Here is an 89845-nt window from a genome sequence, read left to right as displayed (position 1 = left end):
CCCGCCGGCCCCCGCGCCGTCGCCGATCAACGCGGCCCCGGTGGGCCTCGATGGCCGCTGGCGCGGCGCCGCCCGCCGCGCGCCCGGCCAGGATGCCGCCTGCCGGCCGCCGCAGCTGCCCGCGGTGATGACGGTGAATGGTGGCCGCGCCGCCCTGCGTGTGGGCCGCACCGCCCCCACCGAGGCGACCATCACCAGCGACGGCATGGCCACCTTCGCCGACGGCACCATGAGCGCGGACGGTAAGTTCGAGAGCCACGGCTTCACCGGCGAATACCGGCGCATGGGCTGCACCTACACCCTGTCGCTGCGCCGGGCGGCCCGCTGAGCGTGCGCGGCGCGGCAATCGTGGCGCCGCGCCGCAACTCCGCCCTGATGCCAGCGCAATCGCGGGCGACGGTGCGTCATGCCTCAGCATGACGCAGCGCCGCCAGCTTCCGCCCGGGTATCCTGGGTGGGCGGGGCATTGGCCGCCGCCATGGGGCTTCTCATGGTGGGCGCCGTGTTCGGCACCCACATCCTGCCGCCCTGGAGCACGGGGTGGATGCTCTCGGGCATGCTGGGGCCGGACCCGGTGCAGTATTGGTTGGGTTGGACCTTCTTCCGGGAGGCCGCTTGGTCCTTCCCGCCCGGTCTGAACCCGGGGTTCGGGCTCGAACTCAGTTCCTCCGTCTTCTATGCCGACGCCATTCCCTTGCTGGCCTTTGTCTTCAAGGCCCTGCGGGATGTGGTGACGATCGAGCAGTATTGGGGCCTGTGGCTGTTCGCCTGCGGCGCTTTGCAGGGCGGGCTGGCCTTCGCGCTGCTGGGGCGGGTGACGCCCGCGCTGTGGCCGCGCCTGGCCGGTGCCGCGATCTTCCTGTTACAGCCCATGTTGCTGACGCGCATGGGCGGGCATTTCGCGTTGTCGGCGCAATTCCTGATCCTGGCGGGGCTGTGGTGCTGCCTGAAGCCTGGAGGCTGGTGGCGCTGGGCGGTGCTGGTGGCCGCCACCTCGCTGATCCATTCCTATATTCTTCCGATGGTGCTGGCGCTGTGGCTGGCCGATGCCTTGGCACGCCGCCAGCGAAACCCGCTGGAATGGGCGCTGGTGCCGGGCGTGGGCGTGCTGGGGCTGTGGGCCGCCGGGTTCTTCGCGCTGAATGCCGGGCATGACGGCCAGGGCGCGCGCTTCGGCGAGATGCAGATGGACCTGCTGGCGCCCTTCACCCCCGGATTCTGGGGCGCCTTCCTGCCCGATCTGCCAGGGCCGGGCCATCCCGAGGTCGGCGGGTCCTATCTGGGTCTCGGCGCGCTGGCGCTGCTGGGGCTGGGTGGCATGCTGCTGGCGGCGCGGCCCGGGTTGCGGCGCGCGGCGGCGGCGGGGCTGAAGCGCCAGGGCTGGCTGGTGGCGGCGCTGCTGGCCATGTTGCTGGTCGCGGTGTCGCATCGGCTTTCCGTGGGCGGGCATATCCTCACCTGGCTGCCGCTGCCCGATGCGGCGGTGCGGCTGGCCAGCGCGTTGCGGGCCTCCGAGCGGTTCTTCTGGCCGCTGGGCTATGCGGCGCTGCTGGGCGGGGTGTGGGTGCTGGTGCAGGGCCTGGGGCCGCGCCGGGCGGGGCTGGTGCTGTCCGCGCTGGTGCTGTTGCAGGTTTTGGATCTGCGCCCGGGCTTCGACCGGCTGGCGGGGTATTTCCCGCCCACCGCCCAGCATGTGGCGCTGCGCCTGGCCGAACCCTTCTGGACCGAGGCTGCCCGCCGCTACGGCCGCGTGCGCCTGGTCACCGCCGGCAACCAGGCCCGCGGGTGGGAGGAAGTGGCGGTCTACGCCGCCTCCCGGGGGCTGGAGACGGATGCGGTGTATCTGGCCCGGATCGACGCGGGCCGGGTGGGGGCGCTGAACGCCGATGTCGCCCGCCGGCTGATCCAGGGCCGGCCCGAGCCCGGCACGCTCTATGTGCTGACCGATGCCGGGGCGCTCTCCCGCGCCCTGGCGGGGATGGACCCGGTGCGTGACGTGCTGGCGCGGCATGATGGGTATTGGGTGCTGGCGCCGGGCTGGTGGGCGCGCGGCGGCCTCGCCAGCCGGGCGGCTTCCGGGGCAAACTTGGCGCCGACACCACCGGAGTAACCCCCATGACCGAGTTGGCCCCGCCCGTGGATATCATCGTGGTGCCGCGCGCCCATGATGTCGGCGGCTTCGAGGTGCGGCGGGCCTTGCCCGCGCGTGAGAAGCAGATGGTCGGCCCCTTCATCTTCCTGGACCGCATCGGCCCTGGGCGGCTGGAGCCCGGCCATGGGCTGGACGTGCGGCCGCACCCGCATATCGGGCTGGCCACCATCACCTATCTGCATCAGGGCCAGATCATGCACCGCGACAGCACCGGCGTGCGGCAGGCGATCGACCCGGGTGAGGTGAACTGGATGACCGCCGGGCGCGGCATCGTGCATTCCGAGCGCACGGACGCGCCGCTGCGCGCGACCGGCCAGACCATGTCCGGCTTCCAGAGCTGGATGGCGCTGCCGAAGACCGAGGAGGAACGCGCGCCGAGCTTCGAGCATCAGCCGGTCTCCGCGCTGCCCTTCATCGAGGACAAGGGCGTCGCGCTGCGGCTGATCGCGGGCACGGGCTGGGGCCAGGTTTCGCCGACCAGCACGCTGTGGCCGCTGTTCTATGCCGATGCGGTGCTGGCGCCCGGCGCCGTGGTGCCGCTGGACGCAGAGCATGAGGAACGCGCCGCCTTCATCGCTGAGGGCAGTATCGAGGTGGGCGGCGTGGCGCATGAGCAAGGCAGGCTGCTGATCTTCCGCGCCGGGGACGCGCTGGCGCTGCGGGCCGGGCCGCTGGGCGCGCGGCTGCTGTTGCTGGGCGGGGCCGTGATGGATGGCCCGCGCCATATCTTCTGGAATTTCGTCTCCTCCAGCCATGAACGGATCGAGGCGGCGAAGGCGGATTGGGCGGCGCGGCGGTTTCCCTTGGTTCCTGGCGACGAAGAAGAATATATACCTTTGCCAGAAAATAGGAAAATACGCGCCGAATCGCGGCCCGATTCGCGGAACGAATAGAGTCCGCGTGTTCCGGTGGTGGTGTGAAGGATTTACAGACCGGATTTCTTGGCCTGGACCCAGGCTTCCTCCATCTCGGCCAATGTCGCGTCGGCGGGGGATTTGCCCTGGCCGGCCAGAGTGTTTTCCACAGCCTGGAAGCGCCGGGTGAACTTGGCGTTGGCCGCGGCCAGCGTCGCCTCCGGGTCCAGATCCAGCTTGCGGGCTAGGTTGGCGACGACGAACAGGATATCCCCAACCTCGTCCGCGATGCGGGCGGGGTTCATGGCGGGCAGTTCGGCGCGCAGCTCGGTGGTTTCTTCTTCCAGTTTTTCAAGCACTTGCTCGGCGCTGTCCCAATCGAAGCCGACGCGGGCCGCGCGCTTCGTCAGCTTGGCCGCGCGGGTCAGGGCGGGCAGGGTGGTGGCCACCCCGGCCAGCGTGCCGGATTCCCCGTGTGCCGCACGTTCCCTGGCTTTTTCCGCTTCCCAGGCGGCGGTCTGCATGCCGGCGTCGCGGGCCGCCGCGTCCCCGAACACATGCGGGTGGCGGCGGATCATCTTCTTGCTGATCGCCTCGGCCACGTCGTCGAAGCCGAACCAGCCGCGCTCGGCGGCCATTTGCGCGTGATAGACGACCTGGAACAGCAGGTCGCCCAGCTCATCGCGTAGCGTCGCGGGGTCGGGGCCGGCAGCGATGGCGTCGGCCACTTCGTAAGCTTCTTCAATGGTGTAGGGCGCGATGGTGGAGAAATCCTGCACCTGGTCCCAGGGGCAGCCGGAGGTCTTGTCGCGCAGTGCGGCCATGATGGTCAGCAGGCGCGCGATGGGGGGAATCGCGTCGGGCATGGCGCAATTCCTGCGCCCAGGTCAGTCGATGACGCAAGCCGTGTCAGTCCCGGACGCAGGTCGTGTCAGCCGCTGACAGGGGTTGTGTCGGCGATATGTCGCCGGCCGACAAAGGGCCGAAAGGGAGGGGGAAATGTCGTCGCCCGCAAACCCGCGGAAAACCACGATATCCACAGGTGCTCTTATCGCATAAGATATATTATGGAAAAATCGTGAGTGTGGGAAACTCCGTGGAAAACCTGTGTCAGCCTTCCACATCGATCCCCAGCCCATCGTATCCAGGCTCCAGCCCGCCGGTCAGGGTTGCGCGCAGCGCGGCCTCATCCAGCGCGTTGCCCATATGGGTCAGGATGGTGCGGCGCGCGCCCACCTGGGCGGCCCAGGCGGCCACCAGATCCACATGCGCGTGCACCGGGTGCGGCCGGCGGCCGAAGCAGCCCACAACCCAGGTGTCCACGCCGTGCAGCGCCTCCAGGCTCTCGGGCGGCATGCGCACCACATCGGTGCAGTACGCGAAGCCGCCGATGCGCAGGCCCAGCGTGCGCATCACCTTGTGGTCCTGGTCCAGCACCAGCGCCTGCATGGCGCCGAACGCCAGCACATGGCCCGGGCGCACGGCCAAGGGCTCCAGCGCTGGGCGGAAGAAGCCGGGCGTCGGCCCCAGGAAGGCGTAGCCGAAGCGGCCCTGCAATTCCTCGATCGTCTCCGGGGCTGCGTACAGGGGCAGTTCCCTGCCCGTCTCGCGGTTGATCTGGCGCAGTTCGTCCAGCCCCATGATGTGGTCGGCATGGGCGTGGGTGACGAAGATCGCGTCCAGCTTGCCGATGCGCGCAGTCAGCAATTGCTGGCGCAGGTCGGGCCCCGGGTCGATCAGCAGCCGGAAACCGTCAGGCCCCGTGACCAGCGCGCTGGTGCGGGTGCGACGGTTGCGCGGGTTGGCGGGGTCGCACGCGCCCCAATCCCCGGCTCCATCGGGCCCGCCCAGCAGGGGCACGCCATTGCTGGGGCCGGTGCCGAGCAGGCGGACGCGAATCAGGCTTGTGGCGGTTGTGTGCATGGCAGCATTCTGCCACGGGGACGAGAATGCGTGAGCCCAGCCACACGGTCGGAGAAGCAAGAATGGATTTCGGCACGGCGATCAAGACCTGCCTGAACAAGTATGTCAGCTTCGCGGGCCGCGCCCGGCGGGCGGAATACTGGTACTTTATGCTGTTCAACCTGATCCTGACCGCCGTGGCCGGCGTGCTGGATCAAATGGTCGGGATGGAGCTGTCGCCCTTTTCCACCATCGTCTCGCTGGTGCTGTTCCTGCCGATGCTGGCCGTTTCCGTCCGGCGGCTGCATGACCTGGACAAATCCGGCTGGTGGCTGCTGGCCCCGATGCTGGGGCTGGTCGTGATGATCCCGGCCTATACCAGCCTGGAGGCCGCGATCGTGCTGCTGTGGCTCGGCGGGCTGATCGCCTTCGGCACCGGCGTGCTGCTGCTGGTCTGGTTCCTGTCGCGCGGCACCATGGGCGCCAACCGCTTCGGGGCGGACCCGCTGGCGGTTATCGGGCAGCCTTCGTGAACAGCCGGTAGAAATTGTCCGTGGTGATGCGCGCCATCTCCTCTGGCGCCACGCCACGGGTTTCGGCCAGCACCTTCAGCGTCAGTGCGGTATAGGCCGGCTCGCAGCGCTTGCCGCGCAGCGGCACGGGCGCCAGGTACGGGCTGTCGGTTTCCACCAGCAGGCGTTCGGCCGGCACGGCCTGGGCGAATTCCCGCAGCTCCGCGCTGCGCGGAAAGGTCAGGATGCCGGAGAAGGAAATATAGCCCCCGAGCGCCAGTGCCGCCTCGCCCAAGGCCCGGCCAGAGGAAAAGCAATGCAGCAGGAAGGGGAAGCGACCCCCCTTCCCCGCTTCCTCGGTCAGGATCGCGGCGATGTCCTCATCCGCGTCGCGGGCGTGGATGCACAGCGGCAGTTGCGTGGCCTGGGCCGCGCGGATGTGGCGGCGGAAGTTCTCACGCTGCACGTCGCGCGGGGATTTGTCGTAGAAATAATCCAGCCCGCTTTCGCCGATGCCGATGATGCGCGGGTGGTCCGTGGCGGCGACGATCTCCTCGACCGTCGGCATCACGCCCTCGCCCGCCTGGTGCGGGTGCACGCCCGCGGTGCCCCAGACCTCGGGGAAGCGTTCGGTCAGGGCGCGGATGGTGGGCCCCTGGCTCATCCGCACGCTGATGGTCGTCATGCGGGTCACGCCGGCGGCGACAGCGCGGGCCACGATTTCGGGCTGCTCCTCGGCCGTGAAATGGTCGAGGTGGCAGTGGCTGTCGACGATGCTCACCCCTGGGTTCACGCCGCCAGCTCCACCTTGCGGAACAGCGGGGCGGGCGGCGGCAGGGCGATGCCGCCGGGCAGCGGGGTGGCGAGCGCCGCCAGGGCGCGCGCCTCGGCGGGCACGCCCAGCTGGTCCAGCAGGGCCGCCATCGTGGCGGGCATGAAGGGCTGCAGCACAGTGGCGAAGGCCCGCAGCGCGTCATGCAGGTGGCGCAGCACCAGCTCCATCCGCACGGGGTCGGTCTTCTTCAGCGCCCAGGGGGCCTCGCGGGTGATATAGCCATTGGCCTCGCGGATCACCGTGAAGATGGCGGCCAGCGCCTGGTCGAATTTCTGCTCGCCCAGCAGCGTGTCGAGCTCGCCGCGCAGCCCATCGACCTGGGCCAGGAATTCCTGGTCGGCCTCATTGCGGGCCGCGGGCGGGGGCAGCACGCCGCCGCAATTGCGCTGGATCAGGCTCAGCGTGCGGTTGGCGAGGTTGCCCAGCGCGTCGGCCAGCTCGCCGTTCAGGCGGTTCACCAGGGATTTGCGGCTGAAATCGCCATCCTGGCCGAAGGGCACCTCGCGCAGCAGGAAGTAGCGCACGGGGTCCAGGCCGAACTCCTCCACCAGCCCCACCGGGTCGATCACATTGCCCAGGGATTTGGAGATCTTCTGGCCTTCATTCGTCCACCAGCCATGGGCGAAGACGCGCCGGGGCAGCGGCAGGCCGGCGGCCATCAGCATCGCGGGCCAGTAGATGGTGTGAAAGCGCAGGATGTCCTTGCCGACGAAATGCACATCGGCCGGCCAGAACTTCCACAGCGGCGCGGCCTCATCCGGGTAGCCGAGCGCCGTGATGTAGTTGGTCAGCGCGTCGATCCACACATACATCACATGGGCGTCGTCGCCCGGCACCGGTACGCCCCATTGGAAGGAGGTGCGGCTGATCGACAGGTCGCGCAGATTGTCCTTCACGAAGGCCACCACCTCATTCCGGCGGGTGGCGGGCAGGATGAAGTCGGGCTGCGCCTCATACAGCGCGATCAGCTTGTCGGCGAAGGCCGAGAGGCGCAGGAAATAGGACGGCTCCTTCACCCAGGCCACGGGCGCGCCGGTGGGCGCCAGCTTCACGCCGTCGCGCTCGATCAGCTCGTCCTCGCCATAGAAGGCCTCGTCGCGCACCGCGTACCAGCCCTCGTAATGGCCCAGATAGATGTGCCCGGCATCGGCCAGCTTCTTCCACAGCGCCTGGCAGGCGGCGTAGTGCCGCGGCTCCGTCGTGCGGATGAACGCGTCGTTGGACAGGCCCATGGTCACGGTCAGGTCGCGGAAAGCCTGGCTCACCTTGTCGGTGAAGGCCTTGGGTTCCATGCCCGCGTCGCTCGCGGCCTTTTCCACCTTCTGGCCGTGCTCGTCCGTGCCGGTCAGGAAGAACACTTCCTCACCGGACAACCGCCACCAGCGCGCCAGCACATCGCCGGCCAGCGAGGTATAGGCGTGGCCGATATGCGGCTTGTCGTTCACGTAATAGATGGGCGTCGTGATGTAGCGGGGCATGGGGGCGGATATGCCTCTTTGGCCCCGCGATGGCTAGGGCCAGACTGGCGGCCCCCGGGGCGCGCTCACAACATGTTCTGCGGGGCGGCGTGGCCAGAACCCTGCCTGGCGTGGCAGCATCCCCTTCCATCGGGTCAGGAGGCATCCCTTGCACGACACCGCGATGCGACTGGGAGAGCTGTTCTTCCGCCACTACCTGCGGGGAGAGGCGCCGGAAGTGCTGGATCTGGGCGCCATGGACATCAATGGCAGCCTGCGTTCCGTCGCGCCGCCCGGCCTGCGCTATTGCGGCGCGGACATGGAGGCGGGGCCGGGGGTGGATGTGGTGCTGGACGGTTCCGGCCGCCTGCCCTTCGAGGACGGCCGCTTCGACGCCGTCGTCTGCACTTCGGTGTTCGAGCACGCGCCGGCGTTCTGGGAGACCTTCCTGGAGATGCTGCGTGTCACCCGGCCCGGCGGCTATCTGTATGTCAACGCGCCCTCGAACGGGGAAACCCATCGCTTTCCCCTGGATTGCTGGCGTTTCTACGCGGATGCCTCCGTGGCGCTGGAGAGCTGGGGCCGCGCCCGGGGGTTCGACATCCGGGCCATGGAGAGCTTCATCGCTCCGCGTATGACGGACCAGTGGGAGGATTGCGTGATGGTGTTCGGGCGCGAGGCGCCCCCGCCCGGCAGTTTCATCCATGACGACCTGCCCGATGCCATGCAGCTGCGCCGGTTGGGCGAACTGGCCGCGAGCGTGGGGCCGCCGCCTCATCTCACAAGGGATCAGATCCTGCTGCGCCAGGCCCGGGAACGCATTGCGGCGCTAGAGGCCGAGTTGGCGGCGCTCCGTCCGGGCGACGCGCCTTCTTCTAGTTAAGCCAGTCCAGCGCCTGCATCACCGCCTGCTTGCGGTCCAGCGAGAGCTTGTCCGCCGCCGCGGCGTGGGCGCCGAGGCGCGACCAGATCTCGGCCCATTCGCCGGGCGTGCGCCGGGCCGCCCAGGGCGGGCCCTGCCCCTGCCCCGCCGCCCGCGTGCCGGCGGCCAGCCCCGCCCGCAGCAGAGCGAAAAAGGTGATCATCGGCCCGCTCTCGCGCCCGGCCACGCGCTCCGCGATCTGCAGCGCGCGGCGGGGCGGCACGCCGCCCAGCGCCTCACGCGCCAGGCGGGCCATCTCCAGCCCCTCCCCCTGGGCCAGTTGCAGCGCCCGGCCCGGGGCGCCGCCGGACAGGCCGATCAGCTCCCGCCGCTCCTCCGCCGCCATCTCGGGCAGGTAGTCGCCCAGCAGGCGTTCCATGGCGGCATCGGGCAGCGGGTTCAGCTCCAGCCGCCGCACCCGGCTCATGATGGTGGGCAGCAGGCGACCCGGGGCGGCGCAGGCCAGCAGCAGGATGGCGCGCGGCGGCGGTTCCTCCAGCGTCTTCAGCAGGGCGTTCTGGCCGGCGGCGTCCATGGTCTCGGGCTGGTCCAGCACCACCACGCGCCATCCGCCCTCGGCGGGCGTCAGGCTCATGAAGCCCTTCAGGCCGCGCACATCCTCCACGCGGATCATCATCCGCTTGCCCTCGCCGGTGTTGGGCGACAGCGCCAGCAGGTCGGCATGGGCGCCCGCGGCCACGCGGCGGAACACGGCATTGTCGGGCGGCAGCGCCAGCCCCTCGCCGGCGGGCTGGCCCGCCAGCAGCCAGCGCGCGAAGCGGTAGGCCAGCGTCGCCTTGCCCACCCCGGGCGGCCCGCCCAGCAGCCAGGCATGGTGCAACCTGCCGGAGCGCGCGGCCCCCGCCATCACCGCCTCCGCCGCCTCATGGCCCAGCAGCAGGGGGTTTTCGCGCGGCTCCGGTGCGCTCATGCGCCGAGTTCGGGCGGCAGGGCGGCCAGCATGGCGGCGAACACCGCCTCCGGCCCCTGCCCCGCATCGATCACCCGGAAGCGCCCGGGCTCGGCCGCCGCTTGGTCCAGGAAGCACTGCCGCACCCGGCTGTGGAAGCCGAGGCCCAGGCTTTCGTAGCGGTTCACCTCGCCGCGCGTATGCGCGCGCGCCAGGCCGGTTTCGGGCGGAATATCCAGCAGCAGCGTGCGATCGGGCCACACCCCATCCAGCGAGAGCTGCACCAGCCCATCCCACAGGGCGCGGTCACCACCCTGTCCCGCCACCTGATAGGCGAGCGTGCTGTCGGCGAAGCGGTCGCACAGCACCACCGCGCCGGCCGCCAGCGCCGGGCGGATGCTGCGCGCCACATGTTCCCGCCTGGCCGCGAAATGCAGCAGCATCTCGGCCTTCGCATCCCAGGGGCGGGAGAGCAGCAGCGCCCGCGTGGCCTCCGCCCCCGCCGAGCCGCCCGGTTCGCGCGTCAGCAGCACGGGGCGGCCACGCGCGGCCAGATGCGCGGCCAGACGGCGGATCTGGGTGGATTTCCCGGCCCCCTCCCCGCCTTCCAGCGTGATGAACAAGGGGCTCAGCCTCCGCCCATCAGCCGCTGCAGGGCGCCGGGGATGCGCGCCAGCATGCCCAGCCGTTCCACATCCGCCCCGGCATACAGCGGCAGGGTGATGGGCGGCACGCCCTGGCCGCCGATCTCCAGTCGGCCGAGCTCCTGCCCACGCATCACGGGGGCGGCCACCGGGGCTTCGTAGCGCAGGCGGGCCTGCATGGTGCTGCGCCAGGTGCGCGGCAGCGTCACCACCACGTCGCGCCCGCCCACCAGCGGCACGGTGCGCCGCGCGCCCAGATGCACGGGCACTTCCTCGATCGCGTCCTGGGCGCGGAACAGCACCACATTCTCGAAATTGCCGAAGCCCCATTCCATCAGCCGCACGCTTTCCTCGATGCGCGCGCCCATGGTCGGCAGGCCGTTCACCACCAGGATCAGCCGCCGCTCGCCCTGCTTCACGGAACCCACGAGGCCATAGCCCGCTTCCTCCGTATGGCCGGTCTTCATGCCATCGGCGCCGTTCATGCGCGACAGCAGCGGGTTGCGGTTGTCCTGGCTGACATTGTTCCAGCGGAAATTGCGCTCGGAGTAGAAGCGGTAATATTCCGGGAAATCATGGATCAGCCGCTTGGCCAGCCGGGCCAGGTCGCGGCAGGTCATGCGGTGCTCGGGGTCGGGCCAGCCGGTGGCGTTGCGGAAGGTGGAGTTGGTCAGCCCCAGCTCCCGCGCCTTCTGGTTCATCAGCTCCACGAACTGGCGCTCGCTGCCCGCGATGCCTTCGGCCAGCACCACGCAGGCGTCGTTGCCGGACTGGATGATGACGCCGCGCGTCAGGTTCTCGATGCTGATCTGGCTGCCGACCTCGACGAACATGCGGCTGCCGCCCATGCGCCAGGCCGTCTCGCTGACGGTGAAGGTCTGGTCCATGCGGATGCGGCCCTGCTTCAGCAGGTCGAACACCACATACATGGTCATCAGCTTGGACATGGAGGACGGGGTCATCCGCTCATCGGCCCCCTTCTCCAGCAGCACCGCGTCGGTTTCGTAATCCACCAGGATGACGTAGCGCGCGAGCGTATCCACCGGCCCCACCGGGCTGCTGGCGGGGGTGCCGGCCGGGCGCGGCGCGCGTGGGGCCGGCGCGCGGGCGGCCGGGCGCTGCTGCGCCATGGCCTCTGTCGCGCCCAGCAGCGCGGGCGCCGCCAGGGGCGCGGCTAACAGGGCACGGCGGGTCTTGCCGTGGTCGGGGCGGGATTCGTCGCGGGGCTCGGCCATGGATCGGGGCTTACGCCCGAAATATGGGCTGGCTCAAGCGGGGATGCGGGCAGTGGTGCCACGCGCCGCGAGGAAGATCATCTTTTCGTGCTTGCACGGCCCTGTGGCGCCGCGAATGGTCGGAACGCGGTGGCACTCCCGCTCCCGGACGCGACGGAGAACAAGCGTGCCCCCCACCTATGCCTACCCGTCTATTTCCGGGACGGACGACAATGAAACCCTGAGCGTGGAATGGGTGCTGAGCTGGGTCGAGCCGTTGGATGATGGCGGCTTCACCTTTCATTACAGCTTCTACTGGGGCGTCTTCGGGGCTGGCGGCAACGATATCCTGTACGGAACCGCCTCCGCCCCCGCCGAGGGTTCGCCCTTCACCGATATTCAGGATGTCGTCCTTTCCGGCAACGAGGGCGACGACCAGATTTTCGGCGGCCAGGGCAATGACCTGCTGAGCGGCGACAGCGGCAGCGACATCATCCATGGCGGCCTCGGCGATGACGACATCCATGGCGGCGGAGAGGGCTACGCCGATTCCCTGTATGGGGATGGCGGGAACGACACCTTCTATCTGGTGACCGACCTGACGCGGCTGCATGTCGATGGCGGCGAGGGCCTCGACACGGCCATCTTCAGCATCGGCCCCATCGTGCTGCACGACACGGCCATCTTCAGCGGCGTGGAGCTGCTGCGCCCGGATTCCCACGTGCGCGGCACCGCGCAGGCGGACCGGCTGGATTTCTCGGCCTTCATCCTGCTGGGCCAAGGGAATGCGCCCGGGCATGGCGTGGTGGATGTGCAGGGGCTGGGTGGCGACGACGTGATCATCGGCGGCACCGCGGCGGACACCCTTTCGGGCGGCGAGGGCGACGACACGCTGATGGGCGGCGGCGGCGCCGACACCCTGCGCGGCAATGCGGGCAACGACATCTATCTCGTGGTCTCCGGGCTGGAGAGCATCATCGAGAAGGCGGGCGAGGGCACGGACAGCGTCTTCTTCCAGGTCGACGCCCAATCCATGCCGGAGAATGTGGAAATCGGCTATCTGACCGGCGCGGCCCGCAGCCTGACCGGCCATGACGGCGCCGAGCAGCTGGTGGCCAACGGCGCGCTGGCCAGCACCCTGCGGGGCATGGGCGGCGACGACACGCTGTGGGGCAGCGCGTTGGCCGATACGCTGGAAGGCGGCGCGGGCGACGACATCCTGCGTGGCCAGGGCGGGGCGGATGTGATGCGCGGCGGCGGCGGCCATGACCAGTATGTCGTGTTCGATGCCGGCACCGTCATCGAGGAATTGCCGGATGAGGGCACCGACACGGTCTGGGTCACCGTCTCGGGCTTCGTCATTCCAGACCAGGTGGAGATCGCCCGGCTGGTGACGAGCGGCGCCACCATCACCGGCCGGGCCGGGCATGACATCATCGCCAGCGGCGGCGTGGGCAACACCCTGCTCGGCATGGCCGGCGATGACGAGATATGGAGCAGCGCCGCCGCCGAGACGCTGGACGGCGGCGAGGGCGACGACATCCTGCGCGGCCAGGGTGGGGCCGATCATTTCATCGGCGGCGCGGGCAACGACCAGTTCGTGGTGTTCGATGCCGCCAGCATCATCGAGGAAGCCGCCGATGGCGGTTACGACATGGCCTGGATCACCGCCTCCGGCTTCGTGATGCCGGGCGAGGTGGAGGTGGGCCGCCTGCTGGAGGGCGCGGTCAGCCTGACCGGCAGCGCCATGGGCGAGAATCTGGTGGCCAATCCGCTGCTGGGCTCCGCCCTGTCGGGCATGGGCGGCAACGACATGCTGTGGGGCAGCGCCCAGGCCGATGTGTTCGATGGCGGCACGGGCGACGACATCATCTACAGCTATGGCGGGGCAGACCGCTTCCTGTACGGCCGGGCGGGCTGGGGGGCGGACCAGATCTCGGGTTTCGACCGGGCGCAGGGGATGAGGATCGACCTGGGCGGGCTGGGGCTGAGCTTCGCCGCGATCGAGGGCGGCTTCGCCTTCGGCGGGGGCAGCGGCATCATCCGCATCGGGGCCGACAGCATCTTCGTCTATGGCGCGGATGCGTTCCTGGAGGGCGACTTCCTGTTCTGAGCCCCCTTCCGGCCTGCCCCGACATCACCCATTCCTTGCCACAAACCCGCCTTTTATTCGGTGGCATGCTTAGGTCATGGAAATCTCGAACCACAAGAGGCCCAAGATGACCGCGATCAAGAAGCTGCTTGTCGCCCTGCCTGTGGTTGCCGTGCTGGGCGCGGCCGCCGCACCCGCCGCCCAGGCCTATGACGGGCGCGGTGGCGCCGTCGTGGCCGGCACCATCCTGGGGCTGGGCGCCCTGGCGCTGGGGGCCGCCGCCCTGTCGGCGCCGGCCTATGCCTATGCGCCGCCGCCCCCGCCGCCGGTCTACTATGCCCCTGCCCCGGTCTATGCGCCGCCGCCGGTCTATTACGCGCCCCCGCCGCGCGTGGTGTACGCGCCGCCCCCGGCCTATTACGCGCCGCCTCCGCCGCCCGCCTATTACGGGCGCCCGGTGCGCTGGGGTGGCTATGGCCACCATCACCACCGCCACTGGTAAGGCGGGCTATTCCACCAGGATGCGCGGATCCGCCACGCCGGCGGCCCGCGCCCGGCCCCAGGCGGCATCCGCCTCGGGCACGGTCGTATAGGGGCCCATCCGCACGCGGTATTCCTGCTGGCGGGAGCGCGGGCCGACCGCCTCCACCCGTCCGCCCACCCGCGCGGCCTGCCGGGCCGCCAGCGAGTGGGTGAAGAAGTTCCCCACATCCACCACCAGGCGCCCGGGGCTGGCATAGCCTTGCTCCGGCCGTTCCGGCAGGCGCAGCGGTGGCATGTCGGGGGTCGAGGCCTCCACGATCTCGCGCCCCGCCTGCGGGCGGTTCGCCGCGCGTGGGGCTGCGACGCGGGCGCCGGCGGGGGCGTCCAGGCTCTCGCGCTCCACCCGGCCCACCGGGGCGGCCTGGATGGCGATGCGCGGCTGATCCCCGGCCAGGCCCAATGAGAGCGCGCGGCTCGGCTCGGCCTCCACCTGCACCCGCACCTGGAAGCTGGCGCCGGGGCGCACGCCCAGCAATTCGCCCGCGCGCTGGCTGACGCCCAGGATGCGCCCGGGCTGCACCGGCCCGCGGTCATTCACCCGCAGCACCAGCACCCGGCCGTTTTCCAGGTTCGTCACCCGCACGATCGCGGGCAGTTGCAGGGTGCGGTGGGCGGCCATCATGGCCCTGGCGTCGAACACCTCGCCATTGCTGGTGCGGCGCGGCGGAGCCATGGGCTGGATCACGGCCAGCCCCGTCTCGTTCAGGGTGAAGTCCTCTCGCGGATAGGACCACACGCCGCCCAGCTGATAGCCCTGCCCCACCTCATAGCGCGGCTGGGGTTCCGGCGGCGGGGGCGTGCGGGTGCAGGCGCCCAGCGCCAGCAGTCCCAGAAGGACGAGCCGCCTCATGCCGTCACCCGGTCGCCCAGCATGCCCACGGTCAGGGCGTAGTAGTTGGAGGGGTTGTAGCGCCGGATGGCGTGGAAATTCGGCAGGGCCAGAAACGCCTGCATCGCGCCGCCCGCCTGGTTGGCCGGGATGATCAGCCCGGCCTGGCTGCCCTGCAGCGGCCCGCCATCGGCCCGCCGCACGCCCATGCGCGCCCATTCCGCCACCGCCGGCCATTCCCCCGCCCCGCGCGGGCGGGAAGGCTCGGCCATGCCCGTGTTGAAGCCCGCCGGCAGCACCACCTCGTAGCCCCAGCCCTCGCCCTCACGCCAGCCATTGCGGGCCAGGTAATGGCCGATGCTGCCCAGCGCGTCGGCGGTGCTGCCCCAGATGTCCTTGCGGCCGTCGCCGTCGAAATCCAGCGCGAAGCGCTCGAAGCTGCTGGGCATGAACTGCGGCTGGCCCATGGCGCCGGCATAGCTGCCGCGCATGCGCTCCACGCTCACATGCCCGCCATCCAGGATGCGCAGCGCGGCCATCAGCTCGTTCTTGAAGAAGGCGGCGCGCCGGCCCTCCCAGGCCAGGGTGGCGAGCGCCTCGATCACGTTGAAATTACCGGTGAAGCCGCCGTAATTCGTCTCCAGCCCCCAGATCCCCATGATGATCTTGGCCGAGACTCGGGTGCGGGCCTCCACCTGCCGCAGCAGGTTGCGCTGGTCGGCATAGGCGCGGCGCCCCGCCTCGATGCGGGTGAAGGACAGGCGGCCATCCCGGTATTGCTGCCAGGTGATGGTGAATTCCGGCTGGCGACGGTCCAGTTCCAGCACGCGCTCATTGGGGCGGATGCCCGAAAGCGCGCGGGAAACCGTGGTTTCCGAGATGCCGGCCTGCCGGGCCTCCCGCCGGATGCCGGCGAGGAAGGCCTCGAAGCTCCCGGCCGGTTGGGCAAGGGCGGGGATCGGAAGGGAAAGGGCCAGAAGGCCGCCATGGAGTGCGGCGCCATTCAGGGCCCTGCGATGCATGAGCATGGCATTCCAGTGCCACAGCCCAGCCGCGTGCCGCAACCTTCCCGGCTTTTCCAACCTATGCACCGGGCGCTAGACTGGCCCCCAGAACTGGAGGACCCCAAGATGACCGCTGCCGACACAGTGCCGGTAACCAGGATTTTCGCTGAATACGCGGCGGGCATCCGCTTCGGCGCCCTGCCCGCCGATGTGCGGGAGCGCACACGTTTTCTCGTCCTCGACCTGGCGGGCAACATGCTGCGCGGCCGGGTGGACGCCGAGAGCAGCGCCCCCCTGCTGGCCGCGGCCCGCGCCATGGGCCTGTCGGGCGGCAACCATGTGGTGCTGGGCGAGGCCAGCCGCTGGACGCCCGTGGGCGCGGCCCTGCTGAACGGCGCCTTCGCCCACAGCCTGGATTTCGACGACACCCACGCCGCCGGCACCCTGCACCCAGGCGCGCCCGTGATCCCGGCCGCTTTCGCCGCCGGCGAGATCGTGGGCGCGAAGGGCGAGGACGTGCTGGCCGCCATCGTGGCGGGCTATGAGGTGACGAACCGCCTCTCGCTCGCGCTGCCGGGCGGCGAGCATTATGCCCGCGGCTTCCACCCCACCGCCACCTGCGGCTGCTTCGGCGCGGCTGTGGCCGCCGCCCGGGTGTTCGGCCTGGATGCGGCCGCGACCGAGGACGCGATCGGCATCGCGCTGAGCCAGTCGGCCGGCAGCCTCGCCTTCCTGAACAACGGCGCCTGGACCAAGCGGTTCCAGGTGGGTTGGGCCTCCATGTCGGGCCTGTCGGCCGCGCTGCTGGCGCGCGAGGGCTTCCGTGGCGCCGGCCAGGCGCTGGAGGGCAAGATCGGCTTCTTCAAGGCCTACGCCCCCAACCCGACGCCCGCCCGCGCCGTGCAGGATCTGGGCACGCAGTTCGAGCTGATGGAGACGGCGGTGAAGCCGTACCCCTCCTGCCGCTATGGCCATGCCAGCGTGGACGCGGCGCTGGCGTTGCGTGCCGAGCTGGGCCTGAAGCCGGAGGAGATCGAGCGCGTGACCATGGGCCTGCCGGCCGCCGGCATGCGCCTGGTGGGCGACCCGATCGCCTACAAGCAGAACCCGCAGAATGTGGTGGATGGCCAGTTCAGCGGCCCCTTCGTGGTGGCCAACGCGCTCGCCTATGGCCATTTCGGCTGGGACAGCTACGAGAAGCTGCAGGACCCCACGCTGCGCGCCCTGATGCCGAAGATCTTCACCGAGTTCGACCCGGAGATCGAGGCCGAGTTCCCCGCCAACATGTCCGGCAAGGTCACGCTGGTGGCGCGCGGCCAGACCTTCATGAAGAAGGTGGTGGTGCCCAAGGGCGAACCCGCCAACTTCCTGACCGAGGCCGAACTGCGGCAGAAGTTCCACGCCCTGTCCGACGCGGTGCTGGGCGCCGACCAGGCCACGCGCCTGGCGGATGCCATCCTGGGCCTGGAGAGCGCGCCGGATGTGCACGCGATGCTGCGTCTGGGCGTGCCCGCCCAGGTCAGCCGCCTGGCGGGCGAGTAAGGCGCGATCAGCCCGGCGTGATCCCGCCCTCGCGGATCAGCCGGGCGTTGCGGGTGAATTCCTCGGTGAGGAATTCGTTGAAGGCGCGCAGGCGCATGGGGTTGGGCGTGAAGCCCAGCTCCTCGAAGCGGGTGCGGATGGCGGGCTCGGCCAGGGCGGCGTTCAGGGCCTCGTTCAGTTTTTCCAGCACGCCCTGCGGCGTGCCCGCCCGCGCCACCATGGCGAACCAGGAATTGGACACGACCTGCGGCAGGCCCAGCTCCGCCAGGGTCGGCACATCGGGCATGGCGGGGTGGCGCTGCGCATCCGCCACCGCCAGGGCGCGCAGCCGCCCGTCGCGGATCAGCGGCAGGGCATCCGGCAGGTTGCTGAACATCACGTCCACCCGGCCGGCCGCCACATCCACCTGCGCGGGTGCCGCGCCGCGATAGGGTACATGCGTCATGGTCAACCCCGTGGCCAGGCGCAGGCTCTCGCCCCCCAGATGCGAGGAGGTGCCCTGCCCGAAGGAGGCATAGGTCAGGCTCTGCGCGGGCGGCAGGCGGCGCAGGGCCGCCAGGTCGCGCCAGGGGGCGTTGGGCGCGGTGATCAGCACATGCGGGTTGAAGCCGATGCTGCCCACCCCGGTGAAATCCCGCCGGGCATCGAAGGGGGTGTTGGGCAGCAGCGTCGCGTTGATGGTGAAGCTGTTGGCCATGACCAGCAGCGCGTGGCCGTCGGGCGCGGCCTTGGCCACCACATCGGTGCCGATCACGGTCGCACCCCCGGGGCGGTTGTCCACCACCACGCTGCCGCCCAGCATCTCCGCCAGGCGGGGTTGCAGGATGCGGGTGATGATGTCGAGCGACCCGCCCCCGGGGAACGGCACCACCAGCGCGATGGGCCGGCTGGGCCAGGATTGGGCCTGCGCGGCCATGGGGGCCAGCGTGGCGGCCAGGAGGGTTCGGCGGACGATCATGGCGCGATGATTTCGCCGCCCACCCCGGCGCGCAAGCCACAAAACCCGGCGGGGCACCCTTGCCTGCCCGCGCGGCTTGGGGCTCGCTGGCGGCATTGTCCGACAGAATATGGAGAAGCCGATGCCCCTGGACCCCCGCATGGACGCCGACATGGCCGCCTATACCCAGGCGCTGGCCGAGCGCGCCAAGGCCCTGCCCGCCCTGGTGATTCCGGCCGATCCGCGCGGCGGGCCCTTCGATGAGCCGCGCCGGGTGAACGACCTGCTCTCCGCGCCGCTGGAGCCGGGCGGGCCGGTGATGGCCGAAAGCCGCGAGATCTGGCTGCCCATCCGGGGGCGGCGGCTACTGTGCCGGCTGCACAAGCCGGCGGCGGCCGGGCCCCTGCCCGTGCTGGTCTATCTGCATGGCGGCGGCTGGGTGTGGGGCAGCATCGACAGCCATGACCGGCTGGCCCGCGAATACGCCGCCGCCAGCGGCGCCGCCGTGCTGCTGGTGGACTACGCCCTGTCGCCGGAGGCGGTGTTCCCCCAGGCCTTGCATGAATCGATGGATGTGGTGCGCTGGGTGGCGCGGGAGGGTGTGTCCCTCGGCCTGGACGGCACGCGCATCATCGTGGGCGGTGACAGCGCGGGGGGCAATCTCTCGGCGGCGGTGGGGCTGCTGAACCGGGATTGCGGCGCGCCACTGCCCCTGCGCGGCCTGCTGCTGAACTATGGCGTGTTCGACCACCCGCTGACCACGGACAGCTACCGCGAATTCGCCGAGGGCTATGGCCTGACCCTGGCCAAGATGGATTTCTACTGGCGCGCCTATTGCCCCGATGCGGCGGGGCGGCTGAACCCGCTGGCCTCGCCGCTGCGGGCCAACCTGGCCGGGCTGCCGCCCTGCCAGGTGCATGTCGCGGGCCTCGATGTGCTGGCCAGCGAGAACTACGCGATGGCCGCGGCGCTGGAGAAGGCGGGCGTGCCGGTGGAGACGCACATCTTCCCCGGCGTGGTGCACGGCTTCCTGCGCGGCACTGGGGTGATCGGCGCGGCCGACGCCTCGGTGGCGGCGGCCGGGCGGTGGATGGCGAAGCTGTTCGCCTGAATGCCCGGGGGCGAGGGTTCAGCCCTCGCCCGCCAGCGCCTTCTTCGCGACACTGGCCAGGAAGCCGCTGGCCGCCGGCAGGGCTTCGTCGTTGAAGTCGTAATTGGCGTTGTGCAGTTCGCGGCCGCCATCGGTCGGGCCATTGCCGATCCAGACGAAGGCGCCCGGCACTTCCTTCAGATACCAGGAGAAATCCTCGCCGGTCATGGCGGGCTGCACGTCGCGCGTCACGGGGGCGACCAGCGCGCCGGCGGCGGCGGCCAAATCGCGCTCGGCGGGGTGGTTGGCCGTCACGGCCACGCCCTGGCGGAACTTGAAATCCACCTGCAGGTTGAAGGCGGCGGCGATGCCCTGGGCGATCTCGCCCATCCGGCGCTCGATCGTCTGGCCCACTTCCTCATGCAGCCAGCGGGCGGTGCCCTTGAGCTCCGCCCATTCGGTGATCTGGTTCTGCGCCTCGCCCGCCTTGGCGATGGTCAGGGAGACCACGCCGCTGCGCAGCGGATCGAGCCCGCGCGACACCACCGATTGCAACGCGACGATGGCATGGCCCAGGCCCAGCATGGCGTCATGCGTCAGGTGCGGCAGGGCGGCGTGGCCGCCATGGCCGGTGAAGCGCATCTCGAACCGCGCGCCCGCGGCCATCACGGCGCTGTCGTGCACGGCGATGGTGCCGGTGGGCAGGCCGGGCCAGTTGTGCCAGCCGAAGATGCGCTCCATCGGGAAGCGCTGGAACAGGCCCTCGGCGATCATCTTGCGGGCGCCGCCGCCACCTTCCTCGGCGGGCTGGAACACCAGCTGCACGGTGCCGGTCCAGCTCGGGTCGTTCAGCAGCAGCTGGGCCGCGCCCAGCAGGGCGGCGGTGTGGCCGTCATGCCCGCAGGCATGCATCACGCCGGGGTTTTTGCTGGCCCAGGGCAGGTCCTGGCTGATTTCCTGGATCGGCAGCGCGTCCATATCCGCCCGCAGCCCCACGGCGCGGTTGGAGCCATCGCCCCGCCGCAGCGTCGCCACCACGCCATGGCCGCCGACGCCGGGGGTGATCTCGCTCACCCCCATCTCCTTCAGCTTCTCGACAACAAAGGCTGCGGTGTCCTGCTCATGCAGGGTCAGGCCGGGGTTGGCGTGCAGATGGCGGCGCCAGGCGGCAAGGCGGGCGTGAAGTTCAGGGTCCATGACCCCCAAGTTACGAGGCCACGGCCCCATTGCCCAGCCCGCAGATGGTGCCGGCAGTGCTTACGCATTGTTCATTCGGCCATGGCAGCTTGCCTCTGCCCCATTCACCACGTCGCGGGAGGTCGCATGGCGCTCGCACTCCAGTCCCCCACCACACGGGCCCAGCGCCTGCTGCAGATCACGGCCCATGCCCGGGCCGCGATCGCCTCCCTGCAGGAGCACGGGCTGCCGCCCAGCCCGCCCAACTATAACATCTGGTATGAATTCCATGCGGGCCAGAAGCCCGGATTGTCCCATGCGCTGGAGCTGGCGCAGGCCCGCGGCCGGATCAGCGACTCGGTCATGGAGGAACTCTCGGCCCGCTTCTTCCAGCCGCAGGCGGAATTCGGCGCGCTGTCCAACGCGCTGTCGCGCATCTCCGGCACGCTGAGGGAGGCGCTGGGCATCATGGCTGAGCATGGCGCCGATGCCGTGGCCTTCGGCGATTCCCTGAACGAGCTGTCGGCCGAGGCGCTGCGCAACCCCGAACGCCTGCAATCCGTGCTGGCCCGGCTGGTGGATGAGGCGCGGGAGATGACCCGCCGCACCCATGAGATGGGCCGCAAGATCGCCCATTCCGCCCAGCAGATCGAATCCCTGCGCGGAGAGCTGGAGGACACCCGGCGGGAGGCCAACACCGACGCCCTGACCGGCCTGCCCAACCGCCGCGCCTTCGACGCGCAGCTGCGCGCCCTGACCGCCCAGGCGACCGAGAGCGACCAGCCCCTGGCGATGATCCTGCTGGACATCGACCATTTCAAATCCATCAACGACCGCTGGGGCCACCCGGTGGGCGACGCGGTGCTGCGGCGCACCGCGATCACCGTCGCCTCCCTGCTGCGGGAGCGGGATCTGGCCGCGCGCTTCGGCGGCGAGGAATTCGCCGTGCTGCTGCCCGGCACGCTGGCGGGCCAGGCGATGCAGATCGCGGAGCGGACGCGCCTCGCCGTCTCCACCCAGACGCTGACGGTGCGCACCACGGGCGACCAGCTGGGCAATATCACCGCCAGCTTCGGCGTCGCGGCCTATCGCGGCGGAGAGCCGGTGGCGGCCTTCCTGAAGCGTGCCGACCAGGCGATGTACCGCGCCAAGGAAGGCGGGCGGAACCGCGTCTGCGGCGAGGAACAGCTCCGCGCGCAGCGCTGGGCGTAGTTCACTCGGCGGGGGTGGGCAGCGCCTCCGGCTCCCGCGCCGGTTGGCGCAGCGCCAGCCCATACAGGGCCGGCACCACGAACAGCGTCACCACCGTCGCCACCGTCAAACCGCCGATCATGGCCGCCGCCATCGGGCCCCAGAAGGCGGATTGCGTCAGCGGGATGAAGGCCAGGATGGCGGCCAGTGCCGTCAGCACCACCGGGCGGGCGCGGCGCACGGCGCTTTCCACGATCGCCTCCCGCAGATCATGCCCGGCTTCCAGGTCCTGCTGCACCTGGTCCACCAGGATCAGCGTGTTGCGCATGATCATCCCCGCCAGTGCGATCACGCCCAGCAGCGCCACGAAGCCGAAGGGGGCATCGAACAGCAGCAGCGCCGCCGCGGCCCCCGGGATGCCCAGCGGTGCCGTGGCGAAGACCAGCGCCGCGCGGCCGAAATGGCGCAATTGCAGCATCAGCAGCGCGGCCATCACCGCCAGCATCACCGGGAACAGCACGAACAGGCTGGCATTGGCCTTGGCCGATTGTTCCAGCGCGCCGCCCACCTCCATCCGGTATCCGGGCGGCAGGGCGGCGACCAGGGGCGCCAGCAGCGGCAGGGCGGCGTTGGTCACGTCCGGCGCCTGATAACCGGGCAGGATATCGGAGCGGATGGTGATGAAGGGCTCGCGGTTGCGGCGCCACAGGATGGGCTCCTCCATCGCGGGCACCAGCCGGGCCACCTGCGACAGCGGCACGGGCCCCGCCGGCGTGGCCAGCGTCAGGTCCGGCAATTGCGACAGGCTCATCCGTTCCTCGGGCGGGGCGCGCAGCACCACATCCACCTGGCGGTTGCCCTCGCGGATCTGGGTGGCCGTGACGCCCGAGATCAGCGCCCCCAGCGAATTGGCCACCGCCTGCGGCGACAGGCCCAACTGCGCCAGGCGCGGCAGGTCCAGTTCCAGCCGGACGGCCGGCGCGCGCTCGTTCCAATCCGTCTGGGCGGCGCGGGCGCCGGGGACTGTGTTCAGGGCATGCACCCATTCATCGCCCAGCCGCCGCAGCACGTTCGCATCCGGCCCCATCAACCGGAACTGCACGGGATAGGAGACCGGCGGGCCGAAATCGAGGCGCGAGACCCGCACCCGCGCCTCGGTGAAGGCGCCATCCTGCACCATCTGGATCAGGCGGCTGCGCAGGCGCTCACGCGCCGCCAGATCGCGGGTCTCGATGATCAGCTTGCCGAAGGCCTCATTGGGCAGGTCGGGGTTCAGCGCCAGGAAGAAGCGCGGCGCGCCGGCGCCCAGATAGGCGGTGTAGTGCCGCACATCCGGGTCATCGGCCACCGCCGCTTCCAGCCGGCGGATCACGTCGTCGGTCGCGCCAAAGCTGGCGCCCTGGCGCAGGTCCACATCCACCAGGATCTCCAACCGCTGGGAGACGGGAAAGAACTGCTTGCGCGTCATCCCCATGCCGACGAAGCCCACCACGAGCAGGGCGACGGTCAGCGCCATCACCAGCCAGCGGAAGCGCACGCAGGCCGACACGGCCGCGCGCAGGACGCGGGAGAACCGGCCCTGATACGGGTCATGCCCGATATGCGGGGCCACGCGCAGCATGGCCGCGCCCAGCCAGGGGGTGAACACCACCGCCACGACCCAGCTGGCGATCAGTGCCGCGCCCACCACCCAGAAGATGCCGCCCGCGTATTCGCCGGAGGTGGAATTGGCGAAGCCCACCGGAATGAAGCCCGCCACGGTCATCAGCGTGCCGGTCAGCATGGGCCCGGCGGTGGAGGTCCAGGCGAAACCCGCGGCCCGCACCTTGTCCCAGCCCTGTTCCAGCTTCACCAGCATGGCCTCGATGGCGATGATCGCGTCATCCACCAGCAAGCCCAGCGCCAGGATCAGCGCGCCGAGGGAGATGCGCTCCAGCTCCGTCCCCCGCCACAGCATGAAGGCGAAGACGAGCGAGAGGGTCAGCGGCACCGACAGCGCCACGATGATCCCCGGCCGGAAGCCCAGCGACAGGAAGCTGATCACCAGCACCACGCCCAGCGCCGCGCCCAGTTTTACCAGGAACTCGTTCACGCTCTCCCGCACGATGTGCGGCTGGTCGGAGACGAGGCTGAGCGCCAGCCCCGCCGGCAATTCGCGGCGGATCCGGTCCAGCTCCGCCTCCAGCGCGGCACCCAGGCGCAGCACGTCCACGCCGCGCTCCTTCACCACCGAGAGCAGCACCGCCCCATCCCGCCGGAAGCGGATGGCGGTGCTCGGCGGGTCGGCCACGCCGCGGGTGATGGTGGCGATGTCGGCCAGGCGGATGGTGCGGCCATCGAGCGGGATGGGGGTGGCGCCCACGCTCTCGATCCCGTCCAGCCCATCGGGCAGGCGCAGGTTGATGCGGGTGGAGCCGGTTTCCACCGTGCCGCCCGGGGTGACGGGGTTGTGCCGTTGCAGGGCGGTGATGATCACGTCGGGCGCGATACCCAGCGTGGCCAGGCGCGCGTGGCTGACCTCCACATGCACGCGCTGGGGCTGCTCGCCGTCCAGCACCACCTTCTCCACGCCGGGGATGCGGCGCAGGCGGATGCGCAGGCGCTCACCCTGGCGCGCCAGCTCGGCGTTGTCCGCACCCGTCAGCGCGATGACAGCGGAATAGACGTCGGAATATTCGTCGTTGAAGAAGGGGCCGATGACGCCGCTGGGCAGTTGGGCGCGCATGTCGCCCACCTTCTTGCGCACCTGGTACCACAAATCGGCCACCAGCCGCGCCGGCGTGTCGTCGCGCAGCGTCAGCGTGATGGTGCCCACGCCGGGGCGCGAGAAGCTCTGCAGCGTGTCGATGAAGGCGAGGTCCTGCAAGCGGCCCTCGATGCGGTCCAGCACCTGGTCCTGCACCTCGGCGGCGCTGGCGCCGGGCCATTGCGCCTGGATCACCATCACCTTGATGGTGAAGCCCGGGTCCTCGGCCCGGCCCAGCCGGTTCCAGGCCATGAAGCCCATGGCCAGCACCAGGATCATGGCGAACAGGGTGAGCGCGCCGTTGCGGATCGCCCACTCCGAAGGATTGATCCGCGTGTGCATCAGCGCAGCGTGCCCGCCAGGCGCTGGTCCACCGGGCGCACCCGGCTTTCGGGGCCGAGCAGCTGTGGGCCCATGGCGATGATGCGCGCGCCGCCCGGCAGGTCGGCGGTGACGGTGGCGGTGGTCTCGGCCAGGGTGAGGACGGTGACGGGCACGGCGCGCACGCGGTCTCTGCCCTCCAGCGCCCAGACCATGGGCCCCTGCCCCCGGTCATGCAGCGCCGAGAGCGGGATGCGCGCCGCCATGCCGCCGCGCGCGGGCAGGTGCACGGTGGCGGTCATGCCCAGCTGCGCCCAGTCCGGCGCGTTGGGGATGGAGAAGCGCGCGGCATAGGTGCGCAGGCCGGGTTCCGCCTGGGCGGCCAGTTCTCGCAGGGCGACCGGCAGCCGGTCGTCGCGCCGGGCCCAGAAACTGGCGGAGGCGCTGGGGTCGGTCAGGCGTTCGGTCAGGGTTTCGGGCACCTGGACCAGGATCTCGCGCTCGGCCGGGTTGGCCAGGCGCATCACGGGCGTGCCCTCGGCCACCACCTGGCCGGATTCGGCCAGGATGGCGGTGACGACACCATCGGCGGGTGCGACCAGCGTGGCGTAGGAGAGGCGGTTGCGGGCCAGGTTGCGGTTGGCGGCGGCGCTCGCCACCCGTTCACGCGCCGCCCGGGCGGCGGCCACGCGCTGGTCGTTGAAGGCGGGCGCCACATGCCCCGCCGCCAGCAGCTGCGCGGAGCGCGTGGCATCATTGGCGGCCTGGACGGATTGCGCCTCGGCGGCGGCCAGATCGGCCTCGGCCGCGCGCAGGGACAGGTCGAGGTCGCGGGCATCGAGGCGGGCCAGCACATCGCCCTCCCGCACGCGCTCACCCAGGTTCACCAGGCGCTCGGCGATGCGCCCGCCGGCGCGGAAGCCCAGATCGGCCTCCCGCCGGGCGCGGATCACGCCGGTCAGGTTCGCCGGGCGCTCGGTGGGGGCCGGGCGGTATTCGGTCAGCTGGACGGGGGTGGGTGGTTCCTGGTGCGGGGCCTCCGCCGCCTGGTCGGCCTTGCAGGCGGCCAACAGCAGAAGAAGCGAGAGGGTGGCGATGGGGCGCATGGAATCCGTCCTGGCTGCGCCGCCTGTATGGCCTGACGATTTTTGAAAATCAACAGTCGTTACTGAAAGGTCAGCGGGAGCCGCGCTTCAGCCCCGCGATCAGCAGCGACAAGGCGCCTTCCAGCCCTGCCGCCATATCCTGGCGTTCGCCCGGCATGTTCAGGCAATCCTCAATGAGTTGAGGATGATACCAGGCCAGCGTGCAGAGTTTCAGGATCATCGCCGCCTGGTCCGCGTCGCCCGGGGCGAACTCGCCGCTGGCCATGCCATCCGCCACGCAGCGCCGCAGGGCGGCGATCAGCCGGTCCAGGAACAGGGTGATGGAGGCCCAATGCTCCTCCATCGCGGCCGAAACCATGTCGTGCATGCGCTTTTCGGTGAAGAACACGTCGAGGCAGGAGGCCAGCAGCGCCTGCATCAACTGGCGCAGCCGGGCTTCGGCGCTGCCGGGGCCGGCCGCGATCTCCTCCACCCGGGTGGCGATATTGCTCAGAAGCCGGGCGCAGATCGCCTCGTTGATCGCGCTTTTCGAAGGGAAAAACCGGTAGATATTGGCCGGGGACATGCCCAGTTCGCGCGCGATGTCGGCCACCGCGGTCTTCTGATAGCCCATGCTGCGGAACAGGGCCTCGGCCGTGTCGGCGATGCGGGCGCGGGTGGCGTCGGCTGCGGTGGTCATGGCTTGTGATGAATTTCAAAAATCATCAGTTATCTATGTGTCCTGCGATGGCTTGTCCAGCGCGAAACGGCCCGGCACGCTGCGCAACCCTTATAACAAGGAAACGATCATGGCGCCTCTGCCCGTCAACACCGAGTTCCTGTGCACCCTGGCACTGAAGGTGGGCGCCCCCGCCCCGGTCGGCGATGCCGGCAAGCACGACCTGCGCATCGTGCCCGTGATCGGCGGCACGGCCACCGGCCCCGGCCTGAATGCCGAGGTGGTGGCGGGTGCCAGCGCCGACTGGCTGCGCATCGAGCCCGACGGCACCACCCATATCGACGTGAAGCTGACGCTGCGCACGGAAAGCGGCGCGCACCTCTTTCTGCAATACAACGGCTTCCGCGCCGGCCCGCCGGAGGTTCTGGCGGCGCTGGGCCGTGGCGAGGCCGTGCCTGTGGACCAGTACTACTTCCGCGTGACCGCGCGCTTCGAAACGGCGGAGCCCTCGCTGGCCTGGCTGAACCGCGTGGTGGTGGTGGGCATCGGCCAGCGCCCGCCGACCGGCCCGCAATACGACCTGTATGTGGTGAAGTAAGGCGCCTAGCGCGCCAGCCACGCCGCCATGGCCCCGGCCACCAGGGCCGGTTCCTCCATGGTGGGCAGGTGGCCGCAGCCGGGGAAGTGGTGCAGCACCGCCCCGGGGATGGCGGCGGCCATTTCGTCGGCCAGCTTCGGGGGGGTCAGCACATCGGCCTCTCCCACCCCCACCAGGGTGGGCACGGTGATGCCGGGCAGGCCGGGCCGCGAATCGGGGCGGCCCATGATCGCGCGCTGCTGGCGTAGGAAGGCCGCATGGCCCACCCGGTCCGCCATCTCCATCACATCCTGCGCCAGGGGGCTGCTGATGCGGCTGGCATGCAGCAGCTGCGGCAGCAGCCGGGGCGTCACGCCCCGGAACTGCCCCTGTTCCGACAGCGTCATCAGCGCGCGGCGCTTGCGGCTCTGTTCTTCGGTATCCGGGCGGGCGGTGGTGTCCAGCAGGGCCAGGTGCGAAACGCGGTGCGCGGCCGCCCGCCACAGCGCGAAGGCCGCATAGCCGCCCATGGAAAGCCCCGCGACCGCGAAGCGCGCGCCAGGGCCCCAGGCGGAATCGGCGGCGGCCAGGGCGCGGGCTGCGATCGCGCCCAGATCGTCATCCAGGGTCAGGTCCGCCACCAGCGGTTCGGCCATCGGCAGCAGGGGCAGGATATCCCGCCACAGCCGCGCATCGCACAGCAGGCCGGGCAGAAGCAGCAGTTTTATGGTCATGATCGCGGCAGTCATGCGCAACACGCGGCATGCGGCAAGAGCTTCTGCTTGCGGAAGCGGGCACTTAAGCGCATATGGCGGGCGTCGCGGGGCGGGAAGGCCTGCCCCAGCCGCGCCTGGCCCGCCCGAGGCCGCCCTGCCCATGCCCCCGAGACGCATGGCCTGGCAGCCCGTTCCGGCCGCTCCGTCGCGTGGCAGTTGGCAGTCATTCCCTTGGTGGTTTCCCCACCTGTGCAAGATGAGTTTGCATTGAGCCAAGACATAGCCCACGAGGCAGCGTCCACCGTGGACACACAAGCCGAGACCGAAGCCGCGATCGCCGTGGCTTCCCCCATGGAGGCAGCCGAGGCTGCCCCGGAGACGACGGCTGAGGCCGCGCCTGAACCGGTTCCGGAGGAGGCGAAGCCCCTCTTCACGGATCTTGGCCTGTCCGAGACGCTGCTGCGGGGCATCACCGATGCGGGGTATATCCACCCCACGCCGATCCAGGCCCAGGCCATTCCCTATGTGCTGATGGGCCGTGACGTTCTGGGCTGCGCCCAGACCGGCACCGGCAAGACCGCCAGCTTCACCCTGCCGATGATGGAGATCCTGTCCGGCTCCCGGGCCAAGGCCCGGATGCCGCGCAGCCTGATCCTGGAGCCGACGCGCGAACTGGCCCTGCAGGTGGCCGAGAATTTCGTGAAGTACGGCAAGTACCTGTCGCTGCACCATGCGCTGCTGATCGGCGGCGAGAGCATGGACGAGCAGAAGGCGGCGCTGGAATCGGGCGTGGACGTGCTGATCGCCACCCCGGGCCGGTTGCTGGACCTGTTCGACCGCGGGCGCATCCTGCTGGCGGATTGCAAGCTGCTGGTGATCGACGAAGCCGACCGCATGCTGGACATGGGCTTCATCCCGGATGTGGAGCGCATCGTCTCGATGCTGCCGCCCATGCGCCAGACGCTGTTCTTCAGCGCCACCATGGCGCCCGAGATCCGCAAGCTGGCCGATGCCTTCCTGTCCAACCCGAAGCAGATCTCGGTCTCGGCCCCCGCCTCGGTGGCGACGACGATCACGGCGGGGCTGGCCTATGTGCAGCACCAGGACAAGCGCGAGGCGCTGCGCCGCCTGCTGCGGACCATGGATGTGCAGAACGCGCTGATCTTCTGCAACCGCAAGGTCGATGTCGACATCCTGTACAAGTCGATGAAGAAGCACGGCTTCAAGGTCGGCGCCCTGCATGGCGACCTGGACCAGTCGGTGCGCTTCTCGACCCTGGCCGCCTTCAAGGCGGGCGACCTGCAATACCTGGTGTGCAGCGACGTGGCCGCGCGCGGCATCGACATCGGCGGCCTGGCCGCCGTGTTCAACTTCGACGTGCCGATCCACAGCGAGGATTACGTCCACCGTATCGGCCGCACCGGCCGCGCGGGCCTGACGGGCGTGGCCTATACGCTGGCCGAGCCGGATGACGTGCGCTACGTCGCGGCCATCGAGAAGCTGACGGGCAAGCCGATCCCCCGCATCGAGATCGCGGGGCTGGACCCCGTGAGCGACGAGGAACTGGCCGAGGCCGCGACCCGCAAGGGCCGTGGGCGCGGCGGGCGTGACGCGGGCCGCGATGCGGGCCGTGGGCGTGGCGGGCGCGACGGCGGCCGTGACCGCGATGGCCGTGGCCGCGAGCGCGACCGCCCCCGTGAGGAAGCCCCCCGCGAGGAAAAGCCGCGTGAGGACAAGCCCCGCCGCGAGGACCGCCCCCGCCGTGAGGACCGTGCCCGTGAGGACCGTGCCCGCGAGGATCGCCCGCGTGAGGACCGGCCGCGTGAGCCCCGCGAGGAGCGCCCGCGCGCCGAGGAACGCCCCCGTGAGGAGCGTTTCGCCCGTGACGAGCGGCCCCGCCGCGAGGATCGCCCCCGCGAGGACCGTCCGCGTGACGACCGCCGCCGCCGTGACGATGACCTGGGCCCGCCGGTGCGCGGTTTCGGGGACAGCATCCCGGCCTTCATGTTCCTGGGCATCAAGCGTGAGGAACTGCGTCGCGCTCCGCGTGCCGCCCAACCGCCGCGTGCCGAGGCCCCCGTGGTCGAGGTCTCTGTGGTCGAGGCCAAGGCCCCGGAAGCCCCTGTGGTCGAGGCCCCCGTCGTCGCGGTGGTCGAGCCGGTGGTGGCCAAGGCACCTGAGCCCAAGGTGATCGCGATCCAGGTGGCCGAGCCCCCCGCGGTGGTGGAAGCCCCCGCGGTGGAAGCTGTCGCCGAAGTGGTGGCCGAACCGGCCCCCGCCCCCGCCGAGGAAGCCCCGGCCAAGCCGAAGCGCGTGCGCGCGCCCCGCAAGCCCAAGGCCGCCGCCGAGGAAGCCCCCGCCCCCGTGGCGGAAGTGGTCGCCGAGGCCGCCACGGCCGAGGACGCGCCCGCCAAGCCCAAGCGTGTGCGCGCCCCGCGCAAGCCCAAGGCCGCCGAAACCCCGGCCGACTGATCGCGCACTTGCGGCGGGGTTCCACCCCGCCGCACATTGCGCCCCCATGCGCATGGGCGCCATAAAGACGCCCAGCATAAACCTGGCCTATCGTGAGGACACAGCCATGAACGCCATCCATCCCGTCGCGCGCCCGAATTTCCAGTGGGATGATGCCCTGCTGCTGGAAGAGCAGCTGACGGAAGATGAGCGCCTGATCCGCGACGCCGCCCGCGCCTTCTGCCAGGACCGGCTGCAGCCCCGCGTGCAGGAAGCCTTCCGCAAAGAGCACTTCCACCGCGAGATCATGAACGAGTTCGGCGAGCAGGGCTTCCTGGGCGCCACGCTGGAAGGCTACGGCTGCGCCGGCGTGGGCTATGTCTCCTACGGCCTGATGGCGCGTGAGGTCGAGCGCGTGGATAGCGGCTATCGCTCCGCGTTCAGCGTGCAGTCCTCGCTGGTGATGTATCCGATCTACGCCTTCGGCTCCGAGGCGCAGAAGGAAAAGTTCCTGCCCAAGCTGCGCACCGGCGAATGGGTGGGCTGCTTCGGCCTGACCGAGCCCGATGCCGGTTCCGACCCCAACTCCATGCGCACCCGCGCGAAGAAGGTGGATGGCGGCTACCTGGTCTCCGGCTCCAAGACCTGGATCACCAACTCCCCCATCGCCGATGTGGCCGTGGTGTGGGCGAAGGACGATGAGGGCATCCTGCGCGGCTTCCTGCTGGAGCGCGGCATGAAGGGCCTGACCTTCCCCAAGATCGAGGGCAAGTTCAGCCTGCGCGCCTCCGTCACCGGCATGATCATGATGGATGAGGTCTTCGTGCCGGAGGAGAACAAGCTGCCGGGCGTGAAGTCGCTCGCCGGCCCCTTCTCCTGCCTCAACCGCGCGCGCTACGGCATCGCCTGGGGCGCGCTGGGTGCGGCCGAGGATTGCTGGCACCGCGCCCGCGACTACACCCTGAACCGCAAGATGTTCGGCAAGCCGCTGGCCCAGACCCAGCTGATCCAGAAGAAGCTGGCCGACATGCAGACCGAGATCACCCTCGGCCTGCAGGCCGTGCTGCGCGTCGGCCGCCTGTTCGATGAGGGCAAGGTGGCGCCGGAGATGATCTCCCTGGTGAAGCGCAACAATTGCGGCAAGTCGCTGGATATCGCCCGCATGGCGCGCGACATGCACGGCGGCAACGGCATCGTGGACGAGTATCACGTGATCCGTCACATGGTGAACCTGGAGACGGTGAACACCTATGAGGGCACGCACGACGTGCACGCCCTGATCCTGGGCCGGGCGCAGACCGGCCTGAACGCTTTCGGCTGAGCCTGAAGCATTGAACGAGCTGGAGGCGGTGGAGGGCGCGATTGGTCTGGCGCTCGCCCCCGCCTTTCTGCTGACCGCGGCGATGACGGCGCTGAACGCGCTGACATCGCGCCAGACGCGCATCCTGGATCGCATGTCCGACACCGCGCATGGCCCCACACTGGCCTGGCTGGATAGGCGCGGGCATTTCGCCCGGCGTGCCGTGCAGCTGGCCGGCATCTCGGCCCTGCTGGTGGCCACGCAGATCATGGTGGGCTTTATCCTGGCCCTGCTGGGCGCGCGCAGCGGCATCACGGTGGCACTGCTGTTGGTGGGGGGCATGCTGGCCTTCATCGGCGCCATGCTGTGCATGCTGATCGAAACCATCATGGCCGAAAGGGGACCTGGCGCATGAACCGGCTGGTCACGGCGATCGGCAGCGGCGGCGACGGGTTGGCCCGCGCCGCCAATGGCGAAATTCTCTACATCCCCGGTGCGCTGCCCGGCGAGGAGATCGCCCCCGACGGCGTCCGGCTGAACGACAGCCCGGAGCGCGTCGCCCCCCCCTGCCCCCATGTGGCGGCCTGTGGCGGCTGCACCCTGCAGCACTGGTCGCTGGCGGCGCAGGGCGAATGGAAGCGCGGGCGGGTGGCCACCGCCCTGTTCCGCGCGGGTTTCGACATCCCCGTGGCACTGACGCACCAGAGCGCGCCGCACACCCGCCGCCGCGCCGATTTCGCCATCCGCCGCGCGCCCGACGGCGCGGTCACGCTGGGCTTCCATGGCCCGCTTGGCGTGACGCCGGTGCCCGAATGCCAGCTGCTGCGGCCGGAGATCCTGGCCCTGCTGCCGGGGCTGGCCACTGTCCTGCGCTCCCTGACCGCGCTGCGGCGGGAGGGCGACGCGGTGATCAACCTGCTGGATTCCGGCCTGGATATCCTGCTGCGCTTGGACGGCAAGCCCGGCGTGCCGGACCATGAGCGCCTGGCCGCCTTCGCCACCCAGAACGGTATTCCGCGCATCGCCACCCAGCATGGCGTGGCCGCCCAGCATGCCCCGTTGCGCCAGGTCTTCGCGGGGGCCACCGTCAGCCCGCAGCCCGGCGCCTTCCTGCAGGTCACCGAGGGTTCGGAGGCCGCCATCGTACAGGCCGTGCTGGCGGGGCTGCCCGCCAAGCTGCCGCGCGGCGCCATCGTGATCGACCTGTTCGCGGGGCTCGGCACGCTCAGCTTTCCCATCGCCGCCCGCGCCCAGGTGCAGGCCTTCGAGGGCGAGCCCGAGGCCGCCGCCGCCCTGGCCGCCGCCGCGCGCGCCGCGGGTGGCCGGGTGAAGGCCGAAAAGCGCGACCTGGCCCGCCGCCCCCTGCTGCCCGCCGAACTGAAACCCGCGCGCGCCGTGGTGCTGGACCCGCCCTTCGCCGGCGCGAAGGAGCAGGTGGAGCAGATCGCCCGCGCCCGCGCGCCGCAGGTGGTCTATGTCTCCTGCAACCCGGCGGCGCTGGAGCGCGATGCGCGCATCCTGGCCGGCGCCGGGTTCAAGGCGGCCTCGGCGGTGGCGATCGACCAGTTCCTGTGGTCGGCGCATGTGGAGGCGGTGGTGGTGTTCACGCCCCCCAAGGCCCCGCGCTAGATCAATTCGCCCGGGCGCCGGAGACCCGCACCACCTCGCCCCATTTCACGGATTCGCTGCGGGCGTAGGCGCGCAGCTCCTCGGGTGAGGAGGTGGTGACCACCCCGCCCAGATCGGCCAGCGCGCGCTGGGTCGCGGGGTCCGCCAGGCCCTCGGCCACGGCGCGGCGCACTGTCTCCACTTGGTCGGCGGGGGTGCCGGGCGGGGCGTAGATGGCGTACCAGCCCTCGGCGATCACATCCCGCACCCCGGCCTGTTCCATGGTCGGCACATCGGGCAGCGCGCCGATGCGGTTGGCGGAGGCCAGGGCCAGCGGCTTGAAGGAACCGTTGCGGATGTGCTGCATCACCACCGGGATATCCACCAGCAGCATGTCGATCTCGCCCGCCAGCATGGCCGTGACGGCCGGCGCGCCGCCCCGATAGGGCACGTGCAGGATGTCGATGCCGGCCCGCATCTTGAACAGCTCCCCGGCCAGATGCAGCGTGGAGCCGATGCCGGTGGAGCCGAAGGTCAGCTTGCCCGGCTGCGCCTTGGCCGCCGCCACCAGCTCCTGCACCGAGTTGGCCGCCACATGCTTGCCCACCACCAGCAGCTGGGGCGTGCGCACCAGCTGCGTCACGGGCGTCAGGTCGCGCTCTACGTCATAGGGCATGGTGTTGAGCATGTGCGGCATCACCGCCAGCGCCCCGGCCGAGGCCATGACCAGGCTGTGCGCATCGGGCCGGCTGCGCGCGATGTTTTCCACCGCCAGCACGCCGGAGGCCCCGGCGCGGGTGTCGATCACCAGGGGCTGGCCCAGCCGCGCGCCGATGGGGCCGATGATGATGCGCCCGATCGTGTCCACCGTGCCGCCCGGCGGAAAGCCGATGACCAGCCGCACCGGGCCGGTGGGAAAGGCCTGGGCTCGTGCCGCGGGGGCCGCCGCCATGGCCGCCATCACGCCTGTTACCGTACCCCGTCGCGTCAGCATCATCTCAGCCCCTTCGCCGAATGGTTCTGCGCCGCGCGCTGTTTCCCGCACCCTCCGCCATGCGTCCGCCCGAACGGATCCGCTGCCGGTTTTCTGCCTGGGAAGGCTATGGAATCTTTGAGTGGTTTTCAATAGGGATTTTTGATCCAGGCCAAGGGCCTGCCCCCGCATCCGCACGCTTGCGGTGCAATATCAAGGTTTATGGGCCGGTCGATTTTTGAATGGGATTGCATGGCCGCATTTTTTTCATCCATAGTGAATTGAGGCGCGCTGCATGGGTGGCGCCCGCTGCAGGAGCGTTCGCAGGCCATGTCCCTTCCCCGTCAGATGCATCTCGGTGTCTTCATCCTGGGGGCGGGCCATCACATCGCCGGCTGGCGCATGCCCGGCGCCGAGGCCGGGTCGGAGAACCTGGACCTGATCGTGCGCGTCGCGCGCAAGGCCGAGGAAGGCAAGTTCGACCTGCTGTTCCTGGCCGATGCCGTGAACACCCGGCCGGACATGCACCCCTCCATGGTGCTGCGCCTGGAGCCGCTGACGCTGCTGGCCGCGCTGTCCATGGTGACGCGGAACATCGGCCTGGCCGCCACCGCCTCGACCACCTACACCGAGCCCTACAACCTCGCCCGCTACCTGGGCTCGATCGACCACATGAGCGGCGGGCGCTGCGGCTGGAACATCGTGACCGGCGCCTTCGCCGAGGCGGCGGCGAATTTCGGCCGCGACAAGCACCCTGAGCATGACGAGCGCTATGCCATCGCAGCAGAATTCGTGCAGGTGGCGAAGGCGTTGTGGGACAGCTGCGAGGACGGCATCTGGCAACTGGACCAGGCGGCCGGCCGCTTCATCGACGCCGCCAAGATGCACACGCCGGACTTCAAGGGCCGCTACTTCAGCAGCAAGGGCCCGCTGAACATGTCCCGCATGCCGCAGGGCTATCCGGTGATGATCCAGGCCGGCGCGTCGGAGGCCGGGCGCGACCTGGCGGGCCAGATCGCCGAGATCGTCTATGCCGTGCATCAGGACATGGCGGTGGCGCAGGCTTTCTCCGCCGATCTGAAGCAGCGTGCGGCGGCCTTCGGGCGCTCGCCCGACCATATCAAGATCATGCCCGGGGTCAGCGCCATCATCGGCGGCACGGAGGCCGAGGCGAAGGCGAAGCTGGCCACGCTGGGCGAATGCGCCGACCCCGTGGTGGCGCTGCGCGTGCTGGCGGAGCGGCTGGGCCATGACCTCGGCGGCTATGACCTGGACGGGCCGGTGCCGGATCTGCCGCCCTCGGGCATCATGCGCGGCCATGCCGAGACGCTGCAGGCGCTGGCGAAGAAGGAGAACCTGACCCTGCGGCAGCTGCGCAACGTGGTCGCCGCCACCATGGGCCACCGCCTGATCGTGGGCACGCCGGAACAGGTGGCCGACGGCCTGCAGGAGTGGTTCGAGGCCGGGGCGGCGGACGGCTTCAACATCATGCCGCCCTGGTTCCCGGGCGCCTTCGACGATTTCGTCGACCAGGTGGTGCCCATCCTGCAGAAGCGCGGCCTGTTCCGGCGGGAATACACGGCCAGCACGCTGCGCGGGCATCTGGGCCTGCCACGCCCGGAATGGGGCGGCTGAGGGTTTTCCTTTGCCGAAGCCGCCCCATGTGCCAGTGCGGTTTCGCAAAAGCCAGGAGACACGCGCCATGACCATCTTTCGCCGGACCGCCCTTACGGCGCCCGCCCTGCTGACCCTGACGCAAGCTTTGCCCGCCGTGGCGCAGGCCCCCGCCGCGCCGGCCATGCAGGCTCCCGGCTTCTATCGCTTCAAGGTGGGCGGCTGGCTGATCACCACCGTCCATGACGGCTTCTTCCGCCGCCCGCTGGAAGGCTTTGTGCGCAATGCCTCCATCGAGGAGGTGCGCGCGGTCGCGGCCGAAAGCTTCCTGCCGCCCGACCAGTTGACCATCACCTTCACCCTGACCTTCGCGCAGAAGGGCGATGTGCTGGCGGTGTTCGACACCGGCAACGGCGTGACAGGCGCGGGTGCGACCAATGGCCGCGCCATCGCCAACATGGCCGCCGCCGGCATTGACCCCGCCCGCGTCACCCATGTGATCCACAGCCATTTCCATGGCGACCACATCAACGGCCTGCTGAACGCGGAAGGCGGCCGGGCCTTTCCGAATGCGGAGATCGTGGTGCCCACCCCCGAATGGGCCTGGTGGACCGAAGCCAGCAACGAAAGCCGCAGCCCGGAGGGCCAGCGCGGTTCCTTCTCCAACGTCGCGCGGCGTTTCGCGCCCTATCAGGGCCGGGTGCGCCAGATCGCCTCCTCCGCCGAGGTGCTGCCGGGCATCACCGCCATTCCGGCGCCGGGGCACACGCCGGGCCACACCATGTACCGCATCTCGGACGGCGCGGATCAGTTGATCTTCGTGGCCGACATCACCAACCGGCCCGAGATCATGACCCGCCGGCCGGAATGGCAGATCGTGTTCGATTTCGACGGCGATCTGGCCGCCGCCACCCGCCGCCGCGTGCTGGACATGGTGGCGACCGACCGCATCCGCGTCACCGGCTATCACTTCCCCTTCCCGGCGAATGGCTACATCGCCCGGCAGGGCCAGGGCTTCGTGTTCGTGCCGGCGGAATGGTCGAGCGCGGTGTAACCTTTCCCGGTGCGGGGGCGTATGCCCACATACCACCGGGCAGGAGCCGCGCCGTGATACTCACCCCTCTCCGCCGACGGCGCGGCCTTCTGTCCGGTGGGCTGGCGTTGCTGGCCTTGCCGGCGCTGGCGCAGGATACGGGGCTGGTTACCACCCCCAGCCATCATGATGTGCCCACCACCATCCGCCTGTTCGGCAATGCCGTGCTGGGGGCGGGGTGGCGCGTCTTCGCCGAGATCGATCACGCCGAGGCCGCCCGCGATGTGGGGCTCAGCCTGCCGCCGCGCAGCGTGATCCTGTTCGGGAACCCGGAGGGCGGGACCGGCGCCATGGCCGCCCATCCCACACTGGCGCTCGATCTGCCGCAGCGCGTGCTGGTCTGGCAGGACCGCGAAGGCCAGGTCTTCGTCACCCGCAGCACCGGCCAGGACATCGCGCGGCGGGTCTTCGCCCGCCATGGGGTGGACATCAGCACCGAGCAGCAGGAGGCGACCGAAGCCTTCCTGGCCCGCCTGGTGCGCCAGGCGACGGAATAGCGCCTCTACTCCGCGATGAACTGCAGCGCCGCGAGGCGGGCATAGAGCCCGCCCTCGGCCATCAGGCTGGCATGGGTGCCGCTGGCCACCACCCTGCCCTGTTCCAGCACCAGGATGCGGTCGGCACGGCGCACCGTGGCCAGACGGTGCGCCACCACCAGCGTGGTGCGGCCTTTCGAGAGCTTCTCCAGCGCCTGCTGCACCGCGCGCTCGCTTTCGGCGTCCAGCGCGCTGGTGGCTTCGTCCAGCAACAGCACGGGCGCGTCGCGCAGGATGGCGCGCGCGATGGCCAGCCGCTGCCGCTGCCCGCCGGACAGGGAGACACCCCGCCCGCCCAGCGGCGTGTCGTAACCCTGCGGTAGGGCGGCGATGAAGCCATGGGCGGCGGCGGCCTCGGCGGCGGCCTGGACTTCCTCGTCGCTGGCCTCGGGGCGGCCGAAGCGGATGTTCTCGGCCACCGTGCCGGAGAAGATCACCGGTTCCTGCCCCACCAGCGCGATGCGGCCGCGCAGGGCCTCCGGCACCGCGTCGCGCAGGTCCAGGCCATCCAGGGTGATGCGCCCGCTTTCGGGGTCATGGAAGCGCAGCAGCAGCTTCAGGATGGTGGTCTTGCCGGCGCCGGAGGGGCCGACGAGCGCCACATTCTCACCGGGCGCCACATGGAAGGACACATCCGTCAGCGCCGCCCCGCGCCCGGCATAGGCGAAGCTGACGGCCTCGAAGGCGATCTCCCCATGGGGCGGCGGCAGGGGCTGGGGGTTGGCGGGCGGGGCGATGTCCGCGTGGGCGGAGAGCAGTTCGCCCAGCCGGTCGGCCGCCCCCGCCGCGCGCTGGATCTCGCCCCACACCTCGGAGACGGCGGCGGTGGAGCTGGCCATCAGCACCGCGTAGAAGACGAAGGCCGACAGCTCGCCCGCCGACATGCGGCCCGCCAGCACGTCGCGCCCGCCGACCCACAGCGCGAAGGTGACGGCGCCGAAGCCCAGCAGGATCACGGCCAGGATCAGCCCGGCGCGGGCGGCGATGCGCCGGGTGGCGGCGGCCACGCTGAGCTCCACATCGGCGTCGAAGCGGGCCGCGATCTGGCCCTCTCGCGTGAAGGCCTGCACGGTTTCGATGGCGTTGATCGATTCCTCGGCGGTGGCGGCCACATCGGCCACACGCTCCTGCGCGGTGCGGGAGAGGCGGCGCTCGCGCCGGCCGAAGATCAGTAGGGGTGCCACCACCAGCGGCACCACGCCCAGCGCGATGGCCGCCAGCTTCCAGCTGGTGGCGATCAGCATGCCGGCGGCGCCGAAGCCCATCAGCGTGTTGCGCAGCGCCATGGAAATCGCGCTGCCCACCAGCGATTGCAGCAGCGCGATATCGGCCGTCAGCCGCGACAGGATATCGCCCGTGCGGTGCACCGCGAACCAGCCGGGCGACAGCGTCAGCACATGGCGGAACACGGCGGTGCGCAGATCGGCCGCCACGCGCTCACCCAGCCAGGTGATCAGCCAGTAGCGCCCGGCGCTGGCGAAACCGAAGCCCACGCAGAGCGCGAACATGCCGAGCCCCGTGGCGTCGAGCGCGGCCTCGCCGCCCGAAAACCCTTCGTCGATGAAGCGCTTCAGCCCCTGCCCCAACCCCAGCAGCATGGCGGAGGAGACGAGCAACAGGGCCAGCGCGCCGAAGGCACGCGGCAGATAGGGCCTGAGCCAGGGCAGCAGCAGCCCTAGCGAGGCCAAGGGGGCACGGTTCATTCGGGCTGGTTTTTCCTCGCGCGCAAGGCGGCGATTTCATCGGCGAAGCTGGAAGGGGGTGGGCTGGCTGGCTTGCCGCCCAGCACGGGCGGCAGGCCGGGCACGCCGCCCGGCGGCAGGGGCTCGCCGGTCAGGATCGCGCCCGGGATGGTGGCGCCCGCAGCCCCCCAGGGGCCGGGGCGCGGGGGGGCGACGCGCGTCTTGTCGGCGTCGTCGTCCTCCGGCGGGGCGGCGGGGGCGGTGTAGGGGCCGGGATCGCGCCCGCCCGCCACCCGCACCAGGGTCGCCACCCGCTCCTCGATCGGCGGATGGGTGGCCCAGAAGGAGGCACCCCGGGTGCCCGCCGCGTTTTCCAGCAGCATCGCCTGCACCTGGCTTGGCAGGCCGGGCATGGCGGCGTGGCCCTCGATCTTGCGCAGGGCGGAGATCATGGCGTCTGGGTCGCTGGTGATCTGCACGGCGCCGGCATCGGCCAGGATCTCGCGGTTGCGGGACAGGGCCAGGCGCAGCATCACCGACAGCGTACCCGCGATCACCACGATGATGATGCCGATGATGACGATGAAGGCCGCGCCGTCATTCTTGGAATTGGAACTGGACCGGCTGCTGCCCCCGCGGGAGCGCCCGCGCGGCAGGCTCCAGCCGCCGCCACCGCTGTCGGTGCCGGCGGTGGTGGTGGCGATGCCGGAGAAATTGCGCCACAGCATGTCGAAGCCCAGCGTGATCACGCCGGTGAACACCGCCGCGATCACCGCCAACCGCGCGTCGCCGTTGCGGATATGGGTCATCTCATGCGCCAGCACGGCGCTGAGCTCCCGGTCATCCAGCCCCTTCAGCAGGCCGCGCGTGACGGTGATGCTGCCTTTCTTGCGGTCGAGGCCGGAGGCGAAGGCGTTCATCGCCTCGCTCTCGATGATGCCCAGGCGCGGCATCGGCTCGCCCCGGCTGATGCAGATGGCGTCCATCAGGTGCCAGAGGCGGGGTTCGGCCTCCAGCGTCGCGGGTTTCGCGCCCGAGACCCAGTCGATGATGCGCTGGTTCAGTGCCCAGGCGATGGCGAACCAGATGGCCGAGACCACGACCGAGAAGGCGACATAGCCCGGCAGCTTCTTCCAGGCGACGCGGAAGGCCGCCAGCACGCCCCCCGCGTCATAGGAGAAGATCATCGACAGGCCGAAGGACAGCACCACCAGCAGCACCGGAAAACCAGCCAGCAGCAGGATGGTGCGCCAGTTGTTGTTCCACACATGGGTGGACAGGCCGATGGTGCCGAACATGGTTCAGAACTGAACCTTGGGGGCCTCGGCCACCACGGCCCGGTCTTCCTCGGGGATCTCGAAGAAGGTGCGGCTGCGGAAGCCGAACATCCCCGCGATCAGCACCGCCGGGAACTGCTCGATCGCCGTGTTGAACTCCGCCACCGCGTTGTTGAAGAAGCGGCGGGCCGAGGCGATCTTGGTCTCGGTGTTCGACAGCTCGCGCTGCAGCTCGGTGAAGTTGGTGTTGGCCTTGAGGTCCGGGTAAGCCTCGCTCAGCGCGAACAACTGCCGCAGCGCGCCGTTCAGCTGGCCCTCGGCCTTGCCCGCGGCTTCCGGCCCCTGGGCGGAGACGGCGGCGTTGCGCGCCTTGATCACGGCCTCCAGCGTGCCGCTCTCGTGCTTGGCATAGCCCTTCACGGTCTCGACCAGGTTGGGGATCAGGTCGTGGCGCTGCTTCAGTTGCACGTCCACGTCCGACCAGGCTTGGTTGGTGGTCTGCCGCAGGGCGACCAGCCGGTTGTAGATGCCGACGAAGATCAGCGCGACGAGCAGGATGATCCCGAGGATCACCGCCAGTGTTATCAGAACGGTGGTCATGTTTTGCCTCAGCGGAGCCGTGTTGCGTGGGTGATGGCCGGGGCGAGATTGAGCGCCCCTGTCAGTTCATAGCCCAGCTCGACGTTGTTCCGCGTCACCCAAACTTGTCGTAAATCGAATAAAGGCACGGAACATGCCGCTTCCGTGATTTTACGCTGCGCCTCGGCCCACAGCGCCATCTGGCGGGCGGGGTCGGTTTCGGTGCGCGCGGCGTCGATCTCGGCATCCGCGGCCGAGCAATGGGCGAAGTTCAGGCTCATCGCCGGCCGGCCGGGGGCTGCCGAGGAATGGTAGAACTGGCTGAGCCAGGCATCCGCCACCGGGAAGCGCGCGGCGCCATAGAAGGTGAGCTGGGACAGGTTCTCCCGGATGCGCTGGTGGTAGGTGGCGTGTTCGACCACATCCATCTCCAGCCGGATATTGGCGCGGCGCAGCTGGGCCTGGATCACCTCCATGATCGGCAATTGCGCGGAGATGGAGGAGACGACGGCGCGCAGCGTGATGCCGCCCGGGTGCCCGGCCTCGGCCAGCAGGGCACGGGCGCGGGCCTGGTCGAAGGCGGGGCGGGCCATGTCCGTCACCGCGCCCAGATAGCCGGGCGGCACCGGCGCGGCCCAGGGGGTGGCCACATCGGTGCCCACGAAGCGGGCGATGGCGTTCACATCCAGCGCATGCTGCACCGCGCGGCGCACCCGCACATCATCCAGCGGCGGAGAGGCCGCGTTGATCAGCAGGGTGCGGAACTCGCCGGGGCCGAAGACATGCACGGTGGTGTTGGGCAGGGCGCGCATGCGCTCCACCCATCGCTGTTCGCGCCTGCCGCTGATCAGGTCCAGCTCGCCCGACTGATAGGCCAGTTCGCGCGTCTGGTCGGAGGGGATGAAGCGCACGTCGATCTCGCGCAGCGCCGGGCGGCCGCGCCAGTGATTGTCGTTGGCGGGCATGCGCACGCGGCCGGGCGTGGTCTCGCCGATGCGGAAGGGGCCGGTGCCCAGCCCCGCCTCATTCACGATCATGCCCCCATGATAGTTGGCGAACAGGCCGAGCAGCCCGGGCACGGGTTCGCGCAGGCGCACGACCAGGGTCAGCGGCCCCGTGACCTCGATGGCCGCGACGGCGCGGTAATCGGCCGCGAAGCTGGAGCGCGTGCGGTCCATGGCGCGCCGGAGGGAGGCCGCGGCGACCTCCGCCGTCAGCGGGCTGCCGTCGGAAAAGCGCACGCCGGGGCGCAGGGTGAAGGTCAGCGACAGGGCATCGGCGCTGCGTTCCACGCGCTCGGCCAGGTCGGGCTCGATGGCGGCGGGGTCGGCGCTGCCGGGCGGAAAGCGCAGCAGCCCGTCGAAGGCCCAGGCAGCCGTGCCCTTGTCCTGGGAGGTGGTGGCGCGGTGCGGGTCGAGGTTGCCGGGGTCCTGGCCGATGACACCGACGCGCAGCGTCTGGGCATGCGCGGCAAGGCTGGTCAGGGAAAAGGCAGTGGCGAACAAAAGCTTGCGGATCATGGGGGGCACTCCTGCTTGCAGGATGGCGCGCAAGCGATCACGCTCGCAAGCCATGGAGGCTTACGAGATCGCCGTCATTGGCGGAGGCATGCTGGGCAGTGCCATTGGCTGGGGCTGCGCGACCCGAGGGGCGCGTGTGGCCGTGCTGGATGGCGGCGATACGGCGTTGCGGGCCGCACGGGGCAATTTTGGCCTGGTCTGGTCGCAAGGCAAGGGGGACGGCATGCCCGCCTATGCGGCCTGGACCCGGGCCTCGCTGGCGGCCTGGCCCGCGCTGGCGGACCGCATCTCGGCCCTGCTGGGGCGCGATTGCGGGCTGCGGCAGGAAGGCGGGCTGAATTTCTGCCTGGGTGAGGCCGAGTTCGAGGCACGCCGCGCCGTGGTGAACCGGCTGCACAACCAGGGCGCCGCATCGCTGCGCCTGCTGGACCGCAAGGAGTTGCTGGAGCTGATGCCCGGCTGCCGGCTGGGCGATGCGGTGGTTGGCGCCAGCTACGAACCCCGCGACGGCCACACCGACCCGCTTTCCCTGTTGCAGGGCTTCCATGCCGGGCTGCATGCGCTGGGCGCCGCGCATCTGCCGGGGGCCGAGGTCGTGCGGATCGAACCGGGCCGCCCCTATGTGATCCATCGCGCCGATGGCAGCCGGGTGGCGGCGGAGAAGATCGTCATCGCCTGTGGCCTGGGCACGCCCAGGGTGGCGGCCATGCTGGGCGCCCATATCCCGCTGCGCCCGGTGCGCGGCCAGAACATCGTGACCGAGCGCCTGCCGCCCATGCTGCCCTTGCCGGCCTCCGCCATCCGCCAGACCGTGCACGGCACGGTGCAGATCGGCGTGACGCAGGAGGATGACGGCGACCCCACCCCCTTCACCACCACCGCCCATCTGGCGGGCATGGCGGCGCGGGCCATCCAGGTGCTGCCGGATCTGGCCCGCGCGCGGGCCTTCCGCGCCTGGGGCGCGCTGCGGCCGATGACGCCCGATGGCTTCCCGGCCTATGCCGAGATCGAGGGGCACCCCGGGGCCTTCGTGGCGGTGTGCCATTCGGCCGTGACGCTGGCCGCCATGCATGCCGGGCCCCTGGCCGAGGGCATCCTGGCCGGGCGCCTGCCCGAGGCCGTCACAGAACTTCATCCCAGCAGGTTCCATGTTCCAGCGCACTGAACCCACCGACTGCACCATCACCTGGCAGGGCCGGAGCATTCCGGCCCGCGCCGGAGAGCCGCTGGCCGCAGCCCTGCTGGCCGCGGGCATCACGCAGTTCCGCACCACGGTGGTCTCGGGGGCGCCGCGCGCGCCCTTCTGCATGATGGGCAGCTGCTTCGATTGCCTGGTGGAGGTGGATGGCGAGCAGAACCGGCAGGCCTGCATGACGCTGGTCGCCCCCGGCATGGCCGCGGGCCCCATGGCGCCGGAGGTGGTGGGCGCATGACCGACCTGTTGATCCTGGGCGCCGGCCCCGCCGGCATGGCGGCCGCCATCGAGGGCCGCCGCCAGGGCCTGTCGGTGCTGCTGCTGGACGAGAACGCGGCCCCCGGCGGCCAGGTGCACCGCAATGCGCGCGCCGACGCCAAGGGCCCGGGCGACATCCAGGCCCATGCGGGTGCCGCGCTGATGGCGGAACTCGCTGCCAGCGGCGCGGAATGCGTGTATGGCGCGACGCTCTGGGCCATCGAGCCCGGGCCGCGCGCCTTCTATTCCGTGGGCGGCGAGGCGCGGAAGGTGGAGGCCCGCCGCATCATCCTGGCCCCCGGCGCCACCGAGCGCGCCCTGCCCATCCCCGGTTGGACCCTGCCCGGGGTGATGGGGGTGGGGGCCGCGCAGACCCTGTTGAAATCGGCCGGGCTGGTGCCGCAGGGCCAGGTCTGGATCGCGGGCCAGGGGCCGCTGCTGTGGCTCTATGCCGCGCAGGCGCTGGCCAAGGGCGGCAAGATCGCGGGCATCCTGGACATGTCCGACCCCGGCGCGCTGAAGCGGGCCCTCTGGCACCTGCCCTGCGCGCTGCGCAAGCCGCGCTACCTGATGCTGGGCCTGGCCTGGATGCGCGCGGTGAGGAAGGCCGTGCCGGTCCATCGCGGGCGGGACATCCAGGCGCTGGGTGACGGGAAGCTGGAGGCGGTGGTCATCAACGGCACGCGGCATCAGGCCGACACGCTGCTGCTGCATGACGGCGTGGTGCCCAACACCCAGATCACCCGCGCCATCCAGGGGTTGGAGCACAGTTGGAACGAGCGCCAGCGCGCCTTCCAGCCGGTGCTGGACGCATACGGCAACACCAACATCCCCGGCATCATGGTGGCAGGAGATTCGGGCGGCATCGGCGGGGCCTGGGCGGCGGCGCTGTCGGGCCGGATCGCGGCGCTGGGGGCCGCGCAGGCGCTGGGCCGTTTCGGCGAGGAACAGCGCGACGCTCTGGCGGGCCCGCTGATGCTGCGGCGCGGGGATGAGCTGGCCCCGCGCGGCTTCCTCGACACTCTGTTCGCCCCCCTGCCCTTGCCCGAGGCACCCGCGACCATCCTGTGCCGCTGCGAGGAAGTGACGCGCGCCACCATCGAGGACGCGGCGCAACTGGGCTGCCTGGGCGTGAACCAGCTGAAGGCCTTCACCCGCGCAGGCATGGGCGCCTGCCAGGGCCGCATCTGCCACGGCCTGCTGCACGCCGCCATCGCCGAGGCCCGCCACGTGCCCCCCGCCGAGGTGGAGGCCATGCGCACCCGCTTCCCCACCAAGCCGCTGACCATCGGCGAATTGGCGGCGCTGGCCGAATGAACCGGGCCCTCATCATCGGCGGCGGGCTGCATGGGCTGTCCACCGCCCTGCATCTGGCGCGCATGGGCGGCTGGCGGGTGACAGTGCTGGAGCGCCGCCATGTCGGCCGCCACAGCTCCGGCGTGAATGCCGGGGGCGTGCGCCGCCTGGGGCGGGATATGCGGGAGGTCGGGCTCTCGGTCATCGCGGCGGAGATGTGGGCCAATTTGCCGAAGATCGTGGGCGATGACGGCGGCTTTCGCCCCTTCGGCCAGATCAAGCTGGCGGAATCAGACGCCGATCTGCCGAAGCTGGAGGCCCGCGCCGCCGCCACCCGCCTGCGTGGCTGGACGCATGAGGAAATCATCGGCCGCGATGAGGTGCTGCGCCTGCTGCCCGCCGTCTCGCCGCATGTGCGCGGCGCGATGATCGTGCGCGATGACGGCTCCGCCAACCCGATGCGCACCGTCATGGCCTTCCGCCGCGCGGCGATGGAAGCGGGGGTGGAGATCATCGAGGGCATCGCCGTGCGGGGCCTGGCGCGCCGTCCCTCCGGCACCTTGGTGGTCGAGACCGATCGCGGCCCGATGGAGGCCGAGCGGGTGGCCAATTGCGCCGGCGCCTGGGCCAGCGGGCTGGCCGCCGGCATCGGCGAATATCTGCCGACCACGCCCAAGGCCAGCATGATGATCGTGACGGAGCGCCTGCCCTTCTTCTGCCTGCCCACGGTCGGCAGCGCCGCGCGCGCCCTGTCCTTCAAGCAATCGGAGGTCGGCACGGTGGTGATCGGCGGCGGGCATCAGGGGGCCAATGACCTGGTGGCCGAGACCTCCAGCCAGAACCTGATGAACCTGGCCAAGGCCGCGCGGATCGCGGCCGAGATCTTCCCCATCGTGGCGAAGGCCCGGATCATCCGCAGCTGGACCGGCATCGAGGCCCGCACGCCCGACGAGGTGCCGGTGATCGGCGAGAGCCTGGTGATGCCGGGGCTGTTTCATTCCTTCGGCTATTCGGGGCACGGGTTTCAACTGTGCCCGGCCGCGGGTGCCGCCGTCGCCGAACTCATGGCGCGCGGTTCCACCAACATGCCGGTGGCCGAACTCTCGCCCGCCCGCTTCCAGCAGCAAAAGGCCGCCGCATGACCCCCGCCCTGGAGGTGCGCGGCCTGCGCACGGAATTCCGCATCAACGGCACCTGGCGGGAGGCGGTGGCGGGGATCTCCTTCAGCCTCGCCCGGCGGGAGACGCTGGCGCTGGTGGGGGAATCCGGCTGCGGCAAATCCGTCACCGCCATGTCGGTGATGGGGCTGATCCGCCCGCCTGTCGGCCGCATCGCGGGCGGCGAGGTGCTGCTGGAAGGCCAGGACATCGCCGCCCTGCCCGAGCCCGCCATGGAGAAGATCCGGGGCGCGCGGCTGGGCATGGTCTTCCAGGAACCCATGACCGCGCTGAACCCGGTGATGACCGTGGGCGACCAGGTGGCGGAATCCCTGGTGATCCATAAGGGCCTGTCCCGCGCCGCGGCGCTGGAGAAAGCCCGCGCGCTGTTCGAGGAGGTGAAGATCCCCTCCGCCGCCACGCGGTTGAAGGATTATCCGCACCAGTTCTCGGGCGGCATGCGGCAGCGGGTGATGATCGCCATCGCCATGGCCTGCGAGCCCGCCGTGCTGTTGGCCGATGAGCCGACCACCGCGCTGGACGTCACCATCCAGGCCCAGGTGCTGGGGTTGCTGGCCGATGCGCAGGCGCGGCACGGCATGGCCATGCTGTTCATCACCCACAATCTGGGCGTGGTGGCGCAGATCGCGGACCGGGTGGCGGTGATGTATGCCGGCCAGGTGGTGGAAACCGGCACGGTGGCCGAAATCTTCGCCCGCCCCGCCCACCCCTATACCCGTGCCCTGTTCGCCGCGATCCCGCGCCTGACCGGAGAGCCGCAGCCGCTGGCCGCCATCCCCGGCCGCGTGCCGCCGCTGGACGGCATGCCGGTGGGCTGCCGCTTCGCGGACCGTTGCACCATGCGCAGCCCCGGCTGCGAGACCCCCCAGGCGCTGCGCGACATCGCGCCCGACCATGAAGTGAGATGCCAAAATGCTTGATCCCCAGGGCCGCGTCGTGATGGTCAGCGGTGCCTCGCGCGGCATCGGGCGCGCGATCGCCGAGGAACTGCAACGCCTGGGCTGCGAGATCAGCGCCGGCGTGCGCGACCCCGGCCATGCCCCGCGCGGCTGCTTCGCCGCGCATTACGATGCGGTGGAGGCTGCCTCCGCCGATGCCTGGGTGGAGGCCACGCTGGCCCGCTTCGGGCGCATCGACGGGGTGGTGAACGCCGCGGGCATCCTGGCCCCCGGCAATTTCCTGCGCGGCGAGGTGGCGGATATCGAGGCCATGTGGCGGGTGAACATGATGGGGCCGCTGCTGCTGGTACGCGCGGCCTGGAACGCGCTGGCCCAGGGCGGCACCGGGCGGGTGCTGACCATCGCCTCCCTCTCCGGCAAGCGCGTCGGCAACGACAACACGGGCTATCAGACCAGCAAGTTCGCCGCCGTGGCGCTGACCCATTCCATCCGCAAGGAAGGCTGGAAGCAGGGCATCCGCGCCACCGCCGTCTGCCCCGGCTATGTGGCCACCGACATGACCGTGAACGCCACCTTCCCGCGTGAGGAGATGACGGATGCGGCCGATCTGGCCGTGCTGGCCTGCACGGCCATGCACATGCCCAACAACGCCTCGGTGGCGGAATTTCCGGTGAATTGCCGGGCGGAGGACATGCTGTGACACCCGTCAGGCTGGTCGATCAGGCACGGCCGGAGATCGGCTTCTCGGTGGATGGGCAGGCCGTGACGGCGCGCCAGGGCGATACGCTGCTGGCGGCGATCCTGGCCGCGGGGCTCGGCCGGGTGCGCAACAGCGAGTTCGGGGATGGCCCCCGGGCGGGCTTCTGCTGGATGGGCGCCTGCCAGGATTGCTGGCTGGTGATCGAGGGGCTGGGGGCGCGGCGCGCCTGCTCCACGCTGGTGGAGGCGGGCATGAAGGTGATCCGGCGATGAGCGTGGTCGTTGTCGGTGCCGGCCCCGCCGGCGTGCGCGCGGTGGAACGCCTGGTCGAGGCCGGTATCCGCCCGGTCTGGATCGAGGAATCGCCCGATGGCGGCGGCCGCGTGTTCCAGAAGCCGCCGCCGGGTTTCTCGCGCGACGCGAAGGCGCTGTATGGCGCCGATGCCGCGCGCGCCCAGGCCATCCATGACACGGTGGCCCGCCTGCGCGCCCAGGTGGATTGGCGCCCGGGCACGCTGGTGTGGAATCTGCGCCCCGGCCCGCGTCTGCTGAACACCCAGGGGCCTGACGGCACCACGCAGGAGGTGCCGTATGAGCGCGTCATCCTCTGCACCGGGGCGATGGACCGCGCCCTGCCCATCCCCGGCTGGACCAAGCCGGGGGTGACCGGCCTCGGCGCCGCGCAGATCGCGCTGAAGGCGCAAGGGCTGGCGATCGGGCGGCGCGTGGCGCTGTGCGGCACCGGGCCGCTGCTGCTGCTGCTGGCCTGGCAATTGACCAAGGCGGGCGCGCCGCCCGCGCTGGTGCTGGAAAGCGCGGGCTGGGGGCAAACCCTGCGCGCGGCACCGGGGCTGGCCTGGAACCCGGTGGGGGCCTTGCGCGGCCTGGCCTGGCGCGCCGCGCTGCGCCGGAAAGGCGTGCGCATCCACGCCGGCGCCCTGCCGTTGCGCGTGGAGGGTGCCGACAGCGCCCAGGCCCTGCTCTGGCGCGACGCCAAGGGCGCCGAGCACCGCACGGAGGTCGATGGCGTCGCCATCGGCTATGGCCTGAAGCCCGAGACGCAATTGGCCGATCTGGCGGGCGTGCCCTTCGCCTTCGATACGCTGCAACGGCTGTGGCTGCCGGAGCGCGACCGCGCCGGGCGCACCGCCGTGCCGGGCGTGTATCTGGCGGGCGATGGCGCCAGCATCGGCGGCAGCGTGGTGGCGGAGCTGGCCGGCACCCGCGCCGCGCTGGCCGTGATCGAGGATGCGGGCCAGCCCGTCGATCCGCTGGAGACCGACATGATCCACCGCCGCCTGTGGCTGGAGGCGCGCTTCCGCGCCGCGCTGGAGCGGGCCTTCCCATACCCGGCGGCGCACGCGGCCGCGATGCCCGACGAAACCCTGCTGTGCCGCTGCGAGGCGATCACGGCGGGCGATCTGCGTGCCACCGACGCGCCGGAGGTGAACCGGGGCAAGGCCTTCACCCGCATCGGCATGGGCCGCTGCCAGGGGCGTGTCTGCGGCCCGGCGGGGGCGGAGGTGCTGGCCGCGGCACGCGGCTGCGCGGTGCAGGATGTGGGACGGCTGCGCGGGCAGATGCCCGTGAAGCCGGTGGTGATGGCATGAGCGCACGCGATGACCGCAGGGCGCAGGCGAAGCCGAGCACCGGAGGGCTGAATCGCGTGCCCATAACGGCCGATGTGTTGATTATTGGCGGTGGCGGCGCGGGTGTTTCCGCAGCCCTGCACCTGGCCAAGCGCGGCACCAGGGTGGTGCTGCTGGAACGCGGCCTGATCGGCGGCCAGGCCAGCGGCGTGAACCATGGCGGCGTGCGCCAGCAGGGGCGCCACCCGGCGGAAATCCCGCTCGCCATCCGATCGCGCCGGCTGTGGTCGAACATCCAGGAACTGTGCGGCAGCGATGTGGAATTCGACCCCTGCGGCCACCTGAAGCTGGCCCGCAATGCCGAGCAGGAAGCCGATCTGCTGCGTTGGAACGAAATGGCGAAGGGCTATGGCCTGGAAACCACCATGCTCGGCCGCAACGCCATCCGCGCCCAGCACCCGTATTTCGGCGAAAGCGTCATCGCGGGCTCCCTGCTGGCGGAGGATGGCTCGGCCAACCCGCGCCTGCTGGCCCCGGCGCTGGCCCGCATGGCGCGCGCCGCCGGCGCCACCCTGCTGGAACACCACAAGGTGGAAAGCATCGAGCCGGGCTTCCGCGTGCTGGCCAATGGCCAGGAATTCACCGCCCCCATCCTGCTGAACACGGCGGGCTTCTGGGGCGGGGAGGTCGCGGCACGCTTCGGGGAGCCGGTGCCGGTCGAATCCCTCAACCCCAACATGCTGGTGACGGAGCCGCTGCCGTACTTCTGCTCCGTCAATGTCGGCGTGGTGGGGGGCGACGTGTATCTGCGCCAGATCCCGCGCGGCAACGTCATCCTGGGCGGCGGACGGGGGGAGAGCGATCCCGCCCTGCCCCGCTCCCGCCCGCTGCCCGATCCGGGCTTCCTGGCCATGCGGAAGGCCATCGAGATCATTCCCCGGCTGGAAGGCGCGCTGATCATCCGCAGCTGGACCGGCATCGACGGCGGCATGCCCGATGCCCTGCCGGTGATGGGCTGGTCCCACACCACGCCCGGGCTGCTGCACGCCTTCGGTTTCTCGGGGCATGGCTTCATGCTGGGGCCGGCGGTGGGTGAGATCCTCAGCGAGCTGGTGCTGGATGGGCGCACCGACGTGCCGCTGGAAGCTTTCGACATCGCGCGTTTCAACCGCCAGGATGGCGTGGAGCCCGATGTCTGGAAAACGCGCCTGGAATAGCGGGCGCCGCATACAGGGTTGGCAGGATAATGGGGCCAATGCGCCCCCGCGAACGGGAGAGTGATGGGTATGAAGACGAAGCTTCTGGCGGCGCTCGCCGCCATGGTCCTAGGGGCGGCGCCGCTGGCCGCGCAGGCGCAGCAGGGCCCCACCCTGCGCGTGGGCATGGCGGCCCAGGATGTGGGGCGGCTGGACCCGCATTTCGCGGTCTCCACCATCGACCGCGTGGCCGTGGCCTGGATGTTCAACGGGCTGGTGCGCTTCCGCCCCGGTTCCATCAACCCCGCCGAGATCGAGCCCGACCTCGCCGAAAGCTGGGAAAGCAGCCCGGACGGCAAGGTCTGGACCTTCCGCCTGCGCCGTGGCGTGCAGTTCCATGGCGGCTTCGGCGAGATGACCGCCGATGACGTGGTGTTCAGCCTGCAGAAGGCCGCCAATGCCGGCAGCTCCGCCTTCAGCGCCGATTACCGCGCCTTCCAGTCGGTGGAGGCGGTGGACCCCTACACCGTGAGCATCACCCTGCGGGAAAATGTGCCGAGCCTGCTGGGCCTCGTGACCAACTATTCGGGCGGCTACATCGTCAGCCGGCGCGCGGTGGAACAGCGCGGCGCCGATTTCGCCCGCCAGCCCATCGGCACCGGCCCCTTCGCGCTGGAGCGCGTGACGCCGAACACGAGTGCCGAGATGGTGGCCAACCCGCAATATTACCGCGGCGCGCCGCAGATCGGCCGCATCTCCTACCGCTTCATCCCGTCCGATGCCTCGCGTGACCTGGCCTTCCAGAACCGCGAGCTGGACCTGAACTATGGCCGCGCGGACCAGACCTGGGTGAACCGCGCCCGCCAGGTGCCGGGCTCCACGGTGGATGTGTTCGAGCCGGGCGAGCTGACCATCCTCAGCCTCGATGTCTCCCGCCCGCCGTTCAACGACATCCGCGTGCGCCGGGCCTTCGCCCACGCCATCAACCGGCAGGAGATGGTGCGCTGGCGCGGGCCGGACGTGTCGCGTGAGGGCCTGTCGGTGGTCCCGCGCGGCTATCTGGGCTTCACGGCCGACAATGGCCTGCTGCCCTTCGACCAGGCGCGCGCCCGCGCCCTGCTGGCCGAGGCCGGCCACCCCAATGGCCTGACCGTGCGCGTGGTGCACACCCAACTGCCCGAGATGCTGAACGGCATGCAGGTGATCCAGCAGCAGCTGCGCCGCGTGGGCTTCACGCTGGACCTGCAGGTGGTGGAGCACGCGACCTTCCACCAGCAGATCCGCCAGAACCTGTCGCCGCTGGTCTATTACGCGGCCGCGCGCTTCCCGGTGGCGGATATCTTCCTCAGCCAGTTCTTCCACAGCCGCTCGATCCCCGGCACGCCCACGGCGGTGACCAACTTCTCCCACTGCAATGTGGCGGACAGCCAGATCGACGCCGCGCGGGTTTCCACCAACCGCGAGGAGCAGCTGCGCCTGTGGGCCGAGGCCCAGCGCCTGCTGGTGGAGAATGTCTGCGCCGTGCCGGTGATGGAGACGCTGCTGGTCTTCGCGCGCCGCAACAACCTCGACTACGGCTATGAGCTGAAAGGTTCCATGAGCCTCGGCCCGCTGATCACCGAGCAGACGCGGCTGAACTGAATGATCGGCTTCATCCTCCGGCGATTGCTCGCCTCCATCCCCACGCTGCTCGCGGTGCTGACGCTGGTGTTCATCATCGTGCGCGTGGTGCCGGGCGACCCTGCCCTGGTCATCCTGGGTGATCAGGCAACGCCGGAGGCGGCAGCCGCTCTGCGCGCCCGGCTCGGCCTGGATGTGCCGATCCTGACGCAATATGTCCGCTTCCTGGGCGCCGCGCTGACGGGCGATATCGGCACCTCCATGGTCTCCGGCAGGCCGGTGTTCGAGGAGGTGGGCGCGGTGCTGCCGCACACCATCGACCTCACCATCGCCTCCATGATCCTGGGCATCGTGGTGGGGGTGCCGGTGGGCATCTGGGCGGCACTGCACCGCAATGGCCCGATCGACGTGGCGGCGCGGCTGCTCTCGCTGATCGGGCTGTCGTTTCCGGTCTTCGTGTCGGGCATCTTCCTGCTGATCGGCTTCGCGCTGCATCTGCGCTGGTTCCCGGTCATCGGTCAGGCGGACCTCAGTGACATGGGCGACCGCATCCACAAGCTGATCCTGCCCGCGATCACGCTGGGGCTGGTCATGGCCGCCTACATCACGCGCGTGACGCGCAGCGCCATGCTGGCTTCGCTGAGCGAGGACTACATCCGCACCGCGCGCGCCAAGGGCGTGCCCTGGCGGCGGGTGGTGTGGGTGCATGGGCTGCGCAATGCGTCGCTGCCGGTGGTGACCGTGGTCGGCCTCTATGTCGGCATCCTGATCGGCAACTCGGTGCTGACCGAGATCGTCTTCAACCGCCCAGGTCTGGGCAAGGTCATCGTGGGGGCGCTGAACCAGCGCGACTACACGATGCTGCAGGGGCTGATGGTGATCTACTGCTTCCTGATCGTGGTGGTGAACCTCATCACCGATCTGCTCTATGGCGTGCTCGACCCGCGGGTGAAGGCGGCATGAGCGCCACCGTGAGCCAGCCCTCGCCCCTGCGCCGCGCCGCCCAACGGGCGCTGGCCAACCCCACCACCACGCTGGGTGCCGTGATCGTGCTGCTGATCGTGCTGGGGGCGGTGTTCGCGCCCTTCATCACGCCGCATGACCCGACCGAGCAGGACATCATCAGCCGCCTGCAAGCGCCCAGCGCCGATTACTGGCTGGGCACGGACCAGTTCGGGCGGGATATCTTCTCGCGCCTGCTGTATGGCGCGCGCATCTCGCTGGTGGTGTCGCTGGGCGCCATCGCGGTGTCGATCGTGATCGGCGGCATCATCGGCATGGTCTCAGGCTATGTCGGCGGCAAGTTCGACCTGATCGTGATGCAGGCGATGGATGTGCTGCTGTCCTTCCCCAGCCTGATCCTGGGCCTGATCGTGGTGGCGCTGCTGGGGCCGGAGCTGGTGAACCTGGTGATCGCCATCGCGCTGACGGCCATCGCTCCCTTCGCCCGCATCGCCCGCGCGCCCACCATGGCGCTGAAGGAGCGTGCCTTCGTCGAGGCCGGGCACGCGCTGGGCTACAGCCACACGCGCATCATCTTCCTGCACATCCTGCCCAATATCCTGTCCGAGCTGATGGTGATGGGCAGCCTGTGGATGGCCACCGCCGTGCGCGTGGAGGCCTCGCTGTCCTTCATCGGCCTGGGCGTGAAGCCGCCGACGCCCACCTGGGGCGGCATGACGCGCGACGGGTTCGAGAACATCCTGGATGCGCCCTGGCTCGCGATCTTCCCGGGCGTTGCCATCCTGCTGCTGGTGCTGGGGCTGAACATGGTGGGCGACGGGCTGCGCGACGCGACCGACCCCAAGCTGCGGAACGAATGACATGACCGAACCGCTGCTCTCCGTCAGGGGCCTGTCCAAGCACTTCACCGTCCGCAAGGGCTTCCCGAAGCCCAAGACCACCGTGATCCGCGCCGTCGAGGACGTGTCGCTGACCATCAACCCCGGCGAGGCCTTCGGGCTGGTGGGGGAATCGGGCTGCGGCAAATCCACCGCCGCCCGCGCCCTGCTGCGCCTGGTCGAGCCCGATGGCGGCGACGTGCGCTTCGCCGGCCAGGATGTGCGCGCGGCCCGCGGCAAGGATCTGATCGCCCTGCGCCGACGCATGCAGATCGTGTTCCAGGATCCCTACTCCTCGCTGGACCCACGCCAGTCCATCGGCTCCGCCCTGACCGAGCCCATGCGCGTGCATGGCCTGGCGCGCGGTGAGGAGGCGAAGAAGCGCGCCCTGGCCCTACTGGAGGAAGTGGGCCTGCCGCCCAACGCCTATGACCGCTACCCGCATGAGTTTTCGGGCGGGCAGCGCCAGCGCATCGGTATCGCCCGCGCGCTGACGCTGGAACCGGAGCTGATCGTGGCCGATGAGCCGGTCTCGGCGCTGGATGTGTCGGTGCAGGCGCAGGTGCTGCTGCTGCTGCGGGAATTGCGGCAGCGGCGCGGCCTCGCCTTCCTGTTCGTCAGCCACGATCTGTCGGTGGTGCGCTGGTTTTGCGACCGGGTGGCGGTGATGTATCTGGGCCGGATCGTGGAGGAAGGGCCTGTCGCGCGCGTGCTGGCCCAGCCGCTGCACCCCTATGCGCGGATGCTGCGCGATGCCTCGCCGGAGCCCGACCCGGCGCTGCGCGGCGCGCTGCCGCGCATCCTGGGGGAAATCCCCTCAGCGGCGGCCCCGCCGCCGGGCTGCCCGTTCCATCCGCGCTGCGTGCACGCCATGCCGGAATGCAGCGTGACCCTGCCGAAGCTGCGGGCGATGCCCGAGGGCGGCTCGGTCGCCTGCCACCTGTACGGTTAATCCAGGGCGTAGAGCAGCGCCTTGAGATAGGCGCTTTCGGGCAGCATCGGGTGCACGGGGTGGTCCACCCCTGCCCCGCCCTGGAACAATTGCCGCGCATCCCGGCGGGCGCGCCAGATGCCATGCGCCACCGCATCGGCATAGGCCGCGGGCGCCACATGGTGCGAGCAACTGGCCATGAACAGGATGCCGCCCGGCGAGACCAGCTGCGCCGCCAGCCGCGCCAGCCGGGCATAGGCGCGCAGGGCGGGCTGTTCATCCTTGCGGGCCTTGGCGAAGGCGGGCGGGTCGGCCACCACCACGTCGAAACGCCGGCCTTCGTTCACCCAGCGCTCCAGCACCTCCAGCGCCTCGCCGCGCACCGACTCGACCTGGCTCAGCCCATGGGCCTGGGCGGTGCGGGTGGCCAGCACCAGCGCGGGCTCCGAGCGGTCCAGCAGCGTGACGTGCCGCGCGCCTGCCGCGGCCGCCGCCAGCCCGAAGCCGCCCGTGTGGCAGAAGGCATCCAGCATGGTAGCGCCGTTGCACAGGGCCGCGACGCGGGCCCGGTTCTCCCGCTGGTCATGGAACCAGCCGGTCTTCTGGCCACCGGTCAGGTCCAGCTCGAAGCGGATGGCGCCCTCGGCCACATGGGCGGTGCCGCCTTCCCCATGCAGGGTGGTGACGGCTTCCTCCAGCCCCTCCAGCTTGCGGACGGGGCTGTCATTGCGGGCGATGACCAGGCGCGGGTCGATCAGGGCGCGCAGGGCGGCCAGGATGTGCGGAGTCGCCGCCTCCATGCCGGCCGTGTTGGCCTGCAGCGCCACGGCATCGCCGTGCCGGTCGATGATCAGGCCCGGCAGGCCATCGGCCTCGGCATGCACCAGCCGGTAATGGGGGGAAGGCAGCAGGCGTTCGCGCAGCGCCAGCGCCCGGCCGATTCGGGCCTGATACCAGGCGGCATCGGGGATGGCGTTCGGGTCGCGGTCCAGGACTCGCGCGGCGATCAGGCTGTGCGGGTTGAAATGCCAGACGCCGTGCTTCACGCCGTCATCGCCCTCCAGCCGCACGGGCGTGCCGGCGGGCAGGGCCCGCAATTCGGCGGACATGGCGATTTCGTTGGAAAACGCCCAGGGGTGGCCAGCCTTGACGCGACGGTCACGGCCCGGCAGCAGACGGATCAGGGGAAGCATGCCGGGCTTATGTGGCCCTGCCCGGCCTTAGGCAAGTGCTTGAAGGATCAGCAGTCGCAGCCACGGGTAGGGCCGCTGCTGGCGCGCACCACATGGTGGTCGATCCATTCCGCCACCAGACGGCGCGCCTCATCCACCGAGGCCTCCGGGTGGTGCACGCGATACAGCGTCGTGCAGGCCTGGAAAGCCGGAACATCCTGGGAGCCAGCCTCACGCAGCTCACGATAGGCGGTGACGACGGCGCGTTCGCAGCGGCGGGCGATATAGCTGTAATCGCGGCCCATGTGTCCCTCGGTGGCTGGCCCGCCGATGGTCGGGCGGGGTGGCGTTGCGAATGTCAGTTGCAGTTGCGAATTACTCTCAACTTGGAAAAAAGATAGCACATCTGAACCGTCATTCAAGTGTGGATCGGGCCGGGAGAAGGCTCCGAGAAACCTCCCCCCGGGCCCGCTTCGCCTCACACGATGGTGAAGCCTTCGCGGCGCAGTTCCACCGCCAGCTTGTCCAGCGCGCGGGTCAGGCCGGACATCATTTCCTCCACCTCCTGCTCGTTGATCACCAGCGGGGGGGAGAAGGCCAGGCCGTCGCCGGGCAGGATGCGGAAGATCAGGCCCTCGGCCTCGCACAGCTTGGCGGCGCGGCCGGCCACCTTGCGGGCGGGGTCGAAGTTCTTCTTGGTGGCCTTGTCCTCCACCAGCTCGATCGCGCCGATCAGGCCCACGCCGCGCGCATCGCCCACCAGCGGGTGGCTGGCCAGCTTCTGGATGGCGGCCTGCATCAGGGGCGCCACCTTCTTCACATGGCCCACGATGTCCATCTCGTCGTAGATCTTCAGCGTCTCGACCGCGACGGCCGCCGACACCGGATGGCCGGAGTAGGTGTAGCCATGGCCGAAGGTGCCGATGGAATGGCTGCCATCGGCCAGGCCCTGATAGACCTTGTCGTTGATCAGCACCGCCGAGATCGGCAGGAAGGAGGAGGACAGCGCCTTGGCGCAGGTCAGGATGTCCGGCTCGATGCCCATGGTGGTGCAGCCCCAGTATTCACCGGTGCGCCCGAAGCCGCAGATCACCTCATCGGCGACCACCAGCACGTCGTACTTGCGCAGGACGGCCTGGATCTTCGCGTAATAGGTCTTGGGCGGCACGATCACGCCGCCGGCGCCCATCACGGGTTCCATGAACATGGCGGCGATGGTCTCGGGGCCCTCGCTCAGGATCAGGGCTTCCAGCTCATCGGCGCAGCGGGTCGCGAAGTCTTCCTCGGTCTCGCCGGGGCGGCCTTCGTGATAGTAATGCGGCGTGGTGGTGTGCAGGATGCCCGCGATCGGCAGGTCGAACAGCTTGTGGTTGTTCGGCAGCCCGGTCAGGGAGGCGGAGCCGATGGTCACGCCATGATAGCCCTTGATGCGGGCGATGATCTTCTTCTTCTGCGGGCGGCCGATGGCGTTGTTGTAGTACCAGATCATCTTCATGGCGGTGTCGTTGGCTTCCGACCCGCTGTTGCAGAAGAAGGCCTTGCTCATCGGCACCGGCGCACGCTCGATCAGCATCTCCGACAGATCGATCATCGGTTCGTGCGCCTTGCTGGTGAAGGCGTGGTAGAAGGGCAGCTTGCGCATCTGCGCGGTCGCGGCCGCCACCAGACGCTCGTTCGAGAAGCCGAGCGCCGCGCACCACAGCCCCGCCACCGTGTCGATATAGGACTTGCCCTGGTCATCCCACACGCGCACCCCCTCGCCGCGGGTGATGATCATGGGACCGCCCTGCTCATGGGCGCGGGCATCGGTGTAGGGGTGCAGCGCATACGCGACATCGCGGGTTGCGGAGCTATTGCGCGGAGGCGTCATCGGGGCCGGTCCTGACAAGTAAGGGAGGCGTAAATGCTAGACCCGCCTCCCCTGCCCTTGAACCCCCGGAACGTCAGAACTCCCGGAGATTTTCCCGGAATGTGGCGTGCGCATACTCCTTGCGCACCAGGTTGCGTGCCTGCAAGGCAGGCACCAGCCCGTCCACCACCTCGGCCACCACGCGGCGGCTGGTGTCGTTGGTGGTGATGAGGAAGCCGTCGCCGCCCACTTCCTCGATCACCTCGCCCATCTGGGCGGCCACCGAGTCACAGGTGCCGACCAGCGGCACGGAGCCCGAATTGCCGCGATAGGACAGCATGGCCTCCCGCAGGGTCTTCTTGCCGGCGTTGCGCTTGAAATCGTCCAGCGACTGCTGGTGGCCATTGGTGGTCAGCGTCATCTCGGCCACCGGCATGTCCAGGTCATAGGCCGCGAAGTTGATGTTCGTGGTCTTGCCGAAATGGGCCATCAGCTGCGGCAGGCCGGCCTCGGCGCGGGCCAGGCGCTGTTTCTGGCGCAGCTGGGCCTCCTCCTCCGTCTCACCCAGCACGGGGGTGACGAGCCACAGCAGCTTCACATGGTCGGGGTTGCGCCCCGAGGCCACGGCGGCGGCCCGCACATCGTCGCGGAAGGCCTTCATGGCGGCCGTGCCCTTCACGCTGGCCACCACCGTATCGGCATGGGTGCCCGCGAACTGCTTGCCGCGCGGGGAGCCGCCGGCCTGGGCGATCACCGGGCGGCCCTGCACGCAGGGGCCGGAATTCAGCGGGCCGCGCGTCTTGAACCATTTGCCGTTGAAGTCAGTGTGGCGGACCTTGGTGTGGTCGGCGAAGACGCCGCTGGCGGTATCGGCCAGGATCGCGTCCTTGTCCCAGCTGTCCCACAGCATGTTGGTGGCGGCGATGTATTCCTCGGCCATCTCATAGCGCAGGTCATGGTCGGGCATGCCCGGCATGCCGTAGTTCATGGCCGCGAAATCGCTGCTGCCGGTCACCAGGTTCCAGCCGATGCGCCCGGCCGAGACCTGGTCCAGCGTCGCCACCAGCCGCGCCAGCAGATAGGGCGGATAGGCGAAGGTGGAGAGCGTGGGCACAATGCCGATGCGGCTGGTCGCCGCCGCCATCAGCGTGGCGACGATGGACGGGTCCTGACGGGGCACGGACAGCGCGCTCTGCAGGTACAGCTCCCGCGAATTGCCGTAGCTTTCGCCGACATAGGAGCTGTCCTCGATCAGGATATAGTCGAAGCGGCCGCGTTCCAGGTGGCGGGCCATGTCAACGAACAGATCCGGCTGGCGCCAGTCGCGCCCGATGGCCCCCGTGAAGGGCTCGCCCCAGGCCTGCGCCGAGGACCCCTGCAAAAACCAGCCGAGGTGAAATTTCTTGGCCATGTGCCATTCCCTATCTCTCGGGGCGGAATGGCAGCGCGGAACGGGCTGGCTGGCCAGCCCCCTGTCGGACAATCCCGGCCCCGGAACGGGCGGCTACTGCCCCCTCAGGGGGCAGATGGCGGAAGTTTAGACGTGGAAGCTTTCGCCACAGCCGCACCGCCCCTTCTCATTCGGGTTGGTGAAGGTGAAGCCCTGGCTCATCGCCTTGATCTCGTAGTCCATGGTGGTGCCGATCAGGAACAGCGTCGCCTTGCGGTCCACCAGGATGGTCAGGCCCTTGTCCGTCACGCGCTCATCGTTCGGGCCCTGGGCGTCCACGAAGTCCAGATCATAGGCCATGCCGGAGCAGCCCTTGGTCTTCAACCCGATGCGCAGCAGCTTGCCGGCCTCGGCATGGGTATACAGCCCGGACAGGCGCTCGGCCGCCGCGTCCGAGATGCGGATCAGCGGGGGCAATTCGCGGGTGCGGGGCTTTTCAGTCGTCGTGCTCACGCTGGCCACCTCCTCAATACATGTTCAGGGCGAGGCGGGCGTCCTCGCTCATCCGGCTCTGGTCCCAGGGCGGATCCCAGACGACCTCGACATCGCAATCCGTAACGCCATGGACCTGCCGGACGGCTTCCTGCGCCATGCCGGGCAGTTCCTGCGCCGAGGGGCAGGATGGCGTGGTGAGGGTCATTTCCACCTTCACCTTGCCGTCATCCCCGATCTCGATCGCGTAGACGAGGCCGAGCTCATAGATGTCCACCGGGATTTCCGGATCATACACGGTCTTGAGCGCCGCGATCACGCCTTCTTCGGTCAGGCGCGGATGCTCCTCGCCTTCGGGGGTCCAGGAGGACACGCTGGGTTCACTCACTGCTCGCCTCCTTGCCCTGGTTGTCCAGGGCGGAATTCAGCGTGTGCCAGGCGAGCGTCGCGCATTTCACCCGGCTGGGGAATTCATGCACGCCCGAGAGCGGGGCCAGGCGTTCCATCTCATCCTCCAGCCCCGCCGCGCAGTGCGGGCAGGTGCCGGTCATGGCCAGCTCGCGGAACTGCTCGCCCAGCTTGTGGGCGTCGGCGACCGACTTGCCCTTCACCGTCTCGGTCATCAGGCTGGCGCTGGCCATGCTGATGGCGCAGCCCCGGCCCTGGAAGGCCGCGTCGGCGATGGTGCCGTCCTCGTTCAGCGCCAGCCACAGCTCCATCTTGTCGCCGCAGAGCGGGTTGTCGCCGCGGGCGTGATGGGTGCCGTTTTCCAGCCGCCGGAAATTCCGGGGCTTGCGGCCGTGGTCCAGGATGACTTCCTGATACAGGTCTCGCAGATCATCGAACATCAGGCGAAAAACCTCCGTGCCGAGGCCAGTGCCTCGGCCAGGTAATCGATCTCGGCCTTCGTGGTGTAGAGGCCGAAGCTGGCGCGGCAGGTCCCGGCCCCGGCGCCGAGGCGCTCATGCAGCGGCTCGGTGCAATGGCGCCCGGCCCTGACCGCGATGCCGGCCCGGTCCAACAGGGTCGAAAGGTCATGGGCATGCGCGTTATCGAGAGCGAAGGCGAACACCCCGCCGCGATCCTGCGCCTTGCCATAGATAGTGAGGCCCTCGACATGCGGAAGGGTCGCCATGGCGTGATCGACCAGGGCGCGTTCATGCGCCTCGATCGCGGGCAGGCCGATGGCCTCCACATAGTCGATGGCGGCGTGCAGGCCCACGGCCTCGATGATCGGCGGCGTGCCGGCCTCGAACTTCGCGGGGGGCTCGGCCCAGGTCGTGCGCTCGAAGGTGACACTGGCGATCATGTCGCCGCCGCCCAGGAAGGGGGGCATCGCCTTCTGCAAGGCGGCGCGGGCATACAGCACGCCGATGCCGGTCGGCCCATACAGCTTGTGGCCGGTGAAGCAGTAGAAATCGGCGTCGATCGCCTGCACATCCACCCGGCGGTGCACGGCGGCCTGGCTGCCGTCGAACAACACCTTCGCGCCGGCCTCATGCGCCATGCGGGCGATCAGGGTGGCGGGCGTCACGCTGCCCAGCACGTTGGACATGTGGGTGACGGCGACGAGGCCCACCTTCCCATCCGCCAGCAGCTCGGCCAGGTGGTTCAGGTCCAGCTCGCCGGCATCGGTGATGCGGCACACGCGCAGTTCGGTGCCGTGCCCGTCGCGCAGCATCTGCCAGGGCACCAGATTGGCGTGGTGCTCCATCTCGCTGATCACCACCGCCTGGCCGGGCTTCATGATGCCCCGGCCATAGCTGTGCGCCACCAGGTTGATCGCCATGGTGGAGTTGGAGGTGAAGATGATGTCCTCGGGCCGGGGCGCGTTGAGGAAACGCGCGCAGGCGGCGCGCGCGGCCTCATAGGCGGCGGTGGCCGTCTCGCTCAGGTGATAGGCGCCGCGATGCACGTTGGCGTAGGCGGTCTCCATGGTGCGGATCATGGTGTCGATCACCTGGCGCGGCTTCTGGGCGGAGGCACCGCTGTCCAGGAACACCAGTTTCTTGCCGCGATGCTCGGTCGCGAGGATCGGGAAGTCGGCACGGATGCGCTCGACATCGAAATCCGCTTCCCCCCTGGGGTTCACCGCGCCGTCCATCACGCCGCCATCTCCCGCCACCAGCCCATCACCGCCTCATCCAGCGCGGCGCGGCAGGTCTCGTCGGCCACGCCATCCACCGCCTCGGTCAGGAAGGCCTGCACCAGCATGGCGCGGGCTTCCTTCTCGGGGATGCCGCGAGAGCGCAGGTAGAACAGCTGCGCCTCGTCCAGCGCGCCCACCGTGGCGCCATGGCTGCACTTCACGTCATCCGCGTAGATTTCAAGCTGCGGCTTGGCATCCATTTCCGCATCCTCCGAGAGGAGGAGCGCCTGGTTCATCTGGTAGCCATCGGTGCGCTGCGCCGCCTGGCTGACCAGGATCTTACCCTGGAACACCCCGCGAGAGCGCCCGGCCAGCACCGTCTTGTAGGTCTGGCGGCTGGCGCAATCGGGCGCGGCATGGTGCAGGAAGGTGGTGCTGTCCGCATGGCGGCCATCGCCCACCAGCTGCGCGCCATTCATGTGGCAGGCGGCCTTGGGGCCTTCCAGCGCGGCATGGATCTCGTTGCGGGCCAGCTTCGCCCCGGCATTCAGGGTGAAATTGTCATAGGTGCCGCCGGCGGCGATGCGCGCATGCACCGAGGACAGGAAATAGGCCGAACCGCCTTCCTGCTGGATGCGGGTGTGGGCGCAGGTGGCACCTTCGCCCACCACCACCTCGAAGACCGGGTTGTGCAGATAGGCCACGCCATCCGGCCCCTGGCAGGTTTCCAGCAGGGTCACGCTGGCCCCCTGCCCCAGCCGCAGCACATGGCGCGGATGGAAGGCGATGGGGCCGGCGGCCTCGGTGACGATGCTGACCAGCTCGATCAGCCCGGCCTGCTCGCCGGCGGGGATGTCCAGGAACATCCCGTCCTCGGCCAGGGCGGCGTTCAGGGCCGCGACCGGGGTGACGGCGCTGTTTTCCACCGTGCCCAGCACGGCGGCGGCATCGGACAGTGGGCGCGGCGGCAGGGTCGAGAGATCGGCGCGCAGCAACCCATCCACGAAGACCAGCCGGGCGCGGCCGCGCGGCGCGGGCAGCGCGGGGCGGGCCAGGGCCGCGGGGGCGGCGCCGAATTCGGCGCGCGCGATCGGCGACAGGTCGGTGTATTTATAGGCCTCGGCGCGGCGGGTCGGCAGGCCGGACTTCGCCAGCGCATCCAGCCCCTGGCGGCGCAGGGCGCCGGCCCAGGCGGGGGTCGCCAGCGCCTCCGCCCGGCGCAGGAAGGCCTCGGCGTTGTTGCTCATGGCATTCACGCCGCGACCTCGGCATAGCCGTGGGCTTCCAGCTCCAGCGCCAGCTCCTTGCCGCCGCTTTTCACGATGCGGCCGTTCACCAGCACATGCACGCGGTCGGGCACGATGTAGTTCAGCAGCCGCTGGTAATGGGTGATCACCAGCGCCGAGAAGCCCGGGCCCCGCAGGGCGTTCACGCCGTCGGAGACGATCTTCAGCGCGTCGATGTCGAGGCCGCTGTCGGTTTCGTCCAGAATGGCGAGGCTGGGGTTCAGCAGCGCCATCTGCAGCACTTCGTTGCGCTTCTTCTCGCCGCCCGAAAAGCCGACATTCACGCCGCGCTTCAGCATGTCCTCGGGCATCGACAGCTCCTTCATCCGGCCCCGGGCCAGCTTCAGGAACTGCATCGCGTCCAGCTCCGGCTCGCCCCGCTGGCGGCGGATGGCGTTCAGCGCGGTGCGCAGGAAGGTGGCGTTGCCCACGCCCGGCAGTTCGACCGGGTACTGGAAGGCCAGGAACAGGCCGGTGGCCGCGCGTTCCTCGGGCTCCATCGCCAGCAGGTCCTTGCCGTGGAAGGTCACGGAGCCGCCGGTGATCTCATAGCCCTCACGGCCCGACAGCACGTAGGAAAGCGTGGATTTGCCCGCGCCGTTCGGGCCCATGATGGCATGCACCTCGCCGGCCGGAACCTCCAGGTCCAGGCCCTTGAGGATCTGCTTGCCATCGATCTCGGCGGTCAGCCCTTCAATCTTCAACATTAACCAACACTCCCTTCCAGGCTGATCTGCAGCAGTTTCTGCGCCTCGACCGCGAATTCCATCGGCAGTTCCTTCAGGACCTCCCGGCAGAAGCCGTTCACGATCATGCCCACGGCCTCCTCCTCCGACAGGCCGCGCTGGCGGCAGTAGAACAATTGATCCTCGGCGATGCGGCTGGTGGTCGCCTCATGCTCGGTCTTGGCCGACATGCAGCGGTTCTCGATGTAGGGCACGGTGTGCGCGCCGCACTGGTCGCCGATCAGCAGGCTGTCGCACTGGGTGAAGTTGCGCGCGCCGGTGGCCTTGGCGCCGATGCGCACCAGGCCGCGATAGGTGTTCTGCCCGAACCCCGCGCTGATGCCCTTGCTGACGATGGTGCTGCGCGTGTTCTTGCCGATGTGGAACATCTTGGTCCCGGTATCGGCCTGCTGGCGGTTGTTGGTGATCGCCACCGAGTAGAATTCGCCCACGCTGTCATCGCCCTGCAGGATGCAGGAGGGATACTTCCAGGTGATCGCCGAGCCGGTTTCCACCTGCGTCCAACTCACCTTGCTGCGCTTGCCGCGGCAGGCCGCGCGCTTGGTGACGAAGTTGTAGATGCCGCCCTTGCCCTCGGCATCGCCGGGGTACCAGTTCTGCACCGTGGAATACTTGATGGAGGCATCGTCCAGCGCCACCAGCTCCACCACCGCCGCGTGCAGCTGGTTCTCGTCGCGCATGGGGGCCGTGCAGCCCTCCAGATAGCTGACCGTGCTGCCCTCATCGGCGATGATCAGGGTGCGCTCGAACTGGCCGGTGCTCTTCGCGTTGATGCGGAAATAGGTGGACAGCTCCATCGGGCAGCGCACGCCCTTGGGGATGTAGACGAAGCTGCCATCGGTGAAGACGGCACTGTTCAGGGCCGCGAAGAAATTATCCGCCTGCGGCACCACGCTGCCCAGATACTGGCGCACCAGATCGGGGTGGTTCTGCACCGCCTCGGAGATGGCGCAGAAGATGATGCCTTCCTTCTCCAGCCGGCCCTTGAAGGTGGTGGCGACGGAGACACTGTCGAACACCGCGTCGATGGCGATCGGCAGACGGCCATCGGCGGGGCTTTCGCCCGCGCCCTCGACACCGGCCAGGATCGCCTGCTCCTTCAGCGGGATGCCGAGCTTGGCGTAGGTCTTCAGCAGCTCGGGATCGACCTCGTCCAGGCTCTTGGGCCCGGCCTTCTGGACCGGGGCGGCGTAGTAATACGCATCCTGGTAGTCGATGGGCGGATAGTTCACGGCCGCCCAATCGGGCTCCTTCATGGTCTTCCACAGAGCGAAGGCCTTCAGGCGCCATTCCAGCAGCCACTCGGGCTCATTCTTCTTCTTGGAAATGAAGCGGACGATATCCTCATTCAGCCCCTTGGGAGCGAATTCCATTTCGATATCGGTCTCGAAGCCCCATTTGTAGCCGCCTTCGGCCACGGACTGAACGGTTTCGATGGTCTCGGTCACAGCAGGCATGTGTCAGGGCCCCGTTCAGAAGTTCAGTACAGCGGCGGCGCATTGCCGCGCGGGTGGCGTGTTGGCAAGCTGGGCCACGGTAACCCCGGCCAGCGCATCGCGAATGGCACGGTTCACCGGGTCCCACCGGCCCCGCACCGGGCAGCAGCCCTCGGACTCGCAGCCGCCCGCCGCGCCATCGACGCAGGCGGTCAGCGCGATCGGCCCCTCGAAGGCCGTGATGACGTCGGACAGGGGGATGCATTCCAGCGTGCGGGAGAGGCGGTAGCCGCCGCGCGCGCCGCGCAGCCCTTCCACCAGACCGGCTTGGGCCAGGATCTTCAGCACCTTGGCCACGGTGGGTTCCGCCAGGCCACTGGCCAGCGCCAGCTCCGGCACCGCCGTGACCCGGCCGGCCGCGTTCGCCTGGCCCAGACGGGCCAGAACGACGATCGCGTAATCGGTCAGTTTGGATAGCCGCAGCAAGGCATCCTCCTTCGCTGCGGCTCAAATAGGACTTTTGGCGTCCTGTTTCCAGCCCTCTCAGGCGCGGAAATACAAAGCGGAGGCGTTATCCACCAGAATTCTTTGACGGTCGAGCGGGTTCGGGAACCAATCGGCCAGCCAATCGAGCAGAACGGCGTCGTCATACATGTCCGCCGCGTTCTGCACCTGGGTGTGCGGCCAGTCGCTGCCCCAGACGCAGCGGTCGGGCCGGGCGGCGTAAAAGGCACGCGCCAGCGGGGCCAGATCCGTCCAGGGCGGGGCGGAGGCGCGATAGCCCGACAGCTTCACCCAGGCCTTCCCGCCTTCCAGCAGGGCCAGCACGGCGCGGGCGGTGGGGCCGTCGGGCCCCTCGGCCGCGGGGGCGCCGGCCATGTGGTCCAGCACCACCTCCACCGGCAACCGGGCCAGGGTGGGGGCCATGGCCAGCATGGCGTCGCTCTTGGCATAGATCTGGATATGCCAGCCCAGGGGCGCGATGCGGGCGGCCAGGGCCTCCAGCTGCGCCACCGGGGTGCCATTGCCGCTGACGGCGTTGAAGCGCACGCCGCGCGCGCCCCGGGCGTGCATGGCGCGCAGCTCGGCCTCGGTCACGCTGTCATCGACCACCACCACGGCGCGGGCGCGCTCGATCCCGAAGCCCTTCACCGCATCCAGCGTGACGGCATTGTCGGTGCCCGAGACACTGGCCTGCACCACCACCATGCGCTCCAGCCCCAGCTTTTCCGCCATGGACAGGTAATGCGGGATGGTCGCGGGCGGGGGCGTGTAGGGGCGCGTGGGGCTCAGCGGATAGGCCTCATAGGGGCCGAAAATGTGGAAATGGCAGTCGCAGGCGCGCGCCGGGGCCCGCCAGCGCGGCGTGCCGGTCACTTCCAGCGCGGGCACGCAATCATATTCGTACATTCGTTTCCTCCGGTCGCGGGCGGCCAGCTTGCGGCCCGGCCCGCATCGAAGCAACCTGCCCGCCGACATCCGGAGGAGATCGACATGGCACAAAAAATCGCGGTGGTGACGGGCGCTGGCACCGGCATCGGGCGCTCGACGGCGCTGGCGCTGCTGGCGGCGGGGTATGGGGTGGCGCTGCTGGGCCGCCGGATCGAGGCGCTGGAGGAGACCCAATCCCTGGCCGGCGCGAATGCCGCCAACGCCCTGCCGATCGCGGCCGATGTGTCCAAGCCCGAGGCCGTGGAGGCCGCCTTCGCCCAGGTGAAGGCCAAGTGGGGCCGGCTGGACCTGCTGTTCAACAATGCCGGCTTGAACGCCCCCGGCGTGCTGTTCGAGGACCTGCCCGCCGACAAGTGGATGGAGATCGTGGCGGTGAACCTGACGGGCAGCTTCCTGTGCGCCCAGGCCGCCTTCCGCATCATGAAGGAGCAGTCGCCCCAGGGCGGGCGCATCATCAACAATGGCAGCATCAGCGCGCACACCCCACGCCCGGACAGCGCGCCCTATACCGCCACCAAGCACGCCATCACGGGTCTGACGAAATCCCTGATGCTGGATGGCCGGAAATACGACATCGTCGCCGGGCAGATCGACATCGGCAACGCCGCGACGCCCATGACCCAGCGCATGCAGCGCGGCGTGAAGCAGGCCGACGGCACCGTGGCGGTGGAACCCACCATGGATGTGGACAATGTCGGCCGCGCCATCGTCTTCATGGACAGCCTGGACCTGAGCGCCAACATTTTCACCATGACCATCAAGGCCAGCAAGATGCCCTTCGAGGGCCGTGGCTGAGGAGCAAGAGCATGAGCACCGCCAAGCTGCGCGATTTCATCGCCGCCATGACCGAACTGGCCGGCCAGGGCCTGACCGAGGCCCCGCTGCTGGACAAGGCCAAGCCCCTGCTGGCCGCCCTGGTCGCCCAGGATGACTGGCTGCCCGAGGATTTCGCCAAGCCGAACCCCGAGCGCTACAGCCAGTACCTGCTGCATTGCGACCCGCTGGAACGCTTCAGCGTGGTCAGCTTCGTCTGGGGGCCCGGCCAGCGCACGCCCATCCATGACCACATGGTGTGGGGGCTGATCGGCATGCTGCGCGGGGCGGAGGTCTCGACCGGCTTCGCGCTGAAGGACGGCAAGCCGGTGGTCGAGGGCACGCCCATCACCCTGAAGCCCGGCGATGTGGAGGCCGTCTCCCCCACCATCGGGGACATCCATGTGGTGGAGAACGCGTTCCAGGACCGCGCCTCCATCAGCATCCATGTCTATGGCGGCAATATCGGCGCGGTGAAGCGCCATGTGTTCACGCCGGAAGGCGAGACCAAGGCCTTCATCTCCGGCTATTCCAATCAGGTGGTGCCGAATTTGTGGGACCGCTCGAAAGAGGCGGCCTGAATCGAAGCGGGGGGGCGTTTCCGCCCCCCGTATCCTCAAAACAGTTCCATCAGCACCGAGTGATCGGACAGTTCCTTCGGCGTCCCCTCCCGGATCAGCCGGCCGCTGCGCATCACCAGCACCCGGTCGCTGACAGCGAAGGCCTCATGCACATTCTGCTCGACCAGCAGCATGGACATGCCGCGCGACTTCACCAGCGCCGCGATGGGTTCCATCAGATCCTGGAACAGCTTCGGCGCGAGGCCGATCGAGGGCTCGTCCAGCAGCAGCGCCTTGGGGCGTGTCAGCAGCGCGCGCGCGATGGAGACCATCTGCTGCTGCCCCCCCGAGAGCGTGCCGGCGCGGCGCGTGCGGAATTCGCGGATGCGCGGCAGGATCTCCAGCACTTCCTCGATGCGGCGCAGCCCCTCTGGCTTCGGCACGCCCGCCGACCACAGGGCGAGGCCGAAGATTTCCTCGCAGGTCAGGTCAGGGAACACTCCCCTGCCCTCCGGCACCAGCGCGATGCCGGCCGCACCCAGGCTGGCGGGATCATGGCGCGGCAGGGCCTGGCCGAACACGGCGATGCCGCCGGCCGTCGGCCGGTGCAGGCCGAACAGGCAGCGCAGCAGCGTGGATTTCCCCGCGCCGTTGTGGCCGATGACGCACAGCGCCTCTCCGGCATGCAGGGTCAGGTTGATGTCCTGCAACACCTCGCGCCCGCCATAGCCGGCGGCGAGCCCGGTTGCCTCCAGTGCGGGCGCGCTCATTGGCGGTCTCCGAAATAGATCGCGGCCAGCTTGGGGTCGCGCATGATGGCCTGGGGTTCGCCCTCGGCCAGCACCTGGCCCCGGTCGAGGAAGGCGATGCGGTCGGCGAGTGCCATCACCACGTCGAGGTTGTGCTCGATCAGGCAGATCGCCACACCTTGCGCGCGGGCATGGTGCAGCAGCCCCTGGAACCGCTCGCGGGAGGACAAATCGAGCCCCGAGGCCGGTTCGTCCAGCAGCCAGACATTGGCCTCGGCCGCCAGGATACGCGCCATCGAGAGGAACTTGCGCTCCGCATAGGCGAGGTCCACGGCCCGCGCATCGGCGACCGCCGAAAGGCCCGCGGCCTGGATGGCGGCATCGGCCTTCGCCTCGCGCTCCCGCCGCGCGCTGGCCCCGCCGGGCTGCCAGAACCAGCCCGCGGGCTCGGTCGCGGCCAGCACATTGTCCCGCACGGACATGTGCTGGAACAGGCGCAGGTCCTGGAAGCTGCGGGCCACGCCCGCGCGCGCCACCTGCCACGGCTTCAGCCCCATGATGGGCTTGCCGTGCAGGGTGGCGCTGCCTTCATCGGCACGCAGATTGCCGGTGATCAGGTTGAACACCGTGGTCTTGCCCGCGCCGTTGGGGCCGACCAGGGCCGTCACCTGCCCGGCCGGCAGCGACAGAGACACACCCTTCACCGCCTGCACGCCGCCGAAGCTGCGCGCCAGGCCCTGGCAACTCAGAGCGATGGTCATGCCTCGCTCCTCCCGCGCTTCTGGTCGCCCAGCAGGCCCGCGGGCCTGAAGATCATGAGCAGCGCCATCGCCCCCCCATAGATGATCTGCTGCACCGAACCGATCTCGGTGGGTGGGATGAAAGGCAGGAAGGACAGCGCGGCGGGCAGCGACAGCAGCAGCACCGCCCCCAGCAACGGCCCCAGCAGCGTGCCGGTGCCGCCCACGATCAGCATGGCCATCACCAGCACGGATTGTTCGAGGGTGAAGCTCTCGACATTCACGAAGGACAGGTGCAGCGCGAACAGCGCCCCCGCCACACCCGCACCGGCGGCCGAGAACGCCACCGCCAGCGCCTTGGCGACCGCGACGTTCTTGCCCAGCGCCTCGGCGGCGCTCTCGGCATCGCGGATGGCGCCCAGCGTGCGGCCGAAGCTGCCCCGCTGCATGGCCGACATCAGCACCAGGAACAGCACCAGCGCGATCAGCGCCATGGGCAGCACCGGGATCACCACGCCGAACAGGCTGGGGCGCGGAATGCCGACCAAGCCCCCCATGCCGCCGGTCAGCGGCTTGGCCTCCGTGAACAGGGTCACGGCCATCATCTGCAGGCCGAGCGAGGCCGCGACGAAATACTCGCCCCGCACGCGCAGCGCGGGCAAGGCCAGGCACAGCGACAGCCCGCCCGCGACCACGGCCGCCGCCAGGCAGGCCAGCAGCGGGTTCGGCACCACCAGCAGCGCCACCTGCGCCCCGGCATAGGCGCCGAGCCCCATGAACACCGCATGCGCCACGCTGAAGATGCCGGCCTGGCCGACCATGAAGTTCAGTGTCGCCGCCAGCAGGCCGAAGATCGCGGCCAGCGTGGCGAGGTTGGAGAGATAAGCGATCATCGGGCCACCGCCGCGCCGAACATGCCCGAGGGGCGGAACAGGATGAAGGCGAACAGCACCATGAAGCTGGCGCCCTCCGCCCATTGGGTATCGAGCACGGTCAGCACCACGGCCTCCGCCACGCCCAGCAGCAGTCCGGCCAGCGCGGCACCCCGCAGGCTGCCCACGCCGCCCACGATGGTCGCCGCCATGGAAATCAGCATGACATGGTTGCCCACCGCCTCATTGATGCCGGAGGTCATGGCCGTGAGGATCGCCGCCGGCGCCGCCAGCACGGAGCCCAGCGCGAAGGCCAGGATCGAGAGCTTGGAGGAGGACAGCCCATAGGCCCTCAGCAGGTCCGCGTTCTGCGCCAGCGCGCGCAGCGCCACCCCCGCCGGATGGCGGGAGAGGAAGAGCGTCAGCGCCAGGAACATCGCCACGGCGGCCACGATCGAAATCCAGAACACCGGCGCCAGGAACAGTTCCGGCAACACCTCGGAGGCCATGGAGAGCGGGCTGTCCACATTGGCGAAGCCGCGCCCGGCCACCATGGCGATCAGGTTCTGCACCACGATGGAAACACCGAAGGCCGCGACGAAGACGGTGAAGAACCCGCCCTCATGCCGGCCGATCGGGCGGTAGACGAAGCGTTCCATGGCGATGCCGAAGGCCACGGCGGCGGCCATCGCGGCCAGCACGCCCAGCACCGGGTGCCAGCCCGCGTTCCAGGCGCCGATGAACACATAGCCCGCGAGGGTGAAGGTCGCGCCATGGGCCACATGGAACACCTTGGTCGCGCCGAAGATCAGCGCGAAACCCGCGGCCGTCAGCGCATAGAGGGCCCCGTTCTGGAGCCCTCCCAGCAGCAATTGCAGTTCCAGCATGAGGGGGTCAGCCGACCAGGCGCTGGGTGCGGCCGCCGCGGTATTCCAGCACCTCGATGGCGGCCATCATGTTGCCCTGGTCGTCGAACTCGCCGGGGCCGCCCACCAGATCGAAGCGGCGGCGCGCCAGCAGGGCCGCGCGCAGGCTTTCGCCATTCACCGTTCCGCCCGCCTGCTCGATCCCTTGTGCCAGCAGGCCGAACAGCCGCACGGCGTTGTAGTAGTTGGCGTTGTAAATGGTGGGCGTCTTGCTGAAGCGGGCGTTGAAATCGGTGGCGAAGCGGCGCGTCAGCGCGTCACCGCCCTCGAAATCCATCTTCTGGGAGGTGAAGACCAGCCCCTCGGCCTCGGCCAGGGTGCGCACGCTGTCCAGGCCCATGGCGGAGTAGCTGCACAGCAGGGTCGAGACCCCGTTGTCCCGCAGGCCCTTGATGATCTGGGCCTGCTGGGCGCCGAAGCTTGCGATGTAGACCGCATCCGGCCGCGCCTGGCGCACGCGCGCCGCGATGGGGCCGAACTGCTGCGCGGTGCGCGGGATGGAGAAGCTGCCCACCAGCTCCGCATTCACGCGCGGCAGCTGCTGGCGCAGCTCGCTCAGGATGGCATCGCCCAGCGGATCATCCACATAGACCAGCGCCACGCGGCGCACCCGGCGCTCCTGGCTGAGATACGGCAGCAGCGCGCGGGTTTCGAGATGCGCCAGCGGGATGACGTTCCAGAAATAGGGCGACAGCCCCGCGAGATCCGGCCCCACCGCGCCGCCATTCACCATCACGGATTGCGCCCGGTCGCCGATCGGCGCCACCGCCTTGGAGACAGCGGTGAAGCCCACCAGGGTGAACACCGCGCGGTCCACGTTCACCAGCTTCTGCATGCCGATCACGCCCTGCTGCGGCAGGGCCTGGGTGTCCTCCGCCTGCAGGCGGATGGGGCGGCGCAGCATGCGGTCCGCCTCGATATGCTGGATGGCCAGCTGCGCGCCCTGCGTGAACACCGTGCCGTATTCGGCATTGGGACCGGACATGGGGAAAAGCGTGCCGATCACATAGGGATCGTTCTGCGCCAGGGCGGGGGCGGCGAAAGGCGCGGCCAGCGCCGAGCCCAGCAGCAGGCGGCGGGTGCTGTTCATGATGGTTTCCTCGGGTAGTTTATGCGGGTTGGTTGAACGTTAGCATTCTTTCGCGGGCGCGTTCTGTCAAGAATGTTGCAGAACGAGCCCCGGTTCATGCCATTTCATTTCAACCAGCCGCCCCGTGGTGGACAAAGTGATATAGGCCGTCCGCATATCCGGCCCGCCGAAGCAGATGTTGGTGGGCATCGGGTCGGGCATCTTCTCCACATGCACGATCTCGCCGCTGGGCGAGACGGTGGTGATTTCCCCCGAAACCAGCGTGGCGACCACGATGTTGCCGCTGGCCGCGACCGCCAGCGAATCGAGCCGCCGGAACCCCGGCAACTGGCACAGCAGCCGCCCGCCCGCGGGGCTCGGCCAGGGCTGCTTCGCCAGCTTGCCGGGGCCTTCCACATCCCAGGCCCACAGGCGCCCGGTCTCGGTCTCGGCCACATACAGGGTCTTGCTGTCGGGGCTCAGCCCGATGCCGTTGGCGCCGCCGGGCACGGGGTGCGCGGCCTCGATGATCTTGCTGCCGTCGGTGGCCGCCCAATAGACGCCGCCATGGTCGCGGCCGCGCGCGCGCACCTTGCCCAGGTCGCTGAACCAGAAGCCGCCGTGCACGGGGTCGAACACGATGTCGTTCGGGCCGCACAGCTTGTGGTCGCCGCAATGGTCATACAGGCGCGTCAACTCGCCGGTCACCATGTCCAGCACTTCGATGCGGCCGGTCTCGTAATCCGCGGGCACGCCGTGCGGGCGCAGCCTGGTCGGCTCCTCCACCCACAGGAAGCCGCCATTGTTGCAGATGAACAGCTTGCCGTCGGGCCCGAGCGCGATGCCGTTCGGCGCGCCCTTGATCGTGGCCAGCGTGGTCCTGGTGCCATCGGCGGCCACGCGGGTGATGCGCCGGCTCTCGATTTCCACCAGCACGACGGAGCCATCGCGCAGCGCGACCGGCCCTTCGGGAAAACGCAGGCCATTTGCCAATTCTCGCATCATTTCCTCCTGGATTTTGCCGCAGCATGACCCCAAGCCCGGGTTGACGCCAATGGGGGCCGCCGTGACCCTTCCGCCATGGACCCCGTGACCCTTGCCGTGCTCGACAACCGGCTTCGCGCCATTGTCGAGGAGATGGGAGAGGCGATGCTTCGCACCTCCTACAGCCAGATCCTCAACTCCTCCCGCGACTTCTCCGTGGCGCTGTGCGGCGCGGATGGCTCGCTGGTGGCGCAGGCCGACCACATCCCCGTGCATGTGGGCGCGCTGCGCTTCGCCACCGAGGCGGTGCTGAAGACCTTCCCCACCATCCGCGACGGCGACATCTTCCTGCTGAACGATCCGTACAATGGCGGCTCGCATCTGCCGGACCTGACGATCATCCTGCCGGTCTTCGCCGAGGGCGAATGCTGCTTCTTCACCGTGGTGCGCGCGCACATCACCGATGTCGGCGGCGGCACCTATGGCGGCTACAACGCGGGTGCCACCGATATCTGGTCCGAGGGCGTGCGCATCCCGCCGATCCGCCTGGGCGAGGATGGCGGCTTGCGCGCCGACCTGCTGGCCATGGTCTGCGCCAACACGCGCATCCCGCGCGATGTGCGCGGCGACCTGATGGCCATGATCGGCTCCGCGCGGCTGGGTGCCACGCGCATCGCGGAACTGCTGGCCACCCATGGGCGCGGGCCGCTGCTGGCCACCGTCGATGCCATCCTGGACCTGGCCGAGAAGCACGCGCGCTCCATCCTGGCCGAATGGCCCGATGGCACCTGGTCCGGCGAGGCGGTGCTGGACGATGACGGCCATGGGCGGGAGAACATCACCATCCGCGCCACCTGCACCAAGCAGGGCGGCAGCCTGACGGTGGACCTCACGGCCTCGGACGACGAGGCGGTGGGCATCGTGAACTCCAGCTATCCCAACATGTATTCGGCCTGCTGCATGGCCTTCGCCTATCTGCTGGATGCGGACCTGTCGAAGAACGAGGGTGCCTTCCGCCCGCTGAAGGTCATCGCGCGCGAAGGCAGCATCGTGTGGGCGCATGAGGGCCGGCCGGTCACGCTCTGCACCAGCCATTGTTCCAATGAGATCGTGGAATCCATCATCCGCGCCCTGCAGAACGCGGCGCCGGAGCGCGCCATGGGCGGCTGGGGCCGGCGCTTCCGCGTGGCGATCAAGGGCCGCGACCCCCGCAACGGGCGCGGCTTCGTCTGGCATCTGTTCCATGCCCGCCCGGGTGGCGGCGGCAGCGTGGCGGGCGATGGCTGGAACACGGTGGGCGAGTGGCACAGCGCCGGCGGCCTGAAATTCGGCAGCGTGGAGCAGGCCGAGGCCCGCTTCCCCCTGCACTTCGCCAAGCACGAGTTCCGCCCCAATTCCGGCGGCGCGGGCAAGCATCGCGGCGGCCTGGGCGCCGAGCTGCTGCTGCGCGTGGAAACCGATGGCCCGGCCGTGGGCAACACCGCGGGCGACGGCGCCTTCCATGGCTCGGCGGGCATCCAGGGCGGCGAGGACAGCGCGCCGCACCGCTATGTGCTGCGCAAGAACGATGGCTCCGAACGGCTGCTGCGCAGCAAGGAAGTCTCGATCCCCATCGAATCCGGGGAGGTGCTGCACCTGCTCTCGGCGGGCGGCGGCGGCTGGGGGCCGCCCGGCGAACGCTCGGCCGAGGCGCGCGCGAAGGACGCCGAAGAGGGGTATACGGCCCAGGGGAACGAAGCATGAGCAAGTGGCGTATCGGCGTGGATGTCGGTGGCACCTTCACCGACGTGGTGGGCGTGGGCCCGGACGGGCGCTCGCATCTGGCCAAGGCCGCGAGCACGCCCCATGACCAGAGCGAGGGCGTGATCCAGGGCCTGCGCAACCTGGCCCAGGCCGCCGGTTTGACGCTGGAGGCCCTGCTGGCCGGCACCGAGCGCATCGTGCACGGCACCACGGTGGCCACCAACGCCCTGCTGGAGCGCAAGGGCGCCAAGGTGGCCATGCTGACCACCGAGGGCCACCGCGACATCGTGGAGATGCGCGAGGGGCTGAAGCCCGAGCGCTACAATTTGCGCCTGGCCCCGCCCGAGCCGCTGGTGCCCCGCAGCCGCCGCCTGGCCGTGAAGGAGCGCCTGCGCGCCGATGGCAGCGTGGAAACCCCGCTGGACGAGGCGAGCCTGGCCGCCGCCATCGAGGCCGCGCGCGGTGCCGAGGCGGTGGCGATCTGCTTCCTGCACGCCTGGCGCGACCCGTCGCATGAACTGGCCGCCGCCGAGGCGGTGCGCCGCGCCCTGCCCGGCGTCTTCGTCACCACCAGCGCCGAGGTGCTGCCGGAGATCAAGGAGTTCGAGCGGTTCTCCACCACGGCGGTGAACGCCTATGTGGGCCCGCCCGTCTCCCGCTATCTCGGCCGCCTCGCGGAGCGGCTGAAGGAGGTGGGCTATGCCGGGCCCGTCTTCGTCATCCTCTCCCATGGCGGTGTCACGCCGATCGCGGAGGCCGCGCGGCTGGCCGCCGGCACGGCGCTGTCGGGCCCGGCGGGCGGTGTCGCCGCCGCCGTGGCGCTGGCGCGTGAGGGCATGGCGGGCGACCTCGTGACCTTCGACATGGGCGGCACCTCCACCGACATCGCGCTGGTGGCGGGCGGCGTGGCCAAGCTGGGGCGCGGGCGTGAAGTCGCGGGCGAGCGTATCGCGCTGGAAAGCCTTGACATCATCACGCTGGGCGCCGGCGGCGGTTCCATCGCGCATCTGGGCGCGGGCGGCACCTTGCAGGTGGGTCCCGAAAGCGCCGGCGCCCGCCCCGGCCCCGCCTGCTATGGCCGCGGCGGCACCGAGCCCACCGTGACCGATGCCAACCTGCTGTTGGGCCATCTGGACCCCGGCAGCTTCCTGGGCGGCGCGCAGCGGCTGGATGAGGAAGCGGCCATCGCCGCCATGGGCAGGCTGGCGGAAAAGCTCGGCATTTCCATGCGCGAGGCCGCCTGGGGCGTGTACCGGCTGGTGAATGCGCGCATGGCCGATGGCGTGCGGGTGGCCACCGTCCGGCGCGGTGTCGATCCGCGCGGGGCCACGCTGCTGTCCTTCGGCGGTGCTGCGGGGCTGCATGCCTCGGCGGTGGCGCGGGATCTGGGCATGGCGCGCTATGCGGTGCCGCTGTTCGCCGCCGGGCTGTCGGCCTGGGGCATGCTGCGCACCGATCTGCGCTTCGAGGTGACGCGCAGCGTGAACGCCAACCCGGATGCCTCGCTGGCCGCCACCTTCGCGGCGCAGGAGGAAGCGGCCCGCGCCCGCATGGCCGAATGGTTCAACGGCGAGATCACCGCCACCCGCTCCGCCGACATGCGTTATGGCGAGCAGGTGTTCGAGATCGGCGTGAAGCTGGACGGCATCGACTGGGCCGCGCCCGATATGCCGGACGCCGTGCGCCAGGCCTTCCACGCCCAGCATGAGGCGCTGTTCACCTACTCCCTGCCGCAGGATGAGGTGGTGCTGGTGAACGCGCGCGTGGCGGCCCTCGGCCGGCTGACGGGCGATGCCGGGCGCTATGCGGCGCCGCCCATGCCACCCGCCGCGCCCCGCCAGGTGTGGCGCGATGGCGGCTTCGCGGAATGGCCGGTCTATCGCTTCGGTGACCTGTCGGATGGCGCGACCATCCAGGGCCCCGCCATCCTGGAAAGCCCCACCACCACCATCCTGGTCCAGGCCGGTGATACCGCCACCATGGACGCGCGCGGCTGGCTGATGGCCGAGGTCGGATAGGGCCTCGTCATCCTCCGCCGCGCCCGGCTAAGCTGCGCGGCGGAGGAACACGTCAATGATCTCACGTCGCACAGCGCTCGCGCTGCCGGCCTTGCTGGCCACGCGCCCCGCTTTCGCCCAATGGCAACCCGACCACGCGCTGACCATGATCGTGGCCTATGCGGCCGGCGGCGGCACCGATGTCGCGGCCCGCACCATCGCCCGCTTCATGGAACGCGAGCTCGGCCAGCCCGTGGTGGTGGTGAACCGCGCGGGTGCCGGTGGCGAGATCGGCTTCACCGAACTCGCCCGCGCGCGGCCGGACGGCTACACGATCGGCTTCGTCAACACGCCCGCCATCGTCACCCTGCCGATCGAGCGCCGCCCGCGTTTCACGCTGAACGACTTCACGCTGATCGCGAACATCGTGGACGATCCGGGCGGGCTGTGGGTGCGGGCGGACAGCGACATTACGGACTTCCCGGGCCTGCTGGCGGCGGCGCGGCAGCGGCCGGGGCAGCTCGGCTATGGCACCACCGGCGTGGGGTCGGACGACCACCTGGCCGTGCTGGCGCTGGAACGCGCGACGGGCACGCAGTTCCTGCATGTGCCCTTCGGCGGTTCGGCGCAGGTGAAACAGAATCTGATCTCCCGCGCCATTCCCATCGCCAGCATGAACATGGCCGAGGGGATGACCGAGATGGCGCAGGGCCTGCTGCGCCCCCTGGCGCAGATGGGCGCCACCCGATGGTCCGAGGCCCCCGGCGTGCCCACGCTGAAGGAGCTTGGCTTCGACGTGATCGAGGGCAGCATGCGCGGCATGGCCGCCCCCGCCGGCATCCCGCCGGAGGCGCTGGCCCGTATCTCCGCCGCGCTGCGCGCCACGGTGGACAACCCGGATTTCCAGCAGATCGCCCGGCGGCAGTCCCTGCCGCTGCGCTTCCTGCCGCCGGCGGAATACCTGCGGGAACTGGTCGCGCTGCGCACAGGATATGAGGCGCTGTGGGCCCGGCACCCCTGGCGGGAGTAACGCGGCGGCGTCATGCTCGCGCGCGTCTGATTCCATCGGAGCGCGCGTGCCTTGGCCGAGAATATCCTCTCCATCCAGTCCTGGGTCGCCTACGGGCATGTCGGCAATGCCTCGGCGATGTTTCCGCTGCAGCGCCTGGGGGCGGAGGTGTGGGGCATCCACACCGTGCAGTTCAGCAACCACACGGGTTATGGCGCCTGGCGCGGCCAGGTGTTCGGCGGCGATTTGGTGCGCGAATGCCTGGCCGGCATCGAGGAGCGGGGCGCCCTGCCCCGCTGCGACGCGGTGCTCTCGGGCTATGTCGGCGGGGCCGATATCGGTGATGCGATCCTGGAGGCGGTGGAGAAGGTGAAGGCCGCGAATCCGGCGGCGCTGTACTGCTGCGACCCCGTGATCGGGGATACCGGGCGGGGCGTGTTCGTGCGCCCGGGCATTCCCGAATTCTTCCGCGACCGCGCCCTGGCGCTGGCCGATATCGCCACCCCCAACCGGTTCGAGCTGGAATACCTGACCGGCCTGCCCGCCGGCACGCTGGGGGAATGCAAGGCCGCGCTGACCGCGCTGCAGGCCATGGGCCCGCGCTGCGTGCTGCTGACCAGCCATGAGGAGGAGCCGGGCCGGATCGGCATGATCGCGGCCGAGGGCGGGCAATTCTGGCGGCTGAACACGCCGCTGCTGCCGGTTTCGGTGAATGGCGCGGGCGATGCGATCAGCGCGCTGTTCCTGCTGCACCGCATGCGCAGCGGCAGTGCGGCGGAAGCGCTGAGCCGCGCTGCCTCCAGCGTGTTCGGCCTGCTGCGCCGCACGGCGGAGGCAGGCTCACGCGAGATCCTGACGGTGGCCGCGCAGGAGGAGTTCGTGAACCCCTCCGAACTGTTCCCGGCCCTGCCTTGCTGACTGGAGCGGTTTCCGCTCGCACCGGCTCACGGCAACCGCTCCAGGTGTTTGTTTTCACGATCATCTTTATCCGGTCAGATGATTCCATCTGACCGGACGAGGATCTAGCCGATCAGCCTGACGCCCACATAGGCCAAGGCCGCGATGAACAGGCTGCTGGCCACGCCCAGCAGCAGCGGCGCCAGGCCGCGCGCCTTCAGCGCCTTCAGGTTGGTCTGCAAGCCCAGCGCCGCGACCGAGGCCGCCAGCATCAGCGGCACCAGGAAGCGGCTGGCATCCACGGCGGCCTGCGGCACCAGCCCGGTGCTGCCCAGCAGCACGAGGCCGAGGAAGCCAAAGGCGAAGACCGGCACCGGCGCCTTCACGCCCGCGGCCTCGCCACCCGACTGCCGCGCCACCCACCAGCCCAGCGCCAGCACGGCCGGGGCCAGCATGAACACCCGCGCCAGCTTCATCACCGTGCCGGTCTGCGAGGATACGGGCCCGCCGGCGGCGGCGGCCCCCACGGCCTGCACCACCTCATGAATCGCGCCGCCGGCCCAGATGCCGTAATCCTGGGCATCGAGGCCGAGCGGCCCGGCCAGATACGGGAACAGGATCATCGCCGCCGTGCCGCACAGGGTGATCACGGCCAGGGCGTAGGTCACATCCTCCTCCCGCCCGCGCGCCACCTGGTTGGCGGCGACGATGGCCGAGGCCCCGCAAATGGCCGTGCCGGTGCCGATCAGCTGCGCCAGCGCGCGATCGACCCCCAGCACATGCCCCAGCCACATGGTGAAAGGCAGCGTGGCGGCCACCACCACCACGGCCAGCAGCAGGGCGGCGGGCCCCAGCGACCACAGCATGCCCAGCGTGACCTGCAGGCCCAGCAGCACGATGGCCGCGCGCAGCACCGGCCGCACCGCGAAGCCGATGCCCGGCTTCAGCACGGCCGGCGTGCCCCAGATGGCGTGAAAACCCATGCCCACCACCAGCGCCACCACCACGGGGTTCAGCGCGGCGATTCCCGTCGCGTTGCGCACGACGATGGCCAGCACCGCGATGGCCAGGCTCAGCGCCAGGCCGGGGACAAGAGTCTTGATACGGTCGAACGCGCCCTGCGGCGCGGAGGAAACAAGCGGTGCAGCCATGACATCCCGGTGGCGTTGTTCTGTGCAGCCTTTGCCAGCTGGGCGCGCGCGTCAAGCCGCGCCCCACTTGCGTGTGCACCGCACCCCCCTCCATGCTGATCATTCCGGAGGAAGGCTCACGATGCTCAAGCGTACTCTCACGGCCCTGTTCGCCGCGCTGCTGCCCGCCATGGCGATGGCGCAGACGGCAAGCCTGGGCCCCACCCTGTCCGCCGTGCGGCAGCGGGATATCCTGGTATGCGGCACCTCCACGGGTGCGGCCGGATTCTCCATGCCCGACAGCCGGGGCGAGTATCGCGGCATCGACAATGACCTGTGCCGCGCCGTGGCCGCCGCCACGCTGGGCGATGCCGCCAAGATCCGCTGGGTGCCGCTGACCACCAACGCGCGCCTGCCCGCGCTGCAATCCGGGCAGATCGACATCCTGATCCGCACCGCGACCTGGACGCATGTGCGCGACACCGCCAATGGCCTGAACTTCACCGTGGTGAACTTCTATGACGGCCAGGGCTTCATGCTGCGGCGGTCCCTGGGCGTGACGCGCGCGCAGGACCTGGCGGGGGCCAGTATCTGCGTCGTCGCGGGCTCCACCAACGAGCTGAACCTGGCCGATTGGGCCCGCACCAACAACATCCGCTACAACCCCGTGGTGTTCGAGCAGAACGATGAGGCGCGCCGCAGCTACCTCGCGGGCCGCTGCGATGCCTATTCGACGGATGCGAGCCAGCTGGCCGGACTGCGCGCCAGCTTCCCGAACCCGGACGAGCACGTGATCCTGCCCGACATCATCTCCAAGGAGCCGCACGCCCCGGTGGTGCGCCATGGCGACGACCAGTGGTTCGACATCGTGCGCTGGACCATCTTCGCGCTGATCACGGCCGAGGAGCTGGGGATCACGCAGGCCAATGTGGACAGCTTCCTGGACAGCCAGAACCCCGAGATCCGCCGCCTGCTGGGGCTTTCGGGCGATCATGGCCCGATGATGGGCCTCGACCGCCGCTGGGCCTACAACATGATCAAGGCCGTGGGGAATTACGGCGAGATCTTCGAACGCAACCTCGGCTCGGGCAGCCCCATCGGCCTGCGCCGTGGCCTGAACGCGCTCTACACCCAGGGCGGCCTGATGTACGCGCCCCCCATCCGCTGAGAAGGTGATGCACATGCTGACACGTCGTATCGCGCTGGGCTCCGCCCTGGCCCTGCCCTTCGTCGCACCCGCCCGGGCGCAGACCACCTTGGAATGGGTGGCCGGTTCGCTGGGCGGCGGCTGGTATACCATGGCCGCCGGCGTCGCCTCCCTGATCCGGGAGGAAAACCCGGACATCCAGATCCGCGTGGTGCCGGGCGGCGGGCTGGCGAACCCCACCCGCATCAACAACGGCCAGTCGCAGATGGGCTGGGGCATCGACGCCTTCGCCGCCGCGGCCTTCAAGGGCGAGGAGCCGTATTCCGCCGCCCACCCGCGCCTGCGCTGCCTGGGCACCGGTTATTCGCCCACCGACCACTACCTGCTGGCCAAGGCCGACACCCCCGTGACCGGCATGCGGGAGGTGCTGACCCAGCGCGGCCTGAAGATCGGCGTGCCGCAGCGTTCCTCGACCGATGAGATGACCCTGCAGCGCATCCTGCGCTTCATCGGCACCTCCCCAGACGCCATCCGCAATGGCGGCGGGCGCTATCTGAACGGCAGCTACAACGACATCGCGGCGGCCTTCATCGACGGGCAGGTGGACTACCTGTATTTCGCCCTCGCCCGCCCCGCCGCGATCCTAACCGAGATCGCCCAGGGCCGCCGCCAGGCCAAGCTGCTGGGCTTCGACAACGATATCCGCGCCCATATGATCGAGCGCTACAGCTATGCCCAGTCGAACTGCCCGCCCAGCGCCTATCCGGCGCTGCTGCAGGCGCCCATCGACGTGACGGCCATGGACAGCGTGATCCTGGTGCATGAGAGCATCCCAGAGAATGTGTGCGAGGCGATCACCCGCACGCTGATCCGCGCCAAGGGCCAGCGCCTGGCCACCATTCACGCCAGCATGGGCGCCTTCGACCCCATCGAGGCCGTGAAGTACACCGGCGTGCCGCTGCACCCCGGTGCGGTGAAGGCCTTCCGCGCCGCCGGGGCCAACCCGGCCTGATGCGCGAACTGCCTGGCTGGGGGTGGTGGGCCGCCACCCTGTGGATGGCGGTGTTCGCCGCCATCCATCTCTATTTCGCGGGGTTCGGCTTCCCGGAGCCGATCACCATGCGCGGCTTCCACCTGCTGGTCTTCGTGCCGCCGCTGTTCCTGCTGTATCCGGCGCTGAAATCCTCGCCGCGTGACCGGCCGACGCTGGTGGACTGGGCCTGGGCCTTCGCCGCCGCCGCCCCCCATGCCTGGGTGCTGTGGAATGCCCAGGCCGTGTCCGACCGCATGGAATATGTGGACCCCTTCGGGTGGGAGATGATGGCGCTGGGCATCATCTGCGTCATCACCCTGCTGGAGGCCACGCGCCGGGCCGTCGAGCCCGGGCTGGCCTGGATGGTGGCGATCAGCCTGCTGTACATGCAGTTCGGGCATCTGCTGCCGGGCGTGCTGAACACCCGCGTCTTCACCCCGGCCGAGATCGTCGAATCCGCCTGGCTGGTGCCCACGGCGGGCGGCGTGTACGGGCCGCTGACCGGGATCGTGGCGACCACCATCGCGGTGTTCATCATCTTCGGCGCCTTCATGCAGGGCAGCGGCACTGGCCGCCTGTTCAGCAATTTCGGCGCGGTGATCGCCGGGCGCTACTCCGGCGGGCCGGCCAAGGTGGCGGTCATCACCTCCGGCCTGTTCGGCACCATGAGCGGCAGCTCGGTGTCCAACGTCATCACCACCGGGGCCATGACCATCCCGCTGATGCAGCGCGTGGGCTACAGGCCCGCCGTCGCCGGCGGCATCGAGGCCGCGGCCAGCGTGGGTGGCGCGCTGATGCCGCCCGTGATGGGCGCCGCGGCCTTCGTGATGGCCGAGATCACCAACATTCCCTACAGCCAGATCATCACGGCGGCGGCCCTGGGGGCGGTGCTGTACTACTTCGCCATCCTGGCCGCGGTGCATTTCGAGGCCAAGCGCGCCGGCATGCGCCCCATGTCGCTGTCGGAAATGCCGACCTGGCATGAGGTGCTGGCCGACGCCCACCTGATCCTGCCGATCGGCGTGCTCGTCTACCTGATGAACGAGCGCTGGAGCGGCAACTACGCGGCCTTCATGTCCACGCTGGCCATGGTGGGCGTTTCGCTGCTGCGGGCGCGCACGCGCATGGGCTGGCGCACCGTGCTGGAAAGCCTGGCGAGCGCCGGGCACACCATGGCGCCGCTCGCGGTCTCCATCGCGGGGTCGGGCATCGTGGTGTCGGCGCTGACCTCGACCGGCATGGTCGTGGCCTTCGGCGGCATCATCAAGGACCTCGCCGGGGGCTCCCTGCCCTGGCTGCTGGTGCTGCTGTGCATGACCGTGCTGATCCTGGGCATGGGGATTCCCACCACGCCCAGCTACATCATCGCGGCGGCCATCGGCGTGCCGCAGATCCTGGAACTGGGCTCCCGCACGCTGGGCTATTCGCCCGAGCAGCTGATCCTGCCCGCGCATCTGTTCGTGTTCTATTTCGCGGTGATCGCGGATGCGACACCACCCGTGGCCGCGGCGGCCTTCGCGGCGGCGGCGATCGCCAGGGCCTCGCCCACCATCACGTCGCTGCATGCCACGCGCTTCGGCATTGCCGGGTTCACAGTGGGCTTCGCCTTCATCTACGACCCGGGGATCATGCTGCGGGGCTCGCTGGGCGAGATCCTGCTGGCGAGCGCCACCCAGGTGGGCGCGCTGGTGGCGGTGACGGCGGGCTATGCCGGGTTTCTGCTGAAGCGGCTGGCGATGCCGGAACGGTTGCTGCTGGTGGCGGGCGGCTTGGTCGGCGCCTTCGGCTACATGCTGGGCGACGTGGAGCGCGGCGCGGTGGCGATGCTGATCCCGGCCGGGATCGCGCTGTGGCAGGGGATGCGGCGGGGGGTTGTCACAGCCTGAGCCCCCCCCCACCGGGCGCGGTTCAGTCCAGCACGAACCCCGTTGCCTGCCGGTAGCGCTGCTTCCAGCGCGGCAGCACCTCCGGGTTGATGATGCGCGGCGGCAGGCGGCCCGCCGCGACATCGCTGAAGGCCAGCGCCGCGATGCGGGTGATGTTGGCCCGGCTCTGCTCCGTGACACCCGCGATGTGCTGGCTGGCGATCACATGGGGGTGGTGCAGCAGCGGGTGGTCGGGCGGGGGCGGCTCCTGCTCCCACACATCGAGCCCCGCACCCGCGACCTGGCCGCTTTGCAGGGCGGCGAACAGCGCCGCCTCGTCATGGATGGAGCCGCGCGCCGTGGTCACGAACACCACGCGCTTCTTCATGGCGGCGAAGGCGGCCGCACCCACCATGCCGCGCGTCTCGGGCGTCAGCGGGCAATGCAGGCTGACGACATCGCTGGCCGCATAGATCTCGGGCAGATCCACCTTGCGCACACCCAGCGCCTCCATGGTGGCCGCATCCACATAGGGGTCGCAGGCGATGACGGTGCAGCCGAAGGCCAGTTGCAGGATCTGCGCCGTGCGCCGGCCGACATTGCCGAAGCCCACGAGGCCCACCGTCATGCCCTTCAGGTCGCGGCCCATCTGGGCGCTGCGGTCGGCGGCCTGGCCGGCCTTCATGGCGGCGTGGCTGTCGGGCATCCGCTTCAGGCAGGCCAGCATCATGCCCACCGCGTGCTCGGCCACGCCCTCCGCGTTGCCGCCGGCCTGGTTCAGCAGCAGCACGCCGGCCTCGGTGCAGGCGATGGGGTCGCAGGGGTCGTAACCCGCGCCGTAGCTGGCCGCCATTAGCAGGTTCGGCAGTTTGGCCAGCAATTCGCGGGTGACATGCACGGGCTTGGGCAACTCATCCCGCGCGGCCATCACGTAATAGGCGTGGCAGGAGGACAGCGCCTGCACCATTTCATCCGTGCTGGCCTCCAGCGGGATCTTCACGATCTCCAGCGCCGGGTCGGCGGCGGCGGTTTCCAGGAATGCCAGGTGCGGAACCCAGCCGACATAACCCACGCGCAGGCGGAACGTCACAGGCGCTTCCTCGTCTTGTTTATGGGGCGGATTGTGGCCGCCCCACGCGACGGGTCAACCCAGCAGGGCCTGGGCGCAGGCGTCCAGGATCGCCTCCGTGCTGAGGCCGTAGGCCTCATACAGGTCGGGGATATCGCCGGACTGGCCGAAGCGTTCCACGCCACACGGCACCACCCGCTGCCCCCGCACCGCGCCGAGCCAGGAGAGGGCCGCCGGATGCCCATCCAGCACCGGCACCAGCGCGGCCCCGGGGGCCAGCGGCGCCAACAGCTTCTCGATATGCGAGGGCTCGGCCCCCGGCCCGCCCCGCGCCACGCGCCGCGAATCGAGCCAGCCCTGGTGCAGCCGGTCCGGGCTGGTGATGGCCAGCAGGCCGGCGCCGGGCTCCTCCGCGCGCAGTTCCTCGAAGGCGGCCATCGCCTCCGGCGCCACCGGGCCCTGATAGGCCATGGCGATCCGCGCGCCCTCGGCGGGCGGCACGGCCCAATAGGCACCGGCGATCACCGCCGCCGGGTCCAGCACGCGCTCCGGCTGTTCCAGGCCCCGGGTCGAAAGCCGCAGCCACACGCTGGAACCGTTCTCCGCCTGCATATGCGCGAAGCCGTGGCGCATCAGGATGGCGAGTTCGTCGGCATAGGCGGGCTCGAAGCTCGCCAGCCGGTCCTGCGCCATGCCGATCAGGGGGGTGTTCACGCTCTGGTGCTGACCGCCCTCGGGCGCCAGGGTCAGGCCCGATGGCGTGCTGACCAGCATGAACCGCGCATCCATGTAGCAACCATAGATCAGCGCATCGAGGCCGCGGTTCACGAAGGGATCGTAGACGGTGCCGATCGGCAGCAGCCGTGCGCCGTACAGGTTATGCGCAAGGCCGAGCGCGCCAAGGACCAGGAACAGGTTCTGCTCCGCGATGCCGAGTTCCACATGCTGGCCCTCGGGCGACATGCCCCAGCGCTGGGCGCTGGCCAGCTTCGCGTCACGGAACACGTCGTTCTTCAGATGCCGGTCGAAGATGCCGCGCCGGTTCACCCAGGCGCCGAGATTGGTCGAGACCGTGACATCCGGGCTGGTGGTGACGATGCGGTCGGCCAATGGGCCGAACTCGCCCTTCCCGCGCCCGATCTCGGCCAGGATCTCGCCGAAGGCCGCCTGGGTCGAAAGCTTGCGCCCCTTGCCCACCTTGGGCACCGGCAGCACCGCCGGCACCGGCACCTGCGGGGAGGTGAGGCGCCGCCCCTCCGGCGTCAGCGGCGTGGCGAAGGGCAGGCTGGCGAGGAAGGCCTCCAGGGCCTCCGGCGGGGTGTCCAGCCCCTCGAACTTGTCCCACTCATGGCCTTCGCGGATGTTCATCACCTGCCGGAAGGTGTCCATCTGCTCCTTCGTCATCAGGCCGGAGTGGTTGTCCTTGTGCCCGGCGAAAGGCAGGCCCATGCCCTTGATGGTGTAGGCGATGAAACAGGTGGGCTGGTCGCCCTCGGCGGCGGCGGCGTGGAAGGCCTCGGTCAGCGTCTCGATGTCGTGGCCGCCCAGATTGGTCATCAGGGCGGAGAGCTCATCGTCGCTCAGCGGGTCGATGATGGCGCGGATGCCCTCCTCGCGGCCGAGTTCGGCCAGCACGGCGTTGCGCCAAGCCGCGCCGCCTTGGAATGTCAGGGCCGAATACAGGCTGTTGGGGCAGTCATCGATCCAGCGGCGGAGCGATTCCCCGCCTTCCCGCGCGAAGGCGGCCTGCAATTTGCGCCCGTATTTCAGGGTGACGACGTTCCAGCCCATGTCGCGGAACAGGCCCTCGATACGGCCGAACAGCCGGTCGGGCACCACGGAATCGAGGGACTGGCGGTTGTAGTCGATCACCCACCACACATTGCGGATGTCGTGCTTCCACCCTTCCAGCAGGGCTTCATAGATGTTGCCCTCGTCCAGTTCCGCATCGCCCACCACGGCGACATGCCGCCCGGCCGGCAGGCCTGGGGGCGAGAGCTTCTTCAGCTGCACATAATCCTGCACCAGCGAGCCGAAGCTGCTGATCGCCACGCCGAGCCCCACGGAGCCGGTGGAGAAATCCACCTCCGGCCCATCCTTGATGCGGCTGGGATAGGGCTGGATACCGCCGAACTGGCGCAGGGTGGTCAGGCGTTCCTGAGTCTGGCGGCCGAACAGATAGTTGATGGCATGGAACACCGGCCCGGCATGGGGCTTCACCGCCACGCGGTCGGCCGGTTTCAGCGCATCGAAATACAGCGCCGCCAGGATCGATACCGCCGAGGCGCAGGAGGCCTGGTGCCCGCCCACCTTCAGCCCGTCGCGGTTCGGGCGCAGGTGGTTGGCGTTGTGGATCATCCAGGCGGAGAGCCAGAGGAGCTTCTTTTCCAGCGCGTGGAGCATCTCCACGCGCTGCAACGCCGTCACGGGAACGGGCTTGCCCTGATGGGTCATGGTACTTCCCTCCGCTTCTTTGCGCCGAGTGTGGCAGCGGGAGGGATGGGTAGCAATGCTGCCCTTTATGCCGCCTTCAACAGGCTGTTCTGTGCCCAGATCTCACCCAGCGCCTTCAGCAGTGCCGCGATATCGGTCTCGCCATGCAGGGGCGAGGGGGTGAAGCGCAGCCGCTCCGTGCCGCGCGGCACGGTGGGGTAGTTGATGGGCTGCACATAGATCCCGTGCTCGTCCAGCAGCGTGTCGCTGATGCGCTTGCACAGCGCCGCGTCGCGCACCATCACGGGCACGATGTGGCTGGGGTTCATCAGGTGTTCGATGCCCAGCGCATCCAGGCCCGCCCGCAGCCGCGCCACATTGGCGAACATCGCCGCGCGCTCGGCATCCGAGGATTTCAGGTGGCTGATCGCGGCGCGGGCACCGGCGGCGACGGCCGGCGGCAGAGAGGTGGAGAAGATGAATCCCGAGGCGAAGCTGCGCACGAAATCCACCAGCTGCGCACTGCCGGTGATGTAGCCGCCGATCACGCCATAGGCCTTGGCCAGCGTGCCCTCGATCACATCCAGGCGGTGGGCCAGCCCGTCACGCTCGCTGATGCCGCCGCCGCGCGGGCCATACAGGCCCACGGCGTGCACCTCGTCGAGGTAGGTGATGGCGTTGAACTCGTCGGCCAGGTCGCAGATCTCCGCGATCGGCGCGACGTCGCCGTCCATGGAATACACGCTCTCGAAAGCGATGATCTTGGGCGTCTCGGCGGGCACGGCGGCCAGCTTCGCGCGTAGATCATCCAGGTCGTTGTGCTTCCAGATCACGCATTGCGCGCGGGAATGGCGGATGCCCTCGATCATGGAGGCGTGGTTGAACGCATCCGAGAACACCACGCAGCCCGGCATCTGCGCCGCGAGCGTGGAGAGCGTGGCCATGTTCGACATGTAGCCGCTGTTGAACAGCAGGGCCGCTTCCTTGCCGTGCAGGTCGGCCAGCTCGGCTTCTAGCGCGATGTGGTCGATGTTGGTGCCCGCGATGTTGCGGGTGCCGCCGGCACCGGCGCCGGAACGGTCCAGCGCCTCATGCATCGCGGCGAGCACCGCGGGGTGCTGGCCCATGCCGAGGTAATCGTTGCTGCACCACACCTTCACCGGCGGCTTGTTGGCCTGGCCATGATGGGTGGCGGTGGGGAACTGCCCCCGGATACGCTCCAGCTCGGCGAAGACGCGATAGCGTCCCTCATCCTTCAGGCCCTGGAGTTTGGACTGGAAGAAGGCGCTGTAATCCATCGGTTCTCTCAGAAAGGGCGGTGACGACGGCGGGCCGGCACGGGGATGGGGCGCGGTCGCGGCGCCCGCCACATCTGCGCCATGGTGGGCAGCAGGGCAAGGACCAGGATGCAGAGCAGGGTTGTTTCCAGCATGCTGGGCATCAAAGCAGCCTCTTCCTGAAAATTATATGGAAAAAAGAGCGTTCACCGGCAACCCGCGAAGAGGCCTCGGACGGGTCGGGGACCAAGGCAGCGTGGTGGGGCCTGAAATCGCTGCCCTGCCGGGATGCCCCCTGCCGGTGAACGCTGAGGGAAAGCTACCGGCAGGGAGGGGGGTGTTCTTTGATTTGGCG

General features: G+C 69.8%; 84 protein-coding genes. 40 read left to right on the top strand and 44 right to left on the bottom strand.

Annotated features, from left to right (window positions below):
- The 3 genes from GT007_RS06370 to GT007_RS06360 form a co-directional block, all read left to right on the top strand.
- On the top strand, positions 1-328 hold a 328-nt coding region (locus GT007_RS06370), incomplete at its 5' end, for a hypothetical protein (protein WP_160120737.1).
- Positions 329-478: 150 nt separating this feature from the next.
- The gene (locus GT007_RS06365; protein ID WP_160120736.1) at positions 479-2110 is read left to right on the top strand and encodes a DUF6311 domain-containing protein; all 1632 of its coding nucleotides are present in this window, start codon (positions 479-481) and stop codon (positions 2108-2110) included.
- Positions 2111-2115: 5 nt separating this feature from the next.
- Entirely contained in the window at positions 2116-3045 is a 930-nt protein-coding gene (locus GT007_RS06360) for a pirin family protein (protein WP_160120735.1), read from the top strand.
- Positions 3046-3077: 32 nt separating this feature from the next.
- On the opposite strand, the gene mazG is transcribed toward GT007_RS06360, so the two are convergent.
- Both mazG and GT007_RS06350 read right to left on the bottom strand, forming a co-directional pair.
- Entirely contained in the window at positions 3078-3872 is a 795-nt protein-coding gene (mazG, locus tag GT007_RS06355) for a nucleoside triphosphate pyrophosphohydrolase (RefSeq protein WP_160120734.1), read from the bottom strand.
- 244 nt (positions 3873-4116) lie between these two features.
- Positions 4117-4929, bottom strand: coding sequence for an MBL fold metallo-hydrolase (locus GT007_RS06350; protein WP_201451813.1), 813 nt, complete (start codon positions 4927-4929; stop codon positions 4117-4119).
- A gap of 62 nt (positions 4930-4991) precedes the next feature.
- Here GT007_RS06350 and GT007_RS06345 point away from each other — a divergent pair, with 62 nt between their 5' ends.
- On the top strand, positions 4992-5441 hold the full coding sequence (locus tag GT007_RS06345; protein WP_160120733.1) for a DUF805 domain-containing protein: 450 nt from the start codon (positions 4992-4994) through the stop codon (positions 5439-5441).
- Here the strand turns inward: GT007_RS06345 and GT007_RS06340 are convergent.
- Together GT007_RS06340 and metG are read right to left on the bottom strand one after the other, a co-directional pair.
- On the bottom strand, positions 5422-6201 hold the full coding sequence (locus tag GT007_RS06340) for a TatD family hydrolase (protein ID WP_160120732.1): 780 nt from the start codon (positions 6199-6201) through the stop codon (positions 5422-5424). The genes GT007_RS06345 and GT007_RS06340 overlap by 20 nt on opposite strands.
- Before the next feature lie 8 nt (positions 6202-6209).
- Positions 6210-7733 (bottom strand): methionine--tRNA ligase, encoded by a 1524-nt coding sequence (metG, locus tag GT007_RS06335; protein WP_160120731.1) that lies wholly within the window; start codon positions 7731-7733, stop codon positions 6210-6212.
- Positions 7734-7881: 148 nt separating this feature from the next.
- Between metG and GT007_RS06330 the strand changes: the two genes are divergently transcribed.
- Positions 7882-8595, top strand: a complete 714-nt coding sequence (locus tag GT007_RS06330; protein WP_201451812.1) for a methyltransferase domain-containing protein — start codon at positions 7882-7884, stop codon at positions 8593-8595.
- Here GT007_RS06330 and GT007_RS06325 read toward each other — a convergent pair.
- The 3 genes from GT007_RS06325 to GT007_RS22330 are packed head-to-tail and all read right to left on the bottom strand — an operon-like array spanning position 8588 to position 11423.
- Complete coding sequence (locus tag GT007_RS06325) at positions 8588-9565, bottom strand: DNA polymerase III subunit delta' (protein ID WP_160120730.1); 978 nt, start codon at positions 9563-9565, stop codon at positions 8588-8590. The genes GT007_RS06330 and GT007_RS06325 overlap by 8 nt on opposite strands.
- Entirely contained in the window at positions 9562-10176 is a 615-nt protein-coding gene (gene tmk, locus GT007_RS22335) for a dTMP kinase (protein ID WP_457852336.1), read from the bottom strand. The genes GT007_RS06325 and tmk overlap by 4 nt, the downstream gene beginning before the upstream one ends.
- Positions 10173-11423, bottom strand: a complete 1251-nt coding sequence (locus GT007_RS22330) for a D-alanyl-D-alanine carboxypeptidase family protein (RefSeq protein WP_160120728.1) — start codon at positions 11421-11423, stop codon at positions 10173-10175. The genes tmk and GT007_RS22330 overlap by 4 nt, the downstream gene beginning before the upstream one ends.
- Before the next feature lie 166 nt (positions 11424-11589).
- Between GT007_RS22330 and GT007_RS06310 the strand changes: the two genes are divergently transcribed.
- Both GT007_RS06310 and GT007_RS06305 read left to right on the top strand, forming a co-directional pair.
- Positions 11590-13515 carry a calcium-binding protein gene (locus GT007_RS06310; protein ID WP_160120727.1) on the top strand — a complete coding sequence of 642 codons (1926 nt, stop codon included), beginning with the start codon at positions 11590-11592 and terminating at the stop codon, positions 13513-13515.
- Positions 13516-13621: 106 nt separating this feature from the next.
- Positions 13622-13996, top strand: coding sequence for a hypothetical protein (locus tag GT007_RS06305; protein WP_160120726.1), 375 nt, complete (start codon positions 13622-13624; stop codon positions 13994-13996).
- 6 nt (positions 13997-14002) lie between these two features.
- On the opposite strand, the gene GT007_RS06300 is transcribed toward GT007_RS06305, so the two are convergent.
- Positions 14003-14887 (bottom strand): septal ring lytic transglycosylase RlpA family protein, encoded by an 885-nt coding sequence (locus GT007_RS06300; RefSeq protein ID WP_160120725.1) that lies wholly within the window; start codon positions 14885-14887, stop codon positions 14003-14005.
- Entirely contained in the window at positions 14884-15894 is a 1011-nt protein-coding gene (locus tag GT007_RS06295; RefSeq protein WP_160120724.1) for a lytic murein transglycosylase, read from the bottom strand. Before GT007_RS06295 ends, GT007_RS06300 begins: the two co-directional genes overlap by 4 nt.
- A 102-nt stretch (positions 15895-15996) precedes the next feature.
- Here GT007_RS06295 and GT007_RS06290 point away from each other — a divergent pair, with 102 nt between their 5' ends.
- Positions 15997-17412, top strand: coding sequence for an MmgE/PrpD family protein (locus GT007_RS06290; RefSeq protein WP_160120723.1), 1416 nt, complete (start codon positions 15997-15999; stop codon positions 17410-17412).
- 7 nt (positions 17413-17419) lie between these two features.
- Here GT007_RS06290 and GT007_RS06285 read toward each other — a convergent pair whose 3' ends face one another.
- Positions 17420-18370 carry a Bug family tripartite tricarboxylate transporter substrate binding protein gene (locus GT007_RS06285; RefSeq protein WP_160120722.1) on the bottom strand — a complete coding sequence of 317 codons (951 nt, stop codon included), beginning with the start codon at positions 18368-18370 and terminating at the stop codon, positions 17420-17422.
- Between the two features lie 121 nt (positions 18371-18491).
- On the opposite strand from GT007_RS06285, the gene GT007_RS06280 reads away from it, so the two are divergent.
- Positions 18492-19460, top strand: coding sequence for an alpha/beta hydrolase (locus GT007_RS06280; RefSeq protein WP_160120721.1), 969 nt, complete (start codon positions 18492-18494; stop codon positions 19458-19460).
- Between the two features lie 18 nt (positions 19461-19478).
- Here GT007_RS06280 and GT007_RS06275 read toward each other — a convergent pair whose 3' ends face one another.
- Positions 19479-20636: an amidohydrolase gene (locus tag GT007_RS06275; RefSeq protein WP_160120720.1), complete on the bottom strand. Its 1158-nt coding sequence runs from the start codon at positions 20634-20636 to the stop codon at positions 19479-19481.
- A 126-nt stretch (positions 20637-20762) separates the two neighbouring features.
- On the opposite strand from GT007_RS06275, the gene GT007_RS06270 reads away from it, so the two are divergent.
- Complete coding sequence (locus GT007_RS06270) at positions 20763-21827, top strand: GGDEF domain-containing protein (RefSeq protein ID WP_160120719.1); 1065 nt, start codon at positions 20763-20765, stop codon at positions 21825-21827.
- A 1-nt stretch (position 21828) separates the two neighbouring features.
- Here the strand turns inward: GT007_RS06270 and GT007_RS06265 are convergent, their stop codons facing one another.
- The 3 genes from GT007_RS06265 to GT007_RS06255 form a co-directional block, all read right to left on the bottom strand.
- The gene (locus GT007_RS06265; RefSeq protein ID WP_160120718.1) at positions 21829-24894 is read right to left on the bottom strand and encodes an efflux RND transporter permease subunit; all 3066 of its coding nucleotides are present in this window, start codon (positions 24892-24894) and stop codon (positions 21829-21831) included.
- Positions 24894-25979: an efflux RND transporter periplasmic adaptor subunit gene (locus GT007_RS06260; protein WP_160120717.1), complete on the bottom strand. Its 1086-nt coding sequence runs from the start codon at positions 25977-25979 to the stop codon at positions 24894-24896. Before GT007_RS06260 ends, GT007_RS06265 begins: the two co-directional genes overlap by 1 nt.
- 70 nt (positions 25980-26049) lie before the next feature.
- Positions 26050-26658: a TetR/AcrR family transcriptional regulator gene (locus GT007_RS06255; RefSeq protein ID WP_160120716.1), complete on the bottom strand. Its 609-nt coding sequence runs from the start codon at positions 26656-26658 to the stop codon at positions 26050-26052.
- Between the two features lie 109 nt (positions 26659-26767).
- Between GT007_RS06255 and GT007_RS06250 the strand changes: the two genes are divergently transcribed.
- Positions 26768-27235: a DUF3237 domain-containing protein gene (locus GT007_RS06250; protein WP_201451811.1), complete on the top strand. Its 468-nt coding sequence runs from the start codon at positions 26768-26770 to the stop codon at positions 27233-27235.
- A 5-nt stretch (positions 27236-27240) separates the two neighbouring features.
- Here GT007_RS06250 and GT007_RS06245 read toward each other — a convergent pair whose 3' ends face one another.
- Complete coding sequence (locus GT007_RS06245; protein ID WP_160120715.1) at positions 27241-27963, bottom strand: alpha/beta fold hydrolase; 723 nt, start codon at positions 27961-27963, stop codon at positions 27241-27243.
- Between the two features lie 318 nt (positions 27964-28281).
- Between GT007_RS06245 and GT007_RS06240 the strand changes: the two genes are divergently transcribed.
- The 4 genes from GT007_RS06240 (at position 28282) to GT007_RS06225 (ending at position 33310) form a co-directional block, all read left to right on the top strand.
- Complete coding sequence (locus GT007_RS06240) at positions 28282-30402, top strand: DEAD/DEAH box helicase (protein ID WP_160120755.1); 2121 nt, start codon at positions 28282-28284, stop codon at positions 30400-30402.
- A gap of 106 nt (positions 30403-30508) precedes the next feature.
- A complete protein-coding gene (locus GT007_RS06235; protein WP_160120714.1) occupies positions 30509-31702 on the top strand; it encodes an acyl-CoA dehydrogenase in 1194 nt (397 codons plus the stop codon).
- Positions 31703-31712: 10 nt separating this feature from the next.
- On the top strand, positions 31713-32096 hold the full coding sequence (locus GT007_RS06230; RefSeq protein WP_160120713.1) for a DUF2721 domain-containing protein: 384 nt from the start codon (positions 31713-31715) through the stop codon (positions 32094-32096).
- Positions 32093-33310: a class I SAM-dependent RNA methyltransferase gene (locus tag GT007_RS06225; protein WP_160120712.1), complete on the top strand. Its 1218-nt coding sequence runs from the start codon at positions 32093-32095 to the stop codon at positions 33308-33310. The genes GT007_RS06230 and GT007_RS06225 overlap by 4 nt, the downstream gene beginning before the upstream one ends.
- A gap of 1 nt (position 33311) precedes the next feature.
- Here GT007_RS06225 and GT007_RS06220 read toward each other — a convergent pair whose 3' ends face one another.
- Entirely contained in the window at positions 33312-34286 is a 975-nt protein-coding gene (locus tag GT007_RS06220; RefSeq protein ID WP_160120711.1) for a Bug family tripartite tricarboxylate transporter substrate binding protein, read from the bottom strand.
- A gap of 306 nt (positions 34287-34592) precedes the next feature.
- Here GT007_RS06220 and GT007_RS06215 point away from each other — a divergent pair, with 306 nt between their 5' ends.
- From GT007_RS06215 to GT007_RS06205, 3 genes are all read left to right on the top strand, one after another.
- A complete protein-coding gene (locus tag GT007_RS06215) occupies positions 34593-35897 on the top strand; it encodes an LLM class flavin-dependent oxidoreductase (protein ID WP_160120710.1) in 1305 nt (434 codons plus the stop codon).
- 67 nt (positions 35898-35964) lie between these two features.
- Positions 35965-36930 carry an MBL fold metallo-hydrolase gene (locus GT007_RS06210; RefSeq protein WP_160120709.1) on the top strand — a complete coding sequence of 322 codons (966 nt, stop codon included), beginning with the start codon at positions 35965-35967 and terminating at the stop codon, positions 36928-36930.
- Positions 36931-36983: 53 nt separating this feature from the next.
- Complete coding sequence (locus GT007_RS06205) at positions 36984-37466, top strand: DUF302 domain-containing protein (protein WP_236571528.1); 483 nt, start codon at positions 36984-36986, stop codon at positions 37464-37466.
- A gap of 5 nt (positions 37467-37471) precedes the next feature.
- Here the strand turns inward: GT007_RS06205 and GT007_RS06200 are convergent, their stop codons facing one another.
- The 4 genes from GT007_RS06200 to GT007_RS06185 are packed head-to-tail and all read right to left on the bottom strand — an operon-like array spanning position 37472 to position 42563.
- Positions 37472-39208, bottom strand: a complete 1737-nt coding sequence (locus GT007_RS06200) for an ABC transporter transmembrane domain-containing protein (protein WP_160120707.1) — start codon at positions 39206-39208, stop codon at positions 37472-37474.
- Entirely contained in the window at positions 39205-40485 is a 1281-nt protein-coding gene (locus GT007_RS06195) for a M48 family metalloprotease (protein ID WP_160120706.1), read from the bottom strand. Before GT007_RS06195 ends, GT007_RS06200 begins: the two co-directional genes overlap by 4 nt.
- 3 nt (positions 40486-40488) lie before the next feature.
- Positions 40489-41064 (bottom strand): LemA family protein, encoded by a 576-nt coding sequence (locus GT007_RS06190; RefSeq protein ID WP_201451810.1) that lies wholly within the window; start codon positions 41062-41064, stop codon positions 40489-40491.
- 8 nt (positions 41065-41072) lie between these two features.
- On the bottom strand, positions 41073-42563 hold the full coding sequence (locus tag GT007_RS06185; RefSeq protein ID WP_160120705.1) for an ABC transporter substrate-binding protein: 1491 nt from the start codon (positions 42561-42563) through the stop codon (positions 41073-41075).
- A gap of 52 nt (positions 42564-42615) precedes the next feature.
- On the opposite strand from GT007_RS06185, the gene GT007_RS06180 reads away from it, so the two are divergent.
- The 13 genes from GT007_RS06180 (at position 42616) to GT007_RS06120 (ending at position 55286) form a co-directional block, all read left to right on the top strand.
- Positions 42616-43728 carry an NAD(P)/FAD-dependent oxidoreductase gene (locus GT007_RS06180; protein ID WP_160120704.1) on the top strand — a complete coding sequence of 371 codons (1113 nt, stop codon included), beginning with the start codon at positions 42616-42618 and terminating at the stop codon, positions 43726-43728.
- The gene (locus tag GT007_RS06175) at positions 43712-43996 is read left to right on the top strand and encodes a (2Fe-2S)-binding protein (RefSeq protein WP_160120703.1); all 285 of its coding nucleotides are present in this window, start codon (positions 43712-43714) and stop codon (positions 43994-43996) included. The genes GT007_RS06180 and GT007_RS06175 overlap by 17 nt, the downstream gene beginning before the upstream one ends.
- Positions 43993-45333: an FAD/NAD(P)-dependent oxidoreductase gene (locus GT007_RS06170; protein ID WP_160120702.1), complete on the top strand. Its 1341-nt coding sequence runs from the start codon at positions 43993-43995 to the stop codon at positions 45331-45333. The genes GT007_RS06175 and GT007_RS06170 overlap by 4 nt, the downstream gene beginning before the upstream one ends.
- Positions 45330-46454, top strand: coding sequence for an NAD(P)/FAD-dependent oxidoreductase (locus GT007_RS06165; RefSeq protein WP_160120701.1), 1125 nt, complete (start codon positions 45330-45332; stop codon positions 46452-46454). Before GT007_RS06170 ends, GT007_RS06165 begins: the two co-directional genes overlap by 4 nt.
- Positions 46451-47410 carry an ABC transporter ATP-binding protein gene (locus GT007_RS06160; RefSeq protein ID WP_160120700.1) on the top strand — a complete coding sequence of 320 codons (960 nt, stop codon included), beginning with the start codon at positions 46451-46453 and terminating at the stop codon, positions 47408-47410. Before GT007_RS06165 ends, GT007_RS06160 begins: the two co-directional genes overlap by 4 nt.
- Complete coding sequence (locus GT007_RS06155) at positions 47403-48089, top strand: SDR family NAD(P)-dependent oxidoreductase (RefSeq protein ID WP_160120699.1); 687 nt, start codon at positions 47403-47405, stop codon at positions 48087-48089. Before GT007_RS06160 ends, GT007_RS06155 begins: the two co-directional genes overlap by 8 nt.
- Complete coding sequence (locus tag GT007_RS06150; protein WP_160120698.1) at positions 48086-48361, top strand: (2Fe-2S)-binding protein; 276 nt, start codon at positions 48086-48088, stop codon at positions 48359-48361. Before GT007_RS06155 ends, GT007_RS06150 begins: the two co-directional genes overlap by 4 nt.
- The gene (locus GT007_RS06145; protein WP_160120697.1) at positions 48358-49698 is read left to right on the top strand and encodes an FAD/NAD(P)-dependent oxidoreductase; all 1341 of its coding nucleotides are present in this window, start codon (positions 48358-48360) and stop codon (positions 49696-49698) included. The genes GT007_RS06150 and GT007_RS06145 overlap by 4 nt, the downstream gene beginning before the upstream one ends.
- On the top strand, positions 49695-50894 hold the full coding sequence (locus tag GT007_RS06140; RefSeq protein ID WP_160120696.1) for an NAD(P)/FAD-dependent oxidoreductase: 1200 nt from the start codon (positions 49695-49697) through the stop codon (positions 50892-50894). The genes GT007_RS06145 and GT007_RS06140 overlap by 4 nt, the downstream gene beginning before the upstream one ends.
- Before the next feature lie 69 nt (positions 50895-50963).
- The gene (locus GT007_RS06135; protein WP_236571527.1) at positions 50964-52514 is read left to right on the top strand and encodes an ABC transporter substrate-binding protein; all 1551 of its coding nucleotides are present in this window, start codon (positions 50964-50966) and stop codon (positions 52512-52514) included.
- On the top strand, positions 52515-53456 hold the full coding sequence (locus tag GT007_RS06130; protein ID WP_160120694.1) for an ABC transporter permease: 942 nt from the start codon (positions 52515-52517) through the stop codon (positions 53454-53456).
- Positions 53453-54316 carry an ABC transporter permease gene (locus GT007_RS06125; protein ID WP_160120693.1) on the top strand — a complete coding sequence of 288 codons (864 nt, stop codon included), beginning with the start codon at positions 53453-53455 and terminating at the stop codon, positions 54314-54316. The genes GT007_RS06130 and GT007_RS06125 overlap by 4 nt, the downstream gene beginning before the upstream one ends.
- A 1-nt stretch (position 54317) precedes the next feature.
- The gene (locus GT007_RS06120; RefSeq protein ID WP_160120692.1) at positions 54318-55286 is read left to right on the top strand and encodes an ABC transporter ATP-binding protein; all 969 of its coding nucleotides are present in this window, start codon (positions 54318-54320) and stop codon (positions 55284-55286) included.
- On the opposite strand, the gene GT007_RS06115 is transcribed toward GT007_RS06120, so the two are convergent.
- From GT007_RS06115 to GT007_RS06055, 13 genes are all read right to left on the bottom strand, one after another.
- Positions 55283-56458, bottom strand: coding sequence for a class I SAM-dependent rRNA methyltransferase (locus tag GT007_RS06115; RefSeq protein WP_160120691.1), 1176 nt, complete (start codon positions 56456-56458; stop codon positions 55283-55285). The two genes, GT007_RS06120 and GT007_RS06115, sit on opposite strands and share 4 nt — an antisense overlap.
- Positions 56459-56505: 47 nt before the next feature.
- Entirely contained in the window at positions 56506-56742 is a 237-nt protein-coding gene (locus GT007_RS06110; RefSeq protein WP_160120690.1) for a hypothetical protein, read from the bottom strand.
- A gap of 173 nt (positions 56743-56915) precedes the next feature.
- Positions 56916-58307 carry an aspartate aminotransferase family protein gene (locus tag GT007_RS06105; RefSeq protein ID WP_160120689.1) on the bottom strand — a complete coding sequence of 464 codons (1392 nt, stop codon included), beginning with the start codon at positions 58305-58307 and terminating at the stop codon, positions 56916-56918.
- Between the two features lie 73 nt (positions 58308-58380).
- Positions 58381-59697: an NtaA/DmoA family FMN-dependent monooxygenase gene (locus GT007_RS06100; protein WP_160120688.1), complete on the bottom strand. Its 1317-nt coding sequence runs from the start codon at positions 59695-59697 to the stop codon at positions 58381-58383.
- 126 nt (positions 59698-59823) lie between these two features.
- On the bottom strand, positions 59824-60189 hold the full coding sequence (locus tag GT007_RS06095) for a HesB/IscA family protein (RefSeq protein WP_160120687.1): 366 nt from the start codon (positions 60187-60189) through the stop codon (positions 59824-59826).
- A gap of 13 nt (positions 60190-60202) precedes the next feature.
- On the bottom strand, positions 60203-60556 hold the full coding sequence (locus GT007_RS06090; protein WP_236571526.1) for an SUF system Fe-S cluster assembly protein: 354 nt from the start codon (positions 60554-60556) through the stop codon (positions 60203-60205).
- Positions 60549-61016: a Fe-S cluster assembly sulfur transfer protein SufU gene (sufU, locus tag GT007_RS06085; protein ID WP_160120686.1), complete on the bottom strand. Its 468-nt coding sequence runs from the start codon at positions 61014-61016 to the stop codon at positions 60549-60551. Before sufU ends, GT007_RS06090 begins: the two co-directional genes overlap by 8 nt.
- Positions 61016-62272, bottom strand: a complete 1257-nt coding sequence (locus tag GT007_RS06080) for an aminotransferase class V-fold PLP-dependent enzyme (protein ID WP_160120752.1) — start codon at positions 62270-62272, stop codon at positions 61016-61018. The genes sufU and GT007_RS06080 overlap by 1 nt, the downstream gene beginning before the upstream one ends.
- Positions 62272-63504: a Fe-S cluster assembly protein SufD gene (gene sufD / locus GT007_RS06075; RefSeq protein WP_201451809.1), complete on the bottom strand. Its 1233-nt coding sequence runs from the start codon at positions 63502-63504 to the stop codon at positions 62272-62274. Before sufD ends, GT007_RS06080 begins: the two co-directional genes overlap by 1 nt.
- A 5-nt stretch (positions 63505-63509) precedes the next feature.
- On the bottom strand, positions 63510-64250 hold the full coding sequence (gene sufC, locus GT007_RS06070) for a Fe-S cluster assembly ATPase SufC (RefSeq protein WP_160120684.1): 741 nt from the start codon (positions 64248-64250) through the stop codon (positions 63510-63512).
- Positions 64250-65746 (bottom strand): Fe-S cluster assembly protein SufB, encoded by a 1497-nt coding sequence (gene sufB, locus GT007_RS06065; RefSeq protein ID WP_160120683.1) that lies wholly within the window; start codon positions 65744-65746, stop codon positions 64250-64252. Before sufB ends, sufC begins: the two co-directional genes overlap by 1 nt.
- Positions 65747-65761: 15 nt before the next feature.
- Complete coding sequence (locus tag GT007_RS06060) at positions 65762-66211, bottom strand: SUF system Fe-S cluster assembly regulator (RefSeq protein WP_160120682.1); 450 nt, start codon at positions 66209-66211, stop codon at positions 65762-65764.
- Positions 66212-66268: 57 nt separating this feature from the next.
- The gene (locus tag GT007_RS06055; RefSeq protein WP_160120681.1) at positions 66269-67135 is read right to left on the bottom strand and encodes an amidohydrolase family protein; all 867 of its coding nucleotides are present in this window, start codon (positions 67133-67135) and stop codon (positions 66269-66271) included.
- Positions 67136-67219: 84 nt separating this feature from the next.
- Here GT007_RS06055 and GT007_RS06050 point away from each other — a divergent pair, with 84 nt between their 5' ends.
- Together GT007_RS06050 and GT007_RS06045 are read left to right on the top strand one after the other, a co-directional pair.
- Positions 67220-67972: an SDR family oxidoreductase gene (locus GT007_RS06050; protein WP_201451808.1), complete on the top strand. Its 753-nt coding sequence runs from the start codon at positions 67220-67222 to the stop codon at positions 67970-67972.
- 11 nt (positions 67973-67983) lie between these two features.
- Positions 67984-68571, top strand: a complete 588-nt coding sequence (locus tag GT007_RS06045) for a cysteine dioxygenase family protein (RefSeq protein ID WP_160120680.1) — start codon at positions 67984-67986, stop codon at positions 68569-68571.
- Between the two features lie 35 nt (positions 68572-68606).
- On the opposite strand, the gene GT007_RS06040 is transcribed toward GT007_RS06045, so the two are convergent.
- From GT007_RS06040 to GT007_RS06015, 6 genes are all read right to left on the bottom strand, one after another.
- Positions 68607-69320 (bottom strand): ABC transporter ATP-binding protein, encoded by a 714-nt coding sequence (locus GT007_RS06040; protein ID WP_160120679.1) that lies wholly within the window; start codon positions 69318-69320, stop codon positions 68607-68609.
- The gene (locus GT007_RS06035) at positions 69317-70060 is read right to left on the bottom strand and encodes an ABC transporter ATP-binding protein (protein WP_160120678.1); all 744 of its coding nucleotides are present in this window, start codon (positions 70058-70060) and stop codon (positions 69317-69319) included. Before GT007_RS06035 ends, GT007_RS06040 begins: the two co-directional genes overlap by 4 nt.
- The gene (locus GT007_RS06030; RefSeq protein WP_160120677.1) at positions 70057-70932 is read right to left on the bottom strand and encodes a branched-chain amino acid ABC transporter permease; all 876 of its coding nucleotides are present in this window, start codon (positions 70930-70932) and stop codon (positions 70057-70059) included. Before GT007_RS06030 ends, GT007_RS06035 begins: the two co-directional genes overlap by 4 nt.
- Positions 70929-71798: a branched-chain amino acid ABC transporter permease gene (locus tag GT007_RS06025; RefSeq protein WP_160120676.1), complete on the bottom strand. Its 870-nt coding sequence runs from the start codon at positions 71796-71798 to the stop codon at positions 70929-70931. Before GT007_RS06025 ends, GT007_RS06030 begins: the two co-directional genes overlap by 4 nt.
- A gap of 7 nt (positions 71799-71805) precedes the next feature.
- Entirely contained in the window at positions 71806-72927 is a 1122-nt protein-coding gene (locus GT007_RS06020; RefSeq protein ID WP_160120675.1) for an ABC transporter substrate-binding protein, read from the bottom strand.
- 66 nt (positions 72928-72993) lie between these two features.
- Positions 72994-73908: an SMP-30/gluconolactonase/LRE family protein gene (locus tag GT007_RS06015; RefSeq protein WP_160120674.1), complete on the bottom strand. Its 915-nt coding sequence runs from the start codon at positions 73906-73908 to the stop codon at positions 72994-72996.
- A 78-nt stretch (positions 73909-73986) separates the two neighbouring features.
- Between GT007_RS06015 and GT007_RS06010 the strand changes: the two genes are divergently transcribed.
- Genes GT007_RS06010 through pdxY form a run of 4 tightly spaced genes read left to right on the top strand, consistent with a single transcriptional unit; the run spans position 73987 to position 79557 of the window.
- Positions 73987-75633, top strand: a complete 1647-nt coding sequence (locus GT007_RS06010; protein WP_160120673.1) for a hydantoinase B/oxoprolinase family protein — start codon at positions 73987-73989, stop codon at positions 75631-75633.
- Positions 75630-77651, top strand: coding sequence for a hydantoinase/oxoprolinase family protein (locus GT007_RS06005; protein WP_160120672.1), 2022 nt, complete (start codon positions 75630-75632; stop codon positions 77649-77651). Before GT007_RS06010 ends, GT007_RS06005 begins: the two co-directional genes overlap by 4 nt.
- Positions 77652-77706: 55 nt before the next feature.
- Positions 77707-78660 (top strand): tripartite tricarboxylate transporter substrate binding protein, encoded by a 954-nt coding sequence (locus GT007_RS06000; protein ID WP_160120671.1) that lies wholly within the window; start codon positions 77707-77709, stop codon positions 78658-78660.
- A 51-nt stretch (positions 78661-78711) separates the two neighbouring features.
- Complete coding sequence (gene pdxY, locus GT007_RS05995) at positions 78712-79557, top strand: pyridoxal kinase PdxY (protein WP_160120670.1); 846 nt, start codon at positions 78712-78714, stop codon at positions 79555-79557.
- A gap of 104 nt (positions 79558-79661) precedes the next feature.
- On the opposite strand, the gene GT007_RS05990 is transcribed toward pdxY, so the two are convergent.
- Positions 79662-80687, bottom strand: coding sequence for a YeiH family protein (locus tag GT007_RS05990; RefSeq protein WP_160120669.1), 1026 nt, complete (start codon positions 80685-80687; stop codon positions 79662-79664).
- 121 nt (positions 80688-80808) lie between these two features.
- Between GT007_RS05990 and GT007_RS05985 the strand changes: the two genes are divergently transcribed.
- The 3 genes from GT007_RS05985 to GT007_RS05975 are packed head-to-tail and all read left to right on the top strand — an operon-like array spanning position 80809 to position 84732.
- Positions 80809-81834: an amino acid ABC transporter substrate-binding protein gene (locus GT007_RS05985; RefSeq protein WP_160120668.1), complete on the top strand. Its 1026-nt coding sequence runs from the start codon at positions 80809-80811 to the stop codon at positions 81832-81834.
- Between the two features lie 13 nt (positions 81835-81847).
- Positions 81848-82825 carry a TAXI family TRAP transporter solute-binding subunit gene (locus tag GT007_RS05980; RefSeq protein WP_160120667.1) on the top strand — a complete coding sequence of 326 codons (978 nt, stop codon included), beginning with the start codon at positions 81848-81850 and terminating at the stop codon, positions 82823-82825.
- The gene (locus GT007_RS05975; protein WP_160120666.1) at positions 82825-84732 is read left to right on the top strand and encodes a TRAP transporter permease; all 1908 of its coding nucleotides are present in this window, start codon (positions 82825-82827) and stop codon (positions 84730-84732) included. The genes GT007_RS05980 and GT007_RS05975 overlap by 1 nt, the downstream gene beginning before the upstream one ends.
- Before the next feature lie 22 nt (positions 84733-84754).
- Here the strand turns inward: GT007_RS05975 and GT007_RS05970 are convergent, their stop codons facing one another.
- From GT007_RS05970 to GT007_RS22755, 4 genes are all read right to left on the bottom strand, one after another.
- Positions 84755-85801 (bottom strand): NAD(P)-dependent oxidoreductase, encoded by a 1047-nt coding sequence (locus GT007_RS05970; protein WP_160120665.1) that lies wholly within the window; start codon positions 85799-85801, stop codon positions 84755-84757.
- Between the two features lie 54 nt (positions 85802-85855).
- Entirely contained in the window at positions 85856-88234 is a 2379-nt protein-coding gene (locus GT007_RS05965) for a 1-deoxy-D-xylulose-5-phosphate synthase N-terminal domain-containing protein (RefSeq protein ID WP_408015533.1), read from the bottom strand.
- 65 nt (positions 88235-88299) lie between these two features.
- On the bottom strand, positions 88300-89511 hold the full coding sequence (gene hemA / locus GT007_RS05960) for a 5-aminolevulinate synthase (protein ID WP_160120664.1): 1212 nt from the start codon (positions 89509-89511) through the stop codon (positions 88300-88302).
- Between the two features lie 8 nt (positions 89512-89519).
- Entirely contained in the window at positions 89520-89645 is a 126-nt protein-coding gene (locus GT007_RS22755; protein ID WP_268894546.1) for a hypothetical protein, read from the bottom strand.
- Positions 89646-89845: the final 200 nt, after the last annotated feature.

It is taken from the genome of Rhodovarius lipocyclicus, assembly GCF_009900765.1.
GTDB classification, from domain to species: domain Bacteria; phylum Pseudomonadota; class Alphaproteobacteria; order Acetobacterales; family Acetobacteraceae; genus Rhodovarius; species Rhodovarius lipocyclicus.
This window is presented reverse-complemented; position numbering and strand designations above follow the sequence as displayed.

Bases quoted from the DNA above. Each gene is read 5' to 3' on its own strand.
- GT007_RS06255 (WP_160120716.1), bottom strand. From the start codon at position 26,658: ATGACCACCGCAGCCGACGCCACCCGCGCCCGCATCGCCGACACGGCC.
- metG (WP_160120731.1), bottom strand. From the start codon at position 7,733: ATGCCCCGCTACATCACGACGCCCATCTATTACGTGAACGACAAGCCG.
- GT007_RS06050 (WP_201451808.1), top strand. From the start codon at position 67,220: ATGGCACAAAAAATCGCGGTGGTGACGGGCGCTGGCACCGGCATCGGG.
- GT007_RS06105 (WP_160120689.1), bottom strand. From the start codon at position 58,307: ATGACGCCTCCGCGCAATAGCTCCGCAACCCGCGATGTCGCGTATGCG.
- GT007_RS06280 (WP_160120721.1), top strand. From the start codon at position 18,492: ATGCCCCTGGACCCCCGCATGGACGCCGACATGGCCGCCTATACCCAG.
- GT007_RS06195 (WP_160120706.1), bottom strand. From the start codon at position 40,485: ATGTTCGGCACCATCGGCCTGTCCACCCATGTGTGGAACAACAACTGG.
- GT007_RS06045 (WP_160120680.1), top strand. From the start codon at position 67,984: ATGAGCACCGCCAAGCTGCGCGATTTCATCGCCGCCATGACCGAACTG.
- GT007_RS06100 (WP_160120688.1), bottom strand. From the start codon at position 59,697: ATGGCCAAGAAATTTCACCTCGGCTGGTTTTTGCAGGGGTCCTCGGCG.
- GT007_RS06225 (WP_160120712.1), top strand. From the start codon at position 32,093: ATGAACCGGCTGGTCACGGCGATCGGCAGCGGCGGCGACGGGTTGGCC.
- GT007_RS06215 (WP_160120710.1), top strand. From the start codon at position 34,593: ATGTCCCTTCCCCGTCAGATGCATCTCGGTGTCTTCATCCTGGGGGCG.
- GT007_RS06125 (WP_160120693.1), top strand. From the start codon at position 53,453: ATGAGCGCCACCGTGAGCCAGCCCTCGCCCCTGCGCCGCGCCGCCCAA.
- GT007_RS06265 (WP_160120718.1), bottom strand. From the start codon at position 24,894: ATGCACACGCGGATCAATCCTTCGGAGTGGGCGATCCGCAACGGCGCG.
- sufB (WP_160120683.1), bottom strand. From the start codon at position 65,746: ATGCCTGCTGTGACCGAGACCATCGAAACCGTTCAGTCCGTGGCCGAA.
- GT007_RS06020 (WP_160120675.1), bottom strand. From the start codon at position 72,927: ATGAACAGCACCCGCCGCCTGCTGCTGGGCTCGGCGCTGGCCGCGCCT.
- GT007_RS22755 (WP_268894546.1), bottom strand. From the start codon at position 89,645: ATGCTGGAAACAACCCTGCTCTGCATCCTGGTCCTTGCCCTGCTGCCC.
- GT007_RS06190 (WP_201451810.1), bottom strand. From the start codon at position 41,064: ATGACCACCGTTCTGATAACACTGGCGGTGATCCTCGGGATCATCCTG.
- GT007_RS06365 (WP_160120736.1), top strand. From the start codon at position 479: ATGGGGCTTCTCATGGTGGGCGCCGTGTTCGGCACCCACATCCTGCCG.
- GT007_RS05990 (WP_160120669.1), bottom strand. From the start codon at position 80,687: ATGGCTGCACCGCTTGTTTCCTCCGCGCCGCAGGGCGCGTTCGACCGT.
- GT007_RS06270 (WP_160120719.1), top strand. From the start codon at position 20,763: ATGGCGCTCGCACTCCAGTCCCCCACCACACGGGCCCAGCGCCTGCTG.
- GT007_RS06250 (WP_201451811.1), top strand. From the start codon at position 26,768: ATGGCGCCTCTGCCCGTCAACACCGAGTTCCTGTGCACCCTGGCACTG.
- GT007_RS06240 (WP_160120755.1), top strand. From the start codon at position 28,282: ATGGAGGCAGCCGAGGCTGCCCCGGAGACGACGGCTGAGGCCGCGCCT.
- GT007_RS06035 (WP_160120678.1), bottom strand. From the start codon at position 70,060: ATGACCATCGCTCTGAGTTGCCAGGGCCTGGCGCGCAGCTTCGGCGGC.
- hemA (WP_160120664.1), bottom strand. From the start codon at position 89,511: ATGGATTACAGCGCCTTCTTCCAGTCCAAACTCCAGGGCCTGAAGGAT.
- GT007_RS06220 (WP_160120711.1), bottom strand. From the start codon at position 34,286: ATGATGCTGACGCGACGGGGTACGGTAACAGGCGTGATGGCGGCCATG.
- GT007_RS06295 (WP_160120724.1), bottom strand. From the start codon at position 15,894: ATGCTCATGCATCGCAGGGCCCTGAATGGCGCCGCACTCCATGGCGGC.
- GT007_RS06180 (WP_160120704.1), top strand. From the start codon at position 42,616: ATGGAGGCTTACGAGATCGCCGTCATTGGCGGAGGCATGCTGGGCAGT.
- GT007_RS06010 (WP_160120673.1), top strand. From the start codon at position 73,987: ATGGACCCCGTGACCCTTGCCGTGCTCGACAACCGGCTTCGCGCCATT.
- mazG (WP_160120734.1), bottom strand. From the start codon at position 3,872: ATGCCCGACGCGATTCCCCCCATCGCGCGCCTGCTGACCATCATGGCC.
- GT007_RS06005 (WP_160120672.1), top strand. From the start codon at position 75,630: ATGAGCAAGTGGCGTATCGGCGTGGATGTCGGTGGCACCTTCACCGAC.
- GT007_RS06360 (WP_160120735.1), top strand. From the start codon at position 2,116: ATGACCGAGTTGGCCCCGCCCGTGGATATCATCGTGGTGCCGCGCGCC.
- GT007_RS06305 (WP_160120726.1), top strand. From the start codon at position 13,622: ATGACCGCGATCAAGAAGCTGCTTGTCGCCCTGCCTGTGGTTGCCGTG.
- GT007_RS06135 (WP_236571527.1), top strand. From the start codon at position 50,964: ATGAAGACGAAGCTTCTGGCGGCGCTCGCCGCCATGGTCCTAGGGGCG.
- GT007_RS06350 (WP_201451813.1), bottom strand. From the start codon at position 4,929: ATGCACACAACCGCCACAAGCCTGATTCGCGTCCGCCTGCTCGGCACC.
- sufU (WP_160120686.1), bottom strand. From the start codon at position 61,016: ATGTTCGATGATCTGCGAGACCTGTATCAGGAAGTCATCCTGGACCAC.
- GT007_RS06275 (WP_160120720.1), bottom strand. From the start codon at position 20,636: ATGGACCCTGAACTTCACGCCCGCCTTGCCGCCTGGCGCCGCCATCTG.
- GT007_RS06000 (WP_160120671.1), top strand. From the start codon at position 77,707: ATGATCTCACGTCGCACAGCGCTCGCGCTGCCGGCCTTGCTGGCCACG.
- GT007_RS06345 (WP_160120733.1), top strand. From the start codon at position 4,992: ATGGATTTCGGCACGGCGATCAAGACCTGCCTGAACAAGTATGTCAGC.
- GT007_RS06165 (WP_160120701.1), top strand. From the start codon at position 45,330: ATGAACCGGGCCCTCATCATCGGCGGCGGGCTGCATGGGCTGTCCACC.
- GT007_RS06130 (WP_160120694.1), top strand. From the start codon at position 52,515: ATGATCGGCTTCATCCTCCGGCGATTGCTCGCCTCCATCCCCACGCTG.
- GT007_RS06110 (WP_160120690.1), bottom strand. From the start codon at position 56,742: ATGGGCCGCGATTACAGCTATATCGCCCGCCGCTGCGAACGCGCCGTC.
- GT007_RS06210 (WP_160120709.1), top strand. From the start codon at position 35,965: ATGACCATCTTTCGCCGGACCGCCCTTACGGCGCCCGCCCTGCTGACC.
- GT007_RS06175 (WP_160120703.1), top strand. From the start codon at position 43,712: ATGTTCCAGCGCACTGAACCCACCGACTGCACCATCACCTGGCAGGGC.
- GT007_RS06030 (WP_160120677.1), bottom strand. From the start codon at position 70,932: ATGATCGCTTATCTCTCCAACCTCGCCACGCTGGCCGCGATCTTCGGC.
- GT007_RS06015 (WP_160120674.1), bottom strand. From the start codon at position 73,908: ATGCGAGAATTGGCAAATGGCCTGCGTTTTCCCGAAGGGCCGGTCGCG.
- GT007_RS06325 (WP_160120730.1), bottom strand. From the start codon at position 9,565: ATGAGCGCACCGGAGCCGCGCGAAAACCCCCTGCTGCTGGGCCATGAG.
- GT007_RS06300 (WP_160120725.1), bottom strand. From the start codon at position 14,887: ATGAGGCGGCTCGTCCTTCTGGGACTGCTGGCGCTGGGCGCCTGCACC.
- GT007_RS05975 (WP_160120666.1), top strand. From the start codon at position 82,825: ATGCGCGAACTGCCTGGCTGGGGGTGGTGGGCCGCCACCCTGTGGATG.
- GT007_RS06200 (WP_160120707.1), bottom strand. From the start codon at position 39,208: ATGAACCGTGCCCCCTTGGCCTCGCTAGGGCTGCTGCTGCCCTGGCTC.
- GT007_RS06185 (WP_160120705.1), bottom strand. From the start codon at position 42,563: ATGATCCGCAAGCTTTTGTTCGCCACTGCCTTTTCCCTGACCAGCCTT.
- GT007_RS06120 (WP_160120692.1), top strand. From the start codon at position 54,318: ATGACCGAACCGCTGCTCTCCGTCAGGGGCCTGTCCAAGCACTTCACC.
- GT007_RS06170 (WP_160120702.1), top strand. From the start codon at position 43,993: ATGACCGACCTGTTGATCCTGGGCGCCGGCCCCGCCGGCATGGCGGCC.
- GT007_RS06285 (WP_160120722.1), bottom strand. From the start codon at position 18,370: ATGATCGTCCGCCGAACCCTCCTGGCCGCCACGCTGGCCCCCATGGCC.
- GT007_RS06235 (WP_160120714.1), top strand. From the start codon at position 30,509: ATGAACGCCATCCATCCCGTCGCGCGCCCGAATTTCCAGTGGGATGAT.
- GT007_RS06260 (WP_160120717.1), bottom strand. From the start codon at position 25,979: ATGCGCCCCATCGCCACCCTCTCGCTTCTTCTGCTGTTGGCCGCCTGC.
- GT007_RS06025 (WP_160120676.1), bottom strand. From the start codon at position 71,798: ATGCTGGAACTGCAATTGCTGCTGGGAGGGCTCCAGAACGGGGCCCTC.
- GT007_RS06160 (WP_160120700.1), top strand. From the start codon at position 46,451: ATGACCCCCGCCCTGGAGGTGCGCGGCCTGCGCACGGAATTCCGCATC.
- GT007_RS06155 (WP_160120699.1), top strand. From the start codon at position 47,403: ATGCTTGATCCCCAGGGCCGCGTCGTGATGGTCAGCGGTGCCTCGCGC.
- GT007_RS06055 (WP_160120681.1), bottom strand. From the start codon at position 67,135: ATGTACGAATATGATTGCGTGCCCGCGCTGGAAGTGACCGGCACGCCG.
- GT007_RS05980 (WP_160120667.1), top strand. From the start codon at position 81,848: ATGCTGACACGTCGTATCGCGCTGGGCTCCGCCCTGGCCCTGCCCTTC.
- GT007_RS06145 (WP_160120697.1), top strand. From the start codon at position 48,358: ATGAGCGTGGTCGTTGTCGGTGCCGGCCCCGCCGGCGTGCGCGCGGTG.
- GT007_RS06245 (WP_160120715.1), bottom strand. From the start codon at position 27,963: ATGACTGCCGCGATCATGACCATAAAACTGCTGCTTCTGCCCGGCCTG.
- GT007_RS06040 (WP_160120679.1), bottom strand. From the start codon at position 69,320: ATGAGCGCGCCCGCACTGGAGGCAACCGGGCTCGCCGCCGGCTATGGC.
- GT007_RS06140 (WP_160120696.1), top strand. From the start codon at position 49,695: ATGAGCGCACGCGATGACCGCAGGGCGCAGGCGAAGCCGAGCACCGGA.
- sufD (WP_201451809.1), bottom strand. From the start codon at position 63,504: ATGAGCAACAACGCCGAGGCCTTCCTGCGCCGGGCGGAGGCGCTGGCG.
- GT007_RS06080 (WP_160120752.1), bottom strand. From the start codon at position 62,272: ATGGACGGCGCGGTGAACCCCAGGGGGGAAGCGGATTTCGATGTCGAG.
- GT007_RS06115 (WP_160120691.1), bottom strand. From the start codon at position 56,458: ATGCTTCCCCTGATCCGTCTGCTGCCGGGCCGTGACCGTCGCGTCAAG.
- GT007_RS06290 (WP_160120723.1), top strand. From the start codon at position 15,997: ATGACCGCTGCCGACACAGTGCCGGTAACCAGGATTTTCGCTGAATAC.
- GT007_RS22330 (WP_160120728.1), bottom strand. From the start codon at position 11,423: ATGGCCGAGCCCCGCGACGAATCCCGCCCCGACCACGGCAAGACCCGC.
- GT007_RS05965 (WP_408015533.1), bottom strand. From the start codon at position 88,234: ATGACCCATCAGGGCAAGCCCGTTCCCGTGACGGCGTTGCAGCGCGTG.
- GT007_RS05985 (WP_160120668.1), top strand. From the start codon at position 80,809: ATGCTCAAGCGTACTCTCACGGCCCTGTTCGCCGCGCTGCTGCCCGCC.
- sufC (WP_160120684.1), bottom strand. From the start codon at position 64,250: ATGTTGAAGATTGAAGGGCTGACCGCCGAGATCGATGGCAAGCAGATC.